The following is a 95,964-nucleotide window of genomic DNA, read 5'->3' as shown; positions in this document are numbered from 1 at the left end:
TTATAACTAATCGTTCATTATTGACGTGTTCCATTTGTTCAGTTTTCAAAGAACTTGCTTGCGTATTCGGCAATTTCTGAATCGAATTCAGTTTTTGTCGAACAGTTATTTATTATACTCAATCAGTCGAATCATGTCAACTTCTTTTTCGACAATCCTGAAGGCTTTTCTACAAGGCGTCGTCCGAAGCGACAAGTAATAATTTATCACGCCGGTCATCATTTTGCAATATGAAATATTCCCCAGCTTGGTGGTAGGTCACAATCTTGGAGCCGTCAACTCGCAGAAGGGCTTATCGCCTTCTGTTCGCGCCTTCTCTTCAAGGTTACCCAAATGCCAACTCCTCCGCAGGTCACTAGCAGAAATCCAGAAGCGATACGCAACGTAAAATCATATTCCCCCGTAAATGCGCTAAGCCCGGATGAACCTGCGACAACGCCCAAAGAGAAGAAGGCATAGAACATGCCGAAAGCCCTCCCTTTATGCTCCGGTCTGACCTGACTGACAAGCAGTGCATTCAACGATGGGAACAGTAGTGCAAATCCTAATCCGTATACCGCCATAACCCCATACATCCCCACTTGTAAATCAGTCATCGATAACGCAAACAGGGATAAGATCACGATCCCACCGCCCACAGCACATAATCGCAGAGGCGATGCCTGATCAAACCAGCGATTGCTAGGCAAAACAAACAAGCTGATGGCAACGACCCCGAATACACTGAGCATCAAACCTGCAGCTTGATCGGGTAAACCCAACGCTTCCGCTTTTAAGGGAAGACTGTACGTGAGTGCCCCCATAGCAAACATTAAAGCAAACGCACCGTAATAAGCCGTTGCCGCTGATGGGTTGCGCAGCGTGTCGATAAACACTTGTTTCGCATGAGACGATGAAGCGTCTTGGTCATCGGACGCCCCCCCGCTCTCACGAAGCTTGCCAAACAGCGCCAGCCCTCCACCCAGCAAAAGCAGCGCAGAAGCTGATACGAATAACCAATCCAGCCCCGCACTCGCTTTCATAATGCCGGCAAAGGCCGGCCCCAAAATGGCGGCAACCCCCACCGCCGCGCCGGACTGAGCCATGGAACGCCCTTGATTCCGGGCCGAGGTCACGCGCGATACCATCGTAAAGACACTTGGCACCAACAGCCCGCCTGAGAGTCCATGCAGCACCCGAACCGCCATAAGCTCGGAAGGCTGCCGAACGACCGTATACAGGAGTAGAATCCCCGCCGTCATCAACAAACCGGTGATCAGAATCTTTTTGCCCCCAAACCGATCGATCCAAATTCCAGCCAGCATATTCCCAATCATATTCGTCAGAGAATACATTCCTACCGCAAGCCCAATCTGAAAGGAACCTGCCCCAAGGCTTAACGCCAAAGGCCCCATGACCGGCAGCTGGATAAATAAGTCCATGAAGCAAATGAGGACCAGCGTATTTAGTAACCACTTTGTTTTTGGCATATTGTTCTCCCATCCTGTATTCTTTGAAGATTATACGATATAACGTTCCCGCCAACACCTAAACAATCGGGGTCAATGATGGCAATCTGCCGAAATTTTCAGCATTCTGTACAAAAAAGAGGGGAGATCCCTTCTTACCCAAGGATCTCCCCTCATGTGAATCAGTTTAACCTGTCGGTTCTTTATTCGCCCGAGTTCCCGGTGGAATTCGCGGCGTCATCCGCTGAACCGGATTCGATAACGATGACACCATCGGTTCCGGCATCGGAGGATTCACCGCTAGTTCCGGTATCGGCGGATTCACCGGAGCTCTTCTTAGCCGCTTCGTCCTTCACCGCCTTGTCCAGAAGAACCTGCGCTTCGTCCTGAACGGTTTGCAGCGCTTCATCTATCGATTTCTTCTTCTCCTGGGCAAGCTTCAACTCCCGCTCAAGAACCGGCTGGTATTGCATATAGAAGTCATTTGGAATTTTCTCGTAGCTTAGGCTCGCATTCTGATCAAGCTTCGGCTTCAGTTTATAGAACGGCTCTAGGTTAACTCCGTTATACTCCTTAACAATCCCCATACGGGACAGCAACCCGTTATTCATCGTTCTCGATTTGACCCGGGCGAATTCCTCGCCATTAATGAACTTGATAAATTCCCATGCCGCGTCCGCATTCGGCGAGTTAGCCCGTATCGCGAAAATCTCGTTAAAGTTGATGTTCCGGGAGGATTGCGGATCAGCGGGATCCACCGGCCCCGCTGCAACGCCAATTTGAAACGGTTTATAATCTTTGAGCGAATCCTGAGCTTGCTTGAGGTCTTGCAGCATATAGAGACTCTCCACGGCCATCGCCATCCGGCCCATCACAAAGAGTTGACTCTTGTAGTATTCTTCCATTGTTCCGCCTTGAAAACCATTGCCTTCAGGGATGTATACGGCCTTGGAATCCACCGCGTCCATCGCCAGCTTATAAGTTTGTTTCCATGAATCCGTGTTAATCGTCACCTTCATCGTGTCCGGATTCAAGAACTGCAACCCTTGGGCCGATGCGATCGAGGAGGCAAGATTCTCCATCGACATGCCGTATTGCGCTCCAAAGCCATATACGCGTGTATCCTTATCGCCATCCGTCGGGAACCTCCGCGCCAGGTCAAGAAGCTCCTGCCAAGTCATCCCATCATGCGGTACTTCAATGCCGTATTTCGCAAACAAATCCGCATTGTAAAAGATGGCGCTCTCATTAAAGTTCGGGGACAGGCCGTAGAGCTTGCCGCCGCCTTTTTCCTTTAGCATCTCGATCAACGCTGGATAAATGGTCTCGGTATCGTACTTATCCCGCTCGATCAAGGTGTCCAGTTCCATCAGCTTTCCATCGGTCACGAATTTATCGTAATTGGACGAGTCCAATAAGACGATATCCGGCTGCTCCTTCTCAACGAACTCGGAGAAAGCTTTCTCATAGTCGACCGGCTCGCCATTCGAGTTATTGTAGATGCTGTTTGTGCTAACCACTTCGATATTCACGTTGGGATGACCGATGGCAAACAAATCGCCGTACTCCTGAAAGAAATACCTTTCATCCCAAAACATAACTTTTAAGCTAGAAGTTTGCTCCTTCTCCTGCGCTGGTCGGCTGGTACAACCCGCAAACACCATACAGGCCAGCACAACCAATATCCCCTTATGTAACCAGTTCCTCCTCATTACGACCTCCAAATGAATGTTTTTTAATGATGACTCTATGAATAGAACGTCCAAGCAGGAGAGATAGTTTCATATTATGGTAAAAAAAACCGATTCGCCGCGGCATGATCTGCCAGCAGGAATCGGTTTTTTCACGTGAACCTTGATCATTCTAACTCAGATTGCCCGGAACGGATTTAGATACCCGTCCTGTCTTGACGTGTGCGGGTTGGGCCGCGGAACGAATGACCTTCATGCCTATCACCTCCTTGCCTAGGGTGTACAGGGACAAGAATGCAGCGAAACCGTCAGGATAGGGCTGCCGAAGTCTCCGCTTCCCGTTGCTCTTGCAGCCAAATGGTACGCAGGGTCTTTTTGATCTGGCGTTTCTCATAGGAACAAGGTCGATTCCCTGTCCGCATCCGGTACAGCGGGCAATGATTCCCTTGGCAGGCCGGCCGGAAGAAGCAAGCCTGGCATTTCTCGTCTGTCTCCTCGCCGGAAGTCGTCCACAAAGCTAGCTTGTCATAATCCAACTCCATTGTGCCGTCCTCATAAATTCGGCCCAGGCGGTTATTGTCCTGCTCCAAAGCAACCGAGCATTTATACAGCATCCCGTCCGATCCGACGATTAAGGAATTGGGTTTGGCCGCATAACAAACCGCGCCGGTCGGCAGCAAAATATCTGAGATAAAAGAGCTCACCGTAAGTCCCTCTACGATCGCCTGCTCGTTGAAAGCCCAAATGCTGCGATCCTTCGTCCGCTCATCGCAAACCGGCAAGTTGAGATCGTTCTCGCCGCCCATGCACCCGACAGGACGGAAGTACACCTTAAACCGCGGATCATCACCAAACAAATCACGCAGTACCGGAATGAACCCGGATACGGCATCCAAATTGCTGTTATCGAAATTGACGCGCAAATTGATTTCAAACGGCCGGTCCACATGCTTCAAGGACAGCAGATTATTTACGATGGTCTGGTAGGTTTCCCCGCCTCCGTTCAGACCGCGACGGGCATTGTGGGTTTCGCCTTCCCCGTCCAGCGTCACCATAAACCGTTCGACGTGAAGGTCTAACATCTGCTTGAAACGCTCACGGGTTAAATAATACCCGTTCGTCGACATTTCCGCGCCGTACACAGCACCACTTGCCTCGCAAGCGGCCATGAACGAACGGGATAATCGTTCGATGACATGCGGGACTAACAGCGGTTCACCGCCATGCCAGCTGATCGTGAGCTGCTTCAGCGTACGGGCCCGTTCGGCCATATAGGTCTCCAAACCGCGAAGCACCTCCTCGCGCATCGTAGCCCGAGGGAACGACTCATAACAATAGGTGCAGCGGAAATTACAGGCCTCCGTCACCAGCAAAACCAAATGCATCGCATCTTGGGCATGCATCGATTGATGCAGAAACAAAGCGCGCCGCATTTCGTCCGTAACGCTAGAGACAAGAAACCCGTGTTCAATCATCGATTCGTACAGCGGGGGCGCGGGCTCGGGGACAGGCGCGGCTGGGGCCAGCCACTCCAAGACCTGATTCCGCTCGGCCGGCGAGCATGCTGCGATCGCACCGGTATAGCTGTTATACAGCATCAGGCCGCCGTCATCCGTTTCGCTCTGCGCATTAAAGCGCGAAGGCTTCCACTGTAACGCCTCGTGATTCATGTGTTCTCCATCCTTTTCATGGTCAAATTGAAAACATACGGACCTTCCGGTCCAACGACTTATGATGGAGAAAATTCCACCCCCTTGCCATGATCCTCGTCACTTTTTCAGCAGGCACCCCCAGAAAAAAATCCCCAAACGCGCAGGCGGACAGCCGCTCCACGCTTCGGGGAACTAAGAAGTGTTATCGGTTTAGTTGTTCTCGTTCTCATTCAACAGCCGGATTAATTCATCCTCGTCTTCAATGACCGGGATGCCGAGCTCCTGGGCTTTGGCTAGTTTGCTGCCGGCCTTCTCGCCGGCGATGACGAGATCGGTCTTCTTCGATACGCTGCCGGTTACCTTGGCGCCTAACGCCTCAAGCCGTTCGGTGGCTTCGTCCCGGCTCAACTGCTGCAACGTACCGGTCAGCACAACCGTCTTGCCGGAGAAGAAGGAGTCGGTTACCGGCGCGGCCGGTTTATCCGGGGCTTTTGGCGATACACCCTGCTCCAGCATCTTGCGGATGCCCGCCTGATAGAACGGATCGGCGAAGAAAGTGACAATACTATCCGCTACGATTCCTCCGATGTCCGGCAAGGATGTCAGTTCTTCGACGGTAGCGGCCACCACGGCGTCCAGACTGCCGAAATGATCGGCCAGCACCTTGGTCGTCGATTTGCCGGTGTTCGGAATGCCCAGCGCAAACAGGAAGGAAGCGAGATCCCGTCCCTTGCTCTCCGCGATCGCCTGCAGCAAGTTATTCGCCTTCTTCTCGCCAAAACGCTCCAGCTTGATCAAATCGTCGAACGTCAGTGTATACAAATCGGCCGGTTCGCGGAGGTTTAGCTCATCGTGGAGCTGCTCGGCGGTTTTTTCGCTGAACGTCTCGATGTCCATCGCGTCCCGGGAAGCAAAATGCGTAATCCGGGCGACGATTTGCGGTTTACAACCCAGCCGGTTGTTGCAGAACAGATGGGCGCCGCGTTGTTCCAGCGGCGTGCCGCAGGACGGACAAATCTCAGGATAAACGATCTCCTCGCCTTCCGGTTCGTCAGGCACTTTGCCGAGGATTTCCGGAATGACGTCGTTGGAACGGCGAATAAACACCCGGGTGCCCAAAGCAAACTTCAGGTTCTTACGTTCAATGTCGCCGATGTTGTTCAGCGTACAGTTTTGCACGGTGACCCCAGCTAACTCGACCGCTTCGACCTTCGCCAGCGGCGTAATCTTGCCCGATAAGCATATTTTCTATTCCGGACTTTTGTTTAAAGAGACATCTAGATTAAGGCTTTGTATTATACACGCAAGTGAATATTTCGGCGTGGAAGAGCTTCGGGGTTAATGAGTGAGAGCCATGACGTTAGAGAGTCATCATATTGAAGAATGACTCTCCGTCTACCAGTTTAACTAACGTTCTCCGTCTTTGATTTTATTTTCACCCTACGAATTGATTCCGGAGTAGTTTCTCAATCCTGAAATGATTCGAACCAAGTTTCTTCCACATCTTTACCATCAATAGCAGCTTGTGCGCGACATTTTTCAGTCAACTCAAACGCACCACAGAGGAATCTGGCCACAATTTTCTTATATGCCTCAAGCTCAGACAGTTTCTCTTCGCCATCCAAGAATGAATTTACATTATTATAAAGACCCTCGTGCACATAGCTGCCCCTTAAATTGCTCATGCGCTCAATGATTCGCTTTCGAGACTCTATGTCCACTTCTTCGATATTACCCAGCTTAGAGAGTCTACCCTTGATTTTCCGTGATTTATTTCTTTCCTCCTGGCTTTTAATAAGAACACACTCACTTGCTATATTCATAAGCAGTATTGCGTCCGACTCTGCATCGAAGAAGCGATTCCCGCTTTTAACATTAATTCCTCTCACAAAAAATCGAATTCCTCTTAAAAATCTGTCAGTTAACCCGTTTTGTTCGTACACAAAACTAATCAGACTCATTAAATCTAACAGTCTCTTCCCATGAACTTTATCATTGAGCCAATCCAAATTGAAATGGCAGTTATATTCAAAGTTAAGCGGTCTATGCCCCCAATTAGAGCCATTTACGCTTTGTATCATAATATGTTGATTTACGTGCTCTCGTTTGCCATTGAGCAAGAGTTTGAAACTCTTTATTTTGTGGGTTGGAGGAACATAGCCCCAGTACAAGACATTGATGAAGTTGACGGCATAATATGCGATCGCGACTGCATTTTCGTGGACAATTCTATGCTGATGATTAATTTTTATCACAAGCAAGGGATCCTTAAAAAAATCAGGACTCCTCGATTTTTCCGTATGTACAAATCGAGATTCTGCTTCATGCATTTCTAAACCGATAATTTGCGTTAATTCCCCGAATTTTTCCTCTCGGTTCCCTGCCAATATCGAAATATCATCACTGATTTTGATGCTCTGCGTAGCTTCCGCATTCAGCAAAGGAAGTACGATCCAATAATCGGACATGTTGCTCAGCATATTTTTGCTCAGTAGCTGGAGAAAACTGTTCGCCTCGCTTGCCTCAAGACTTTCTTTCGAGGGGAATTCAAAATCATTAAATAATATAGGCAAAAACTCAGCCGCTAGTTCTGAATCAATAGTGTTTATAAAAGAAGGATCAGAACCAACCGCATTGATAAACCTCCAAGTAGCTTCGTCGTCAAGCCAATTATCCCACTTTTTCCTCTGCTTGTTGATTTCAAAAAGCGAAATCAATTCTTCTATTAATGGCATATAATTCACATCCTCGTTCCGCACTTTTTCCAATATTATCATAGTTTAAGTTTTCTATATAATATTCTCGTACTAAAAACAGGCATCATCGCGGACGAGCTACCTGCTGAATTGTAAAGCTACCGCTCATAAAACTACATCCTTGCAATATTCGGAGAATGATGTGGGTGGTTATTACACATACGCCTATTTTCCTTGTATGAACGATATAATTCTGAAATATCGGACATGCGCAAATCAGAGACTTTCTGCGAGATCATCGACCTATCCGATCAACTGGACGTGAGTCAGGAAGCATGATATAACCCTAACAAAACTAACTAAAATGGAGGTTTGTTGCATTTGCCATTCCAGAAAAAGGACCAGGTGAGTATCACCTGATCCTTAATGAAACACTATTGCTTATATACATGCATGTTGAAAAGGAATGACAATGCAGCTTCAAGCTGCCGCTGCAGGGCTGTCACGATTTTATGAAGAACTTCTGTGCCAGCAGGAGGCTCTTGATTGTCAAAAGGCAAATGATCGGCGTAAATCGATAACTGCTCAGGTGTGATAAGGAAAAGCTGTTCCGATTCTTTAAGGAACTCATTAAATACAGCTGTATTGGAATAATATCGGCTCCATGCTTTTGCGAAGGTCTGTTGGTAAAGAACATCAGAAACAAACCGGTTTTTCCCCCACATAAAGTAATGATTAATCGGTGAAAAGATCTTTGTTAAATCGCTATCCTCGAACTTACCGTGAAAATCGATCGCTTCATATACCAGTTTAGCAAGAAACTCAGGGGAAACAAGGTTAGCGAGATTAGCTGGGAAACGGATATGAAAAGAATCATGATTTATGTAATAATCCGCCCGGATATTGGAATCCCATCCCTCGCCTCTCTTTAAGCGTACCACGAGAGCGTTAAACCCATTACCCTGTGGTCTTCGTCCGAGGTTATGGTAGATATTCTCAAGTGCTGGTTTCTTTACTTGATTGTTCGTCTCTACTTTTGTCCAACTCTCAAGGAGATACTGAACCAATTTATTTTGATTCACTTCGAAAGGACGTTGGCTCGAACCCATATCATTGTGATACTTAAATTGGATGAAAGTAGCAGCTTGAAGCAGACTTTCCTCAATTGTATCAACCATGGTTTTGATCACGGAATCTGAACCGCACCTATAAAGATCTTCCTTATCTTGTTGATGAACGGGATCTTTGAACATTACTGGCAATACAATTGCTTTACCTTGATCGCGTTCATCGAGGGCCTTGATATAGGGTTGTGTGTTCTCTTCTGCCTTATTTAAGACCCTGTTAAGAACACTTAATTGGGATGCCGGTTCACTAATCCCGAAAAGGTCATCAAGTGTATCGCTTGAAGAAGTTGTATCTTCTTTGCGAAGTTTATCTGCATACTCATCTGCCTTATTACAAAGAAAAAAAACCGGTACATTCTTTTTATACTTGGATAGTTCGTGTGTTAATAGGGTTTGGAACTTGGCATCATTAGAATTTCCAGACATGGGTGTTAAGAAAATCAATGCGTCATAGCGAGTGTTGTACAACATTTGTCTTAAGCGATCTGCCTCTAATTCTTCATCGGTCGCTGCATGGAACATTCCTTGGGTATCAAGTAGTGTAATACTGACATGCTCTCGGTTAAAGTCCTCAAAAACGGATCGATTCAGAGTATTTTTGGATCGAGCCATCTTATTCGCTAGAATCATTTCGACTAAATTATCATTCATGGGAACATGAATGATAATTTCCTCACATAGTACTTCAATGGAAAGCCTAGCACCTTTATGGACGTTGTTGTTAGAGAAAAATGCCTGGATAAACTCCCGATCTGCGGGTAATACATTTAGATCAATGATTTTGAAAAAATAGCCGTCTCCCGATTTTTTCTCGGGATCAAAATACGAATGGAAGTACCTATCTAACGAATCATTAAGCTGGGAGTACACTTGATCTAATATCATTTGAATATCATCGTTATCATGTATAAATTGAAGAAGCTTTGCTTTAATCGCTTCTCTCAATTTTTTGGAGTTCTTGGTTGCTTCATTTACATCAAGACCATTGGCTGCATGATTATAAATTTCAATACCATATTTTTTAAGAAACGATGCGACGGGAGTCGTTAAGCTATTTACGGCATTCTCGACGACATCCTTTTCTAACAGAGAATACTCTGCATGGGTATTCATTGCTTTGTTAAACGCTCGATCGAGGTCCTTTTGAACTTCGGCTTCAATTTCGGAAACGTCGATTGTTCGCAGTTTTTTATTGGTATGAATGAGTCTTTCGACCAGCTTTGAGGTGATTCGGCTCGTAAATTCCGGAAGTGGGACAAACGGACTCTTGGGTTTTACACTAACAATTATATGGTCTTTAAGGGCACTGGTGTAAACTAATTGACGATCTGTGATGGTAGAGCTACTATCACCTATGGCGAGTCTCAAAATTCTCGCAGCACCGTAAGTAGCAAATTGAACCGTCACAGTTGTCTTTCCAGAAGAGGTAGGGGCCACCAGAAGCGCGGTGATTCCGCTGGGCTGAAGATTTACTTTTGCAGGATTTTCATTGAGGGTACTAAGAAATTGCATTAGAAACATTCCCTTCTATCTGTTTTGGATTAAACCAAAAAACCACCACGCTACATAGGTAGGGGCGGTAATGTACAGAAAGGAACAGGTTCATTTTTGGTGATAAAAATGACCTTACCGAGCTTTCCATCGCGCATCCTACTTGTCGGCTTCCTCTCGGAATGCCTTTATAAGTTTTTGGTCGCTAGGGGTATTTGGTTAATTTTAACTATAAAGGGGGAGCTTAAAAATTGTCAAGAACTTTTCTAGGATGGTAGTATTCAGATGTTCTTAAATACTGGTCAATGAAAAGTTTTCATACTTAAGAACCAAAGATTTAGCGTCAAAATCAAACGTTTCCTGCTTGGATCGGATTATTTTTGTTATGGATAAATGCGGATTTTGAGCAAACAGGAGAAAAATAGACTGACGCAAATAAGCAGGAACACGGCCGGAATAACGCAAAGCGATCAGTTGCAGGAGTCCCATGGCGATGCATTGGCACATGACAAAGCCTTCCATAGCCTGAAGGGTCAAGTGAATCCGAAAGAAAACCACTCCATTGTAGGGAGTTTAGTGGTTTGTCTTTATATACTGATATATCTTATTTGGACAAACTCAAGCACTTGCTACGCAATTCTGACCGTTCATAATAGACCTTCAAGTGGCTCTTAACATTAGCATCATGGCTCTGTTTAATTAACAAGGTGGCTCTCACAGATTAACCCAATGGCTCTCTGCCGCCGAAATATTCACAAGATTATTATATAGAATAAATCGACTTTTTACCGGAGCAATATGGACACTTTGAACCTTTTACCCTTCGTTCCGTTGGAGCAAGCCAACTATGTCCTTTTTTGCATTTCCACCAAATCTTTTTACTGGAACCTTCTGAAATAGAATTTATATTTATCCCAACGTTTTTATCATGATCATATTCGGGTAAAAGTTTTGGATATTTATTAAATACTGAATCTTCTTCTGATATTCTTACCCCAGAACAATAAGGGCATGCTTTTCTTTTTGTCATTGCACCAATAGCTTCTTCCCATTTATGCTTCCCGCAAATCCAATTAACCTCTTTATTGCTGTGTGGAAAATAGTTTTCTGGCTTTAAAACACCATTTGCCTCATAATTCCAATAACTTGCTGCTTCCGGTTCTAATGCTTTAAAACTATTCTTATCAGGAATTACAGCAGTGTTATTACAGAATGGACACTTTTTTTCATCACTTACCCTTTCACATATACTGTCATTCCATTCATGTCCTTCATTACATTGCCACCAGACTTTTTTGTTACTCTTCTCTTTGAATTCATAAGGTTTTAATTCACCATTCTTTATAGGATGCCATTCAGAAGCTAGGTCCTTATGTAAAGTTTCAAAGTCGTTTTCGCCCCTAATCGGTAGTCTACCAGAACAGTACGGACATCCACTTCCGCTAGCTCTTGAGTATATTACGGCTTCCCATTCATGACCCTTGTTACATTCCCACCATACTTTTTTAGAAGACCCGCGCATAGTCATCTGTGGTGTAAAATGCCCATTTTTCGTAGGATGCCATTCTTTTGCCAAATGAGGGTCTGTGGTTGTAAAATCATTCTCTCCAACTATCGGTACCTGGCCAGTACAATAGATACAACCATGATCACGAATTGTCCTATTTTTAACCAAAGCTTGCCATTCATGGCCTTTTTCGCATTTCCACCAAACGGGAACCGGATAACCGACATATATTTCTTCCACAGGAACTGCATTCTTCTCTTTAATATACTCTCTGGATATATTCAGGTAGTCATTTACTATATATTTCCTCGAACTCATGTTAAACTCCTATATATTTTTAATTCTGTTTATTAACTCATAACTTATTTTATCATCTTCAACTTTAGGGAAGGTATCTTTTACTACCTCTATGATGTCAGCATCGGCATCTGAAATCACCCTATCCTGACTTAATTCAACGCCATCATCTTCAAAGACACCATTTTTCTTTAATATATTTTCAGCTTCCCTATCCCACAAGATATGTGTTAGATCGTCTTGCTGCTTCACTTTTATGGTTAATTCCTGTATCTTTTGTTTTTGATCATCCAGTAATTCTTTATACGCAACCATGGCATTTTGATATTCGGTATATTTTTCTGTATTTTCTTTATTCATTCTTCTTATTTCTGTATCCTTTTCTTGAGCCCGAGTTTTTAATTTTAGATTTTCTTTAATAAGCTCAGTATTTGCATTTGACATATCTTCCAACAAAACATTAAGGTTATTTAATGCAACCTTCAAATCATCCTTTTTCATAGAAAGATAACTGTTTATATCAATTTGAGTAAATACAGTTTTTGTAATTGGTATTTTCTTATTAGAAAGGCCTGTTATTCTCGCATTCAGACCCTCTAGATATTCTTTTGCTTCTGGATCCCTGTTAATAACGTAGTACTTGAAATTGGGTAAGTCCAGTTCGTCATTCGCGTATTTAGCAATTTTAGAGGCGTTTAAGAAAACTGTTCCTCCCGTATACGCCAAATACGAGTCAATTATGTTCTTTATTTCTTCTGTCGCATAAGCTTTAGGTCTTCCCATTTTATTTGTCATGCATGTCCCCTCCCCCCAGTTCTTCAACATACGCATTTATCAAATTTTCAACACTCGCCTTTAATTGATTCTTCAAAATCACATATTCATCCGTATTTCTATATTCCTTTTCAGAAGATATCCACCTTTTAAGTCTTTTCAATCTTTCTTCCACTTTTAGTTCCTGATTTTTTATCAATTCTTTTCGGTTCTTATTACCTTGAAAATTGCATATCTCGCAATTGCCCGCAACCTTATAGCAATCTCCCATATTACCTTGAATAAATAATGGTGAAAAACATTTCCCTTGGTCAACTTCAACGAAGTTTGTTAATTCGCCTCCACGTATTATAAAATCCTTGCCGTTACCAGCTACTGATTCAACAATAATTTCTTTTCTTTTTGACAACTCAAATAAGCTGTACGCTTTACATTTTATGAGGTTTTTCATGTTGCCTGAATAGTGAAATATCATATCTACATTTTCGTGACCTGTAATTTCTTTTGCCATAAGAATATTGGCTCCGTTAAGTAGCATATTCTGCATAGCTATATGTCTAGAATCACCTAGTGAAATCTTTACTATTTCATTAACTTTTAATTTATATGCCTCGCCAACAAAATTTGTCTCTTTTAATTTATCTTTTGGAATTACTCTATAGTTATAATGTTTCTCGATAACATCACAATAAAAAACATCTAACAATCTAGAAAAATGGTTTGTATGAAAAAAACCATTATCTTTAAGCTTGTTATTTGCATTTACATATATTTCATTAACAAACAATGAATCTATGTTTGATTCTTTATAACCTTTTACTAGCTTTTTGTAATCGAAAATCATTGCTGCTATTTCATTCGAAACAGCATACTCATAAATCTTATAATCTTCATCTATCTTATAAGTTATATTTCTATTTCTACTTGCGTTACCTTTCATTTTTGATCTTCTTATTTTAAGATACTGAACCCCATTTTTGCCCTCTACACATTCTTTTGGTATTAAGGTAAACTCCGTGACTCGTACCGGAAGTATCATGGTGATATTCCACCATAAATAAATCGGGTAATAGAATACTTTTTCATTGATAGTCGCATTGCTCTTCCAGTATTCTTCCAATATTCTTCCAAATAAAAAATAACTCTGATATTCTGCTAAATCTCTTCTTTTTACATAATTATATTTATATCTTTCTTCCTCATGGATAATATCTTCTGAGGTAAAGGGCATTAATTCAATAAAATCTTGAATCCCCGTTTTAAATAGTAAGTAGCGCTTTGTAGGGATTTTCGATAAGCATTCCGTATTGTATAACAACTCTTTAATGTTATACACCATTCCCTGCAAAGTACCTATAACGTACTGCCCTATACAAAAACAAATATAGCATTTGAATACTTCTTTGAATTCCGTTACAGAATAATGATTCATATACTTTTTTACATACACTTCATCAAAAGTAAAATCTAAAATCACCGAATCCTTTTCATCAGATAGAATCCATGCATCATCGTTAAATTCGGTTTGTATAACACCGCCTTTTTGATAAATTTCAAATTTTTCCAAGGCAATTTTCTTCTCTTCAGTGCCTATTGTTGAAACCACTTTATGCCGGTTAATATTTTTATTTTGAGTGATTAATGCTAACATCGCCTTTAATCCTCTCCCAAGAAAAGTTTTTGATATTCTGTTATATCCTGTTTATAGATATACTTCATTGACGTTAAAACTTCATAGGCAGCAGGATACAACTTGTTTTCCAAAATCGCCTTCCATTTTATTCTTCCCGCTTTTGTTTTTGCATTTTCAAATTTTATTCTATCCACTTTTATTTCATTATGAAGATCGCTCAGGAATGTTTTTAAATACATTTCCGAACCACAACCTATGCAATGTTCCCTATTAGGCATGTTACACTCTTCTCCAAATGCCTTTCTAATGCAATATACATCTTCATTCTTCCCTACGCATCTACCATCAGCAATTTCCTTCAAAGCATTTCCCACAATCTCTGTTGCATTTTCATCATTTATGTACATAATTATTTCCGATATTGTCTGTTTTGCTTTTAATTCGACTTTTTCGTCTGTTTGCAGAAGCAACTCTATTTCATGTGGTATCATCCCAAGCTCTTTTATGGTTTCTGTTTGTTTGTCTATATGCTTTTTTTCAAATTCATTATTATACAAAGCACTGCAAAGTAAATAAGGGACAAAACTACAAACACCTCGTTCAAAAAGAATTCTCGTAATATCGTCAACAGAATACCCGTCCATCTTTGCTTTGAGATATTTAGATGTTACTTCTGGTAATGACCCTAAGCCTCCCTTATGGCTTCTGGCATAGGAAGCTAGCAAATAACCATTGTTATTATTTTTGTCACCGCTTTCCATGATTCTTTCCATATATGCCTTATTAGCTTTTCTATTTGATATTAATCTTCCGGCAAATATACTAGTATAATCTATTCCAAACAATTCAACGGCATACTTGACATTATTAGGGTGCCGGCATATGGGGCTCCCTTTTCCCTCCAATATCGAATGAGCTTCGCATAATGCTAGAAGCATGCCAATTGTCGATCTTAAGCCTTCAGGGATATACATCTTTAAATTAGGTGAGTTCTGATGCCTTTTTGATTTTCGTGGTTTTTTACTTTCAAACCCAACCCTTACTACTAACTCATTAACATATGGAATCCAAGATGCTTCACTATAATCATGCTCTTTGACCATTCTAATTATTTCTTTCGGCTCAACACTTAATGTTATATGAGGAATGTTATTTACAATATCCGCCGAACGCCAAGCGCAAGCATAATGCATTGCATGATATAACCACGTTGTTGCTAGAGGTTTACTATCTGCTGCTTTAATCAACATGTCCTTTTCTTTCCAATATCCTTCGTTAAAAACCATGTATGCTAATTTTAAATATACAGCATCATCATAAGCACTATTATCTCTTTTAATTGCACCTACATGTCCATCGAACTGGTTAATGATGGAGAATGAACACGATTCCGTTTGGCTAATATTAAAAATAAGATTTGAGAATAGTATATTGGCATTCTTTGTAATATTATCTGCTGCAAACTCCATATATGTAGTGATTTCATCATCATTAAATAGACTTAATTCTTTTTTACAGGTTAATCTTAAAAAATTGGCTAGTTCATTAATGCCGTTCCCCATATCGGACGGGCTATTCTTCGCAAGTTTGATCAACGCTGTCTTAGTTTTATGATTACTACTAAAGAAATCATCTTCTAGAAGAATTCTCAATTTCTCATCTTTTGTTTTATTATATAATTTTAGTTTTAAAACTATTTTGCTTTTGAATTGTTCTTTATCGTCCATATTTATATAAACTACTATTGGATTATATGGTTTTGATATTAGTCTGTGTCTTACTTTAATCCCGAAATAATTCAACCCTGTAAAAAACGAATGAAGTTCACTGTATTTCGCGTGGCTCTCTCTACTTGTAAAATCAACCGTAATGTCTTCATTTTCGCTGATACATTCTGCTATAACATCCTTTAAGCCAATCATTGATTTATCTAATCTGTCGGCTTCTTCAAACTCCACTTTAGACATATAAGTCACATTCTGATACTTGATAATACTGATTCCCATTGCCTTCATATTACGCTTCAATGTTTCTGCAGAAATATCAAAATGTTCCGATGACATATTTATTGAAATACATTCAGTTTCATCAATCATTTTATAATCCATAAAAGTCTTCCTTATTAATAGCGTTTATAATATCATTTCCAACCTCTTCACTTGCTTTTTCGTAAAGACGCATTATTTCCCCTTTATTTTGTAAATATGCAAATGCCGTTTCAAGAGAAGAATCACCACGCCAGAAAGCAATTCCGTTTATATCTTCACCGTTCAATACAAGCTGTACTGTAAACCAATGCCTAAATGCATGTAACCCCCAATTGCTCTCATTAAGTATCATACCAAACACTTTTAGCTCAATATCGTCGGATCTAAGTAATTCAGGAAGAACATTTTCTCGCATAATATTAACAATCTTTTTACAGTATGACTGTTTAGAAATAGCCATTCTTTTCCCATTTTTTGCATTTACGCTACTATTAACAAACAACGGAGCTTCTGGCTCTAAGTATTTTTCATTTATCATTTTCAAGTGCTCTTCATATGCTTCCTGTATTACTTCAAGGAAAATTGGATAGACAGTTTGTTTGCGTTTAATTTTAATTTTACCAGTTTTCTTTCCGTCACTTCTTAATACGTATTCCTTAGTTAAATCGATTTCAAAACTTGTGAATTTTCCATTTTCTTTTACATAGCGGATTCCATTAGGGTAAATACTATTCGCTCTACGAATATTTACTATTTCACCTTCTCTAATGCCTGCACAAAGCTGAAGCAAAACGGCTAATACCAACTCTGGCTCTTCTCGTTTTACTGCTCTTAGAAGGATAGGTATCCCTTTCTGTGGAATATCCCTTACTAAACCTTTACTCGAATTCCCTAAATATGTAGCCGGTATCTCATATTCCCAAACAGCTCTGCTTCTCTTTTTACCTACCAATTTATTTGCACTAGTTGATTCTACTAAAACCTTCTTAACATAATAATGCTCATCATATTCAGATCTTTTTTCTTTTAGATTCTTCATGAAATGACAAATAGCATATCTCTCTTTTTCAACAGATTGTCTACTTGGGTAATCCCCCATGGAATTTTTCGTCTTAGAATATTCATTCAAATAGTCCACAGCAGATTGAAACGGTATATCTATAATCCTTTTTGCTTTATATCTGCCATAATGTTTAAAAAGAGCATATGTAAGAAAATTGCATACTCTTCTGACAGAATCGTTATCAATATAATAAGCGTATTTAGACCCATTAACCGCACCAACATACTTATGATAATCGGTCAATCGAATCATTGTTCTATTTAGTCGTATTGAAATTAAGGACCATTCATGTTTTGTTCCGTCTTCTTCTATCCAATTGTATTGATACGGAGCAAACATCAAATGGTCTGATACTTGGATATTTTTCATCATATAAATCACTTTCCTCCCTCTGAATACAGGGATCAAAGCAGAACCTCCTAGGTTCTAGCTCGACGATTCGTTTCATGTATTTGTAGTGACGAAGAAAAACTTCCTTTGCCCTACCGTTAAAATAACCCAATTGTTGCAGTTCAGCAATGACCTTTAAGCATAATGTTTATACACCGTTCGCTGGCTAGTCATCCTTCCCATAATTAGGACCCCTTAATTATTCCTGATTATGCGTTAGCCACACTTCCCTATAGATCTTTTCAGCTTCTTCGCTGCTTAGTTCGTTAAGTAGCTCTTCAAATGTTAGGACGACGTATGCAGCATCCATTGCCTCCGGGAATTGAACTTTTTCGACTGCTGCAATTAAATAACCAATTGCTTGGGTATGAGTTATTTTCATCTGATCATCTTCCCCCTCCAGCATCAATCAATTATTATATTTACTCCTTCACCTTGGTACCCACGGCCATGTCTCATCATTCTAGCGATCACTAATGCATGCTTAATTCCTTTGATTTTCCCTTTCAAGAATTCATTTTGCAGATCCCCTTGCAGTTCGGCTTTCAGCTCTTCCAAGTACCTTTCAAAACAGCTAATTATAGAGTCAATTTCGGGATTACATTGTTCTAAGTTTTCAAAAAACAGAATACTATTAGAAATTGCCGCTTTCTGAAGAATTAAATCACCGGTTTTTAAGAAGCTTTGAATTAATTCGATGTAGTTTCTAAATGAGCTCTCGTTCGGAAGTTTTGCCATATGGTTGTCAAACAAACCGATCAACAATTGCACTTTTTCTGTGTCATTCAATAATGTCATTTTATCACTCCTCCAGGCATTGGAAATACTTCAGATATAGAAATGGACCGCCCTCACGCAGGAAGACAGTCCATCATTTCATCTTGTGCTAATTGATTAGCACCTCATCAATTTTACAAAGTGGACGTATAATCATATCTAGACACCACTTTCCCTGCTGATCCTCGGTTTTGAACGCCAATCCCAAAGCCACATATAGATCAATAACGTCAACTATCGATTTCGGATACAGAAGTCCATTGATCTGTAATTTTTGCTCAATTTCAGTCTCCCTCTCGTATAAAGACTGAACCTCATCATCCTCATGATTCCTTTTATCTACCCCATTATTACCTAGGTCAATAAACGTGTTCGGTTTGACCCTTTTCTCCATAAAGCCGACTGTTTCTGCCCAGTTAAATCCGCTTGCTACAGAAACACTAAAGTAGGGTAATAACGTAATATTCGGCATAGGAAGCCATCTCCCCCAGCCTCCCTCGTAAAACTGGTTAGGAATCACACACTGCCCTTTAGGGATAAGCCCTAATTGCGAAAGCCCCCTTACAGTAACCCTGCCATTAGTTATAAAATTCAAAGCATCATTATGAAAAGAACACATGTTCAGCCCCCGTCTGGATAATATAAGGAAGAATATCAATTGGCTTCTGGTCTGAAATCCTAAATTCAGAAGAATATTCGTCATTATTTTCTGCTTTGTTGAAGCTTATCCCCACAACCCAGAATTCTTCTGCAAAGTTAGGGTCCGACAAAGTCTCTGCATATCCTTCGGGTAGAAAACCAATTAATTCAGCGTACTCTTCCTTAGTTGGTACAATTAGTTTTACTCTGCCGTTACAACTTTTAATTTTTATCACGTGTTGTTCTTCTTCCCGCTGAATGATCAAGAATTGAGCGTCTTTGTGAAATATAATTTTCCGAAATCGAACTGCAAATTGTACAGACGATTGATTCGTTAGAATCAGTGTTTCCACTGATCTGACTTTTGGAATCATTTTACTCCCCCCTGGTTATATTAACAGAATAATATCACTTTTAAGTGACATTAACAATATTTATCACTTATATCGTTATATATTTTTTAGATTAAAACACTTACCCTTAGGATAAGCAGGGGGGCTATAATCGATGTCTGATTTAAAAAAACTGATCGGCGAAAAAATACGTAGCATACGTAATAAAAAAAATCTGACCTTACTTCAATTAAGTCAAATAACGGGACAGCAAACTTCATATCTGACCGAAGTTGAACTTGGAAAAAGAAATCTATCCATTGATTCATTGGAAAAAATCATGGACGCTCTTAACATAAAGCCAGGGGATCTTTTTGATTTTCGAGAAATCAACCCAGACTCCCAGGAATTTGAGACCAGAACTATCCTTGAAGTCCACTACCAATTTCTAATCGAGAAAAAAAGCGAAGACGTGAAGATGATCCATAAGATAACAAGGGAGATTTTCAAATCAATTGATGTCTCTTCTAAACTTGAATAGTTATTTTTTTATCCATCAAAAAAAAAAGAGCGATTCCTCTTCCCTTTGGAAGTGGAATTCGCTTCTCTTAAATCACTATAGAATAATATAGTGCTTTTTGATCGTCCATATACTCACCCACCGGTTACCAAAATCCTATAAATTGGTCTAGGTCTTTGAGGTGACCTTTGGGTGACCTTAGGGTGACCTTGAAGTGACCTTGAGGTGACCTTGAGGTGACCTTGAGGTGACCTTGAGGTGACCTTGAGGTGACCTTGGTGAAATGTTCAGAGAAAACAATGTTTTTGAGAATTCCTGAAAAGCTATTACCACCACGAATGTTCAGTTTTCAAGTCTTTTCCTTTCTCGTGTTGGCGTTTTCCAAGAAAATCATCTTCTCTAGCTATTATCGGATCATACCAGTCGGCTTTCCTCTTTGCCCAATCGATCCAATGTATATTTTCCCCTGTCAAAGTACGGGACGATTCCAAAGCTGAAACATATGCCCTGATCTTACACGCCATCGCGTAATCCTGAGCCAAATTTGTTAACGCAACTGTGCGCTCGACCTCAATCATATAACGTTCTCGGCGTTCTTCTCTCAATCTCTCTGCTTCTTCGCGTTTACGACGCTCTTCTTCGCGCGCTTCTCGCTCTATTCGAATATTTTCAGATGTTTCATACATCTCGATCAGAAGAATTCCTAATTGGTCTTCCACAATGGAAGATTTGGTATCACGAAATCTTTTATTTTGAGTATGATTTATATTGATGCACAGCTGCCCATTAAACACATAATCATATTTGCGTAAATTCGGTTTCGAAGCCCAGGAGTACCGTTTTTTATCTTCCTCATATTTACGGAGCTGATTTTCTTCTGACTTTGTTATAACATGATCGACTTTATCCTGCATTTCATATATCTCTAGGGATACCGACTCATTCCGAACAATAAATGTGAGAGAATCCGTCACTGAGCCTCCCAACTGTTCTATAGCATGAATAAGTACCCCAAGGATTCGGTATACACGCGGAAGTGCCTCTTTCGAAATCACGCCTGCTAGAAATGGAGGACTGGACTTATACGAACTGTAGTTCTGAAGGCTTCTTTGAGCGCCAATTTCTTTTTTTTCGTTCTTGTTCCATTCACAGACATCATTCTTATGTGCAGCAATTTTGGGGTGCAGCTTGGCCTTTTCATGCGGAATCTGTATCCGGTTCGCTATATCAAAAACCTTGTTCCTTTCAATCTCGACGAGAAATGCCAACTTATTTAAAAAACGATTGCGAACAGCTTCAAAATATTTTCGATTGTCGATATATTTTTCAGTTTTACTTAATTTCGATAGTGGCAATGCGCCAGTATCCAATCCTGCTTTTAAGACATCATCAAGACCGACATCAGTATTGTCTATCGCTTCTTCATTCTGTTGCGCGGCCTCAAATTTTGCACCCGAAATGCTTGTCATACCCTTATCAAGTTTCTGCTCTTTTATCCGTTGCGCTTTCGCACGAGGAATAGCAACTTCATTTATAGAGGAGTCTGGAAGAGGTGTTTTCGATACCGACTTTCCGAAATTTAGCTTCGTCCAATATCCTGAAGGGGGTATGGGGACATTAACCTCTTTGCAAAGCTTATATATTAAGCCGTACGATACACTGTACTTCCTGGCCACGCCAGCAAGCGACATCTCCCACACCTCGAAATAAAGCTGCTCGCGAGACAGGATTTGAGGTTGTTCCTCGGCCATCATGACGACCTCCTTCTCAATTTCAAAGGACTTTTCATAAACACATTTCAGGTCTATCGGAGTAACGATCCTCATTATGAATTGCAAACCCTACTGCAGGCGGTCGTTTCTCATGCCTATGCTTACAGCCATGGGTGCGATGCCAAGGTAATCAGCTACAGTCTTGCAAGTTATTTTGGATATGCTTCTTATTTCCTCGTCTGTGTATTTTTTCACCCGATTCGCATCTACCCATTGTGAATATTTAGACTTAAACTTAAAGTACTATTTCGACAAATCGAGCGTTTTCCCTTCCCTATACTGCGTTGCTTTAGTCAAATTCCCGTCTATATTCGGGTCTAAAAACGCTAAACCCTTCAGACTTATTTGTTCTGAAGGGTAGCATTATAAGTATATTGTTGTGTGTTGTAATAGTACTCTCCTCTTTGAAAAAGACAGGTACCTTGGGTTTAACAGCGACTTTCACCTGCCTAAAGGAACTATCGATTTTAGTCTTATACGCTTTCATAACTGAGGGAATTTTTTCCCACCTTTAGTCACAACACTTGAACGACTAGACTGTTTGATGGAATTTGTTATTTTCACCATAGTACCCTCAAAGTCTTTTTTCACTTCGTGTTCCCAGATCCGCAATACCGTCCACCCCAATTTTGAATAGTATTGGTTAACTTCATTATCCCTGTCGACATTCCTCTGAAGTTTTTTTCCCCAGTATTCTTCATTTGAAGCAGGCTTATTTCCGTGCACTGGACATGAATGCCAAAAACAAGAATCAATAAAAATAACTATTTTATACTTTTGGATAGCGATATCAGGGTTACCCATGAGCTTTCTAACGTTTTTTCTGAATCTGAACCCTCTATTCCATAATTCCTTTGTAACCTTGCTTTCCAATGTAGACCCCGTAGAACGTATTGCCCTCATATTTTTTGAACGTTGTTCTTTTGAAAACATATCCACTTAAAATCCCCCAAAATAATATCGTTTTTGCCATCAAGTATAGAATTTGCATTAGAATGCAGAACCAAGTGTTGAGAATCTCCCCTTGCCTACAAGGACTTTCGACCCTGATTGTCGAATCCAACTACTAAGATAATGATTAACCCAAATAAACGACAATGAGATACAAATATAGAACCGATGTCCTGCTTCGTATATTATGTCGTTTTGAATTGCGATTTAGTTGACGTAACGGAAATATGAAAAATCATAGCAAGCGCAAAGGAGTACTCGAATGAAACTGTTATATTCTAATATACTGCCCCTTGGTGTACCCGAAGATCAAGAAACATTTATTGGCTGTTTTAATGAGGAAATTGCAAAATCAGATCGTGTGGAAATTGCGGTTGGATATGTGTCACGTGCCGCATTAGAAGAACTTGACTTCCTAGTTGGAAAACACAATATATCGAGTATATCTCTTACTATTGGCATGTACTTCATAGAAGGAATGCCAGAAGGATCATATAATGCTGCGCTTGAACTGAACAGGAAATGGAAAGAGGCCGGAATTGGGGAAATTAGGATTGTAAAAGCATTTAAGTATCACGGCAAATTATACTGCTTTTATCATGAAGGTCAACCTTTTTCCGCGATCATTGGTTCCGCAAATTTAGGAGCAATCAAAATGGAGGCCAGTAATCGCCGACAATATGAAATCTCATCGATTACTGTCGATTCTGCCGAGTGCAGAGAAATCGCCGAGTTTATTAAAAAGCTTGGAGAACAGAATTGCTCTTCTAACATTGCCTGTATAGAAGGTATGCCACTAATTAGAGAAGTTAATACATCACTTAGCGGCATCGATAGAGTAACACAAATCCCTCAAACTGGTGTACAGCTTTATGAAAAACATAAAACAGAAATTTCATTTGTGTTGCCTTTAAAAGTCCCGGCTTATGACGAACGGCATTTTGATGATGGTAAACATTATACGAAATCAAATATTAACGTCTGTTATGCAGCACCACGAAGCAAGAGAAAATCCCGTGATTGGTATGAGATCCAGCTGACCGTAAGTAAAGAGATTACTCGCTCCGAAGGATACCCTGAAAAAAATAAAATTTTTTTTGTTGTTACCGATGATGGCTATTGGTTTAAGGCTCATACCACAAGTGACGGCAATAAACAGTTCAGCGCCGTTGGTGATGAACTGATTCTTGGCCGTTGGATTAAAGGTAGACTTGCGGCCGCGGGACTTGTAACACCTGTTAACGATACCCAAGCTGATATAGACCGAAAGGGAATGATTACGAAAGAAATGTTGAAAACATACGGCTGCGATACCCTTGTACTTTCCAAAACAGACCAAAAGGCTTTGGACGAAGACGGCTCTGAGCTTGATGTGTGGATTTTACGTTTGAAACAATAGCTTTGAATGATTGAGAGGTGCCACGCGGCAATGCAATACTTAAAAACATACCTTAGAAAGATTACAGACCGAGGCAATATAAAATTGGCAGAGTCCATCGCTAAAACTGCTGAAGATATTGGTGATCAATATATTCGTAATTTTTCATTTACAAGTCATGAGATTGGACTGTTGTTCGGGAATGTACAGTCAGGAAAAACGGGCCAAATGTTTGGCATCATATGTAAAGCAACAGACTTAGGTTTACCAGCATTTATCTTGCTAACAACTGACAATGTTGTTTTACATCAACAAACCTTGGAACGTGTCAGGAACGATTTGGACGGTTTCTGTATTTGCGGCGAGAACGATTCAGGGTTGTTTATTGAGAATAGTCTACTCAAGCCAGTAATTGTTGTTCTAAAGAAAAATGCACGAGTGCTGAGACTGTGGGCAAATGTATTTAATTCTACGGGATTTATGAAGGGTAATCCGCTCTTCATCGTAGACGACGAGGCAGATGCCGCATCATTGAACACACTTGTAAATAGAAATAGTCAGTCATCGATTAATAAGTATTTGGATTCTATAAAGAATGGTTCATCAAGCAGTTTGTATCTACAAGTCACTGCTACCCCTCAAGCTATTTTACTACAGACGCTTGCTTCAGGGTGGCACCCTTATTTTTCATACTACTTCCGTCCAGGTGATGGCTATTTGGGTGGAGATTTTTTCTTCCCGAATGCCGGTAAGCCCGAATGCATCGACTATCTGGATACAATTACACGACCAACGAGGAATGTTGTTATTCGCCACCTTGTTGTTTCTGCACAGATATTGGCAGCTGGTGGAAAAATATCAAATTGCCTTTTACATCCAAGTGTGCGGCAAGCTGTCCACCAGAGTTTCGCAGACGATGTAATAAAAGAACTTAGCTGGTGTGTTGAACACATCAATAGTGATTTTATATCAGAACTACAAGTTCAGTATGCTTCTTTAGCACCCGAGAAAAGTGGAAAACTTCCGTTCAATGATATCTACAAGATTACCAAGGAATTGCTGGAAAATAAAAGTATAAAAGTCCTTGTCATGAACGGTAAGACAAACGTTGAAAGCAAAGAATATGAACGAGGATGTAATTTTATCATCGGCGGAAATACCCTTGGCAGGGGTGTCACATTCCCTGGTCTGCAGACAATTTACTATACAAGAACAAGTAAAAACCCTCAGGCTGACACTATGTGGCAACATAGTCGAATGTTCGGTTACGACAGGGATCCCGGCATGATGAAAGTTTTTATAGAAGAACAACTTTATAAATTGTTTTCGGATATTAACGCTACAAACAATTCCATAATCGCTCAGATAGAGCAAGGCATTGATGCTATAAAAATCTATTATCCAATTGGAATAAATCCAACAAGAAAGAATGTGCTTGATAATAAACATGTTGAGATTATTTCGGGGGGAACAAACTACTATCCGTTTTATCCAGATAATGACTCGATCGAAGGTATTTCAAAACTATTAGAACCTTTTTCCGATGATGAGCAATACTATCAAGTGAACTTGAGATTTATTAAAGAGATATTGTCACATATTATTCCCAGTCCAGATTTTAAGCTGAATGCATTCCTTTCTGTCATTGATACTATTCTTTCCGAGCAACCTGCAGGACAAGGTATCTTAATAGTTCGTAGAGAAAGAAATGTAGCTCAAGGAACAGGTGCGTTGTTGTCCCCCAACGACTGGAAATTAGGTGGTACATTCCTCAACAAAGTAGTCCTTACCATGTACCAAGTCACGGGAACTAAGGGATGGGGCGGAAAGGCTCTTTGGGTGCCCAATATTAAACTTCCTCATGATACCATGTATTATGATGTGGTTGAAGATGATCCGGAAGTGTAGGAGGATAGTCAGGTATGTTCACTAATAATATAGCGCAAAGAATCTTATTTGCTCCTTCTCTTCAGGGAGCAGATACTTTACTGATATTAAGTGGATATGCTACTCCAAACATGGCATCATGGTTGATAAAGAGTTTTCAAGAACAGAGTATGTCTTCTGTAAATATTTCATTGCTGATAGGCATGGCTCCTTACGACGGGCTTAGTGTTCCTATACATGAGGGATTTAAAGAGCTCCATGGTAAGGCATATCCAAACGCCGTGGAGAGTTTTACCTGCAGCTATGTTTGCGAAAACCCTCCAGTCCATGCCAATTTATACATTTGGCTAAAGGATGGAACGCCAATGCTGGCTTATACAGGTTCCGCTGATTTTGTACAAAACGCATTTGTTTCATCACGAAAAGAAATCATGGAGTGCTGTGACCCAGATGAAGCATTAAAATTTTTTGAGAATATTGAAGCGAATTCTATCTATTGTAACCATTCAGAGGTTGAAGAACATATCGTTCTCCGCCCAACACATCAAATTTTAGATGCAGAAAACAAGCCTATAACCACCTTGGCTGGGGAGGGTATTTTCTCTACTACACTATCTCTTCTTACGAATAAAGGTGACGTTGGAGAAAAGTCCGGTCTAAATTGGGGACAGCGTTCGGGGCGAAATAGAAACCAAGCCTATATACATCTTCCTGCACGAATCGCGAAAACGGACTTCTTCCCACTTAATAAACAACATTTCACTGTAATAACAGATGATGGTCACACACTCCTTTTAAGGGTAGAGCAACAAAACAATAAGGCAATTACTACACCCCTTAGTAATGCTCAACTTGGTGAATATTTTCGAAACCGTCTAGGTCTTGGAAACGGTGCGTTCGTAACGAAGCAGGACCTGCTGAATTATGGAAGGACAGATATTACCTTTTACAAGATTGATGACGAGCAATACTTTATGGATTTCCATGTATAAAAAAACAGTTACTTTGTTTTAGTCTTTCCAACAAAGTAACTGTTTTTTTATTCTTTTATACTTGGAGTAATACTTTCATATTCAATTCCAGCAAAGCACTTCAAGATTGCCTCGAAAATAATCCTCGCACCTCGGCAAGGTACTGCCATACCAATTTGCTTCCGTACACTTTCTTTACTTCCTAAGAATCTATAGTTATCAGGGAAAGTCTGCAACCTTGCCCGCTCTCTATTAGTCAATGCACGCGGCTCTTCCCAGTGATAAATATGTGTTCCGCCTCCGCCGCTTCCTGTAACTGTATAGGAAGGCTTTGTTGGGTCGAGTCTTTTGTAGATTTGACTTATTTTCGCACCTGTAACATTAAGCTGCAAATCCTCTGGCAGGTCTGCAGTGAATGCATTCTGGCCAGGAAGGATATGTTCCAGTCTTCTAACAACTGTTGCTGATTGTTTTGTTAATTCATTGTTAAAGGCATCTTCTGGAATGGGGGGATTTTCTATTGCGTTTCTACAAGTATTATCAATTCCGATATAAGGAACAGTTGACGGAACTTTGTATTCAACGTTGATGTCGTTCCGGATGCCTACAATAATCAAACGATGTCTTGCTTGAGGTATACCGTATTCCTCAAATTTATACAGATGAGGAGTGACCTTATAGCCGGCCTCTCTCAATTCTTTGAGAATCACAGTAAAGGCCTTACCATCATTTGCATTTCTGAGCCCGCCCACATTCTCTGCTAAAAACCATTGTGGTCTAAAAATTTTTAAAGCTTTGACCCCATACGAATATAGAGGACCGTAAACTCCATCCATACCTTTTTGTTCACCAACAACACTGTAATCATTGCAAGGGAAACCAAAGGCCAATGCGTCAATCGGAGCTAGTTTTGACATATCAAGTTTCCGTATATCCTCATGGTAGACAGTATTAGGTGCATCGGGACAAATATTAAATCTATAAGTTTCACAAGTATCCGCATCATAGTCATTTGCCCACTGATGAATAATTCTAAAATCGTCATTATCAACACTCGCATTTATGGCCCCCCAAGCTATACCTCCCGGACCACAAAATAACTCCCCAAGCCTAAAAGTCATATCAAATCACCCTTCCTTTTTTTGTTTAGAAAATCGATTTGTGCCTGGATGTGTTGCATTTCATCCTTATCAAGTGAAGAAACTCCTCGAAACACAAACTGATATTCTTTTACATCCTCTTCAGTCAGGTAATCTGCTAATACATAAAGAGGTATCAATTGTATGTTATATAAACTTGCAAGTTTTTTTAAATCATCAGGTGTACAACTAATCTGCCCTCTTTCAATCTTGCTAAGTCTTGAATCTGTTATTCCGGTTAATTCATATGCTTTTTTCAGACTTAAGCCACATTTTTCGCGACTTTCTTTCAACCGCTCGCCTAATGCGAACATATGATCACCCTACTTTAGAATAACATTATCGCTGCGATTAAGCAATATTAAATTAAAAATCGCTGCGAAAACGCAGCGATGTACATGAAGTGAGCAACTCGTACAGGATCTTGTACGGTGGTATTTAATCTGATTTAGGAAGGCGGAGCAGCTGACGAATCAGGACTTTTTGGGTTTGTTATTGGAAATATCCCTGACAGGATTTATAGTTTTACCGAGGTCATATGGTTGCGAATAATAGATTTTGCCGCAATCATGGCACTTTACGTTGCAAAGCCGATCATAAATTAACTTTTCATGTTTGGGCAAATGTTTTGGTGGGGTTTCGATATCCACGACGAAGAGCATTCCGCCGCATTCTTTGCAAAAATACATTATCATCATCCTCTTCCCGAAAAAATCTTTTACTGCTAAATTTGATTGTTTCTAACGTTTTCATATTGGTACCAACGCCTTGGGTGGTACGATATTAGCTTTTGCAAAAATCAAATATACCGCCATTCGTTGACGTGTGAAGTATCAGTGTTTACCAAGTCTAGCTTTCTACGGACACCAAGTTTTGTGAAATTTGTTGTTTAATTCGAGGGCAACTTGGTCTAATATCCCGACTGTCTCCAGCACTACAATCCTAAAAATATTTTGCGATACCAAGCGTGAAGTTCGTCATCGGTATTGAAGTTAGGTGCTGATCCCTCGATTCCGCCAATACGCCAATCACGGTCAAACTCAGAAGCTGTGGCCAGACGGAAGTGATGTGTTTGTTTATGTTCCGATACGAAAGTAAAGCCAGATGGATTTTCCTCAATGACTTTACCGTTGAAAGTTCTATCGCGATTGGTATCAAAGTATGTTAATCGTGTTTTTCCCGATTCTTCAGCCACGTTGACATCTAAAGCAAGGAGCCGAGCGACTCCATCCACCTCAACAAAGTATAGTGATTCGTTATCTATCAAATTTAACCACCTTTTTTGGCGTCAATAATGCCGTTCTTGTGTCAGATTTGCTCGCTATGATTATCTCTTTGCGGTATCCTTAACACTTGAAAATACCCTATTGACATGAAACTTTCTCCAGTATAATATAAAAACAAATCCGAAAGCATCGGTCTAAGAGTCTTGATGAGGAAGCACCTCTCGAGACTCTTTTTGTTTAATAGTTACTACTTGTAGAAAGTTGAATGTTTTTGGGGGACTATTTATATGAAACAATAGTAATGGGGGTACTGTCTAGAAATTAAAAATGAGCAGAGCTCCAATTGGGTCTGCCCCTCCATCGTTCTAACTCGAGGAATCTTAGAGTGTTACTCCTTGGCACATAATGTCCGCGGCTGTGTGAGTTATCCTGTTGTAAGGTGCTGGGTTGTTGCACCCGATTCATGCGAATGAATAGGGTATTAAACGGCAGTATAATCGACCGTCTAAATACTTTCCACGAGCGACATCAACGATGCAACTAAGTCTGCGCTTTACAAAATTCCAGATTTCCCATCAACACTTACCTGTTTGGGAAACCAATATTAGTCTACTGAGTAGACTATACTCTAAAATGCGGTCTACTGAAGTTTACCCATCCCTCAAAAGTCTACTTGGGTCAACTCAAAATTCTGTAATACACGATCACAAAGCTTATGACATACCGCTTCTTGTATCCCACCTTTCTCCCCTATTAACAAAACAATGTACGCTGTTTATCATAGTGCTTGGCATCTGGAATATCGAAGGTTCGTGCTCGAATTCAGACTCGATGTCGTACATTCCTAAAACAGCCGTAATTAATTTAGGATCTCCTTCATCAAAACCATCCTTTAGGACGTACAATCTATATTGAAAGCCATTGTACTCGTCATTCAAACATTCAAAGTCTGTCAAACCATCAAGTCCACCATTGAGGTTATCCTCAATAAATCGGTATAGTTTTAGCCATTTTATTTTCATAGACACACAACCTATATTCAATTAGGATCGTTATTATCGTTCAAATGTTCTTCAAACTTTGAGCCAAACCGATATATTCCATAAATCAAGATTCCAATCAACCCACTTTCCAACGCCTGGGCATATTCGCTAACGAGGAGTAGACCAGTCCCATATCCTAAAAATATAACGCTAACTATTTTGAGCATTGTTCCTTCATTTTGGTCTAACCATCTGAGCACACCAGACACCTCGCTTACGTTTGATCTAACCTTAGTTATTATTAGCATAAAGTAAATATAAAAGGTGTGCCACTTATTAAGTATACACACCTTCATGACCGCTCTGAGTTGTCTTTTTTTCACTTTAACATATTGTTGAATTCTTCTTCATCAATTATTTTAACGCCTAATTCCTCTGCCTTTGTTAATTTACTTCCTGCTTCTTCTCCCGCAAGAACAAATGATGTTTTCTTGGAAACACTACCCGATACTTTGCCACCATGCATTTGTATTAATCGGGTAGCTTCGTCTCTCTTTAGATTTGGAAGCGTTCCAGTAATAACAAATGTTTTCCCCGTGAATCTGTCGTCTTTGCTTACTTCTGATACTTTTGATTGGGTATTAACACCTGCATTTTTCAGTTTTTCAATTAATTCATGCGTACTGTTAAGACTAAAGAAACCCAAAACGCTATTGGCAACTGTATCACCAAAATCCGGTAACATAATTAATTGATCGTAGGTTGCGTTACTAATTTCGTCTATGTCTGCAAAACTAGAAGTCAATGCTCTTGCCGTTTGCTTTCCTACATTTTTTATTCCAAACCCTGTAATTAACTGGTCCAAATCATTTTCCTTTGATTTATCAATCGCATTCAGCAGGTTATCAACCGACTTCTCTCTTCCCACTATCCCTTTCTCAATTAGCTCATCACGATGTTCTTTAAGATAATAAATATCTGCGATATTTTTTATATATCCTTCAGACATGAGAGACTCGACTGAACTTGGTCCAAACCCTTCTATATCCATCGCATCTTTAGAAGCGAAATAGGTAATTCCCCTGCTCAATTGGGCTATACATTCGTTTCCAACACAGCGGGTATCCGCTCCGTTTTCATCTCTAACAGTAGGAGAATTACAAATAGGACATATTTGTGGTATTGTGAACTTAACCGCATTGCTAGGTCTTTTCTCAGGAATGCTTCTAACAACCTCAGGGATTATGTCTCCTGCCTTTTGTATTACAACAGTATCACCTATTTGTATATCCTTAGAATCGATAAAATCCTGATTGTGTAACGTCGCTTTAGAAACTTCAGTGCCTGCTAATATAACTGGCTCTAAAAGAGCTAAGGGCGTTAATCTGCCCGTACGACCTACTTGTACTTTAATGTCTTTAATAACCGTTTCCTTTTGCTCAGGTGGATATTTAAAAGCTACAGCCCACCTCGGAACTTTACTTGTCATTCCTAATACTCTTCTGTCGCTCAAATCATCAACTTTTATAACAGCTCCATCGATACCAAAGGATAAACTTGATCTTTTCTCCCCTATATCCGATACATACTTCCAAATTTCTTCTGCTGTTGTACAAACTTTATAATCAGGGATTGTTTTAAAACCTTGATTCTCTAACCACTTCAACGTTTCACTGTGTGAAGTGAAGTCTTTACCTTCTGATATTTCAAGGTTAAAAACGAATATATCCAGGTTGCGATCTCTAACCACTCCTGAATCTAACTGCCTTAAAGTACCTGCCGCTAAGTTCCTTGGTGTTTTATATTTTTTACCGTTTACATCTTTTTGTTTCTGTATTACTTTTTCAAAGGTTTCATTGGACATATAAACTTCCCCGCGAACCTCTAAATAAGGTAATTTAGTTGGAATCTCTTTAGGAATCGACTTTATTTCTAAGAGATTTTCGTAAACCGATTCACCAACCTGATCTCTCCCTCTCGTAATTCCTTCTGTTAATTTGCCATTGTGATACCTTAACATAACGGTCAAACCATCAATTTTCATCTCAACTACAAATTTAGGGTTTGAAACCTGTAAGCTTACTTTATTTACAAAATTGTATATTTCCTCTTTTTCAAATACATCTTGTAGACTTATTACGGGTACATCATGTCTTACCTTCCTCAGCTCACGTTTAACTGTTCCCCATACTTTTTGAGTAGGGGAATCCTCACTCATAAATTCCGGATATTGTTCTTCAAGAGTTACTAACTCCTTATAAAGCTGGTCATATTCGTAATCAGTTATTTCTGGTTGATTCTCATCATACTTTTCATCGTGATATCTTACCTGTGTTCTTAACTTCTCAATCTGTTCTCTCACATTCATAACAATTACACCTCCATTTTCTTAAACAAAAGTCATCTTAGAAAAGGTATTTATATCGTTCATTTCGTTTACTTCTTCTTTTTATAAACAAAAGTCCCCCCGCCCTTATTAACTACATTGTTTCAACAATAATTCGGGTTTATAACTTTTGTTTGTAAAAATATACTTATTGCCGGTCCGTCCAACGTTCCAGGAGACCGATTCGAGAATCGTCGTTGTCTCCTCTGCTTCGAATTTGAAAGCCACCGCCCAGCGCGGAAACTTATCCGTGTAGCCTAGCACTTCGCGGGTGCGCATGTCGGTGATTTTGATGACGGCTCCGTCGATCAGGTAATCAAGGGTAGGTCTCTTTTCCACAATTTCATCAAGCGCCCCGATCACCTTATCAAAGCTGTCGTGATACGTCACATAAGGATTCACCTTGAAACGGTTGTCTTTAAGGAAGGCCATCATTTCCTGATGATTCTGGAATTTCTGCTGATCCGAATACCCCACATTATAGAAAAAAGCGCTGAGCTTCCGCTCCGCCGTCGTACGCGGGTTCAGGTTGCGCAGGGCACCGGCGGCAGCGTTGCGGGCATTCTTCAGCGGCTCGGCCGCCGTCTCGTTGTATTTGGCCAGTACCGACAAATTCATGATCCCCTCACCCTGGACCTCAATTGTCCCATCCCGGTAAGGAATGGTCAGCGGCACGGATTTGATCGTTTTCACCTGAGGTAGAATTCCCTCACCCACAACGCCGTTCCCACGGGTAGAAGCCTGAACAAGCAGGCCGTCGGTATAGGTCAGGTTCAGCGTTAACCCGTCGAACTTCAGCTCAACCACATAAGTAGGATCTGGCAGGGGTGTGTTCGGGTTTTTGCTGTTGTAGTCGGCGATCAGTTTGAGAGCCCGGTTGTTCCAATTGAGCAACTGCTCCTGATTTTGTGCCTTGTCGAGGCTCCACAGCGGGGCCAGATGACGGTGCGGCTTAAAGCCTTCCAGCAACTCGCCGCCCACGCGTCCCGTCGGCGAATCCGGAAGAGTAATCCCCGTTTGCGCCTCGAGCGCGGTCAATTCATCATACAACCGGTCGTATTCCTTGTCGCTAATGAGCGGCTCATCCAAAGTGTAATAATGATAGTTGTACCGGTTCAGCTGCTCGACGAGCTGCTCCATTTGTTGCATCGCATCCATGCAGGGACAACCCTCCTTTGGGTAGGTATGATATGTATAGAGATGGAGGAACCCGAATGGGTTCGCTCCGTGTTGTAGATCGTTTGAGGCAAGTGCGGCGATACTCGGCGGCGCGCGTGATTCGTAAGACGTAGACCCGGTATGCACCGCCGCCCACGATAATAACGGTATTTTATACCGCTATTTGATGGGAATGCTCTAGTTCGCGAGGAATAAGGGTAAAAAATGGCGTTATTCGTAGCCAATCAGAGCAAAACAGTGCCATCCGGGCAAAATAAGAACATTATATGGTCTTATTTCACGATGGGGGCCCGACTCAATGAAAATAAGGATATGATTTACCCTTATTTGTGCCGCTGGAGCCAAACCCATCCCCAGCTACCCTCAACCTTCCCCGGTTTAGCGCAATTATACCCGGTTATTCGCCGTCGGTCACCTTCGTGATCGGGGCGAACCCGGCCAGCAGTCGCTTGACGCCCACCGGGGCCGGAAAAGCGATCTGCAGTTCCGTGTCGTTGCCGGAGCCTTTAATGGCAACGACCGTACCCACGCCCCACTTGGCGTGGGCGACCTTGTCCCCGGCGCTGAAATCGCCGAGGGCGGTCTTGGCGGCGGCGGAGGCCGCGCCGCCGGTCACGGTCACGCCGCTCCGCATCGGAGCGGCGTTGCCGCGCCCGGCCGGTCCGCTAGGCGCAGCCGCGGACCGTGCCCCCGGGCCGCCGGCCGCGTCCGTGGCCGGGCGGCCGAAGTTGCCGCCGCCGGCGCCGCCGAAGCCGCGGCCGCTGTAGGCGCCGCCCGCGCCGGCGCCCCGGCCGTAGCGGTCGCGCGCTACGCGGCCGCCGTCCTCCTTCAGTTCCTCGGGGATTTCCTCGAGGAACCGGGACGGCGGGTTCGCCGTCGTGCGGCCAAACAGCGTGCGCATCTGCGCGCACGAGAGAAACAGCTTCTCCTCGGCGCGGGTGATTCCCACATACGCCAGTCGGCGCTCTTCCTCCAGTTCCTCGTTGTCGAGGAACGCCCGGCTATGCGGGAAGACCCCTTCCTCCATGCCGATGATGAACACGACCGGGAACTCCAAACCCTTCGCACTGTGCATCGTCATCAGCACAACCGCATCGTCATTTGGCTTCTCGGCATCGCCGTTATCGTTCATACTGTCGATGTCGGCGATCAGTGCCAGGTCGGTCAGGAAGGAGACCAGCGACTTGTCTTCATTATTGTTCTCGAATTCCAGCGTAACCGACAGGAACTCGTCGATATTTTCCAGCCGCGAGCGGGATTCCAGCGTGTTCTCATTCTGCAGCTCCAACCGGTATTGCGTCATTTCCAACAATTTCTCGGTCAGTTCCGTGACGGAGAGGAACTCTACCATTTTGTGCAGCCCGCTGATCATGTCAAAGAACTCAACCAACGCATTGCGTGTCCGTCCGGCAAATCCCAGATCATCCACGAACTCCAACACACGGTAAATGGACGTCCCCCGCTGAGCAGCCGCATCCGCCAGCTTACCCACCGTCGTATCGCCGATACCCCGCTTCGGCACGTTGATCACCCGCGTCAAGCTGATGTCGTCGTCCGGATTGGAGAGCAAGCGCAGGTAGGCGAGCAGGTCCTTGATCTCTTTGCGATCATAGAACTTGATGCCGCCGACGATCTGGTACGGGATATCCGACTTAATCAGGATTTCCTCTATGACCCGCGACTGGGCGTTGGTCCGGTACAGAATCGCATGATCGCGGTAGTTGCGCCCGCCTTTTACACTGTTATGAATTTCCGTCGTGACAAAATACCCCTCATCATGTTCCGAATCGGCACGATACACCTTGATCTTGTCGCCGTCGCCCTTGTCAGTCCACAGCTTCTTCGGCTTGCGTCCGGTGTTCAACCCGATCACTTCGTTCGCCGCGTTCAGAATCGTCGAGGTCGAACGATAATTCTGCTCCAACAGAATCGTCTTCGCTTCGGGATAATCCTTCTCAAAGTTCAGGATATTGCTGATGTCCGCCCCGCGCCAGCGATAGATCGACTGGTCGCTGTCCCCAACGACGCAGATGCGATGGTGCTTGTCCGCCAGCATCCGGCACAACATGTATTGCGCGCGGTTCGTATCCTGATATTCGTCGACGTGGATGTATTGGAATTTCTTTTGATAAAAATCCAGCACGTCCGGCGACCCCTTAAACAACTCGATCGTCTTCATGATCAGGTCGTCGAAGTCTAGGGAGTTATTTTGGCGAAGACGCTTCTGGTACATGGCGTAAATTTTGGCCACGATACCTTCGAAATAATCGCCGATCTTCTGCTCGTATTGCTGCGGGGTGATCAGTTCATTCTTCGCCGTACTTATCGCCGCTTGAACCGCCTTCGGCTCGAATTTCTTCGTGTCGATGTTCTGTTCCTTCATGCAGTTCCGAATCACGGACAACTGATCCGTTGAATCTAGGATGGAGAAGTTGGAGGTGAACCCGATCCGCTCGATATCCCGCCGCAAAATCCGCACGCACATCGAGTGGAACGTGGACACCCAAATGTCCCGTCCCTCCGAACCGCCCACCAACCGGGATACCCGGTCTTGCATTTCGCGCGCGGCCTTGTTCGTAAAGGTGATCGCCAGGATCCCCCACGGCGGCGCTTTGCGAGTCGCGATCAGGTAGGCGATGCGGTGCGTCAGCACGCGCGTCTTGCCGCTGCCTGCGCCGGCCATAATCAGAAGCGGCCCTTCGGTCGCCTCTACGGCTTGTCTTTGCTGCGGATTCAGGCGGCTTACCGCCTCTTGTATGTTCACAGGTTGCATCAAAACTTGCTCCTTCCTTATTAAAAACATCTCTTTGTCTTCGCCAAAACTAATAACGGACACCAGAGCCGTTATTCACTCATTTCCCGAGAATTTCCCGATGTAACGGACTCAGACGACGCTATTTCACCCCAACCGAATCGAGAGGGTATGAATTCGAACAAATAAGGTCTTCTCAGTCCGTTAGCTGCTACGGGTCTCGTTATACCGATAGATAACGTCCTTGGGGTCCGTTATCATCCAACTGCGAAAATGGCGGTGTTGTTTGTTCCGCCACCTCTTCATTGCTTCTAGTTCTTAGCTACGCCCTTCACCGCCGCTACTGTCTCCAGCGCCCGATCCAGATCGCTGTAAACCACGTTGCCAACCACCACCGTATCGCTCACGGCAGCCGCCCGGCGTGCAGTTTCGGCGTCCAAGATCCCGCCGCCATAAAACAGGCGTGCTTGATCTAGGGTTCTCCGCACATCGGACACCAGCTCAAAGTCGCCGGTTTGGCCGCTGTATTCCAGGTACACGATCGGCAGCTGCAACAAACGATCGGCCACCTGGGCATACGCCCGAGCCGTCGCTGCCTCCAGCGGGCCTTGCGCCTCCGTCACCTTGGCTACGGTCGCCTCCGGATTCAACACCAGATACCCTTCCGGCACCAGCAGCTCCCAAGGGATCAGGTACCCGTATTGCTCGATTGCCCGAGCATGCTGACCGAGGATCCAGTCGGGATGTCCTGCGTTCAGCACGATCGGAATCATGTATAGGTCAAACCCCGGCACGACCGCCTCTAGATCGGAGATCTCCAGCACACAAGGCACCTCAAAACGTCGTACCCTTGATAGTAGTTCTACGGTATTCTCATAGGTCACCCCACTTGATCCACCGATCATGATCGCATCCGTTCCGGACAGGCAAACCGCTTCCAGCGCCGGATCATCCAAGTTACGGTCCGGATCCAGCTTAAACACATGCCGCCAGGCAGGTATCTTCTGCTTCAATTTCTATTCCTCCAACGGCGATTTCGCCAGATGGACCGCGAAAAACGGGGCTTGCTGCTCCGCCCCGCTCTCCCTTGTCCCTCTGATATAAAAGTCATGAAGATGACTAGATTTCCAGTTCTATTTCTCTGTTTCTAGTCTATGTTACCCGGGGTACCCTGTCAATGTTCGCGTCGAATGCGAACACAAAAAAAGATACGTTTTTATCGCGCAAAAACGTATCCGTTCAACAAAGACAGAAGCCCCGTGTTTTTTGCCAAATCCGCTTCCGTCAAAAAGTCGGTGTAGAACCCATAAGCGCCCATCTTTTTAAACTTGGCAATGGTCTCGGGATCGTTAATCGTATGGATATAGGAGGACACGCCGATTCGGTTCAGCTCCTGAATCAATCCGGCATTGGCACGCGTATCGGACATGGTGATGGCGGCAAGTTCCTTTTCCTCGGCAAAGGCCACCACTTCCTCATCGGTTTCATGCGTCTGGTATAACGTAAAGATAACCGAATCAAAAGGATAGATCCGCTCGACTGGCTCCCACATCGCCCGGTTGTAGATTTGCGGCACAATGCGCTCCAAGAGCTCTGGATTCTTGGTCATTGCCTCATCAACGATCTGCTTGAAGATACGCTGGATCTCTTCTGAAGTAGACTGCTTCGTATCCGTGACAATATACGCATCCGGATACTGCTCCATCAACTCCAGGACATCGATCCAATCTAGCGGCTCGTAGATGTCTTGGATTTTTGCAGCCTTGAACTCGGCATGGGTCAGGACGGCACCCTGGCGATCCGCCGCCAGCTTGTCCTGCTCGCCGAGCTGCTTCGTGAACCCCTCGCCCCACTCGTGGCGCGCTACCAGCTTACCGTCGCTGCTGAGCAGCAGATCGACTTCGAACACGCGGAAGCCTTTTTCATAGTTCGCGACAAAAGCGTCGTAGCTGTTCGTATACGTTAGCCCTTCGATCCCGCCCATGGCGTGCGCCACCATCCGATGGGCCGTAAAGCCTTGCTTCTCCGTGTCCGGCCACTCCGGCAGCCAGCTCAGCGCCAGCAGCGCGATGCCTAAGAGGAGAAGGAGGTTGTAGAGAAGTTTGTTTTTCATTAATACGCGCCTGTACCTTTGATGACAATCGGAATCGTTTTGAAGATAATTTTTAATTCTAACCCCAGGCTCCAGTGCTCAATATAATAGAGATCCAGCTTTACCCATTCGTCGAAGGGCAGATCGCTTCGTCCATTAATTTGCCATAGTCCCGTGATCCCCGGGCGAATATCGAGACGCCGCCACTCATAGTCCGTGTAACGTTCAACCTCTTGCGGGAGTGGAGGACGCGGGCCGACCAGACTCATCTGTCCAAGAACAACGTTAATGAGCTGCGGCAGCTCGTCAAGAGAGTACTTTCGAATAAAACGGCCCACCCGCGTGATCCGTGGATCATTTTTTATTTTAAATACTGGACCGTCTGCTTCGTTATGTTCTTCCAGTTGAGTCTTTAAGCTTTCAGCGTTCTCTACCATGGAACGAAATTTAAACATTTGGAAGGGAGCCCCGTTCTTGCCGATACGCCGTTGTTTAATGATTATCGGTCCGTTGCTGTCCAGCTTAATGCATAAGGCGATTACAGCAAAAAACGGAGAAATCACAACTAACCCTAATATGGATAACGCAAAATCCGCCGTTCTTTTCAAGAAAAGGTTTAATCCCCTCAGTGGGGTTTTGACGATCTCGATGCAAGGATATTCGTAAGCCTGATCAAATACGACGCCGGAAGTCACTAGTTCGTACATTTCGGGGATGATCTTGATGCGTACGTCATATTTACGGATCTTAGTGATGAGCTCATTGATTACATTTCGCTCTGAAGGAATCGTGATGTAAATCTCATGGATTTGATAATGTTGCAGCAGCTTTTCTACCTGATTAATGCTACCGATAACATGTTCTCCGTCCGATTTATAATCGTCAAGGAAGCCCACGAAGCGGTATCCATTCCCTTTGCTGGCAAATAAGTTGCTGCGGATTTCCTCTCCTACACGCCCAGCTCCGATAACCAGCACATTCTTGCTGTAAATTTCTGCCCGTGTAAGTAGGTGCATCATACCCAATCTAAGTAAGCGGGAGAGAAATGCGGAGACGACGATCAAGACGGCAAAGGATAAGATAACCAGACGGGAATATACCGTACCTGTTTTTAGAAAGAAGATGATACCTAATGCAATTAGAAACGAGAAAAATACGGCTTTGCCCGCGGTATACGTATCATCAATCAATTTAATGTCCCGATCCCACTTGTATAACCCGTTGTGGGCGCTGTATAGAGAGTAAATTGCAAAGATGACTCCCAGCAGGATCAAGTAATCTCCAGCGATCGGCAGCGTCTCCAAATTTCGGAACAGCTCCGCCCAGCTTCTCATATCGTAATCAGGAAGTACCCGATAGGAGAATAATGCCAAGAAGCTGATGACATACAACAAATACTCGATCCCTATGAGAATGACATTGAGGACCCTTTCCAACCGTACCGTTCTTTTCTTGTAGGTAGAAATATTTTCAGCGATTAGAAGATTGGTCGCTTTCATCTGATTATTCATTGAAACGGACGAGTTCAATTTCCACACTCCCTAAAACTAACTCAACTAATAAATTATTCGACATCGTATTAGCCATTGATGCCAACATCCTCCCCGAAATCTTGCGGGGAAGTGGCGGGGTGCTTCGCCGGGCGGGCTAGAGCCGATTTTACTAATGCCATCCCAAATTGCACGGCAATCCCTGCATAAATGGCCGCACTCACCAATATGTTATAATTCTTGCGATAATTCTTGCGATAGAAAAGAATCATCGAACGGTGAAACTCATAAATAATCTTGAGAGGTCGACGCGGCGCGCTGCCACCTTTGTAATGGACAATGGTCGTCCGAGGGTAGTAATAATTCACCCAACCCGCTTGTTTAATCCTGTAGCACCAGTCCGTATCCTCTGCATACATGAAGTAATCCTCATCAAGCAAACCAACCTGCTCAATCGTTTCACGGCGTACCAACATAAACGCCCCAACTAAACAGTCAATCGGATACTCTTGATCCGGATCCAGATAACCCAGTTGATATTGGTTAAACTTCGGGTTATCGGGGAACCACTTGGAAAACCCGAAGGCATAATAAAAGGATGCTGAAGGAGTCGGGAATCCCCGCTTACACGCCTTATCCAGCGAACCATCCGGTAAAATAACCTTACAGCCCGAAGCCCCCACGTCAGGGCGGCGATCCATGAAGGATAACATGATATCCAGCGTATCCTTTTGAATAATCGTATCCGAGTTCAGGAGAAGCACATACCGTCCTGAGGATACTTTAATTGCCTGGTTATTCGCATAGGAAAATCCCGTATTCGTCTCATTTACGACCATTTTTACTTCTGGAAACTCGCGGCGAATCGTTTCGACCGAATCGTCCGTTGAGTGATTATCTACAACAAACACTTCGTAGAGGTAGCCCGTCTCTGAAGCAAATACCGAACGCAAACAATCCGTCGTCAAGCGGCACGTGTTGTAATTGACTATGATTATACTTAAATCCACCTGCAACGCCTCCGACAAATAGTGTAATCTATCGACATTATAGCATATCGCGCAGAAGTGGAGTGAGAGAGGGAAAAATCGGCAGGGTACAAGAGAGTATCGTGACGCACGCCATATATTCACATATCTGAGATTTAACTTTTGCTCTTCCGTCCTTTCATAATCTCCCGCCGCTTCTTACGAAGCTCAGGAAGTTGCTGAATAAATCCCGTCCAAGCACCTAGCACCTTGGGCTCCCTTAGCAGCATATAAGCGTTACTTGCGATCTCAAAGGCCAGCAATTTCGGCAGGTGTTTAACCCAATGGGAACCACTCAGATTTTTATAAATCATTTTGTAGCGATTGATGTAAGAATATCGGCGGATGGCAAGAGGCTGTTGATTTCGGCTCCCTTTCTTCCATCCACGTGCATGAGTTGCCAACGCATCCGCACAATAATAAGCCTTCCATCCCAGCAAATTCGCTCGCCAGGCTACATCTACGTCTTCCTTATACGCAAAAAAGTCTTCATCAAAAAACTCTCCCTGCATCGAAATCTCCTCGATCATGGCCCTTCTGTACACTGCGGCAGCTCCAGACACACCAAACACCTCTCCGGATTCCCCCCACTTAGTGGCTGGTTCACCAGCCCCGCGGTCCACCGCACGCCAGATCCCGTTCATCAGCAAACCGGTGCTGTCTACAATATCGGGGGAAGACTTTAATAGAAGCAGCCCTGTGGCACTGCCAACCTCCCGATGGCGATCCATCAACTTCACAATCCGCTCCACATATTCAGCCCCCAGCTCTACGTCGGGATTCAGCACCAACACATAATCGCTTTGTGTCATGCGTATGCCTTGGTTATGCGCAGGGGCAAAACCGGAATTGGAAAGATTGGGAACAAACTGAACCCTTGGCTGGCCTAGGTCCTTAATGTATGAAGAGACCCGATCGGCCGTCCCATCTTTAGATGCGTTATCTATGACGAGGATTTGGTCGATTGGATAGGTCTGTTTCAGAACAGCGTCCAAGCAATCCGTGATATCCTCGGCACTATTGTAAGTTACGATTTGTACGGTAACAGAATGAACTGGGGTCATTAGCATACGTTCCTTTTTATTAATGAGTTATAAAAATTATAGCAAAGCACATCCATCACGTACATCACAGTTGACGAACTGCCGGTTATTCATTATGGTGTTCCTAGTAAATAGGATATCAGAGGAGCTAGTATGCTGAAAAAAGCTAAATTAGAAGACATCGAGATTTTGCGGGGCGTCGCCTTTTTAGCCGTGGTCCTTCAACATGTGATTGCCGGTGTTTTTTATCAACCGGGCGTAACCCCCGCAGCTATGGTCATGGGGACAACGTTTCTGGGATTGACTCGTTTTGCCGTCCCGCTTTTCGTTTTTATTACGGGGTTGGTGTTATTTTATAACTATGACGGGAAGTTGAACTATGTAAGCTTTCTACGTAAAAGATTCTACCAAGTCGTTCTTCCTTACTTGACATGGACGCTATTTTATTACGTATGGGTCAGCTTCTTAAGCGGTGTTGCACCGTCTACAACCTGGAATGAGCTCCTTAACCTCATCAAGGTCTCTTTAACGGGGAAAGCCTCATACCATCTCTGGTTTATGGTCATGATTATTCCTTTTTATCTATTATTCCCCTTATTTCGAGTCCTGATTTCAAAAGATCGAAAGGGATCAACCAACCTCATTGTTGTCCTGGCCTTTTGGGGTGTGAATTTACTCTTGGTCTATGGCTTGTCCAAGGGTTTAATTACTTCGGATACCCGGCAGCTCGGCTTTATATTTGACTATTTGGATCGTAATTTTCTATTCTGGATTTTCTACTTCTTGTTAGGCGGTTTGGCAGGGCTGTATTATGAGGTGTGGAAAAAATTCATCAATAAATCCAAATATATCGGGATCGCAGTTTTGTTGGTTTGCTTCTACCCGATTGTTAACCAAATCCTTCATATCAATCGCGGAGCAACCGATAATCGATACCTCTTTAGCGCGAACGTAACCGCTCCGCTTAAACCGTTAATGCTGGTGACCATTACAATTATGATCCTACTCGTCTTTTCAGTCGTAATGCGGATCTCTCATAGGCAAACAAAAATCACCAAATTGCTTTATCTTTTTGGAAAATACTCTTTTGGCACTTACCTCATTCATGCGTTTGTTTTGCGTTTCACCAATCATCTGGCTGTCGATTACCTAAGTATGCTGGATGTGTTCTCGCAATCGGTGGTTTCCTTTGTGTTGTGCTCATCCATTAGCTTGTTTTTAACCATTTGGTTAAGTAAGATGAAAATCACAGTGGGTGAGATCTGGGTAGGGAAGGTATAGTCCTGCGGAAATCCACTTAGGTTGGACTGGAGTGAAGATGTTGACCATTGAATCACTATACAGCAAGAACTCAGGTAGGAACCTGACCATCAATGGTTTAAGGGGACTGTTAGCTTTAGCTGTGGTCCTGTACCATGGGTACACGGGAATGACGACATCCCATTACCTGAAGGAAATCCCTTTTGCCCAGATTGAGTACGCAGGTCCATTTGCAGTAAATATATTTTTTATCATTAGCGGATACTTGATTCTACAAAGCTTGATTCGGAGCGGCAACGTCAGACGTTTTATACTTCATCGCGTGCTGCGGATATATCCCGTCTTTCTAGTCATCCATTTATTCATATTCACCGTTGGGCCCATCATTCACTATGAATGGCTGACGGATCTCACTTTAACGCAGTATATCCTCCACTTTGTTTCGAACTTATTCATGCTGCCGGGGATATTCGATCTGCCAGCGGCACAGATCGTCGCTTGGTCGCTTAGCTTTGAGTTTGCTTTTTATATAATTATCTCTGTTTTTTATTTTGGAGCCCGGACCACATCGACTTTGATGAAATTTTTATGCCTATCTTCTGCCGCTGTAGCATCTATCTTCTTGATTTATAAACATCCGGTCATGCTTTACTTCGTTGTTGGGATTCTATTATGCTTATATTTCGATCGGATTTCCGTACGAATAAGATACAAGTACCAATCCTGGTTTTTCCTCAATGGTGTTATTTTTTTGCTGATTTCGTTCTTGGTTTATGATCCAAATAATTTCTGGAGCTTGTCGCTTTCTTTGATTTTCAGCTTCCTGTTCTTTTTCACAGTGCTTTGTGAAGAAGGCGCGCTTACAAAGCTAATGAAAAGCCGGGCATTTCAATACTTAGGGAATATCAGTTATAGTTTGTATTTGTGGCATACGGTTGTGATGTTTCCCGTTAAGAGGCTGATTCCCCTGTTCGGGTTAGAGCATCTCAATTCGTACGTGTTGTGGGTGGGTTTTACCGGGGTATCGCTGCTTATTTCCGTTATGGTTTCGCGTGTTTCGTATCGGGTTTGGGAGATCAGATTCGTAAAGGCGATCAAAAGCAAAAATCGCTGAGCCTAAAATGGCTTCAGCGATTTTTATGCTTCGGGCCTTGCTATTTCGGATCTCTTCCATTCGTGCAAAAATGCCTGCAACCCTTCCATCCATGGCCGCAAGTCAGTCAAGCCGTTGGTCCGAATGGACAGACGTTCCATCACGGAGTTTCGCGGTCTAGGGGCAGGACGCGGAAAATCCTCTGTGGTGCAAGCTTCTACCTTCACAGAAAAGGAAGTTCCTAATATATTTTCAGCTTCTGCAAAAATCGCCTTCGCGAACTCATACCAGGTGCATTCCCCAGCATTAGAAGTATGGTAAATGCCATATTTCTCTGTCTGGACCAACTCCAATAGGAATCCGGCCAAATCGAGGGTGTAGGTCGGCGAGCCTTTTTGATCGTCCACTACGTTGAGCAGTGACTTCTCTTGGCCAAGCTTAAGCATCGTTTTCACAAAGTTGTTTCCATGTAAGCCATACACCCAGGAAGTCCGCACTATAAAAAAGGCAGAAGACAAACTCTGAACCAAAATTTCTCCGGCTCGTTTCGACTTCCCATAGACGCTTTGGGGGTTAGTGTTATCGTATTCGTGGTAAGGGGAACTAGCAGTTCCATCGAAAACGTAATCCGTGCTGATGTAGCAAAACTTAGCTTTCACCTTCTCGGCAGCCAGAACCATATTTCGGGTTCCCACCGTATTGACTGCGTAAGCCGTATCTATATCGGTTTCCGCCTGATCAACAGCAGTGTAGGCCGCACAGTGGATCACAACATCCGGTTTAAATTCGGCAACCTTCACCAAACATATCTCGCCATTAGTAATGTCAAGTGTATCACGATCACAAGGAAGCACCTGATGTCCCGCCTGATCAAAGAGACGAACCACATCTTTGCCTAACTGCCCCCCTGCACCAGTGACAAGCACTCTCATGATGACTCACCCAAACGGTTGCCGTATTGTTTGGCGTAATACTCCTGGTACGCCCCTGTTTGAATTTGGGTCCACCATTCCTTGTTGTCCAGATACCAACGAATGGTTTCCTTAATTCCAGACTCAAACGAGTGCTTTGGCTTCCAACCAAGCTCCTTCATCGTCTTCGTCGGATCGATACCATAACGGCGATCATGCCCTGGGCGATCCTCCACATGTTTAATCAAAGATTCTGGCTTGCCGAGTTGCTCCAGAATCGTACGGACAATATGCAGATTGGTTCGCTCATTATTTCCGCCAATATTGTAAACTTCGCCATCACGTCCTTGATGAATGACGAGATCGATCGCACTGCAGTGATCCTCAACGTACAACCAGTCACGGATATTTAGTCCGTCGCCATAAACAGGTAACGGCGCATCAGACAAGGCTTTGGAAATCATCAACGGAATCAGCTTTTCCGGGAATTGATACGGTCCGTAATTATTGGAACAGCGCGTGATAATTACGGGAAGTCCGAAGGTCTCATGATATGCGCGAACTAACAGGTCCCCGCCGGCCTTGCTTGCCGAATAAGGACTGTTCGGAGCAAGCGGCGTCTCTTCCGTAAACAATCCGGTTTCACCCAACGTTCCATAAACCTCATCCGTAGATACTTGAACGAACTTCTTGACTCCATGCTTTTTCGCCGCATCAAGCAGTACTTGTGTCCCCAGCACATTCGTCTTCACAAAAATATCCGGCTCCAAGATACTACGATCCACATGCGACTCAGCCGCAAAGTTGACGACAATATCAACGTCTTGGCCAATTAACTCATCCATTGCCTTAGTGTCCGTTATATCCGCCTTCACGAAGGTATGGTTCGGATGGCATTCCACTGATTTCAGGTTTTCCAGGTTTCCGGCATAAGTAAGTGCATCCACATTCACCATCTTGTATTCCGGATGCTGTTTCAGCATATATAAAACAAAGTTGCTGCCGATAAACCCGGCACCACCTGTAACGAGAAGTTTCATGAAAGGAATCCTCCTAATCAAAATTCATTTCCGCTTCCACGAATGTCGGATGCCTCCGGTCTTTGTCCGAAAGCAACGGCTCACTAACCGGCCAATCGATGTTTAAAGCCTGATCATTCCATAATATGCCTCGATCATGTTCCGGCGAGTAGTATTCGTCTACTTTATAGAAAACTTGGGTGTTTGGCACAAGGGTGCAGAACCCGTGTGCAAAGCCCTTTGGCACCAATAATTGACGTTTGTTATGTTCGCTAAGGATAACCCCCACCCATTGACCAAACGTCGGCGAACTCCGGCGTATATCCAGAATCACGTCATAAATGGCTCCAGCTAATACTCGGATTAGCTTCGTTTGAGCTTTAGGCTGCAATTGATAATGCAGACCTCTCAGAACTCCCGGTTCAGCGGACAATGACTGATTATCTTGGATAAAATCAAAGGTTAATCCAAGTTTCTTCATCTCGGATTGATTATAACTTTCCATAAAAAAACCCCGGTGATCCCCATGTACCACCGGTTCCAGCAACATCGCGCCTTTCAACTTAAGCGGACTCATCCTCATATCCCGCCCCTCCTGCTCTACCGTTTGAGTTTGCCAAACTCTTCACCAAACATTAAATCTTGGGCGAGTTCATTGGCTCGCGCCAAGGATTCATGTGTCCCAGCATCCGTCCACCAGCCTTGTAGGATGTCATAAGTGAGCTCCCCACGTTTAATATATGCATTGTTCACATCCGTGATTTCCAATTCTCCACGGGCAGACGGCTTTAGGGATCGGATAATCTCAAATACATGATGATCAAACATATAGATGCCTGTCACCGCATAATTAGACTTAGGATTCTGGGGCTTCTCTTCAATGGAGACGATTCGCTCTCCTTCAAGTTCAGGTACCCCGAATCTAGTAGGGTCTGGGACTTTCTGAAGTAGGATTTTTGCTCCTGTCTTTTGATGTTTAAAATGATTTACTGACGGAGTGATATCATCAGCAAACACATTGTCACCGAGGATAACGACCATTAGATCCTCACCCACAAACTGCTCGGCCAATCCAAGGGCTTGGGCTATCCCACCCGCTTCATCTTGAACTTTATAAGTGAATGAAACCCCCATTTCACTGCCACTGCCGAGTAAACTTACGACATCCCCCATATGCTCTTTACCGGTAACTAAGAGGATATCGGTGAGCCCGGCTTGTTTCAACTTATGGACAGCATGGAAAACCATGGGGTATTTCCCCACGGGGAGAAGGTGTTTGTTGGTGACTTTAGTTAAGGGATATAGGCGGGAGCCTGTCCCGCCGGCTAGGATGATGGCTTTCATTTAACGATGCCCCTTTATCCTGTATTATCAATTCAACTTGCGATATTGAATGTTCAATACTACCGTGATGATTCGTACATTGAATCTAGCATGTTATTAAAAAGGTTTGTTTCTCCTCACCAATTTGGATATCTTCTTGAGCAATATAAAGAATATTTCCATACAAGACTCTTAGGATATTAATCTCTTTCAATAAATTGTTACGTTAGGTGGTGCCTTTCATATGAGTTTTAATAAGTCTTTTTTCCCGTCAATTTCAGCGTATGAGAAAAGACCAAGAGTCCCCCCCGGTCTAATTTCGTTGATGTGTACAAGATCATGCTTTCGGGCCCATGTACCGCCTTCCTTATACATTGCAGTCAACGATTTAACTTCATTCTCCAATAAAATAATCCAGTCATTAATACGATTAAAAAAATTAAGTTTCCAATAAATATCACACGATTTTCATTATATGCGTTGGATAACGTATAATAAAATTCCAAGTAAATATTATTACTATATTTTATTTGTTCAGTATATAGATTAATTTCTGGTTTCGTTGAATACCAAAAGGCATGCTCTTCATCAACCAAATCAAATTCGACATACGCTTCTTGTTTGTTCATTTGTTTTAAGTCTGATGATATATCAACTTGTAAACTTACTGTTACATCATTCTTTGAATCTAGCTTGAAGGGAAATCTCTCCCCTTCCCAACGAATCAACTGATGATTACTATCAAAAACATGATAGGATAGAAAAACATTATCATTATACAATTCCTTATTTTTATATAACACATTAACATCGGCAGTAAATGTTTTACTATATTGACTTTTAGAATTAACTGAAATAGTTACATTTGCTGAGGCGGATGCACTGGCCGTGATGGTGTTAAAAAAAATATAGAGAATCACTGAACAGAAGAATATTTTTTTCATCAAATCACCTACATTAATTTATTGAAAACTTTGTTATATTCCGAGGCAACCTGCTCCCAATTTCTTTTGCTAAATTTTTGATAAAGTGAACTTTGACAAAAAAATAGTTCTTCTGAATTCTGGAAAGCCCACTCAATTTTAGTTGCTATGGAATACGGATCATACGGATCAAATAGCATTTTCCTTTGCAACTGAACGTCTTCAATTTCTTCTATTACTGCTGGGATACTACTCATAACTGAAGGAGTCCCAACTGAATAAGCCTCGGAAAAAGTGAAAGGAAAGCCTCCTTCAAACAATGTCGGATTTACTGCTACTTTTGCAAAACAATTAAATGCTGCTAGTAATTCGGAACTCATATTACTTATGATGAAAATATCATTATCCAAATGGTTATCTCTACAAAAGTCAACCAATTCTCTGTCGAAACGAAAGTCACCGGTAACTATTAATTTAATGTTAGTTTGCAAATCAATATTTAATATTCTTATTGATTTGATAAGATTAGGAATGTTTTTATGTGGTCTAAATTGCGATGAATATATGACATAGTCCAGATTTTCTATATCCACATTATAAAGTACGTGCCCTGTCGAGAGAGTGGAAGTAACGTATCTATTAATGATTTGTTTAGCGTTTTGCTTTTCAGAATAATAACGTTGAAGCGATTTAGATACTTTGATGTGCTCGTACATATCAATATTTGCATGTTTAATAACAGTCACTTTACTTGGGTCTACACCGCATTTATTAACCAAGTGATCATTTTTCACTTGTTCGCTATAACAAATCAAGTGGTCGGCTACAGCAATGCTTTTTCTAATACGATCATGAACTTCCCCTACTCCTATAAATTGAGTTGGAAAATCATAAAATACTATATCAGGTGCAGCAAGAACCTTTTTGCAATTCAAGTTAACAATTTGGGGCCAAATCATTGAAGGAATGAAGCATACCCTTATATCTTTCCTTCTGTTAATTATTCCTACAACTCGATTTAATTCGTTATCGATTACCAATTGATATACAGAACCCTTTATAATATCAATAGATTGTTTTAATTTTTTGGCTATCCTATTAACAGGTGTGGTTTTTCTTATTCTTCTTCCAATAAATGATAAAAATGAAAATATAAACCAAATAATCCCCGACAATACTAGTATAGGAGACAAAACAACTGAAGATACAACTAATAGGATGGTCTTAATTAATAATAACCAAACTGAAGTTGTACTAAAAAAATTCGAGATTATATTCCTAACAAAATCAATAAACTTTCTTTTTAGTTTATTAACTAAATGACTAATTTTTGAGAATTGAACTTTGGGAGTGCGTCGTTCTTTTAAATAATTTTTAACTTTAACTCCAAAAGGAACATTTTGAGTAGAAACTATTTCAAAGCGATCTAACGAAATTTTATTATCTTCAAACAATTTTTCAACTGAATATCTTAGCCACTTAGGGCAAAAAATTGTTATACTATCTTTTTTACTTTCTTTAAGAATAAATGCAAGGAGTCTTCCAATACCTTCAGTTGTAAGGTTGGAGCCAGGTTGAAACCCCAAAAAAATACCTATCTTCTTCATAACAACTCCCTCCATATATTTGCTACTATATCATCACTAATTGGCATTTCTATATTTAGAGTCGACACAATTTTCTCGTTTTTATCATTTTTTATTAATACCTCAGCGATAACATTTTTATTCAAATTGAATTTAGTGTAATTAAAAAGGGTACTCGATAGTTCTTTTTCTATATCCCTATAAAATAAAAAGTCATGTAAATAGATTTTTTTAGAATAGTTAGCTGCTAATGAGACTTTAAAGGATATATTTTCGATATTATACGGGAAGATTACCATTGAAGCTCGTGCATAAAGAGCTTCGTATGTCCCCTTATCAAGATTTACATACAAATAAATATTGTTTTTTAGTAACTCAGAAGATTGTACAAATTCGTTTAAATCATCAACCAATTTATAATTAGATTGATTTGCACTAATATTATTTAAATATATTTTAATTTTATGTCCATTATTAACGAGTCTAAAATAGTCACATATATCATTGAAGTACTTTGTTACTAAGTCAGGTTTTTTTAAATCCATTTCCACAAGAACAAAATCACTATCCAACTCTAAATAAGTATTATTTTTTTTCTCTGATGCTACAAATGGAATTAAATAAATTTTATCTTCTCTTATACCAATATGTTTTACCAACTCTTTCTTTACTTGTTGTGAGTGGGTAAATATAAAGGAAGCATTCTTTAAATTTGAAATTTCAATTGGAGATATTGCTCTGTAAAAACGCTCACCAATATTCTCAATATATAATCCATATGGTTTTATCGGAGCTATAGGATGTTCAAGTTGACCGTAAAGAAATAACCACATGTCCGCGTCCACAAAATTTTTAGCATAGTCTACAGGCATAATATATTTTGAAAACCATAGTGATTTATCTTTAAACATCAAATCTAGGGAATTAGAGGTATTGCTTGCGGAAACCACCTTAAAATCATACTCTCTAATAGAGATATTATCATTAGGTATCTCCAAATAATCGTCACTAAATGTAAACTCATTCTTATAAATGTTAAGTACCATGTTGTAATTCTCATTTATCATTTTAAGTCCTACATTTAGCGACTTTGCTAAATCAAGATAATTGACAATATGCCCCTTTTCTAGCTCATGCGGCATGAAAACGGCAACTTCCCTATGTTCTTCAATACTAAAATTGGAATCCTTTATGATCGGCAGGAAGTTTTGTTCCCATAAAATCTTGTTATACGTGTATGAAAATTTATCAAGTATAACTTTTTGATCTGAAATGATACCCTCTATTAATTCAGTATCGTTTTGTAGTATCCTTTGTACTTTTCTTTTAGCTTCTTTAACATCTTTGCATCGGCCTGTTTGACGTTCTCCTCCCAAAAAACTCAAGAGACTGCCTTCCATGTAAACAACTGGCATGCCTGCAATCATTGCCTCTAATGGATGATAGTGAAGATGTCTTGTGTCAGTTGAATGGTAATACATAACTTTTGACTTTGTATATAATTCATTAAGTTCATCTCGCTCAAGGAAACCTGTTACCCTCTCATCCTCAACTGGAACTGGCTGATTACCGGCAATTAAATAATCGAAACCTCTAAAATCCTCAATAAATTGATCATAGATTTTTTTGGCTTCAGGAACATAATTTATTCTTGTACAAAAGAATAGTAGCTTATTCCATTCCCCTGTCCACTTATTTTCAACCTCATAAAATTCTTTTGGAAGACCGAGTGGCATATATACCGCATTTTCTTTATAAATATTTTCTTCAACATCAGCCAAGTTAGGATAGCATTGTGAGAACCAAAATCTCCCTCTAATTTGTTGAAGTTTATATTTGTCACTATTTGTAAAATAACAATCGATTAATTCAGAATAATTCTTAAATCTTGAAGCCCCTACGCCAAAAGCTCGAAAAAAGATGTTGCCTTTAAAATTATGGATTAACTTTCTTAATATCGAGAACGAGGTATCAGTATATGTTATCGCAGTGCTAAAATATTTATTTATGATATTTGATATTTGGAGCGGCATTTCATATTCAGAGGTAAAATCATAATTATTCAAAATTTGTAACTCTTCATCGGGTAAGGTTAATGTACAGTCATATTCGTAAGTAATCGATCCACTAGCTTGTAATATTTCCTTTAAAACAACTTTCGGTGTAAATATCTCAAATCCCAAATCTCTTATTAATGGGAGTTCAAATTTACTTAAGGTATCATGGTTTAACAACCATAAAATTCTTTTTTCTTTCATTTTCGTCCTCCCAAAATTGATGTTTATCTCACCGAGTTTTTATAGTAATCTATAACCTCTTGTGGTTCCCCATCCATTAAGATGTTTCCACCTTTAACTAAAATCACGCGATTACAAACTTCTTCAATTGTATTCAAATCATGGGAAACCAAAACCAATATTTTGGCCTTCCCCATCAATCCCATCATTCTTTCTTTGGCCTTAACAGCAAAAGAAGCATCTCCCGCACCGATTACTTCATCAAGAAGAAGAATTTCGCCGTCTATCGATGTGGAAATTGCAAATGCTAGACGTATAAGCATACCAGAAGAATACGAGCGAATGGGGTAATCGATAAATTCACCTAACTCAGCAAAATCAATTATTTTCTGCTCTTGTTCTTTTATCCTTTTCGGGGTTTCTCCAAGCAATAGACCACGGTACATAATATTCTCTCTACCTGTGGATTCCAGATCAAATCCCAACGCTAAATCAAATAGAGATCGAATCTCTCCCTTAACTTCGAGCATCCCCGACTTAATGGGGTAGATCCCTGCTATCGTTTTCAACAATGTACTTTTTCCTGCGCCGTTATGACCAATCACTCCAACTTTTTCGCCTTCTCTAATATACAAATTAAAATCCTTTAAGGCGTGCACATCATCTAATTTTTCTTTTTTCTTTTGCAGTTTCAGCAACGAAAACACTTCTTGTTTTAGTGTCGTTGCATTATAAATATGCGAAGGGTAATATAAATTTACATTTTCCATTTGAACATAGTATTTATCCATTGTTTTCCCTCAAATGTTTTATAAATAAAATATAACTTTTCTGCTATTTTTCTTGTATATGCTCCCAGCCCATAATGAAAATACAAGTATTGTCCCTAAAGTGTATAGGTAATCTGTGATTGTGGGCATAACACCGTTCAAGAATGGATCTCGAATTAAGTTTAGTATGTGAGTTATTGGATTCAAATTGAAAAGTGCCTCTAGTGTTGGATTTGTGGTAAACATATCTTTTTTAAAAAATACTGGTGATACATACCATACAGCCTGTATCACTAAAGCCATCACTTGAGGATAGTCCCGATACTTAGCATTAGTAAAGCCAGCAATAGTTGTAATAGCCCAAGATAGACAGAAATATAATAAGGTAGTTAATGGAAGGGTGATCAGTCCCAAAATCACATTTGCGGGACTAACGATCAGCATCCAGAACCCTAAGGACAACATCGCAATCACAAACGTAATTGTGAAGACAAGCGCTGACCTTAAGGTATAGATAATTACGGGGTGATTAAACTGACGAATATATTGTTCGCCAGTCATAATCGAGTACCCTCCACCTATAAAAGAACTACTAATAAGCTCCCATACAATTAGCCCAGAAAGTACATATGGTGCATAATCAGCAAATGACATATTAAAGACAGTTCCAAAAACCGTTGACATCAATGCTGTAAGCAGCAACGGATTCATGAACGTCCATAAAATACCCAGTTTGGATCGTCTAAACTTGTTTTTCAGTTCCGCTCGAACCAGATGTGACCAAAAGTATCTGGTTTGATAGATCTTCCGTATTATGACTTTCAACGTGTTACCTCCAAATCTATCTCTCAGCCTACAGGTTGTTCTGGCAATGGTAGACAAGTCGATTACAAATATAATCGATTTCATCATTAGTTAGCGTTGCATTTGTAGGAATGTTAAATCCGCGAGAAGAAACCTGATCAGCTATAGGATAATTGGCATTCTCTTCATAATAGGGTGGCATCTGATGCATTGGATAGAACAATGGACGTGTCTCAATTCCATCTGCTTCTAACAAGGACATCATCTCGTCTCGGCTTGCTTTCACCTTATCATTAAGCAAGATCGAAACCATCCAATACGTATGTTTCGCCCAAGACATTTCAGGTTGCAAGGTAAATAAATCGTTAAACTGCGATAAAGATTCTATATATTGAGTTGCAACTCTTCTTCTCTGTTCTAAATGCCATTCAATATTTTCAAGCTGTCCTAAACCAACCGCTGCTTGCAAATTCGTCATTCTGTAGTTATACCCAATTTCATTGAACCAATATCTCTTGTTGGGATCCATAGCTTGTCCTCTTAGAAGCCGCATCTTTGCTGCCAAATCTCGATTATTGGTAGTGATCATACCGCCTTCGCCGGTAGAAATAACTTTATTACCAAAAAAACTGAATGTAGCAACATCTCCAATAGACCCCACGACTTTCCCTTTATACTCCGCACCATGCGCTTCTGCTGCATCTTCGATAACAAATAAGTTGTGTTTTCTAGCGATCTCCATGATTGGATCCATATTTACTGGATGCCCGTAGATATGAACTACGATAATCCCTTTTGTTTTGGGCGTGATTTTCTCTTCGATTTTATAAGGATCTATGTTCCACGAGTCATTTTCGCTATCTACTAACACCGGGGTAGCCCCACAATATTTAATAGCATTTGCAGTGGCGATATAAGTAAACGTAGGAATAATGATCTCGTCCCCCTCACCGACTCCATAAGCTAATAAAGGCAAGTGAAGAGCTACAGTCCCATTGGCGCAAGAAATCGCATGTTCTGTCCCGCAGAAATCCGCGAATTTCTCCTCAAATTGTGTTACGTATTTTCCGTTTGCGGATATCCAACCTGTATCTATACAATCAAGGACATATTTTCTCTCATTCCCATTCAGTACAGGACTTGCTAAAGTAATTCTCTGAATAGCTTTCATCACTTCATCCCCTATTAATAAGTTTATCAGCAGGTACTCCTACAACTGTAGTCTCCGGAGGAATATCTGAGAGAACTACAGCACCAGCCCCGACCGTAGACCATTCTCCTATGCTCACACCAGGTATGACTTTACTGCCGGTGCCTAGAAACGCCCCTTCACCAACAGTAACATTTCCCGTAAGAGAGACACCCGGTGCTATATGTGCATGCGAGCAAATCCTACAGTCGTGATCTACACCGGATAACGTATTTATGATTACGTTATCTGCTATGACCGAATGAGGGTTCACTACTGCACCAGGCATGATGACGATCCCTTGCCCCAATCTTGCATATTGCGAGATATATGCATTTGGACTAATCACGTTGACTGGAGTAAAGCCAATTGAAAGCAGTTTATGAAATAGCTTCTTCCTAATTCGATTGTCTCCAACTCCAATACAAAAACGGGTGATCCCTTTATCAAAAAGGCTAGGCAGAACAGAATCATTCCCCAGGTAAGGGACACCGCACATCTCTTGGTGCTCCTCATTATCGGTAAATCCAACAAGTTCGCAAGTCTCCATCCTTTGGATGATGTCCATCACTACTTTGGCATGGCCACCTCCACCGATAATTATTGCCCTTTCCAACCCTTCCCCTCCCTTATGAACATTCTCCAGTAGTCGAGCAAGTCAGACATGGTCTGTTCAATCTTATGAGTTGGCTCCCAGCCTATCTCTTTTCTAATCTTTGAGCTATCCCCAAATTTCACAGGTGTCTCGTTGTGTCTCAACTTATTGGGGTCTACTTCTATATTTAGTGATTTGACTTTTGAAAGTTGAGTTAATAAGTCAAGTAAATCAGAGACAGATACTGCTTGTTGGGAAGAAACATTGTATACTTCTCCGCTTACCCCTTTTTCCATAAGCAAAAAGTAAGCGTCAACTACATCTCTAACATCTAAAAAGTCTCTTTTGACATTTAAATTGCCTACAGTTAATTCACTAGTTGCACCAATTTCGATTTCTGCCACCTGTTTTGCAAAGCTTGAACATACAAATGCTGGCGATTGCCTCGGTCCGGTATGATTAAACGGCCTTACTCTAATAATGTTCATCTCATAGGTATTTGCATATTGCTCACTTATTAAATCTGCACAAGCCTTCGCTCCAGCATACGGATTAACAGGTTTCATTAGATCTGACTCTTTAAATGCACTTCCTGATCCTTCACCATAAACTGCGGCTGAACCTACGAAAAGAACTTTTGGTGCAACATCCAGCCCTCTCAAAGCTTCATATAAAGATAGAGTTCCGTTAACTATTGTGTTGTAGGTAACCCTCGGCTCTTTTATGGTAAATGGAACAAAGGCGGAACCCGCCAAATGATAGATTTGATCGGGTTTCTCCTTTTTCAACACTTTACGCAAATGTGCTTCGTCCGTGACGTCGCATGAGATCAGCCGAATTTCATTATCATCAGTCTTAATGGATCTAGCCAGACCAACTACTTCGCAACCAGCATCAAGTAACCTTCGACATAAGTAGCTCCCCACAAAACCGGTAACTCCAGTAATTAGAGCCTTCAATTGATCACATCCTACGGATAAATTAGTTACTAATCCGTTTAACCCTCTCCATATCTGAATCTACCATGAGATGAACCAATTGTTTGAATGTTGTTTTCTGTGGACTCCACCCCAGCTTGTTGATTGCTTTTGTTGGATCACCCAGAAGCAAATCAACCTCGGCTGCTCTAAAGAACTTCGGATCAGTAACCACATAATTCTGATATTCTAAACCAACATGACTAAAGGCAATTTCGCAAAACTCTCTAACTGAATGAGTTTCACCGGTTGCAATGACATAATCATCTGGTTTGTCCTGCTGTAACATCAACCACATACATTCAACGTAATCTTTTGCATAGCCCCAATCCCTTAAAGCATCTAAATTGCCTAATCTAAGTTCGCTTTGGCGGCCCTGTTTGATTTTTGCTACTGCATCAGTAATTTTTCGTGTTACAAACTCGATCCCGCGCCGTGGCGATTCATGATTAAACAGTATGCCCGAGCAAGCAAACATATTATAGCTTTCTCGGTAATTCACCGTCATCCAGTGCCCGTAAACTTTAGCTACTCCATATGGACTTCTTGGGTAAAAAGGAGTTGCTTCCTTCTGTGGGGTTTCAACCACTTTACCGAACATTTCACTGCTGGACGCCTGGTAATATCGAGCATCTGGTTTAACAATCCGCAGGGCTTCCAGCATGTTAGTTACACTTAGTGCAGTGACTTGACCCGTCAAAATGGGTTGATCCCACGAGGTGCCTACAAAAGACTGTGCTGCAAGATTATAAACTTCATCAGGATCAGAAACCTTTACCGCATGAATAAGAGAACTTAAATCCATTAAATCCCCATCAATAAATTCAATTTCATTGATCAAGTGGTTAATATTTTCCAAAATAGGCACACTAGTTCTTCTGCGTAAACCAAATACTTTATATCCCTTTTCTAACAAAAGATCAGCCAAGTATGATCCGTCTTGTCCTGTAATTCCCGTAATTAATGCCCGTTTAGTCATATAAAAATATCTCCTTTTCATGGTTATTGCGCAAACTACCCATCTATAGGTACTGTTCTAGTTTCTGAACCTTCAACTCTTTTATCAATGATTTTACCTCTTGGGCTTTTTCCTTTTTGCAAATCAATGTAACATCATCGGTTTCTACAATAATTAAATCCTCGACACCCAGAGTTGCTATTAACTTACCGTTACTTTCAATAATACACCTTTTAGTATCTATACTTAGAATATTCCCATTAATCGCATTCCCATTTTCATCAAGATCATTAATTCTTTCTAACGCAGTCCAACTCCCGGCATCATCCCAACCCAAAACACACGGGATAACATAGATATTATTGACTTTCTCCATAATTCCATAATCAATAGATTGATCGGGCATTTTAGGAAACTCTGTCTTAATCACTTTATCTCTTGATTCATTTCGGAATGATATTTTCATCGTTTCTAGTAAATCGTGCATTTGAGGCATAAGCCCACGAATATACTTGCGAATAACCGATGTCCTCCAAACAAAAATTCCACTATTCCAATAATAATTTCCAGCCTCAACATAAGCCTTAGCAAGCCCCTCATCAGGCTTTTCAACAAACTGGTTAACCTTATGAGCATAGTGGTCATTTACTAGAAATTTAGTTGTACTGCTCTCAATGTAACCATAACCTGTCTCGGGATATGTTGGGGCGATACCTAGTGTCACAAGACACTCGTCTTGTTGACTCACAACTACTGCAGCCTTTAATATACTTACAAATTCATCTTCGTTTTTAATAATATGATCCGATGGAAGGACAATCATTGAGCTGTCTGGATATCTTTCCTCAATGATAATAGAGGCTAGTCCAACACAAGGGGCTGTATTCCGCCCAACGGGTTCAATAATAATGTTTTCTTTTGACAAATCAGGTATTTGCGCCTTTATTAATTCGGCATAAGATTCGTTGGTGATAATAAAAACTTGCTCCAAAGGGATAAATTTCTGCAATCGATGCACGGTCTGCTGAATCATTGATTTATTTCCGGAAATATTCAGAAACTGTTTAGGTAAATTAGTTCGACTCTTAGGCCAAAAACGTTCACCTTTTCCTCCTGCTAATATCAAACAAGTTGTTTTCATGTCATCCTCCAAACTTAAATCCTTTAATATAACCCAATCTTTCACAAATCAACTTACCTATCTTTTCAGGAGAATGGTATAGCTTGATATAACGTTCTCCTTCATCTGCTAACATTTGATAGTACCCCTTGTCATTTACTAGTTTGATCATATATTCACTTGCATGAGAAATGTTTGGGTTAGCCCAATGTTGATATGCTTTATAGGGACCATGGTCCTCGCCAAGCTTAACTAGATCGTAATCCACGAGACAAGAGTTTTTATGGTTCATAAAGTCTGTTGTTGAAGACCAGTTTGTTCCTATGACGGGCTTCGCTAAATACATAGCTTCCGCAATAACTAAACCAAAACCTTCGCTACGATGAAGGGAGATAAAGCAGTCCGTTATACTGATTAAAGCATTGACATCATTCCTGCTGATAGTTTTATCAATTAAGTATATATTCCGATATTCAGCGACCAACTGCTCGATTTCCGCAAGATCAGTCGATTTCCCACCAGGGTTGTTAACTTTAACTACTAAACCAACGCTCATGTCATCCGGTTGAAATGATAATTTGAAAGCCTCGATCGCTGCCTTTGGATTCTTTCTTTCTTGAAAGCTTTTATTGTCATACATTGAGAGAAACAAAAAACTACCCTTAGGCAAGCCAAAATAGCTTCGACTTCGACTTTCGTTGATAACAACTTCAATCGAATGAGGGATCTTTACCACAGGTATTGGACTTTTAAAAGAAATTGATTCTGCCACAAATGTTGATGGTACCCATATTTCCTGGAGAAAGCTAAAGTTAACCAACCATTCATCTGGAAAATCTGGAAGCTCCCAGTGCCAAAAACCTATGTTATACCTTCCTTCAAAAAGTGAAGGGCCGTAATACGTATAGACGTCTTTCATTTCCGCAGCATTAATATGAAAAATGTTAATACCATACTCAGGTCCTGTAACTTCTTTATGCTTCCATGTTAAGTCTGCCATTCTCGCGCTGCTAGTTCCTCTGAAATTCATAATACCAAAAGGAGCTCCAACCGCATTTAGACTCCTTGCTGCCGCACGGCAAGACTCACCTACTCCCATCTCAGCACGAGAATAACCAACAAGATTGATTCCTTCCTTAAAATTCCGATTGTATGATGATACTGCCATATTGGGAGTGTTAACAGCCTGATTCGTCAATACAGTTCTAACACGCTTTTGAATTTTTTTAGGAACAATGTTTGAAACCAATGGTTTACATAGAATCGCTAACTTGTATAAAAATCGATACACCTTGCTATTAATAACAATCACCGCCAAAAGAATCCATTATTTGTAATTCTTCTCAAAAATCTAGCTCCGTTCTGTCTACTATGCTAAAATTATTGTCGTATCTATTAGCAAAGGAGATAAACACGTGTCGAAACCAGTATACGGGAAAATGGCCGAAGCGTCGAGAAATGGGGAAAAGTTACCTGTGACGCTTTGGGTGTTGTTGATCGGTTTAATTTTGTTCTTGGTCTGGGCTCCGTTCCAGGCTGGGTTGTTTAATGGGCTTGTTCTTGATTTCGAAAAGCCTATGTATTGGGCGGTACTGATAGGCAGTTTGCTTATGCTAGCCTGGGTTGGTGCTTTCTTTAAGAATATCAAGTTAGAAGATCAGCGTGATTGGTCGGCCTTATTCGTTCTGATAATTCCCATAACTTACATTATCGCACTGATTTCGGCAGCAAGCCAGTACTTTGCTTCCAATATGGTACTGATTCAATCACTTTATGCTTTTTTGTTCATTATTGGGTTGTATTTACTACAGAATCGAAAGACGAACAAAGTTATTGAAATCACTATAACCGCTGTTGCTTATTTGATTGTCCTATTCGGTTTGTTCAATTGGTTAGGACAAGGAAGAACGGTGTCAGCTATTGTCGGTTGGTTTACCGGAACGGTAGTAAATGGGCAATATACCCAAGCAGTTTGGGTGGATGCTATTGGACCGCGTCTGGCTTCGGTATTCCAGTATCCGAATACGTATGCAGCATTCTTAATGGCGTTTTTCTTTGTGGCTGTATTTGCGATTACTCGTTCGAAAAAATGGTACGGTCAAGCTCTCCATGGCTTTATGTTAGTACCCATTGTGCTGTCGCTGCTACTGACTTTATCACGCGGCGGTTTAGTTTTTCTGCCGATCGTATTTATCGTCCTGTTGCTGTTCCTGAAGCCGGCTAAACAAATCCTTTGGATTATCTACTGTTTAATTGCTGGTATCGCTACGCTTGCAATTGCAAAACCGGTAACGGAACTTGGGCAGCAATTCCATCTAGGACAAATTGGCGACCCGGCCAAAGGGTGGATCTACGTTCTGGTTGTTTCTGTCATAGTTGCAGCTCTAGCCTGGTTAATTCAGAGCATGGTTTCCCCTCGTTTGGATAATGGCACAGAAAGATGGGCCAGCAAGAGACTGTCTAGCTTGTGGCTGCCATTGGCTTCAGTGGCTGCGGTAGGCATACTGGCATTCCTCCTACTTGCGACGAATCTGAAGCACGTTCTACCGGGGGATATCGGAGCACGTTTGGAGAACATTAACCTCCAACAGCACAGCTTACTAGAACGGTTAACCTTCTACAAGGATGCCGCGAAAGTAGTTAAAGATTATCCAATTATCGGAGCTGGTGGCGGTGCCTGGGCTTCGATCTATGAGAAATACCAGAACAACCCGTACACCAGCCGTCAAGCGCATAGTTTTGTGATGCAGTATCTCGTTGAAGTCGGGGTTCTGGGCTTCCTCGTTTTGATCGCTTTCTTGGCTTTTATTATCTATAAATACATCCGTGGTTATATCAAGGCAGATGAACAAAATCGGGAATCCTATTTTGTATACTTCATCATTGTACTCTCCATCCTGATGCACAGTTTGATGGACTTTAACATGAGTTACGTTTTTCTGGGCATCCTGGTGTTCTTGGGACTTGCAGGTATGGCAGCGGCCATGGACAATCGTCCCGTCAAAAAGTTCTCCGTTAAGCCAGGTACGATGCGTGGTTTGTACAGCACGTTGATGGTGGTCGCGTCTTTGATCTTGATCTTCGTATCGATCCGGAACATCCAAGCGGCCGGAGCTGCGGCTAAAGGCAAAGAACTGATTACGACCAGTACGGACTTCCAAGAAATCAAAGCTCCGCTGGATGAAGCATTAAAGAAACGCAGCGGTCAACCGGATGCGGTACTGTATCTGAGCTCTCTTTTGCAGGCCGGCTTTGATCAAACGAAAGATGAAGCGTTCGCCAATCAGGAACAAACTCTCCTGACGAATGCGCTAAAAAAAGAAGCCTTCAACAAGGATATGTACAAACAGCTGATTAAGCTTTATCAGACCAAAGGCGAATACGACAAGGCTTTTGCGGTATACCGCGATAACGCCGATCGTTACGCTTATGATATGAACTGGTACGAAAACTTGATCGTTCAATCCTATGAGCTGGGGTATCAGAAGCTTGGCGAACAGGATGTCGCCCAGAAGGAGCAATATTTCCAAACCGGGCTGGCTGCCTACCAGCATGTTGTGGATGGGGTGGAGCACCTGAAGACATTGCCTAAGGGGCAAATGCAAGGGAATCCGTTTGAGATCACGCAACCGATGGTTCTGAATGCCGGCAAAATGCAATTCATGATGAATGATCCCGCTAAGGCCGTGGAGATCTTCAAAGTTGGAATTAAGGATGATCTGACCGACGGGACAAACCGCGAGATTGCACGCTGGTATCTGGCAGCCCTACAGAAGACTGGAGCCAGCGACCAAGCTGTATATGACCGGTTACTGCAAGTCGATCCGTCCGAGAAGGATTCAATTGAGCAATTAGCTAATCTGACGTTTTAATCAAAAAAACGGTCTCTCCCAAAGGAGAGGCCGTTTTCTAGTTCAAGCTATCCAAAATAATCTCCGACATGTATTTGATCAGTTCGTCGCGAAGCTCGGGGTTCTCGAGGGCGTAGTGGATGGATGTCTTGATGAAACCCAATTTCTCGCCGACGTCGTGGCGGGTGCCTTCGAAGTGGTAGGCCAACACCCGTTCCGTTTCGCCTAGCTGCGAGATCGCGTCGGTCAACTGGATCTCTCCATTTACGCCGATGCGTTGGTTTTCGAGGATATCAAAAATGGCCGGCGTTAAAATGTAACGGCCCATGATAGCCAGGTTGGACGGTGCTTTGCCGACTTCCGGTTTCTCTACCAGCTGTGTCGCCTGGTAGACGCGGTCCCGAATCCCCACGGGATCAACGATCCCGTATCGGGATACTTCATCCCAGCCTACCGGCTGAACTCCGACGATGGAAGCCTGTTGCTCGTCGTACACTTCGATCATTTGCTTGAGGCACGGCTTGCTGGATTCCACGATATCATCGCCGAGCAGCACCGCAAACGGCTCATCGCCGATAAACTTGCGTGCACACCAGATGGCATGGCCGAGGCCTTTGGGTTCTTTTTGCCGAATATAATGAATGTCCGCCATTTCCGAGGATTTGCGCACCTCTTCCAGCAGCTGATATTTCCCTTTCTCGTTCAGATTATATTCCAGCTCAAAAGAGGTGTCGAAATGGTCCTCGATCGCCCGTTTGCCTTTCCCCGTCACAATAATGATATCCTCAATCCCCGAAGCAACCGCCTCTTCCACGATATATTGAATCGTCGGTTTGTCGACAATCGGCAGCATCTCTTTGGGCATCGCCTTCGTTGCCGGCAGGAACCGCGTCCCTAAGCCGGCTGCAGGGATAATCGCTTTGCGGATTTTCATGAAAGCATGACTCCCTCGTTCCAAGAATAATTTCACTGGTGTCATTATACCATATCCCTGCCGATGGTTCGCAAAAAGGACCCCGAGGTTTACCCCCGAAGTCCTACTGAAGTTATAAGTAAGTTAATAACGATTTAGCACACCGGATTTACTGGATCCAGAATTTCCGCCATGTGAAGCGCTGAGGAAGTTTTTCCTCGTTGCGAATCCGACTACCCGGTTCTGGCGTGTGCAGGAAACGTTCGGTGCCGAACTCAATTCTACGATATTCTTGTTCGCCGCCGATTTCCAGCCGTCCTTGTACACGGGTCACGACCGACTGCATCTCGAGGAATCCTTCAAACATCACTTTCACCCTCCTAAAAGTTTGTGATCGAAGCTTGAAACGGGCATTTTCGTCGATATCCTTTATACTAGCAAACCCGCTTCGCATCTACTTTGTTTACGCTTTCATTATAACACATCATCGATTTTTTGATAACCGATAAAGATCGGTTATCACCCCTATGAATAACGAGTTCACAAACCTTCCACAAGTTGTATTTGATAGGAATACAGGTGTCCTTATGGGGTGTAGCCGTCCTTCTAGGGAGGACATTTGTAAGTAGGTTTTGTTCGTTATAAAGAAGGAAAAGGAGCCGTGATGGGAGGGGGTGAGGCAACGGATCTGAGGGGCGTTATTTGCTTAAAGTTTGGGGCTGCGGATTTTAACAGACTCCAGAGACCTTATTTGACGCGATACGGAACGTCCTGGAAATAGACGAATAGCGTCGATACGGTCCGTTAGAAGTGGGGTACGTTGGCAGTGGCGGTTATTGCATTTCACACAATGCAAAAAGGAAGCCCTCACGGCAAAACCACTGCCGATAGGGCTCCCTCCCTAAGTCCTTACTTCACCAGCTGTCCGCGCGTAACGCCGAGTTGGTTGGTGGCTTTAAGTGTCTTCCAGACCTGCGTGCCGCTGATTTCTCCGCGAAGCGCTTTGTTATAGAGTTCAATGACCTCGTGCACCTGCTCCGGCGTTTCCTCGAGGAATTCGACGCGGTATTTGAATACGCCTAGCTCAAGAAAATGGCTCAAGTACTCCGCGCCCGATTGCTCGATAGCGTTGTACACCGTATTCCGGCAGCCTTCGTCGACGCGGACGGGATGGGACATGCCGATCCGGTCCTGCAAGGAAGCGCGATGCTCCTCGCATGGCCGACCGCAGTTGGTGTAGTCGGTCCCTTCGCTGAGGAAGGTGCAGTACACGCAGTGCTCGGTGTGGAACATCGGCAGATGCTGGTGGATCACGACCTCCATGTCAGCTGTAGGGCTGACATGGAGCAGATCGACCATCTGCTGGATGTTCAGGTCGTAGGACGGCGTTACCACGTCGCAGCCGACTTCCAGGAACAGCTCGGCCGTCTTGTGGTTGGCGATGTTCAGCGAGAAATCGCCAATCAATTGCGGATGCACGGCCGACGGGTTCTCTTGCCGGTGGCGCAGGTAGTAATACAGCGCCCCGGTGTTGCGCACCAGCACCGCGTCGGGCTGGAGGCGCAGGATGTTGTTGTGGTAGCCGTTTTCGCCCGGCATGTGGATGCGCGGCGTCGCCAGCGCAATCCAGGCTCCGGCAGCGCGAACGGCGTCCACCGCTGCCAGGAACTGCTTGATAAACTCGAAGTCGGCGTAGATATGGGATACGCCGGCTTCCAATGCAGCCTGCACCTGCGGCAGGCTGCGGCACAACGCGGCGAGCTGCGCTCCGCCGCGCTTCACAGGCGCCGCGGGGCCGCGGCGCTGCGCCTGCTGCGGTTGCCCCGCAACCGCAGCGTCCGCCCGGGTCCACACGGGCGGCTTCGGCCGCTCGGCGGCGAGCAGCTCCACCGCCCGCCGGCGGATGCTGTTCAGCTCTCGCATCGGCAGGATCACGTCGCCATAGAGCTCCGCATCCAGCTTCTCGAGCTGGAACACCGTGCCGCCGAGACGCCCGAATTGCTCTTCGAGCAGGGCAGCGTCCATCGGCCGTTTTTGCGCGACCTCGAGCTCGAGCTCCGAGTCGACTTGCACCATCGTCCCCTTCTGTACATCCGTCCAGAAGGTCGACAACAACCCGCCGGCGTGGCCCACTGCCCGCACCTGCACCGGGAAGACGCGGTACGGCTTCTCGGTCTCATACGTCTGGCGCAGTCGTTTGTCGAGCGCCGGATCGTTGGTCTTCCAGATCCGGTCGCCGACATGCACACGGCGCAAATCCACGTCATTGCGGCCCGGCACAATATCCACGATCCAGCCTTCTCCGGCTTCGCCTTCCTGCTTCACGCCTTGACGGCGCAGATCGTAGACGCGGCCACCTTCTTCTTTTTGCGTCGGATCCCCGGCATCAAACACAATTCCGTCCCCACGCTTTAACGGCGCCTCCAGCTTGCAGACCACACCATCGCGCAGCACTTTCTCTACGCGGCCCAGGTACACACCCCGGCTTTTCGGGAATGTCCCGTCCAGCAGCTTCTTATTATTCGTCCCTTCCAGGAAGCCATGCGTAAAACCGCGCGAGAAGCTCTGCTGCAGCTCACGGATCTCTTCCTTCGACGGACGCGTATCGTCCCCATCAAAATAACGATCAATCGCCTTGCGATATTTACTCACTACGTTGGCGACGTACTCCGGACTTTTCATCCGACCTTCGATTTTAAAGGATGTCACACCGGCCTCGATCAACTCCGGCATGATGTCGATCGCCGCCAAATCCTTCGGTGATAGCAGGTAGGCCACATCCCCCATCGGTTTCTGTTCCCCGTCGACCATTAGGTCGTACGGCAAGCGGCACGCCTGCGCACATTCACCCCGGTTCGCCGAGCGTCCGCCCCACATCTCCGACGTCAAGCATTGACCCGAATAGGACACGCACAGCGCCCCATGCACGAATACCTCCATCGGCAGCTTGGCTTGCTCCCCGATCACCTTGATTTGCTTGAGGTTATTTTCACGGCCTAGCACCACGCGTTCCATATTCCACGGCTTCACGAACTCCACCGCTTCCGGCGACGTGATCGTCATCTGCGTCGAACCATGGATCGGAAAGTCCGGCGACAATTCGCGGATCAACTTCACCAACCCGAGGTCCTGCACAATCACCGCATCCACGCCCCCGTTAATGCACGCCTCGATCAATTCCTGCGCATCCCGCAGTTCGTCCTCAAATACGAGGATGTTGAACGTCAGGAAACCTTTAACCCCATAGCTGTGCAAAAATGCCATAATCTCCGGTAGCTCGTCCATCCGGAAATTGTTCGCCCGCGCCCGAGCATTAAACTTCTCCACGCCGAAAAAGATCGCGTCCGCCCCGTTCGCCACCGCCGCACGCATGCAATCCCAATCGCCCGCCGGCGCCAGCAGCTCTACATCCTGCCGCGTTAACGTTGTCTTGCTCATATAGGTCCTCCCAAACCGGCTAGCGCCGGCATCTATTCAACTTGATTCGGAAATTTCAAAATTAAAGTGTCAACCAACTTATATATTCTAGCAGACATTGCCCGTGCACTCTAGCTTTTCCATCCATTCGCAAGGAAAAACATGGGTACCCCGCATACTAGCTGTATGCTAACGGAACGAGATGACTTTATTCGCCTATTTCCCGGCCATTTCCCGCGCTTAGGGAACCAGAAGACCTTATCCAGCACATTTCTCAGCTAATCGACCTCTGGAGCGCCAAATAACGGCCTCTCGTTCCGTTACAATCCGTGTATCCCCTCACCGGGCCTAATAAGGTCTGTAGATTCCGTTATGTCACTCCCCAACCCCAACCCGCCCAGCAAAAAAGAAGCCGACCAGACCCGCAAGAGTCCCATCGGCTTCTCCATGAATTATTTGCCCCGCTGCGCCCGCGAAGTCTGAATGATCTCCGCCGCCTGGCGGATGATCTTGTCGAGCGACGCTTCGTCCGTCGCATCGTAATCATCGATGTTCAGTCGCAGCACCGGACAGGCGCTGAACTCGTTGATCCAGTTCGCGTACCGTTCATGCATATGCTCCCAGTAGGAGACATCGGTTTGAATCTCCATTTCCCGGCCTCTCAGCTGGATCCGGTTCAGGATGGACGTCAGATTCCCTTCCAGGTAGATCAACACGTCCGGATGCGGAAAATACGGCGTCATCACCATCGCCTCAAACAAACTGGTATACGTCTCATAATCTGTCTTCGACATCGTACCTTGATCGGCGTGCATTTTGGCAAAAATTCCGGTGTCCTCGTAAATCGAACGGTCCTGGACATATCCGCCGCCCGCTTCGACGATCGCCTTTTGTTCTTTAAACCGCTCGGCCAGAAAATAAATTTGCAAATGGAAGCTCCATCGCTCGAAGTCGTGGTAGAACTTCTCCAAATACGGATTGGTGTCAACCTTCTCCAGCGAGGTACGGAAGCCGAGTCGGGAGGCCAGCGCGGTAGTTAACGTGGATTTACCAACGCCGACGGTACCCGCTACCGTAATCAAAGCGTCCTGGGGGATGCGAAGTTCATGACTCATCTCTATAAGTGCTCCTTTATCTTGGCAACGATCTGTTCAAAATGTTCTGGATGTTCAACAAAATCCAGCTCATTTCCGTCAATCGTAATAATGACCGTATCCGGTTCCTGCGTGCGAAGCTGCGTAATCGCCATTTCGTAATCCTCAATCAACCGTTCCAGATAACCCGGGTCGATATCCTGTTCAAAGCTGCGCCCGCGTTTTTCAATTCTTTTCAGCAGGGTAGCCAGCTCTGTATGAATGTACACAATCACATTGGGTTTGGGAAGATCGTCAGTCAGCAGATGATAGATCTGCCGGTATTTTTCCCGTTTGTCTCCATGCAGCGTGCGCTGAGCAAAAATCCAGTTTTTATAAATATGATAGTCCGACACGACCGGTAAACCCTGGGACACATAATTTTGCACCGTATCCTCTAATTGCTTATACCGGTTGCACAAAAAGAACATTTCCAGTTGAAAGGCCCATTCCTCAATATTCTGATAGAACTTATCCAGGAAAGGGTTCTCGTCCACGATCTCCTTCAACAGGGGATAATCAAACCGCTCGGCGAGCATCGTAGCTAATGTGGTTTTTCCGGCTCCGATGGCGCCTTCCACGGCGATAAACGGGCATGGCTTCTTCACTTGATGGTCCTCCCAAATCTCACTTGCCTGAAAAAATAGACTAGAACATTGTAACATAGAATTCTCAGAATCGTGGGGAGAAGTTAGCGAAAAAAGAGGAACCGTGTCGTCCGAACCAGGGTATGGTTCCGAGCAACACAATTCCCCTATCTGTATAGCCTTCGGCTAGTGCGTCACCAGCGGACGAAAGTCATCCCAGCTCGACAAATCCGCATGATAAAATGCCACATCTCCGTCTTTCAGTACGTAGCGGCGTCCATAAGGATCCATCACGTTCCGCGCGAACCCTTCCATCCCGGCCCACTGGTTCATCAGCGGCGCGCGGATGTATTGGAGATACGGCTTCCCGGTATCCCCGTTCCGAACCGTTTCGATGTTGAAGTTCACGACGATATATCCTTTTTTCAAAAAGATCGCCGATCGATCCGTCAGCCCCCCATGCGTTCGTCCATACTCGGCCACGCTCGTGCCCGCCGGAACGGCGTACAATTCGGCAGGCAGGCTGTATTCGCCGTACCAGCGTTGCACTGCGGCATTCACCCGCGCCGGATCAACACCGGAGGGAATCCCCGTCTTCGGACCAATCAGAGTGCGCACCCCTTCCGGTAAACGCAGCAAGCTGAAGCTGCCGACCGGTGTTTTTTTCAACGATGGCTTCTGGATAAACCACTGCACAAACTGACTGCGCCCAATTCCAGCCACTTGGTTAAAGGTATACTCGTGATCGTATTGATAGAGCGCTGTATCCGTCAGCTCTTCGACAGGCACGTTTCTCAGTCGATCGTTTAGAATCACGTATCGCTGCACCTGGTCCGCTGCCGAACCGATCCGTACGTAGTTTCGTTTTCCGGTATGGTAATACAGATCGATGGGCTGCCGGTTACCGTTCGTTGCGTCGATGAAGTCAAACGAAGGAGTAATCACGATTTGATCCAATGGGCTAAACATATTCCCTTTCGTTTTGAGGTCGAATTTGAAATGGTACCCGGTTTTGATGACGGCGTTTTTGTACAGCGGATGACTCCCCGGGCGAATCGGCAGCGTGTATTGCATTGTATTCCCTCTTGGCGCCCCATCAATACCGTTTAGTCCCACCCAATAAGCGTTCCCTGTCGGCGTCCGGCTTCCGGTTGCTGTCCGAAACACGCCTTCCCAGTTGTAATCGGCGATATCCGTCACCTGAAAATCATACACCCGTCCAATCACGTCAACCGGCACCGTTCCGTAAGCGATATGATGGCTGAGGTTCAGGTTGGCGTTCGTCTGCTCCGTGGCTCCGGAAGGCGCGTTATGTGCAATAGAGCGGAACTCGACGGTATAGAACCCTTCGTCCACCCAAACGGGCAGGTAGAAAGCAAATTGCTCCCGAGACTTGTCCACTTCGATCCAGGTGTTTTTCGGATAAAAGGCCGCCTTCGTCCCTTCATAGACATCAAACGGGAATCGAACCTGCTTGCTGCCGATGTATTTCAGATAGTCCCGGTTGCCATAACCCAGATCATTCGTATGTTGTCCACTATTCGGCATCATGACCGTAAAAGGCCGATCCAAAATGATCGCCGACCGCCCCGCCGCCGGTGTCGTCTTCTGATTATGAGCCCGATCGTCGGAGACGCCGGGGTACATCACCACGGGCGTATGTACAGTAACGCTGTTGATGCCGTAGATGGGGTAGCTTTTGTCAGAGCCGCCATTGATATTGCCGTTCATGAGCCCATAATAGATCGTTCCGGTGCTCGGCTGATCCGCTTTATTCGTCTTGCTGGTAGGAATGACATGTCCCGGACTGTACAGCACGTTATTGGAGATCTGCGCTGCCGCAGGGATTTGCCCCGGCCGTTGCCCAGCACGTTCCGTTTGGGAGCCGTTCATCACCGTACTTCCGTTGAAGATGAGGCTGTCGTTTTTGACTTTGACTTCATCTACGGCGTCCTCGGCATATGTCTTCAGATTTTCTCCACTAACGTCCGGCTTCGTCTTCCCGCCCGACTTGCTTCCGGACGGCGCTTCTACCGTGCTCGGCGGCGATGGCGGAGTATAACCGCTGGACTTCGTAGCGGCGTAGCTTGGAGACGAGTACCCGCTAGGCGAAATACGTATACCATTCCCCTCAAAAGCGTAATTCTGCAGCGCCGCCTCGTTGATTTTGTAAACCTCCAGGTTATCAATGACCCAGAAGGAATACTTCCGCTCGATCGTATACGACTTCGTCACCGTCTCGCTGGCCGACTGCGGATCCGGTTCAGTGTGCTTGTTCCCCTTCTCGTCCGTAACTTCCTTCCCGGGATCCCAAGTCAGTTCATACGTACGGTTTACCGTAATGTCAAAGCTGCACGTTCCGCTCATTTCCACAAATTTATTTTTGGATAAGTAACTTTTTGCAAGAACATTCCCATAGAGACTCTCCGTTGTCGGGATTCCGTCCAAAACATTAAACCGCTCACTCCCGCGGCTATCCGCCCGAATAACCGCACTGACCGAAGGATCGTTTAGCGGAACGTCGATGGAGTTGCCGCTGGGTGAAGGGGAGGTGCAGCCGCTGGTAGGATTACCCGGATCTCCGCCGGGCGGCGATCCCTGTTTATCATAATAGTAGAAGACGTAATAAGTTGAGAAATTTCCTTCATACTTGAACCCTGTCGGGTCTCCATCAGCTTCCGTCGGACCTCCCTCCGGTTCTTTATCAATCCTTTTTTGATAGCCTTTGTATGTATAGTTTGGTGGGGGATTCTGTCTATGCTCCGCTTGAAAAGGTTGATTCATAACGAGTTTATGCGTTTCATTCTTAAAACCGTCTACCCCATCCAGCGGAGTTCCTGTGGTGGTGAAATACTTGATTACGGCTTCTCCTTCTTGGGGCTCTAACGTAAATTCAAATAGAATCGGGAAGTAATAGCGGTAGGCTTTAACACCGGCTCCGAATTCGCCGGGGCTGTGTTCCTGCTCAATCACATCATAAAGATCGTTAGAATATAGTCTCCCTTGAACACCTAATCTGAATGAAATATTACTAGTACCTTCACCCGATATTCCTTCAGGTGTTCCTACGGAGTTTACTTGGGAGAAGTATCCCTCCAATTCATTTAAGTTACCGGCTCTTGAGTTTCGAAAGTACTCAATATGCTTTGGATTATTCGCGGAGAACTTTGTAACTGTAACATCTTTTACTTTTCGACCAGGGAAAGGAAAACTGTAGGTATGATATAACTCATTGCTTCCAACGTAATCTCCAGGCGCCTTTGTAGTCCATTGTCCTGCGGAATTTGACCAAATTTCATAAGACATAAATCCAACAGCATATCGCTTGTTGGGATCGCCTGTCGGATCTTTATAAGGAGTAATATGAGCATTTCCAAAATCAGAACCTGTGGCTCCTCTTATTTCTTCCGAGAACAAAGCTACAGCTATTAAAGAAATGAGTACCAAGCACAATGTTTTCAACCCTATTCGCTGAAACAATGTCGACATTCACCTACTTATATCAAAAAATCATTCTTAATAAATACTGCAGCATCCGAGTCTACATCCAGCCCAACAAAATCCAAGTCTTTGAACTTTACGCTCTTATAATTTCTATCACCAAGAATATCCTCATCTTTACGAGCAATAATTCTATGATACTTAATTCTCAAATCACTATCTTGCTTAACCCTTTCTCGGAAAACATTTACCTCACCTCTATATCTCAAAGGTTGACCCTTTTGTAGCAAATAGTAGGTTAGCCCAGTTATTGATTTACTATCAGATATAGATCTAAGATACTCCATTCCATCAGCTGACTGAGCATAATCAATCCGATAAATAATTTCATTTTCGAACTGTATCGGGAAATCATCTTTATTTAGAATTCGAACTTGAGAGTAAGTGATATTTCCAAATTTCAGAACATATTCGCCCTTCTTGAACAAATCCAAATACGGCTCAATCGACACCGGCTTCGCCACATCCTCCAATTTAGGGACTTCTGTGCTGCCGATCCATATGTATTGATTTACGCCATCCCATTTTACGGTTTCGCCTAAAGCTTGGCTGACAAAACGAAGCGGTACCAACGTTCGCCCGTTGACGGCAACCGATGGTGTATCCAAAGTGACGGTTTCCCCGTTAACGGTTGCTGTTTTCCCTCCAATCGTCATGGCGATTTCGCGGTCACCTTTTTCTATCGCTATGTTCTTTCCGGTTAACGTCAATTTGCCGCCAAGTTTATCCGTTACAAATCGCAATGGAATTAATGTACTCCCATTTTTGATTTGTGGCCGGACATCCGGGAAAGCGACTCTGCGTGCATCAATCAGCACCTCGATGGACATGTTTTTTACCTTTGGAATATCTGCGGATGCCGCATTTGTGTCTTGTCCAAAGTTCAACCCAAACAGAATGAAGCTGCACAAACCAATTAATAGCTTTTTCTTCACTTCCATCACTCCCATGAAATATTATTTCTTCACCCATTCATTGAAATAGTCCCTATCACACTCCCCATTGCTTGCATAATTTTCCTGGGATATAATAAGGATAAAGAAGGGAAGGGAAGGGACGAGGCACATTCGCCCCTCCCGGAAAAGGATGTTGCCCTAACGTTTGCGGCGGTGGGAGCCATCCTTTTTTCTTTTGCCCGCAAATAGCATCCTTCAGGAAAAATATGTATCCTCACTAATTCGCTACCCTCATCCATACACCTCCTTTCTTCTTGCTTTTCTGATAAATTCATCCATTTATCACAAACAAAAAAAACACACCTCGCCATCGGAATGATGTCAAGGTGTGCTTCACCTGCCACTTATTATAATCCATATCCTGTAAATTGAAAAGACACTCCATCCCTCCATCAGGAATAAAGTGTCTCAGCTTATTTCATATGATGAAATATGTATCCCTCACTCTGGCTTAGCTAAACCAAGTTTTGATCATAATCGCATCGGACGCCAAAAAGACCAACAGGCTGATGATCCCGAAAGCGATCGCGAACAAGTTCTTCTTCGGGCGTTCAGTTACCAGGCGGATGACGCCGATCAAAATGATGATCGTAAACAAAATCATAAAAATATCGAACCCGTTAAATGTCGTTGTTTTTGCCGTTTCTTGCGCTGCTTCGAGCAACATCGCGAAACCTCCTCTTGAAATCCACGAAATCACAACTCTTCTTCTATGTTATCTTCCCTCCCGTTCGGATGCAAGAGGAAAGACAAGTTTTTGTCAAACTTTTCGCTAAAAACAGGTTTAATTCACCGGATCCAACCCTTATTTTGTGCCCGAGGTCATTGACATATGTATTATCACCAGATCTTTGGTTGTTCATAAGGAAGTTTTATGTCCGAAAGCCCCTTTCTTTATTTACGCTATTTCTCAACTATGGTACCATGAAAATTAACATTATTCATAGTTTTGTTGTCGGAATTAACTAGCTAATGATCAAGAGGAGGTTATCGCATGGCGTATGAACCGATATGGACCGCAGAGCCGGAGAAACTAAACAAGTTTGAATTCGTCAAATTGGAAAAAGACGGCCTGGACGTAATCCGTACGATAATTGAAGAGTATGCGGATAAAGGGTTTGATTCCATTCCAGCGGACGATATGGACCGTTTCAAATGGGCCGGCGTGTATCAGCAAAAACCAAGAGACGGTCATTTCATGATGCGCGTGCGCATTAATACAGGTATCATGACCACTGCTCAGGCGCGTGCCCTGACGGATATTGCCCGCTTATACGGACGCGACTTGGTGGATGTGACGACACGTCAAGCCATTCAATTTCACTGGCTGCGGGTGGAGCATTTACCGGATATTTTTAAGCGGCTGGATGAGGTTGGTTTGTATTCGTACGAAGCCTGCGGTGACTGCCCGCGGACTATCGTCGGCAATCCGCTCGCCGGGATCGACAAGAATGAATTGATCGATACGACGGAGATCGTCGAAGAGGTCAACCGGTTTTTCCTGTTGAATCGGGACTTTTCGAATCTGCCACGAAAATATAAAATGTCGATCTCCGCAAACATCTATAATAACGCACAAGCGGAAATTAATGATTTGGCCTTTACGCCAGCGGTCAAAGTAATTGATGGCAAGGAAGTTATCGGTTTTCATGCTATGGTCGGCGGCGGTTTATCCGCAAAACCACATTTAGCCAAGTCGCTGGACATTTTCGTAAGACCGGAGGAAGTGCTGAAGGTTGCGATTGGGGTCACCACGATATTCCGCGATTATGGTTACCGGGAGAAACGTCATCAAGCTCGCCTGAAATTTCTGGTCGCCGACTGGGGACCGGAGAAATTCAAAGACAAACTCGTCGAGTTGGTTGGCGAGTTGGAATCTCGCGGGGAAGACAAAACCGTCGGCTGGCAAGCAGCCTACTTTGACGGAGTACATCCACAGAAGCAGGAAGGACTTAACTATATCGGTCTCAACGTACCGGTGGGTCGATTAAATGCCGATGAGCTGGAGCAATTGGCGGACGTGGCTGATCAATACGGCGACGGCAAAATCCGTACCACCATGTCTCAAAACATTTTGCTTAGCGGCATCCCGGACAACAAAGTGGAGGAAGTTCTCCAGGCGCCGGTACTCCGACGGTTAACTCCGTTTCCGAAGCATTTTATGAGCCGGACTGTCTCCTGCACGGGTAATGAATTTTGCAACCTGGCCATTGTGGAAACGAAGCAACGTGCGATCGAAGTGGCGGAGTACCTGGACCAACATGTGTCACTGGATGAGAAGGTTCGGATCCATTTTATCGGCTGCCCGAATGCCTGCGGACAAAAGCACATCGCGGACATCGGATTGCAGGGTTCTTTGGTCAAAACGCCGGAAGGCATGGTCGATGCGTTCGACATTGCGGTAGGCGGTACCTTGGGTGGTGGAGCGAACGGTCCACAAGCCCAGTTTAACCAAGCGCTCAAAGGCCGCGTCAAAGGGGATCAGGTCGCGTACGTCCTGGAACAACTGCTGCTGTTCTATAAATCAAATCGGAATGCCTCCGAGTCCTTCCATGATTTCGTCCTTCGCGTTGGTGTCCCGGCGTTCCAAGAGCAATTAAGCCAGATCTTAGAGGCGGGAATCGCCTCGTAATCTCATTTTATTTGAAGCAAGAGTTGTGATATTATGGGAATTAGAAGGATACATTAAAAAAGAGCGGAGATGCGCGAACATCTCCACTCGGCAACAGCCGCTTTTAAGGGCGGTTGACTGTGAACGGTTTTGTCTACTGAAATAGACCGGTACCTTGTTCGGGGCGGTCTATTTCTTTTTGCTTTGGTTCAGTGCCATGACGATCGTAACAATCAGCCCGATCAGTGCAATATGAAGCGCACCGAAGATAATCATAATTATACCATTATTGGAATATATTAATAGCCAAAGAAGCAGCCTCAATTTAAAGAGACTGCTTCTTTCTATCTTCTAAACGACTTCCCGATCCTTCTCTTCCTCTACACTTAATTCTGCGGTGCGCTTGGCATCCCGCTTGAGGATTGGAGCCAGGTAACGCCCGGTGTAGGAATTCTCAACCTTTACGATGTCCTCCGGTGTACCGGTAGCAATTATCGTTCCTCCGCCGCTGCCGCCTTCGGGACCTAAGTCGATTAGGTAATCCGCCGTCTTGATCACATCCAGATTATGCTCGATGACAAGGACCGTTTCTCCGGAGTCGACCAGGCGATGAAGTACGGTAAGCAAACGATCGATATCATCGACATGTAACCCGGTCGTTGGTTCGTCAAGAATGTAGATCGTTTTACCCGTACTGCGGCGATATAATTCCGAAGCCAGCTTCACGCGTTGGGCTTCCCCGCCAGACAACGTTGTAGCCGGTTGCCCCAGGGTCACGTAACCCAAACCAACGTCCAGCAAGGTTTGCAGCTTGCGATGAATCTTCGGAATGTTCTGGAAGAAATCCGTCGCATCTTCGATCGTCATCTCCAGCACGTCGGCAATACTCTTGTTCTTATACTTCACTTCCAATGTCTCCCGGTTATACCGTTTGCCTTTGCAGACTTCACAAGGAACGTACACGTCGGGCAGGAAGTGCATTTCAATCTTGATGATTCCGTCCCCTTTGCAAGCTTCGCAGCGGCCGCCTTTAATGTTGAAGCTAAAGCGACCTTTCTTGTAACCGCGCACTTTGGCTTCGGTCGTCTGCGAGAACAGATCACGAATGTCGTCAAACACCCCGGTGTACGTAGCCGGGTTGGAACGTGGGGTTCGGCCGATTGGGGATTGGTCGATATCGACAACCTTATCTACATGCTCAAGCCCTTTGATCTCTTTGTATTGCCCTGGACGTACTCTTGCCCGATTTAAATCTCGAGCCAATGTTTTATACAAGATTTCGTTGACGAGGGTCGACTTGCCGGAACCAGACACTCCGGTCACTGCCGAAAATACGCCAATCGGGAATTTCACGTTGATGTTCTTCAGATTGTTCTCTTTGGCCCCTTTGACTTCCAACCAACGGCCGTCCGGTTTACGCCGCGACGCCGGCACCGGAATAAACTTCTTGCCGCTCAAATACTGACCGGTCAGAGAACGCGGATCGTCCATGACTTCTTGAGGCGTGCCTTGCGAGATCACTTGGCCGCCGTGGATGCCTGCTCCAGGCCCGATATCAATGATATGATCCGCCGCCAGCATCGTATCTTCGTCATGCTCGACGACGATCAACGTATTCCCGAGGTCACGCATGTGATTCAGTGTCGAGATCAACTTATCGTTGTCCCGCTGATGCAGTCCGATGCTTGGCTCGTCAAGGATATACAGGACGCCCATCAGACTGGAACCAATTTGCGTAGCCAGCCGGATGCGCTGCGCTTCGCCGCCGGACAACGTGCCAGCCGCCCGGCTTAGCGTCAAGTATTCCAGACCGACGTTCACCAAGAAACCAAGCCGACTGTTGATTTCCTTTAAGATCAAGTTAGCAATGGATTTTTCCTTATCCGTGAGCTCCAGGTTATCAAAAAACTCTCTTGCATCACCAATCGACAAGGACGTCACATGCGCGATGTTCTGGCTGTTGACCGTAACCGCTAAGACTTCCTTCTTCAACCGGTCACCGTGACAGGTGCTGCAAGGTTTAGAGCCCATAAACTCCTCAATGAACTCACGAATGCCCTCCGAAGCGGTATCGCGATAACGCCGTTCCAAGTTTGGAATGACCCCTTCAAATGTCACATAGGCATCTCTGCTCATCCCGAAGTCGTTCTCATAACGGAACCGAACCTTCGTATCACCTGTTCCATACAGCAGCTTGTCCATCTGCTCCGCCGTTAACTCGGAAACCGGTACATTTTGCGGAATATGAAAATGCTCGCAAACTGATCTTAGAAACTGTGGATAGTAGTTGGAAGTGCCTCCCGCCCACGCCTCAAAAGCGCCTTCCTCGATAGACTTGGACGGATTGGAGACAAGCAGGTCCTTATCGATGATCATCTTCACGCCAAGTCCATCACACTCCGGACAAGCCCCAAACGGACTGTTGAACGAAAACATCCTCGGCGACAGCTCCTCCATACTAAACCCGCAAATCGGGCAGGCATAGTTGGAGCTAAAGCGAAGCTCCTCTTGGCCGATAATATCGACGAGGATTTGTCCGCCGGACATCTTGAGCGCGGTTTCGATGGAATCCGCCAGGCGGCTGCGTGCATCCTCCTTTACGACAATCCGGTCGACGATGACCTCGATCGTATGCTTCTTATTTTTCTCAAGTTCAATATCCTCCGACAAATCGCGTTGTTCGCCATCCACCCGAACCCGGACGAAACCTTGCTTGGCGATTTCGCTGAACAAGCTTTTGTGCTCACCCTTTTTGCCGGAAATAACGGGGGCTAGAATCTGCAGTCTCGTCCGTTCCGGATATTGCATGATCCGGTCAACCATCTGCTCCACGGTCTGGGACGTGATTTCAATGCCGTGCTCTGGACAGTGCGGATGCCCAATCCGAGCAAACAAGAGACGAAGATAGTCATAAATTTCCGTTACCGTACCCACCGTTGAACGAGGGTTACGACTTGTCGTTTTCTGGTCAATGGAAATGGCCGGAGACAATCCTTCAATTGAATCCACGTCCGGCTTATCCATTTGCCCCAAGAACTGCCGCGCATAGGCGGATAACGACTCAACGTAACGACGTTGTCCCTCCGCGTAAATGGTATCAAAAGCAAGCGAGGACTTACCGGAGCCGCTCAGCCCTGTAAGCACGACAAACTTGTCGCGCGGTATCGTGATATCTATGTTTTTAAGATTATGCGCTCTAGCGCCTTTAATGACGATACTCTCACTACCCAACAACTTCATCTCCCTTTTTAGATGTAATCCAAAAATTGACTTTTGATCACGAAGCAAAGTTCTAAAGCCTATTCGGCATCGAATCTTGAATTCAGTCGGTCGAGGCGTATGCTTCCGAAGTATGTTTCCTGCGGAAACATTTGAGTTGCTCACATAGGTTTGCCTACGCTCCGCTACTCCCTCTCTCCTTCATCCAACCTTCTCGGTGCTGAAAACCCGATTTTTAAACTTTGATTGAAATCTAACGGAACGTAGAGACGTTATTTGTCCATTTCCCGGCTATTTCCCGATTTAACGGAACCCAGAGACCTTATTTGGCATAAATCTCTACGTTTTAGGTCTCTTTCGGCCAAATAGCATCTCCTCGTTCCGTTAGAATGAAAAGGCTGTGTTCACTGGAGCAAATAAGGTCGCTCAGTTCCGTTACAATGGTCCGCGCCCCCGGCCGAAGCCAACAACGGCGGAAGAAGCCGGCGCCCGCTCCTAGCGATCAAGGCCCGTCTTCTCAGCTCGAATCCTTCAACGAAGCTGCCCACGTCAACTGACTCGCGGCCACAGGCTCCTCCCTCTTAGAAGGGGGCAGCACGCCGCAGCCATCACTCCGCCCGCAGCTCCAAAATCGCGTCACGCAGCTCCGCGGCGCGCTCGAATTGCAGATTCTTGGCCGCTTCTTTCATCTCGACTTCCAGACGGCCGATCATCGCTTCGCGGTCGCGTTTGGACATCTTGCCTTTGGCGTCGGCCAGATAATCGGCTTTGCTCTCCGCTACCTTGGTGGCCTCGATCACGTCGCGAACCTTCTTACGAATCGTCTGCGGCGTGATGCCGTGCTCCTCGTTGTAAGCGATCTGGATGCCGCGCCGCCGTTCGGTCTCCTTGATCGCCCGATCCATCGAATCGGTGATCGAGTCGCCGTACATCAGGACTCGGCCGTCCGAGTTCCGCGCGGCCCGCCCGATCGTCTGAATCAGCGAACGCTCCGAGCGCAGGAACCCTTCCTTATCGGCGTCCAAAATCGCCACCAGCGACACCTCCGGCAAGTCGAGGCCTTCCCGCAGCAAGTTAATCCCGATCAGTACGTGGAATGTCCCCAGTCGTAAGTTACGCAAAATCGTCATCCGTTCTAACGTCTTGATATCGGAATGGAGATACCTGACTTTGATACCAACTTCCTTCAAATAATCGGTCAAGTCCTCTGACATCTTCTTGGTCAGCGTCGTCACCAGTACGCGCTCATCCTTAGCGATACGGTCGCGGATTTCTCCGATTAAATCGTCGATCTGCCCTTTCGTTGGGCGTACCTCGATAATCGGATCCAGCAGGCCTGTCGGACGGATAATTTGCTGTACCATCGTAGGGCAATGCTCCAGCTCATAAGGCCCCGGCGTAGCCGATACGTAGATGAGCTGCGTCGCTTTCTCCTCGAACTCCTCGAACCGGAGCGGACGGTTATCCAGTGCCGACGGCAAACGGAAACCGTGATCTACCAGCACATTTTTACGCGCTTGGTCACCGTTGTACATCGCCCGGATCTGCGGCAATGTGACGTGGGATTCGTCGATGACGATCAGCATATCATCCGGAAAATAATCCATCAACGTATACGGCGTCGCCCCCCGCTCCCGGAAAGTTAACGGACCCGAGTAGTTCTCGATCCCTGAGCAGAAGCCGACCTCCTTCATCATTTCGATGTCGTAGCGTGTCCGCTGCTCCAGCCGCTGAGCTTCCAGCAGTTTCCCCTGCGCACGGAATACTTCCAGCCGTTCTTCCAGTTCACGTTCGATGTTCGTGATGGCGACCTTCATCGTCTCTTCTTGAGTAACGAAGTGAGACGCTGGGAATATCGCGATGTGATCACGTTCACCGACTAACTCACCGGTCAACACATCAATTTCCGTGATCCGCTCAATCTCGTCGCCAAAAAACTCCACGCGCACCGCTTGCTCGCCCCGGGATGCCGGGAAGATCTCCAGCACATCGCCGCGCACCCGAAACGTCCCGCGTACAAAGTTCAAATCGTTCCGTTGATATTGGATATCTACCAGTCGGCTCAAAATCTGGTTGCGCGGCTTCTCCATCCCCACCCGCAGTGATAGCACCAAATTACGATATTCCATCGGCGAACCGAGACCGTAAATACACGACACGCTCGCCACGATGATGACGTCTCTCCGCTCAAACAACGAACTCGTGGCCGAGTGACGCAATTTATCGATTTCTTCATTAATGCTGGAATCTTTCTCGATGTAGGTGTCGGAGGAAGGAATGTAGGCTTCCGGCTGGTAGTAATCGTAGTAACTAACGAAGTAGTCAACCGAGTTATTGGGGAAAAATTCGCGAAACTCGCTGGCCAGCTGCGCCGCCAATGTCTTGTTGTGTGCGATAACAAGGGTGGGCCGTCCGAGCTTCGCGATCGTATGTGCGATCGTAAACGTCTTTCCTGTCCCGGTCGCCCCGAGTAACGTCTGGTGCTTCTTTCCAGCGATTGTACCCTCTACCAGTTGTCGCACCGCCTCCGGTTGGTCCCCTTGGGGTGTATATTCGGAGATCAGCTCGAATTTATTGTCGCTAACCACGATTTCACTCATTGTCCAACATCACCCTATCGTCTAAAATGGAATACTAGAGGCGTCTCCGGTATTCGTTCTATCTATGCATGAGATGGTTTCCTCAAGATGTTCGTTTCTTCATCTAAACTAGGATCGTCATCATTCCGATGAATAAACCAAGCTTAACCTTTGAGCCCTTCCTAAATTTATCAAAATAGGAATGGGTGTTCCCATGTATTATACCTTTTTCATCCTATAGATGCAAACGGTAAGTCGAGAATAGGAGTTGTACACAATCCATGGATATTGCAACGCTGATAGGCATCATTGTCGGACTCGCCGCCCTCGTTGGCGGATTTATGCTGGAAGGCGGTCAATTGGGTGGTTTGCTGCAAATCACCGCCGCTTTAATCGTGTTTGGCGGCACCTTCGCCGCAGTGTTGATCAGTTTCCCCGTCGCCAAGCTGCGTACGGTACCCAAGGCATTGGCTCTTGCGTTTATAAGCAAATCTCCTGCACAGGATGACGTGATCGAGGAGATAGTCGGTATGTCGTCGATCTCCCGCCGCGAAGGCGTATTAGCCTTGGAAAAAAAGGCCGCTGAGCATCGGGATCCTTTTTTACGCGAAGGTATTCAGTTGGTGGTGGACGGTACAGACCGCGCGATGGTGCGGCAAATCATGGAGCTCGAAATCGATGCCGTATCGAAAAAATATGACGGCTACGCCAAAATATTCGAATCGGCCGGCGGGTACGCTCCAACGATGGGGATTATCGGCACCGTGATGGGGCTCATCCACGTGCTCGGCAGCTTGTCCGAACCGACCGCGCTGGGGCCTTCGATCGCGCTTGCTTTTACGGCGACGTTATACGGGGTGGCCAGTGCCAACCTGATCTTTCTTCCGATCGCCTCCAAAATCAAAGCGCGCTGCGACGACGAAATCGACCGGATGGATATGATGCTTGAAGGGATTTTGTCGATCCAAAACGGCGACCATCCTTTGCTCGTGAGGCGGAAGTTGGAGTCTTTTACCGCGGAAACCACAAGACTTCTGCCTGTCAGCGAACCGGAGAAACCAGTTGGCTTTGGAATTGACTCCCGTATTCGTAGCTCTGAGGAGAATGAGCGATGAGACCGTCCAGCAAATCGGGCAAGAACACCGGACCGGAGCGTTTGCCGCGAGAACCACGCAGGCGCGGACGCCGTGCCGAGCGAAACGAGACGAAAGATCGTTGGCTGATCACCTATGCGGATTTGATTACGTTGTTATTGATTTTTTTCGTGATGATGTATGCCATGAGCCGGTTAGACGTGGAAAAATATGAAGTCGTGACCTCCTCCCTCCAGCACACGTTTAAAGGGGGGGATTCGATCTTGGAGCTGGGCAGCGGCATTATGGGAACGGAGGGCCGTTCCAACCACAAGAATCCGCCGGCTTCAGCCGATAACGGCAGCAAACAAGGCGAAGGGGAAGGCACTACGGGGCAAGCGGACAGTACCGGTCAAGGGCCGTTGACGGAGAGGGAGCTCGCTTTTCGCAAACAAGAGGAAGAACTCGCGAATTTAATGAAACTGATTGAGGCTTATGTTAAGGACAACTCACTCGAGGATCAAATCCGCGTGACCGACTTACCGAAAGGCATCTCGATCACGTTAAGCGACCGATTCCTGTTTGACACCGGACAAGCCGATCTGAAGAGCGGTTCGGCCAAGACGCTAGCCAAGCTGGCCAGCTTGTTCCGGCAGCTCAATACCGTAATCAGCATCGAAGGCCATACCGATAGTCTGCCGATCGTCTATGCGTCGGAGTTCAAGGACAACTGGGAGTTGTCGGGGGCCAGAGCGCTGTCGGTCCTGAGGTTCTTCGTGGATAAGGAGAAGCTGGACCCTCAGCATTTCCAATACGCCGGTTACGCTGACACCCGCCCGGCTGCAGACAACGACACGCCCGAAGGCCGCCAGAAGAACCGCCGGGTGGAGATCACGGTGCTAAGGCAGTTGCAGAAGTAGGGGAAGCTAGCGAGACGTTATCTGCGTGCTTGTGTCCCATGCCGATGTCAGCGATGTCAGGGCTCTTTACCCGCATGCTTAGCTCTAACGGACCACAATGACGCTATTTGCTATTTCCCGGCCCATTTCCCCAGCTAACGGACTGGAGAGGCCTTATTGGCTAGTTCATCGGCGCTAACGGTTGAATTTGCTCCATATAACGTCTCTGGGGTCCGTTAAAATCAACAATTGATGTGTACGGACTAAATAAGGGCCACTCAGTCCGTTATCGATCCTCAGTGAGTAGTAACAACCGCCGGAACATTGCCAGAAGACGATAAAAGCGTTAAACTATGCTCAAACAGGCCGTGAAGCACACGCCGTCTTGATCCTTCTACCTTTAGTTGGTGGAATGGGATCGGGGCGGCGTTTTTGTTTTCACCAGCTGGAGGAAGGTTGGGTTGAGATGAAATTTGATCAAGCTTTTAATGCGTGGATGGTACGCCAATTGGAGGAAGAGAAGAACCCTAGACGGTTGGAGCTCCTCACAAAGGGATTAGGACATGGCACCCTGGAATTTTTGCGGCTCGTCTGGTACCCTGCCGTAGGTCAATTCGATCACTTATACGCGGAATGGGAGGTGCGGGACTTCAACAACGGTTACCGATACTTGGACCTCGCTTATCTCCCTGGGTCAGGAACGGTGAAAGGGGCTATTGAAATTCAAGGCTACGGCCCCCATGCAAGAGATCTGGACGTACGGCGCTTCAAGGATTTATGCTGGCGGCACAGCTTACTGGCGTTAGAGGGTTGGACGTTACTCCCCATCGCTTATTTGTCTATCGTGGAGGAGCCGAAGCAATGTCAGCAGCTGGTCTTGTCGTTTATTGGGAGGTTCATCACAACGAACCTGATGGCTGATCTGAATTGGCTGGAAGCAGAAACCGTTCGCTTCGGTCGTCGTCTTTATCGTCCATTTACGCCCAACGAGCTGGCAACACATCTCAGGGTTTCTGTTCGCCATGCCAGAAATATTTTGCATGGGTTAATCGAGAAGAACCTCTTCGCCGTCGCCAAAGGGAAAGCTCGATATCGCAGTTATCATCTAGTTGAGTAGGTGCTCAAGGGATCGTCAGCGCTCTAACGGAACGTAGGGACCTTATTGGATATTTCCCGCATGATTTCCCGTTTTAACGGAACGTACGGATCTTATCCAAGGTGTTTTACTGTTTATTGCACACGATAAGACTAAATAAGAGCATCTGGTTCCGTTACATTCTGGATAGGTTCGATTCGAGCTATATAAGGGCTCCTAGTTCCGTTAGAGAGACAGCTCTGCTAAAAAAATCCCCTAATGAGATGGTGAAACCACCTCATTAGGGGATTGGTCTGAACATTAGCGCGCGCCCTACGCCTCGGCGGCCGGCCCGTCGGCCGCCGCGGGCGCACCGCCGCCCGTCCGCGCTTCGCGCTGCGGCGCGGGCGTGGCGCCCCGAGCGCCGCGCACCGCGCGGGCGCTCGTGCGCGGGCGCAGCAGCTGCAGCAGCGACAGCGGCTGCAGCCTTACCGCCGCCGGCGCCAGCTCATCCGGCGCGAGGATCGCGCCGAGCTGGTGATGGTCGCCGGCGTAGATGGCGCGCTGGAGGAATTTGCTCTCGCCCGCGAGATTCAGCACCTCCAGCTTGCAAAAAGCCGGGTTGATCCGCAGCGCCGCATGCAGATCTTCCTTGGTTGGCACCGGCACGCCGTTGACCTTGACGATGGACTCGCCGGCCCGGATGCCCAGTTCTTCCGCCGGGCTGCCCGGCAGCACCGCGAGCACCTTCAGTCCCCCTTGCGGATGGACGAACAGCGGACTGCGTTGCTGCTCCTCGAAGCGGCTCAGCCAAATCAGCGCTTCGTGCAGCGCAAACGCCGCGAGTGCGGCTACCGGCAGCAACGGACTCCACCACGAGGTAAGCAACGCCAGTACCGTGATGACCGCACCGTAACCCAGCAGCCGGCCGGATGAGACGCGGGCTTTGTCTTTTGGCAACAGTCCCATCGTCATCTCCGAGAACCCGAGCACAATCGGCAGCGCCATCAAGCTAAAGCCACCTTGCCACGCATCCCCGCCGAACAACGGCGTCCATGGCAACACCCCGCCCGTCGTTTGCGCAGGAATGAGCAGGAACAGCGGCACCGGCCACAAGCTTTGCATCTGATACCCGCCGATCAGCTTCCCCCGCTTGCCCTCATAAAACAACGGTCCGGCAAACGACGCACCCTGCCACCGTACCAGCAGGCCCTCGACCAGGTGCAGCAGTCCAACCAGGCAGAGCAGCGCCGGAATGTCCAGCTCCCGGACGATGCGCACGACGTCGCTCACAAAGCCGCTGCCCGCAAATCCCGGGAACAGATTCAACCCGAACTGAATCACGCCGAGTATGCCCACGGAATAGGCCAGGCATAAATAGCGGATGCGGAACAACATCAGCACGATCGTAACCGCCCAAAGGCAGAGGATCCCCTCCATCGTCAGATTCATTCCCAGGAATACGAAGACGACGGACACCGCCAGACCCGCCAACAAGCCGGCTAGAACGGTTCGCCAAGTCTGCAAGCCCCAGCTGTGCAGGCGAACATGAAACAGACGGCGCTCCAGCACTACCTGCCTGCGATAGATCAGCAGGACGACGATGATCGAAATATAGTAAAACGGCTGCAGCAACAGCTGCATCCCTGCTTCCGCCAGACTCCATAATCCTTCCAGAATGAGATCCAAGAGGTACTCACGCTCCTTTATGTTAACTTAAGTTCTTCCGCTAATCAGAAAAAAAGAGGGCCGGATTTCAGCCCTCTAAGGGATTCGACAATTACGAGGTGATTTCCTTCCGCACAACCTCGAGTGCGCGATTTAACTGCGCATCGTTTTTCGGATCGCGGATTTGCTTAATGACGCTGCTCTCCAACGCCTCGGCCGTTTTCGTATCCAACACGCCGTTCGCCGTGAGCTTCTGATCGGCTTGGAATTTCTTCAACGCCTTCTCGGTATTTTTATCGAAGTACCCGTCCTTCCGGCCCGGAGCGTATCCAAGTCCATCCAGCATCGTTTGAGCGCTTTTGATATCTTCGCCGAGCATATCGAATTTGTACGTCTTTTCCTTATTGATCGGGGCTACCGTAAAATAGTCCGGCTGGGACACCGCAATGTCCGGCTTGATCCCCTTCTTGTGAATCCATTCGCCGTTTGGCGTCAGCCATTTGGCGATGGTGATTTTCAGCAGGCTGCCGTCCCCCATCTCCTGGCTGTAGCTCGATTGCACCGTTCCTTTGCCATAGGTGGCTTCGCCAACCAGCTTCGCCCCCGCGGACTCCTGCAACGCTCCGGCTAGGATCTCCGAGGCGCTTGCGCTGCCCTTATTAGTGACGACAACGATCGGATAGGATTTGCCGCTTCCTTTGGAAACTGACTGCTGCCGCCGTTTGTACTTATCCTCGATTTGGACGATGGCTTTGCCTTTCGGAACGAATACCTCCGACATCGCCTCAACGACGTCAAGTACCCCGCCCGGATTGTTCCGAACGTCGATCACCAGACCCTTCATGCCTTGTTTCTCCAAGGCGTCCAGCTCTTTTTTGAAGCGATCGGCCGTATTTAGTGAAAACTCCGTTACCCCAATAACTCCGACCTTGCCTTCCTTCATCTCGGCATACACCGTTTCCAGCGCGATGTCGTCACGGACGATCTTAAATTCCAGGGTGCTGGCTGTCCCTGCCCGCTTGACCTTCACTGTGGCCGTCGTGCCTTTCGGGCCGCGGATTTTCGCGACCGCCTCATTCAGACTCAAGCCCTCGAACGATTCGCCGTTGACCGACAGCAGGATATCCTTGGGCTGAATCCCCGCCTTTTCCGCAGGGGAGCCCTTGATCGGAGAAACGACGACTACATTGCCGTTCTCCATGGAGACCTCCGCCCCAATTCCGGTAAAAGAACCCTCAATCTGCTCCGAGAATTGCTGCGCCGTATCGGGCGCCATGTAGGAGGAAAAAGGATCCTCCAACGCATTCATCATTCCGTCAATGGCGCCGTTAATCAATTTGTTCGTATCCACGTCTTCGACGTAGTTTTTCTGGACGAGCTGGAGCGCCGTCTCGATTTTTTTGATATCCTGCTTTGAGCCGGTGCTGGCTGTGTCAGCAAAATTTCCACTACGCAGCGGTCCTGTACCGGCAAAGCTCCATTCCCCTGTCAGTGTTAACGTCAACAAACTGCTGACCAGCATGGCTGCGACAACGAGCAGGGTTACCGTACGACCTTTATACATCCTTGATCACCGCCTCCGAAAAATAAACGTGCCGGGGAACCTCCCGGCCCGTCCGAATTGAACGTCCCATAGTATATGTCCCGCCCATGAGAAATATTTACAATATAAGGTTGTTTTAAAATCGGCTTCTTATCACGATGCACTATCAAGGAGCCTAATCGACATCGAATCTTGAATTCAGCCGAGTCCAAGCGTGTGCTTCCGAAGCATGTTTCCTGCGGAAACATTTCAGCTGCTCACGTAGCCTACGACTACGCTCCGCTGTTTAAGTCTCTAGCTTCATCCAACCTTCTTGGGGCTAATTAACCCTGACCAAACAGGGAAAACGGACCCTTGCCTCAAAAGAGGCGGTATCCGTTTTCGTTCGAACACTATAGCTATTTTATTACAAATAAGGCATTGGGTCTACCGGGTTTCCGTTAATCCGGACTTCAAAGTGGCAATGCGGCCCAGTTGAGTTTCCGGTGCTTCCCACTTCGGCGATTTTTTCGCCTTTCTTGACCTGCTCGCCTTTTTCTACTTTAATTCCGCCGTTGCGGATATGGCCGTAGAGCGTCCATACGTTGTCGCCGTGGTCGATGATCACCGTGTTACCGTACCCACTCCACCATTCCGCGACGATAACGACACCATCCTCCGCCGCATGGATATCCGTGCCTTGAGGGGCCGCGAAATCCACGCCGGTATGTTTTTTCTTCACGCCGGTAATCGGATGGATCCGCGTACCGTACCCGGAAGAAATTCTTGCGCCGTCCACCGGCAATCCAAACGAACCGCCGTTGCCTTTGAATCCGCCCGAACCGTTAGAACTTTTCTTATATTTGTAAACCTGAGCCGCCTTCACCTTGTTCTTCTCTTGCTCCAACGCAGCCCGTTTCGTTGCCAGCTCAATCAGGAGTGCTTCTTGTTCTTCGCTGATATCTTCGGATTGTTCGATGTCGGCATTGTATTTCGCGATCAGCTGCTGCTTCTCGTTTTCCTTGGATTCCAAATCGCTTTTACGAGATTCAGCTTCTGCATACAACTGCTTCACTTTCGCATAATCCTGCTCCAGCTGTTGTTGTTGCTGCACGATCAGCTCCTTATCCCGCTTGTGCTCATCCAGAAGGACGTGGTCCTGATTGGCAATGGCCTGAAGGGAGTCAGCCCGCTCCAGAAAATCAGTAAAACTGGTGGAGGACAATAGCACGTCCAGATAGGAAACGACGCCATCCGTATACATCAACCGAACGCGGGTGTCGAGCAAATGCGAACGTTCCTCGATTCGCGCCTGGGTCTGGTCCAATTTCTCCCCGGTCGTGTGCAGGTCCTGCTCCGTCTTATCAATGTCCAGCGAAATTTGAGTCAACTCGTTGCTGACGACCTCGATCTGTCCCATCAATTGTTTCAGGTAATTAGTGTTTTTATTGACGTAATGCTGCGCTTCTTGCTTCTGATTAGCAGCATTTTCCTGTTGTTTTTTAGCTTGTTTGGCCTGTTCCTGAAGCTGCTTCAGCTCTTTATCGATCTGGCTGATGGTTTTCGTTTTAGCGAAACCTTCGGTAGGTTGGAAGATTAAAGCGGCTAATGCGACAACGGTGATCGTGGTTATCCATTTCTTCAACTTCGTTTCCCCATCCTTCATATAAGGTAGTTAAAAATTACGGCTTTTGATCGCGGTGCACTACACCTTCAAAAACTTCCGGATCGACATCGTACTTCCCCAAACTCCGATCAGGAATCCTAAACCAACAAGCAAGCCGCCCAATTCCAGGCCGATCTCACTTAATGGAACTAACTGAATGGCCAACGTGACGTCGGCTTTCACCGAAGACACCAGCTCGTTGTAACTGAAGAACAACACGCCTACGGTGATCAACGACCCGATCAAGCCGATCAACGCGCCCTCCACGAAAAACGGCCACCGAATAAAGGTGTTCGTCGCGCCAACCAACTTCATGATGCCGATCTCGCGGCGACGGGCCAGAATCGTTACCCGAATCGTGTTGGAGATGAGGAACATCGCCATCAAGCCTAGTCCGGCCACGAAAGCGAATCCGATATTGCGGATCGCCCGGGTGATTTTGAACAATTTCTCCACCGTGCCTTGACCGTAATTGACTTTATAGATCGGCTTCTCCTCGTACTTATCGTTAAGTGCGGTAATCTTGCTCGCAACATAAGGGGCAGTCGTCGGCTCAATCACTTGAACCTCGAAGGTGTCTGGGATCGGGTTCGTCGTTTCGTCGTAGCCCTCGAGCAAGTCCTTGCCTTCCTCGCCAAGCTTCTCCCGGAAGTCCTTTAACCCTTCGGCTTTGGGGATCAGGGTAACTTTGCTGACTTCTTCCATCGAGCCAATGTCGTTGTACACCTGATCTCGTACGGCTTCCGTCACATCCGAGTTCAAGTAGGCCTTGATCTGTACCTGGCTGTCCGCTTCATCGGCAAACGCATTGACATTCAACACAAGCAAGGTAAACACGCCCAAGATGAGCAGTGAGACGATGATCGAGGTCACGGACGCCACCGACATCCAACCGTTGCGGAATACGCTCTTTGCGCCTTCCCGAAAATGCCGCAAGAAGGTGCTAATATTCATAACCGTATTCCCCTCTCAGCTGGTCTCGCACGATGTTGCCGTGTTCGATCGCGATAACGCGTTTGCGCATCGTGTTCACGATTTCTTTGTTGTGGGTAGCCATAACGATGGTGGTTCCGCGGAAATTGATTTCATCCAGCAGCTGCATGATCCCCCAGGAGGTCTCAGGATCAAGGTTCCCCGTAGGCTCGTCCGCAATAATGACGGACGGATTATTAACGATCGCCCGGGCGATTGCCACACGTTGCTGCTCTCCGCCGGAAAGTTGGGAAGGATCGCGATTGGCTTTATTTTTCAGCCCGACAAGGTCGAGCACTTCCATCACGCGTTTCTTGATAATCTTCTTAGGGGCTTCGATGACCTCCAAAGCAAAGGCGACATTTTCGTAGGCCGAGAGCTTCGGAAGCAGTCGGAAATCTTGAAAAATAACCCCGATATTTCGGCGCACATAGGGAATTTTGCGAGGTTTGAGCTTGCCAATATTAAAACCATTGACGGAAATTTGCCCTTTCGTGGGCACTTCTTCCCGGTAAATTAGTTTCATAAATGTCGATTTCCCTGCGCCGGAGGGACCAACCAAATATACGAATTCATTACGATCAATTTTGATCGAAACGCCTTTAAGGGCGTGGGTTCCATTCGGATATGTCTTCCAGACATCCTGCATTTCTATCACTTAATCACGTCCTAGATCTATGATTCCGTTCTGTAGATGACCCTTTTTTACATTCGACATGTTCCTGCCAATTCCTTTAAAACCTGAGTAATTTCCTTGAAGTCCGATTTTTATTGTAACAAAGATGTTACCTCTTGAGTACCCGAAAGTTTTCGATAATTTGATCATACATATGGTTGTACAACATTCTTTTCTATTAAATATAGGTCTTTAGATAAAGGAGCCGGTTATGAAAAAGAAACATTTGGCAATGATCTTCCTTTGTGTTGGGCTCCTCGGCACGGCGTTTTGGGGAGCGTTAACTTTATATGTTTCGCAGGACAGCTTGCCTCCAGGCACCCTTGTGGCCGGATTGGAGCTAGGCCGACGCCATCGGGAGGAAGCCCTGCAACTGCTTGACCAAGAGATTGCCGCGTTAAGCCAGAAGAAGGTCGTGTTTACGGTGGACGGCAGTGTGAAAACCATGACCTGGGCGGAAGCCGGGGTGACGTTTGGAGCCGAGCCGTTTCGCGAGGAGGTGCGTCGACTGAGCGAAGGATCTTTGTGGGAGAGGGTGCGAACGCGAAGAGACTTTGATCGACAGTGGATGCTTACCTTAACCTTTGATCCTCGGAAACTGCAGGCGGTGTTTACTCCTGAATGGGAAAAATCGTTGTTTGGTTCTCCGGTTAACGCCGTACGGACGATTACGCCCCAGGATCAGATCCGCTACCAGCCGGGGATCGCAGTGAAACGTATCGACTGGGATCGCTTGTTGGAGACAGTGCCAAAGCAGCTTGGGGAGGAAGTACGTCGGTTGGAAAAGAATTCATGGCATGAACCAATGCCGACACAGGAAACGTTGTCTTTGTCTTTGTCGAAACAGCTTCCAACGCTGCGATTTACCGTGCCGCTGAAAACCGTGCAGCCCAAGGTCACCGTAGATCTGCTCAAAAAAGAAGGCATCCGCCGCAAAATCGTCCAATTCTCCACCAGTCTGCGGACCAGCGGGGTCGGGCGGGTGCATAACGTTGACTCGGCGGCCCGCAGTATTGATGGGATCGTGCTGGCCCCGGGTGACATTTTCGATTACGGCGAAGCGATCGAATATGCCGAGAAGACGTTCGGGTTCCAGGAAGCCCCGGTGATCTTCGGGGGCAGACTGGTGCCCGGGGTCGGCGGCGGCATTTGTCAGGTGTCGAGCACGCTCTACAATGCAGCGGTTCGCGCCGGGCTGTCGATCGTGGAGCGGCGGAATCACTCCCTGCCGGTCAGCTACTTGCCCAAAGGTCAAGATGCCACGTTCGCCAAGGGCTACATTAACTTCCGCTTCAAGAACACCTCCGGCCACCATCTCCTGATCCGCGCTACGGTGGAGAATCGCGAACTCACCGTTAAGCTGTTCGGCGACATCCCGGAGAACATCAGTTACTCGCTTGAATCCCGCACGACGGAGATCCTCCCTCCGCCCAACAAATATGTCGCAAACACTTCGCTCCCCGTCGGGAGCCGTCAAGTGCTGGTACGCGGGAAACAGGGGTATATCGTTGAAACGTATCGCCTCAAGAAGGTGGATGGGCGCACAGTCGAGCGCACGCTGATCTCCAAGGACACGTACCCGGCACAGCCAACGGTGATCGCCGTGCACGATACCAAAGGGGGGGCGGCTAGTGGCGGTAACTCTAACAATAGCAATAAGAGCGGACGTCCTGAGAGTGCGCCGTCAGAGCGCCCGCCTAAGCAAATCTTAGAGGACGGTGTAACCGGTCCGAATTTCCGGTGAGGTTAGGGGGGCTCTGCCCCCTAACTACTAACAACTTATCATAACGGTAAAAAGGGCGCTATTTCGTCAAATTCACACCTCATCACCGATATAAGGGAATATTATGGCGTTATTTTACGATGTGAAGTCAAAACTCGCGTCGATCGCGACTTCTCACCAGCAATAAGGACATTTTTTACCGTTATTTCCCCGGAAATTGTCTTGGCGAGTCAAATAAGACCATAAAACGGCGCTATTTCATCTCAAGTTACAGGATAAGCCGTTTGGCGTCGAGCAAAAGTTGATAAGTACGCACTCGTACGCTTCCACTAGCTGGTTGGATCCACTGTTTCTCCACCATTTGTCGTAACCATTTACGCGCCGTTTTGTTCTCCACTCCCATCGTTAAGCAAATATCCCCCGGTGTTAGAGGTCTTCCCAACCGTAGGAACAGACGAATCAGCTCCTTCTCATGATAGTTAGCCTGAAATAAAGTCTCCCCCTCCCCCAACCACCTCCCCATAAACTGCTGTAGTGTCTGCTGGCAGTAGCTAGGATTGTCGCTGACGTCATCGTAGGTAAAGCGCAACACTTTCCAACCGTCCAGGATCAGGTCGTTTTGCCGCCGGCATTGGTCCGAGAAGCGGTCGCGGCTGATGTTTCGCAAATGGGGGCCAAACCCGTCGATTTCGATCGCCAGCTGCACTCCCGAGCGAAGGTAAGCAAAGTCGAGATAGCGCATCCCATCTTTAAAGTCCGTCACTTCATATTCGGGATGAAGATGGCGGAAATGCCCGAAGGCGGGCCACCACACTTTTTCGACAAATGCCTTTTCCGCGTGCCCGTGGCCCTCCTGTAGTCTCCGTTCCCTCTCCCCTTCCCGACGACTCAAATGATCGCTAAGCCACAATGCATGCGTCTCCTGAAATCCCATCTCAATAACCTCCTCCGTAGAAAAAATAAAAACGCCTTCCGTCGCGGATATTTCATCCGACAACAATAGGCGTGTGCTTCACGAATTATTTACTTGTCTATGTCCCATTCTACCACAAGCCTGCGAAATTCTTCCACTTCTCCATTAGTTAGTTTGCCCATAAGTGCAGTTCTCCACGCAGACGTCTGAGTTGCTGCACAAGGTAACTTGAAGTATACTGGTCTGCGTCTGACGTATTACATCACTTCATGATCAATTCACTACATAAAATAAACTTCCCACTTCCAAACTAACTAAGGTAATGAGCGAAGGAGGCTTCCTCTACTATGAATAAATCGATCGCCCCCACATTGAACCCTGCCCGCAGCGCCTCCACCTGGCTGTTGGTCACCGCGGTTCTGCTAACCGCTGCGGCCTTGCGATCCCCTATCACCGGGGTAGGTGCCATCATCGGCGAAATCGAAGCAACCACCGGCTTGTCGCATACGCTGTCGGGTATGCTGACGACGCTACCGCTAATCGCCTTCGCGGTGTTCGCGTTGGCTGCGCCGGGCTTGTCCGCAAAGTTCGGGATCGAGCGGACGTTATTCTTCAGCATGATCCTGATGACCGGCGGTATTCTCGTCCGTTCGCTGCCGTCCGTGACCGCGTTATTTGCCGGTACCGCGCTAGTCGGCATCGCCATTGCCATCGGCAACGTGCTGCTGCCCGGGCTGATCAAACGCGACTTTCCGCAGCAAGTCGGATTGATGACCAGCCTGTTCACCACGTGCCTGACCTTCTGGGCGGCGATCTCCTCCGGGATCAGCGTACCGCTGTCCCAAGGACCGCTCGGGTGGCGCGGCGCGTTGACCATTTGGGTTGCCTTAACGGCGGTCGGCGCCCTCGTCTGGCTACCTCTATTGCCACGGCGTGCCAAAGCGCCCGGCGGCAAGGGCCAAGCCGCGGAGGCTACAAGCCGCTCTCGCATCCCAGAAGCGGCGGTATCCAGCGACCGGACAAGCCCTACATCCACCCAGAGTAAAACAACCGCTGTTCCACGCCTTCGCATCTGGCGCTCACCAGTTGCATGGCTGGTAACGATGTTTATGGGCTTCCAGTCGATCCTGTTTTACGTCAGCATTTCCTGGCTGCCGGACATCCTGCAGGAACGGGGAATGAGTGCCGAACAAGCCGGTTGGATGCTGTCGCTCATGCAGCTGATCAGTATGGCCGGCTCGTTCGTGATGCCGCTGCTGGCCGCACGGTCCGACAGCCAGAAATGGCTGACCGCCGCCACCGCCGCTTTATGCGTGATCGGCTTCGGCGGCATCTGGGCAGGGCCGGTATCCCTGGCCGCCCTCTTCATCCTCTTGCTTGGGATCGGCTCCGGTTCAACCTTCGGCCTAGCGATCGTCTTCTTCTCACTTCGCTCACGAACGACGGAGCAGGCCAGCGCCCTGTCGGGCATGGCGCAATCGGTCGGTTACATCCTAGCCGCGTTCGGCCCAACGCTATTCGGCTACCTCCATGACCTTAGCGGCAGTTGGGACACCCCGCTTGCCGTCATCACCGGAGTGTCGATCTTAACCGCCCTGTTCGGCTACGCCGCCGGCCGCAAAGGGTTTATCGACGCCGCATAGGCGCAGACGGTGAGCCGACCGCTTTCCCGCAGCCTTGTCGGTTGTCGGAATGTTGCATTTTAATCAAGATTTCAGTCCCAGATCGCCTGAATATCCAGGAAATGTTGCATTCTAAGCAACATTTCCCGAACTCCAAGGCGCTGTAGCCCCGAAATGTTGCACTTTCTGCAGCATATCGACTGAAACCCGGAGGGCTGCGCGAATAATGTTGCACTTATTGCAACATTCCATAACCGCAACCGCACCGCAACCGCACCACCCCCGCGCAGCAACGCAAAGAAGCTGCCCCTTGGGGCAGCT

Annotated in this window: 73 protein-coding genes and 2 pseudogenes; 13 read left to right on the top strand and 62 right to left on the bottom strand. The window is 45.4% G+C overall.

The genetic code is table 11. The annotated features are described in order from the left end of the window. Positions 1–275 precede the first annotated feature (275 nt). From M0651_RS18960 to M0651_RS18885, 16 genes and pseudogenes are all read right to left on the bottom strand, one after another. Positions 276–1,469 carry an MFS transporter gene (locus M0651_RS18960; RefSeq protein WP_248553295.1) on the bottom strand — a complete coding sequence of 398 codons (1,194 nt, stop codon included), beginning with the start codon at positions 1,467–1,469 and terminating at the stop codon, positions 276–278. A gap of 182 nt (positions 1,470–1,651) precedes the next feature. Next, entirely contained in the window at positions 1,652–3,160 is a 1,509-nt protein-coding gene (locus tag M0651_RS18955; RefSeq protein WP_248553294.1) for an ABC transporter substrate-binding protein, read from the bottom strand. 287 nt (positions 3,161–3,447) lie between these two features. Continuing rightward, entirely contained in the window at positions 3,448–4,809 is a 1,362-nt protein-coding gene (locus tag M0651_RS18950) for a radical SAM/SPASM domain-containing protein (protein WP_248553293.1), read from the bottom strand. A gap of 192 nt (positions 4,810–5,001) precedes the next feature. After that, positions 5,002–6,027 (bottom strand): annotated as a pseudogene (gene ligA / locus M0651_RS18945) (NAD-dependent DNA ligase LigA); the annotation flags it as partial. 230 nt (positions 6,028–6,257) lie between these two features. Then, positions 6,258–7,526: a HEPN domain-containing protein gene (locus M0651_RS18940; RefSeq protein ID WP_248553292.1), complete on the bottom strand. Its 1,269-nt coding sequence runs from the start codon at positions 7,524–7,526 to the stop codon at positions 6,258–6,260. A 395-nt stretch (positions 7,527–7,921) separates the two neighbouring features. Further along, positions 7,922–10,126 carry a hypothetical protein gene (locus M0651_RS18935; protein ID WP_248553291.1) on the bottom strand — a complete coding sequence of 735 codons (2,205 nt, stop codon included), beginning with the start codon at positions 10,124–10,126 and terminating at the stop codon, positions 7,922–7,924. A gap of 270 nt (positions 10,127–10,396) precedes the next feature. Then, on the bottom strand, positions 10,397–10,612 hold the full coding sequence (locus tag M0651_RS18930) for a hypothetical protein (protein ID WP_248553290.1): 216 nt from the start codon (positions 10,610–10,612) through the stop codon (positions 10,397–10,399). Positions 10,613–10,868: 256 nt separating this feature from the next. Continuing rightward, positions 10,869–11,930, bottom strand: a complete 1,062-nt coding sequence (locus M0651_RS18925) for a zinc-ribbon domain-containing protein (protein ID WP_248553289.1) — start codon at positions 11,928–11,930, stop codon at positions 10,869–10,871. A gap of 9 nt (positions 11,931–11,939) precedes the next feature. Next, positions 11,940–12,704, bottom strand: coding sequence for a hypothetical protein (locus tag M0651_RS18920; RefSeq protein ID WP_248553288.1), 765 nt, complete (start codon positions 12,702–12,704; stop codon positions 11,940–11,942). Then, positions 12,694–14,334: a hypothetical protein gene (locus M0651_RS18915; RefSeq protein WP_248553287.1), complete on the bottom strand. Its 1,641-nt coding sequence runs from the start codon at positions 14,332–14,334 to the stop codon at positions 12,694–12,696. Before M0651_RS18915 ends, M0651_RS18920 begins: the two co-directional genes overlap by 11 nt. A 5-nt stretch (positions 14,335–14,339) precedes the next feature. Further along, entirely contained in the window at positions 14,340–16,424 is a 2,085-nt protein-coding gene (locus tag M0651_RS18910; RefSeq protein ID WP_248553286.1) for a hypothetical protein, read from the bottom strand. After that, on the bottom strand, positions 16,414–17,739 hold the full coding sequence (locus M0651_RS18905) for a site-specific integrase (protein ID WP_248553285.1): 1,326 nt from the start codon (positions 17,737–17,739) through the stop codon (positions 16,414–16,416). The genes M0651_RS18910 and M0651_RS18905 overlap by 11 nt, the downstream gene beginning before the upstream one ends. Before the next feature lie 217 nt (positions 17,740–17,956). After that, a complete protein-coding gene (locus tag M0651_RS18900; protein WP_248553284.1) occupies positions 17,957–18,139 on the bottom strand; it encodes a hypothetical protein in 183 nt (60 codons plus the stop codon). A gap of 23 nt (positions 18,140–18,162) precedes the next feature. Then, positions 18,163–18,555 (bottom strand): hypothetical protein, encoded by a 393-nt coding sequence (locus M0651_RS18895; protein ID WP_248553283.1) that lies wholly within the window; start codon positions 18,553–18,555, stop codon positions 18,163–18,165. A gap of 88 nt (positions 18,556–18,643) precedes the next feature. Then, positions 18,644–19,153 carry a DUF6042 family protein gene (locus tag M0651_RS18890; RefSeq protein WP_248553282.1) on the bottom strand — a complete coding sequence of 170 codons (510 nt, stop codon included), beginning with the start codon at positions 19,151–19,153 and terminating at the stop codon, positions 18,644–18,646. Then, positions 19,137–19,547, bottom strand: coding sequence for a hypothetical protein (locus tag M0651_RS18885; RefSeq protein ID WP_248553281.1), 411 nt, complete (start codon positions 19,545–19,547; stop codon positions 19,137–19,139). Before M0651_RS18885 ends, M0651_RS18890 begins: the two co-directional genes overlap by 17 nt. Before the next feature lie 133 nt (positions 19,548–19,680). Here M0651_RS18885 and M0651_RS18880 point away from each other — a divergent pair, with 133 nt between their 5' ends. Continuing rightward, on the top strand, positions 19,681–20,046 hold the full coding sequence (locus M0651_RS18880; protein WP_248553280.1) for a helix-turn-helix domain-containing protein: 366 nt from the start codon (positions 19,681–19,683) through the stop codon (positions 20,044–20,046). Positions 20,047–20,351: 305 nt separating this feature from the next. On the opposite strand, the gene M0651_RS18875 is transcribed toward M0651_RS18880, so the two are convergent. Together M0651_RS18875 and M0651_RS18870 are read right to left on the bottom strand one after the other, a co-directional pair. After that, the gene (locus tag M0651_RS18875; RefSeq protein ID WP_248553279.1) at positions 20,352–21,776 is read right to left on the bottom strand and encodes a hypothetical protein; all 1,425 of its coding nucleotides are present in this window, start codon (positions 21,774–21,776) and stop codon (positions 20,352–20,354) included. 504 nt (positions 21,777–22,280) lie between these two features. Then, complete coding sequence (locus M0651_RS18870) at positions 22,281–22,730, bottom strand: very short patch repair endonuclease (protein WP_248553298.1); 450 nt, start codon at positions 22,728–22,730, stop codon at positions 22,281–22,283. Between the two features lie 280 nt (positions 22,731–23,010). Between M0651_RS18870 and M0651_RS18865 the strand changes: the two genes are divergently transcribed. From M0651_RS18865 to M0651_RS18855, 3 genes are read left to right on the top strand one after another with little or no spacing between them, the layout of a single operon-like run. After that, positions 23,011–24,147: a restriction endonuclease PLD domain-containing protein gene (locus M0651_RS18865; RefSeq protein WP_248553278.1), complete on the top strand. Its 1,137-nt coding sequence runs from the start codon at positions 23,011–23,013 to the stop codon at positions 24,145–24,147. A 30-nt stretch (positions 24,148–24,177) separates the two neighbouring features. Beyond that, positions 24,178–26,034: a Z1 domain-containing protein gene (locus M0651_RS18860; RefSeq protein WP_248553277.1), complete on the top strand. Its 1,857-nt coding sequence runs from the start codon at positions 24,178–24,180 to the stop codon at positions 26,032–26,034. A gap of 14 nt (positions 26,035–26,048) precedes the next feature. After that, positions 26,049–27,005: a restriction endonuclease PLD domain-containing protein gene (locus M0651_RS18855; protein ID WP_248553276.1), complete on the top strand. Its 957-nt coding sequence runs from the start codon at positions 26,049–26,051 to the stop codon at positions 27,003–27,005. 47 nt (positions 27,006–27,052) lie between these two features. Here the strand turns inward: M0651_RS18855 and M0651_RS18850 are convergent, their stop codons facing one another. The 12 genes and pseudogenes from M0651_RS18850 to M0651_RS18795 form a co-directional block, all read right to left on the bottom strand. Beyond that, complete coding sequence (locus M0651_RS18850) at positions 27,053–28,105, bottom strand: DNA cytosine methyltransferase (RefSeq protein ID WP_248553275.1); 1,053 nt, start codon at positions 28,103–28,105, stop codon at positions 27,053–27,055. After that, positions 28,102–28,437: a helix-turn-helix domain-containing protein gene (locus tag M0651_RS18845; protein WP_248553274.1), complete on the bottom strand. Its 336-nt coding sequence runs from the start codon at positions 28,435–28,437 to the stop codon at positions 28,102–28,104. The genes M0651_RS18850 and M0651_RS18845 overlap by 4 nt, the downstream gene beginning before the upstream one ends. Positions 28,438–29,057: 620 nt before the next feature. Further along, the gene (locus M0651_RS18840; protein ID WP_248553273.1) at positions 29,058–29,390 is read right to left on the bottom strand and encodes a hypothetical protein; all 333 of its coding nucleotides are present in this window, start codon (positions 29,388–29,390) and stop codon (positions 29,058–29,060) included. Between the two features lie 672 nt (positions 29,391–30,062). Continuing rightward, positions 30,063–30,371, bottom strand: a complete 309-nt coding sequence (locus tag M0651_RS18835) for a hypothetical protein (RefSeq protein WP_248553272.1) — start codon at positions 30,369–30,371, stop codon at positions 30,063–30,065. A 340-nt stretch (positions 30,372–30,711) separates the two neighbouring features. After that, a complete protein-coding gene (gene ligA / locus M0651_RS18830; protein ID WP_248553271.1) occupies positions 30,712–32,700 on the bottom strand; it encodes an NAD-dependent DNA ligase LigA in 1,989 nt (662 codons plus the stop codon). Between the two features lie 171 nt (positions 32,701–32,871). Beyond that, positions 32,872–33,876: pseudogene (ligA, locus tag M0651_RS18825) on the bottom strand (NAD-dependent DNA ligase LigA); the annotation flags it as partial. Positions 33,877–34,294: 418 nt separating this feature from the next. Further along, positions 34,295–36,670: a DNA helicase PcrA gene (gene pcrA, locus M0651_RS18820; protein WP_248553270.1), complete on the bottom strand. Its 2,376-nt coding sequence runs from the start codon at positions 36,668–36,670 to the stop codon at positions 34,295–34,297. 290 nt (positions 36,671–36,960) lie between these two features. After that, positions 36,961–37,662 (bottom strand): heptaprenylglyceryl phosphate synthase, encoded by a 702-nt coding sequence (gene pcrB / locus M0651_RS18815; protein WP_248553269.1) that lies wholly within the window; start codon positions 37,660–37,662, stop codon positions 36,961–36,963. Between the two features lie 203 nt (positions 37,663–37,865). After that, the gene (locus M0651_RS18810; RefSeq protein ID WP_248553268.1) at positions 37,866–38,762 is read right to left on the bottom strand and encodes a phosphatidylinositol-specific phospholipase C/glycerophosphodiester phosphodiesterase family protein; all 897 of its coding nucleotides are present in this window, start codon (positions 38,760–38,762) and stop codon (positions 37,866–37,868) included. Continuing rightward, entirely contained in the window at positions 38,762–40,270 is a 1,509-nt protein-coding gene (locus M0651_RS18805; RefSeq protein ID WP_248553267.1) for a sugar transferase, read from the bottom strand. The genes M0651_RS18810 and M0651_RS18805 overlap by 1 nt, the downstream gene beginning before the upstream one ends. A 50-nt stretch (positions 40,271–40,320) precedes the next feature. Then, complete coding sequence (locus M0651_RS18800; RefSeq protein ID WP_248553266.1) at positions 40,321–41,241, bottom strand: glycosyltransferase family 2 protein; 921 nt, start codon at positions 41,239–41,241, stop codon at positions 40,321–40,323. A 134-nt stretch (positions 41,242–41,375) separates the two neighbouring features. Continuing rightward, positions 41,376–42,323 (bottom strand): glycosyltransferase family 2 protein, encoded by a 948-nt coding sequence (locus tag M0651_RS18795; protein WP_248553265.1) that lies wholly within the window; start codon positions 42,321–42,323, stop codon positions 41,376–41,378. A gap of 132 nt (positions 42,324–42,455) precedes the next feature. Here M0651_RS18795 and M0651_RS18790 point away from each other — a divergent pair, with 132 nt between their 5' ends. Next, positions 42,456–43,583: an acyltransferase gene (locus M0651_RS18790; RefSeq protein ID WP_248553264.1), complete on the top strand. Its 1,128-nt coding sequence runs from the start codon at positions 42,456–42,458 to the stop codon at positions 43,581–43,583. Positions 43,584–43,620: 37 nt separating this feature from the next. After that, complete coding sequence (locus M0651_RS18785) at positions 43,621–44,676, top strand: acyltransferase family protein (protein ID WP_248553297.1); 1,056 nt, start codon at positions 43,621–43,623, stop codon at positions 44,674–44,676. Positions 44,677–44,699: 23 nt separating this feature from the next. Here M0651_RS18785 and rfbD read toward each other — a convergent pair whose 3' ends face one another. From rfbD to M0651_RS18710, 15 genes are all read right to left on the bottom strand, one after another. Then, on the bottom strand, positions 44,700–45,587 hold the full coding sequence (rfbD, locus tag M0651_RS18780; RefSeq protein WP_248553263.1) for a dTDP-4-dehydrorhamnose reductase: 888 nt from the start codon (positions 45,585–45,587) through the stop codon (positions 44,700–44,702). Beyond that, complete coding sequence (rfbB, locus tag M0651_RS18775; protein ID WP_248553262.1) at positions 45,584–46,606, bottom strand: dTDP-glucose 4,6-dehydratase; 1,023 nt, start codon at positions 46,604–46,606, stop codon at positions 45,584–45,586. Before rfbB ends, rfbD begins: the two co-directional genes overlap by 4 nt. A 13-nt stretch (positions 46,607–46,619) precedes the next feature. Continuing rightward, positions 46,620–47,168, bottom strand: a complete 549-nt coding sequence (rfbC, locus tag M0651_RS18770) for a dTDP-4-dehydrorhamnose 3,5-epimerase (RefSeq protein ID WP_248553261.1) — start codon at positions 47,166–47,168, stop codon at positions 46,620–46,622. A gap of 17 nt (positions 47,169–47,185) precedes the next feature. Continuing rightward, on the bottom strand, positions 47,186–47,929 hold the full coding sequence (locus tag M0651_RS18765) for a sugar phosphate nucleotidyltransferase (protein ID WP_248553260.1): 744 nt from the start codon (positions 47,927–47,929) through the stop codon (positions 47,186–47,188). A 359-nt stretch (positions 47,930–48,288) separates the two neighbouring features. After that, complete coding sequence (locus M0651_RS18760) at positions 48,289–48,852, bottom strand: hypothetical protein (protein WP_248553259.1); 564 nt, start codon at positions 48,850–48,852, stop codon at positions 48,289–48,291. A gap of 8 nt (positions 48,853–48,860) precedes the next feature. Continuing rightward, positions 48,861–50,438: a glycosyltransferase gene (locus tag M0651_RS18755; protein ID WP_248553258.1), complete on the bottom strand. Its 1,578-nt coding sequence runs from the start codon at positions 50,436–50,438 to the stop codon at positions 48,861–48,863. After that, positions 50,435–52,675, bottom strand: coding sequence for a glycosyltransferase family protein (locus M0651_RS18750; protein ID WP_248553257.1), 2,241 nt, complete (start codon positions 52,673–52,675; stop codon positions 50,435–50,437). The genes M0651_RS18755 and M0651_RS18750 overlap by 4 nt, the downstream gene beginning before the upstream one ends. Before the next feature lie 23 nt (positions 52,676–52,698). Then, positions 52,699–53,445 (bottom strand): ABC transporter ATP-binding protein, encoded by a 747-nt coding sequence (locus M0651_RS18745; RefSeq protein WP_248553256.1) that lies wholly within the window; start codon positions 53,443–53,445, stop codon positions 52,699–52,701. Positions 53,446–53,463: 18 nt separating this feature from the next. Beyond that, a complete protein-coding gene (locus M0651_RS18740) occupies positions 53,464–54,333 on the bottom strand; it encodes an ABC transporter permease (protein ID WP_248553296.1) in 870 nt (289 codons plus the stop codon). Then, positions 54,278–55,399 (bottom strand): DegT/DnrJ/EryC1/StrS family aminotransferase, encoded by a 1,122-nt coding sequence (locus M0651_RS18735; RefSeq protein WP_248553255.1) that lies wholly within the window; start codon positions 55,397–55,399, stop codon positions 54,278–54,280. The genes M0651_RS18740 and M0651_RS18735 overlap by 56 nt, the downstream gene beginning before the upstream one ends. Positions 55,400–55,403: 4 nt before the next feature. After that, positions 55,404–56,033 carry an acetyltransferase gene (locus M0651_RS18730; protein WP_248553254.1) on the bottom strand — a complete coding sequence of 210 codons (630 nt, stop codon included), beginning with the start codon at positions 56,031–56,033 and terminating at the stop codon, positions 55,404–55,406. Continuing rightward, a complete protein-coding gene (locus tag M0651_RS18725; RefSeq protein ID WP_248553253.1) occupies positions 56,018–56,971 on the bottom strand; it encodes a GDP-mannose 4,6-dehydratase in 954 nt (317 codons plus the stop codon). Before M0651_RS18725 ends, M0651_RS18730 begins: the two co-directional genes overlap by 16 nt. Positions 56,972–56,993: 22 nt before the next feature. Continuing rightward, a complete protein-coding gene (gene gmd / locus M0651_RS18720) occupies positions 56,994–57,968 on the bottom strand; it encodes a GDP-mannose 4,6-dehydratase (protein ID WP_248553252.1) in 975 nt (324 codons plus the stop codon). 43 nt (positions 57,969–58,011) lie between these two features. Then, positions 58,012–59,088 carry a mannose-1-phosphate guanylyltransferase gene (locus M0651_RS18715; RefSeq protein ID WP_248553251.1) on the bottom strand — a complete coding sequence of 359 codons (1,077 nt, stop codon included), beginning with the start codon at positions 59,086–59,088 and terminating at the stop codon, positions 58,012–58,014. A 1-nt stretch (position 59,089) separates the two neighbouring features. After that, entirely contained in the window at positions 59,090–60,379 is a 1,290-nt protein-coding gene (locus M0651_RS18710; RefSeq protein WP_248553250.1) for a glycosyltransferase family 4 protein, read from the bottom strand. Between the two features lie 103 nt (positions 60,380–60,482). On the opposite strand from M0651_RS18710, the gene M0651_RS18705 reads away from it, so the two are divergent. Further along, positions 60,483–62,939 carry an O-antigen ligase family protein gene (locus tag M0651_RS18705; protein ID WP_248553249.1) on the top strand — a complete coding sequence of 819 codons (2,457 nt, stop codon included), beginning with the start codon at positions 60,483–60,485 and terminating at the stop codon, positions 62,937–62,939. Between the two features lie 37 nt (positions 62,940–62,976). On the opposite strand, the gene galU is transcribed toward M0651_RS18705, so the two are convergent. From galU to M0651_RS18665, 8 genes are all read right to left on the bottom strand, one after another. Further along, on the bottom strand, positions 62,977–63,852 hold the full coding sequence (galU, locus tag M0651_RS18700) for a UTP--glucose-1-phosphate uridylyltransferase GalU (RefSeq protein ID WP_248553248.1): 876 nt from the start codon (positions 63,850–63,852) through the stop codon (positions 62,977–62,979). Positions 63,853–64,000: 148 nt separating this feature from the next. Beyond that, positions 64,001–64,198, bottom strand: coding sequence for a hypothetical protein (locus tag M0651_RS18695; RefSeq protein WP_248553247.1), 198 nt, complete (start codon positions 64,196–64,198; stop codon positions 64,001–64,003). Positions 64,199–64,740: 542 nt separating this feature from the next. After that, positions 64,741–67,269 (bottom strand): U32 family peptidase, encoded by a 2,529-nt coding sequence (locus tag M0651_RS18690; protein WP_248553246.1) that lies wholly within the window; start codon positions 67,267–67,269, stop codon positions 64,741–64,743. A gap of 431 nt (positions 67,270–67,700) precedes the next feature. Beyond that, entirely contained in the window at positions 67,701–68,363 is a 663-nt protein-coding gene (locus tag M0651_RS18685; protein WP_248553245.1) for a deoxynucleoside kinase, read from the bottom strand. A gap of 2 nt (positions 68,364–68,365) precedes the next feature. Continuing rightward, complete coding sequence (locus M0651_RS18680; RefSeq protein WP_248553244.1) at positions 68,366–68,989, bottom strand: deoxynucleoside kinase; 624 nt, start codon at positions 68,987–68,989, stop codon at positions 68,366–68,368. A 165-nt stretch (positions 68,990–69,154) separates the two neighbouring features. Continuing rightward, positions 69,155–71,941: a DUF5704 domain-containing protein gene (locus M0651_RS18675; protein WP_248553243.1), complete on the bottom strand. Its 2,787-nt coding sequence runs from the start codon at positions 71,939–71,941 to the stop codon at positions 69,155–69,157. Positions 71,942–72,465: 524 nt separating this feature from the next. Then, a complete protein-coding gene (locus M0651_RS18670; protein WP_248553242.1) occupies positions 72,466–73,404 on the bottom strand; it encodes a stalk domain-containing protein in 939 nt (312 codons plus the stop codon). A gap of 472 nt (positions 73,405–73,876) precedes the next feature. Continuing rightward, a complete protein-coding gene (locus tag M0651_RS18665) occupies positions 73,877–74,092 on the bottom strand; it encodes a DUF2759 family protein (protein ID WP_248553241.1) in 216 nt (71 codons plus the stop codon). Between the two features lie 327 nt (positions 74,093–74,419). Between M0651_RS18665 and M0651_RS18660 the strand changes: the two genes are divergently transcribed. After that, on the top strand, positions 74,420–76,057 hold the full coding sequence (locus M0651_RS18660; RefSeq protein ID WP_248553240.1) for a nitrite/sulfite reductase: 1,638 nt from the start codon (positions 74,420–74,422) through the stop codon (positions 76,055–76,057). Between the two features lie 168 nt (positions 76,058–76,225). Here M0651_RS18660 and M0651_RS24210 read toward each other — a convergent pair whose 3' ends face one another. The 3 genes from M0651_RS24210 to uvrB all read right to left on the bottom strand — a co-directional run bounded on the left by M0651_RS24210 (position 76,226) and on the right by uvrB (position 81,855). Then, positions 76,226–76,312 carry a putative holin-like toxin gene (locus tag M0651_RS24210; protein WP_308195548.1) on the bottom strand — a complete coding sequence of 29 codons (87 nt, stop codon included), beginning with the start codon at positions 76,310–76,312 and terminating at the stop codon, positions 76,226–76,228. Positions 76,313–76,387: 75 nt separating this feature from the next. Further along, complete coding sequence (gene uvrA, locus M0651_RS18655; RefSeq protein ID WP_248553239.1) at positions 76,388–79,267, bottom strand: excinuclease ABC subunit UvrA; 2,880 nt, start codon at positions 79,265–79,267, stop codon at positions 76,388–76,390. A 596-nt stretch (positions 79,268–79,863) separates the two neighbouring features. Then, a complete protein-coding gene (gene uvrB / locus M0651_RS18650) occupies positions 79,864–81,855 on the bottom strand; it encodes an excinuclease ABC subunit UvrB (protein WP_248553238.1) in 1,992 nt (663 codons plus the stop codon). Between the two features lie 260 nt (positions 81,856–82,115). Here uvrB and M0651_RS18645 point away from each other — a divergent pair, with 260 nt between their 5' ends. The 3 genes from M0651_RS18645 (at position 82,116) to M0651_RS18635 (ending at position 84,923) form a co-directional block, all read left to right on the top strand. After that, positions 82,116–82,949 (top strand): flagellar motor protein, encoded by an 834-nt coding sequence (locus M0651_RS18645; protein ID WP_248553237.1) that lies wholly within the window; start codon positions 82,116–82,118, stop codon positions 82,947–82,949. Beyond that, a complete protein-coding gene (locus tag M0651_RS18640) occupies positions 82,946–83,827 on the top strand; it encodes an OmpA/MotB family protein (RefSeq protein WP_248553236.1) in 882 nt (293 codons plus the stop codon). Before M0651_RS18645 ends, M0651_RS18640 begins: the two co-directional genes overlap by 4 nt. A 445-nt stretch (positions 83,828–84,272) precedes the next feature. After that, positions 84,273–84,923 carry a transcriptional regulator gene (locus M0651_RS18635; protein ID WP_248553235.1) on the top strand — a complete coding sequence of 217 codons (651 nt, stop codon included), beginning with the start codon at positions 84,273–84,275 and terminating at the stop codon, positions 84,921–84,923. 291 nt (positions 84,924–85,214) lie between these two features. Here the strand turns inward: M0651_RS18635 and M0651_RS18630 are convergent, their stop codons facing one another. The 5 genes from M0651_RS18630 to ftsE all read right to left on the bottom strand — a co-directional run bounded on the left by M0651_RS18630 (position 85,215) and on the right by ftsE (position 91,367). After that, entirely contained in the window at positions 85,215–86,570 is a 1,356-nt protein-coding gene (locus M0651_RS18630) for a PDZ domain-containing protein (RefSeq protein WP_248553234.1), read from the bottom strand. Positions 86,571–86,661: 91 nt separating this feature from the next. Beyond that, a complete protein-coding gene (locus M0651_RS18625) occupies positions 86,662–88,113 on the bottom strand; it encodes a S41 family peptidase (RefSeq protein WP_248553233.1) in 1,452 nt (483 codons plus the stop codon). A gap of 385 nt (positions 88,114–88,498) precedes the next feature. Then, on the bottom strand, positions 88,499–89,716 hold the full coding sequence (locus M0651_RS18620; protein WP_372491013.1) for a murein hydrolase activator EnvC family protein: 1,218 nt from the start codon (positions 89,714–89,716) through the stop codon (positions 88,499–88,501). A 60-nt stretch (positions 89,717–89,776) separates the two neighbouring features. Continuing rightward, complete coding sequence (gene ftsX, locus M0651_RS18615) at positions 89,777–90,691, bottom strand: permease-like cell division protein FtsX (RefSeq protein WP_248553231.1); 915 nt, start codon at positions 90,689–90,691, stop codon at positions 89,777–89,779. Then, the gene (gene ftsE, locus M0651_RS18610) at positions 90,681–91,367 is read right to left on the bottom strand and encodes a cell division ATP-binding protein FtsE (protein WP_193417900.1); all 687 of its coding nucleotides are present in this window, start codon (positions 91,365–91,367) and stop codon (positions 90,681–90,683) included. Before ftsE ends, ftsX begins: the two co-directional genes overlap by 11 nt. 229 nt (positions 91,368–91,596) lie before the next feature. On the opposite strand from ftsE, the gene M0651_RS18605 reads away from it, so the two are divergent. Beyond that, complete coding sequence (locus M0651_RS18605) at positions 91,597–93,129, top strand: VanW family protein (protein WP_248553230.1); 1,533 nt, start codon at positions 91,597–91,599, stop codon at positions 93,127–93,129. A gap of 247 nt (positions 93,130–93,376) precedes the next feature. On the opposite strand, the gene M0651_RS18600 is transcribed toward M0651_RS18605, so the two are convergent. Continuing rightward, on the bottom strand, positions 93,377–94,042 hold the full coding sequence (locus tag M0651_RS18600; RefSeq protein WP_248553229.1) for a putative endonuclease domain-containing protein: 666 nt from the start codon (positions 94,040–94,042) through the stop codon (positions 93,377–93,379). Positions 94,043–94,368: 326 nt separating this feature from the next. On the opposite strand from M0651_RS18600, the gene M0651_RS18595 reads away from it, so the two are divergent. Continuing rightward, complete coding sequence (locus M0651_RS18595) at positions 94,369–95,664, top strand: CynX/NimT family MFS transporter (RefSeq protein ID WP_248553228.1); 1,296 nt, start codon at positions 94,369–94,371, stop codon at positions 95,662–95,664. Positions 95,665–95,964: the final 300 nt, after the last annotated feature.

Origin of the sequence: Paenibacillus mellifer, assembly GCF_023195895.1 — a bacterium.
Taxonomy (GTDB): Bacteria; Bacillota; Bacilli; order Paenibacillales; family Paenibacillaceae; genus Fontibacillus; species Fontibacillus mellifer.
Note: the sequence above shows the minus strand (reverse complement) of the source record. Positions and strands in the feature narration are given on the sequence as shown.

Coding starts and splice junctions, on each gene's coding strand:
- M0651_RS18960 (WP_248553295.1), bottom strand. CDS start 1,469: ATGCCAAAAACAAAGTGGTTACTAAATACGCTGGTCCTCATTTGCTTC.
- M0651_RS18955 (WP_248553294.1), bottom strand. CDS start 3,160: ATGAGGAGGAACTGGTTACATAAGGGGATATTGGTTGTGCTGGCCTGT.
- M0651_RS18950 (WP_248553293.1), bottom strand. CDS start 4,809: ATGAATCACGAGGCGTTACAGTGGAAGCCTTCGCGCTTTAATGCGCAG.
- M0651_RS18940 (WP_248553292.1), bottom strand. CDS start 7,526: ATGCCATTAATAGAAGAATTGATTTCGCTTTTTGAAATCAACAAGCAG.
- M0651_RS18935 (WP_248553291.1), bottom strand. CDS start 10,126: ATGCAATTTCTTAGTACCCTCAATGAAAATCCTGCAAAAGTAAATCTT.
- M0651_RS18930 (WP_248553290.1), bottom strand. CDS start 10,612: ATGTGCCAATGCATCGCCATGGGACTCCTGCAACTGATCGCTTTGCGT.
- M0651_RS18925 (WP_248553289.1), bottom strand. CDS start 11,930: ATGAGTTCGAGGAAATATATAGTAAATGACTACCTGAATATATCCAGA.
- M0651_RS18920 (WP_248553288.1), bottom strand. CDS start 12,704: ATGACAAATAAAATGGGAAGACCTAAAGCTTATGCGACAGAAGAAATA.
- M0651_RS18915 (WP_248553287.1), bottom strand. CDS start 14,334: ATGTTAGCATTAATCACTCAAAATAAAAATATTAACCGGCATAAAGTG.
- M0651_RS18910 (WP_248553286.1), bottom strand. CDS start 16,424: ATGGATTATAAAATGATTGATGAAACTGAATGTATTTCAATAAATATG.
- M0651_RS18905 (WP_248553285.1), bottom strand. CDS start 17,739: ATGATGAAAAATATCCAAGTATCAGACCATTTGATGTTTGCTCCGTAT.
- M0651_RS18900 (WP_248553284.1), bottom strand. CDS start 18,139: ATGAAAATAACTCATACCCAAGCAATTGGTTATTTAATTGCAGCAGTC.
- M0651_RS18895 (WP_248553283.1), bottom strand. CDS start 18,555: ATGACATTATTGAATGACACAGAAAAAGTGCAATTGTTGATCGGTTTG.
- M0651_RS18890 (WP_248553282.1), bottom strand. CDS start 19,153: ATGTGTTCTTTTCATAATGATGCTTTGAATTTTATAACTAATGGCAGG.
- M0651_RS18885 (WP_248553281.1), bottom strand. CDS start 19,547: ATGATTCCAAAAGTCAGATCAGTGGAAACACTGATTCTAACGAATCAA.
- M0651_RS18880 (WP_248553280.1), top strand. CDS start 19,681: ATGTCTGATTTAAAAAAACTGATCGGCGAAAAAATACGTAGCATACGT.
- M0651_RS18875 (WP_248553279.1), bottom strand. CDS start 21,776: ATGGCCGAGGAACAACCTCAAATCCTGTCTCGCGAGCAGCTTTATTTC.
- M0651_RS18870 (WP_248553298.1), bottom strand. CDS start 22,730: ATGTTTTCAAAAGAACAACGTTCAAAAAATATGAGGGCAATACGTTCT.
- M0651_RS18865 (WP_248553278.1), top strand. CDS start 23,011: ATGAAACTGTTATATTCTAATATACTGCCCCTTGGTGTACCCGAAGAT.
- M0651_RS18860 (WP_248553277.1), top strand. CDS start 24,178: ATGCAATACTTAAAAACATACCTTAGAAAGATTACAGACCGAGGCAAT.
- M0651_RS18855 (WP_248553276.1), top strand. CDS start 26,049: ATGTTCACTAATAATATAGCGCAAAGAATCTTATTTGCTCCTTCTCTT.
- M0651_RS18850 (WP_248553275.1), bottom strand. CDS start 28,105: ATGACTTTTAGGCTTGGGGAGTTATTTTGTGGTCCGGGAGGTATAGCT.
- M0651_RS18845 (WP_248553274.1), bottom strand. CDS start 28,437: ATGTTCGCATTAGGCGAGCGGTTGAAAGAAAGTCGCGAAAAATGTGGC.
- M0651_RS18835 (WP_248553272.1), bottom strand. CDS start 30,371: ATGAAAATAAAATGGCTAAAACTATACCGATTTATTGAGGATAACCTC.
- ligA (WP_248553271.1), bottom strand. CDS start 32,700: ATGAATGTGAGAGAACAGATTGAGAAGTTAAGAACACAGGTAAGATAT.
- pcrA (WP_248553270.1), bottom strand. CDS start 36,670: ATGCAACCTGTGAACATACAAGAGGCGGTAAGCCGCCTGAATCCGCAG.
- M0651_RS18810 (WP_248553268.1), bottom strand. CDS start 38,762: ATGAAAAACAAACTTCTCTACAACCTCCTTCTCCTCTTAGGCATCGCG.
- M0651_RS18795 (WP_248553265.1), bottom strand. CDS start 42,323: ATGACCCCAGTTCATTCTGTTACCGTACAAATCGTAACTTACAATAGT.
- M0651_RS18790 (WP_248553264.1), top strand. CDS start 42,456: ATGCTGAAAAAAGCTAAATTAGAAGACATCGAGATTTTGCGGGGCGTC.
- M0651_RS18785 (WP_248553297.1), top strand. CDS start 43,621: ATGTTGACCATTGAATCACTATACAGCAAGAACTCAGGTAGGAACCTG.
- rfbD (WP_248553263.1), bottom strand. CDS start 45,587: ATGAGAGTGCTTGTCACTGGTGCAGGGGGGCAGTTAGGCAAAGATGTG.
- rfbB (WP_248553262.1), bottom strand. CDS start 46,606: ATGAAACTTCTCGTTACAGGTGGTGCCGGGTTTATCGGCAGCAACTTT.
- rfbC (WP_248553261.1), bottom strand. CDS start 47,168: ATGAGGATGAGTCCGCTTAAGTTGAAAGGCGCGATGTTGCTGGAACCG.
- M0651_RS18765 (WP_248553260.1), bottom strand. CDS start 47,929: ATGAAAGCCATCATCCTAGCCGGCGGGACAGGCTCCCGCCTATATCCC.
- M0651_RS18760 (WP_248553259.1), bottom strand. CDS start 48,852: ATGAAAAAAATATTCTTCTGTTCAGTGATTCTCTATATTTTTTTTAAC.
- M0651_RS18755 (WP_248553258.1), bottom strand. CDS start 50,438: ATGAAGAAGATAGGTATTTTTTTGGGGTTTCAACCTGGCTCCAACCTT.
- M0651_RS18750 (WP_248553257.1), bottom strand. CDS start 52,675: ATGAAAGAAAAAAGAATTTTATGGTTGTTAAACCATGATACCTTAAGT.
- M0651_RS18745 (WP_248553256.1), bottom strand. CDS start 53,445: ATGGATAAATACTATGTTCAAATGGAAAATGTAAATTTATATTACCCT.
- M0651_RS18740 (WP_248553296.1), bottom strand. CDS start 54,333: ATGAAATCGATTATATTTGTAATCGACTTGTCTACCATTGCCAGAACA.
- M0651_RS18735 (WP_248553255.1), bottom strand. CDS start 55,399: ATGAAAGCTATTCAGAGAATTACTTTAGCAAGTCCTGTACTGAATGGG.
- gmd (WP_248553252.1), bottom strand. CDS start 57,968: ATGACTAAACGGGCATTAATTACGGGAATTACAGGACAAGACGGATCA.
- M0651_RS18715 (WP_248553251.1), bottom strand. CDS start 59,088: ATGAAAACAACTTGTTTGATATTAGCAGGAGGAAAAGGTGAACGTTTT.
- galU (WP_248553248.1), bottom strand. CDS start 63,852: ATGAAAATCCGCAAAGCGATTATCCCTGCAGCCGGCTTAGGGACGCGG.
- M0651_RS18695 (WP_248553247.1), bottom strand. CDS start 64,198: ATGTTTGAAGGATTCCTCGAGATGCAGTCGGTCGTGACCCGTGTACAA.
- M0651_RS18690 (WP_248553246.1), bottom strand. CDS start 67,269: ATGAGCAAGACAACGTTAACGCGGCAGGATGTAGAGCTGCTGGCGCCG.
- M0651_RS18685 (WP_248553245.1), bottom strand. CDS start 68,363: ATGAGTCATGAACTTCGCATCCCCCAGGACGCTTTGATTACGGTAGCG.
- M0651_RS18665 (WP_248553241.1), bottom strand. CDS start 74,092: ATGTTGCTCGAAGCAGCGCAAGAAACGGCAAAAACAACGACATTTAAC.
- M0651_RS18660 (WP_248553240.1), top strand. CDS start 74,420: ATGGCGTATGAACCGATATGGACCGCAGAGCCGGAGAAACTAAACAAG.
- M0651_RS24210 (WP_308195548.1), bottom strand. CDS start 76,312: ATGATTATCTTCGGTGCGCTTCATATTGCACTGATCGGGCTGATTGTT.
- uvrB (WP_248553238.1), bottom strand. CDS start 81,855: ATGAGTGAAATCGTGGTTAGCGACAATAAATTCGAGCTGATCTCCGAA.
- M0651_RS18645 (WP_248553237.1), top strand. CDS start 82,116: ATGGATATTGCAACGCTGATAGGCATCATTGTCGGACTCGCCGCCCTC.
- M0651_RS18640 (WP_248553236.1), top strand. CDS start 82,946: ATGAGACCGTCCAGCAAATCGGGCAAGAACACCGGACCGGAGCGTTTG.
- M0651_RS18635 (WP_248553235.1), top strand. CDS start 84,273: ATGAAATTTGATCAAGCTTTTAATGCGTGGATGGTACGCCAATTGGAG.
- M0651_RS18625 (WP_248553233.1), bottom strand. CDS start 88,113: ATGTATAAAGGTCGTACGGTAACCCTGCTCGTTGTCGCAGCCATGCTG.
- ftsX (WP_248553231.1), bottom strand. CDS start 90,691: ATGAATATTAGCACCTTCTTGCGGCATTTTCGGGAAGGCGCAAAGAGC.
- M0651_RS18605 (WP_248553230.1), top strand. CDS start 91,597: ATGAAAAAGAAACATTTGGCAATGATCTTCCTTTGTGTTGGGCTCCTC.
- M0651_RS18600 (WP_248553229.1), bottom strand. CDS start 94,042: ATGGGATTTCAGGAGACGCATGCATTGTGGCTTAGCGATCATTTGAGT.
- M0651_RS18595 (WP_248553228.1), top strand. CDS start 94,369: ATGAATAAATCGATCGCCCCCACATTGAACCCTGCCCGCAGCGCCTCC.